Source organism: Paenibacillus turicensis (genome assembly GCF_050461185.1).
GTDB classification, from domain to species: domain Bacteria; phylum Bacillota; class Bacilli; order Paenibacillales; family Paenibacillaceae; genus Fontibacillus; species Fontibacillus turicensis_A.
On record NZ_JBCMOR010000008.1, the window covers coordinates 1 to 115,343 of the forward strand.

The window sequence follows — 115,343 nt, forward strand, 5'->3', positions numbered from 1 at the left end:
TCAAAGATCAACTTTGTTACTTCTTGTTGATTTGCTTTATGTTTTGCTGTGTTTCTCATCGTCGCATCTCTCAGCGGCGACTTAAATAATATAACACGTACAAACATCTTTGACAAGTCTTTTTTTAAAAAAAGTTTTTAATAGTTTATAAAAGCTATTTTTTTAAGATTATATTCACATGCTAACATACTACATTGCAACTACTTGTGATTACCTTATTTACTCTGTCTATTTCTTTTTGGCTATTTAATTTGTGTTATCTATTGTATTTAACCAATTCAATCTAATTTTAAACTGTACATTCTATGATTTCTATAATTCCTACACTTTCCGTAATTCTTTTCATCAATATTATGTTTTCAAAGGATTATCATATTAAACATAAGTTTTTCCAATCTTCAGATCAGTGCCACAAAGTTATACCTTCATTTATTACGAATTTAATTATCATCTGTGTTTTCATTATATACAAAAAGAAGAGGGAACAAATAGGCTCCCTCTCCTTTCATTTAGTTAGACCAAGGATTTTGACGTCCTTTTGGTTTGCTAGCTGTTTTCTTTTTTTGCACTGTATTGTTTCCTGTTGAAGATTTTCTCTTTGCACCTGTTCTTGTCTTTGTCTCTTGGTTAGAAATAGTTACTTCCTTATCCACCTCTGACTGGGATGTAACCTCTTGTGCGGGCTGCGTTTCTTCATCACGAAGCACAGGTCCCCATGGTGTCATGCCAATTGTTGGTCCACTCATATTAGCAGGTGTAAATACACACGGTTGAACAGGCATCACATATGCAAATGGATGACAATGACTAGAATGAGTATGATGCTGACTTGGACATTCATTTCCCCACATATTCGCAGGACCTTGCATATTATTGCAATGCTGTGCTGGACTCATTCCCCATTGGTTGTTTTCATGCTCAGATCCACAATGAGGATAGTGAGCATTTGGTGGCGTTTGAATTGGATAAGTTGGAATATTTGAGATGCCTGGATATTGTCCATGCCCTTGCTCTACTGAGTATGGTGAGATTGGTGGTAGATCGTAATAGGATGAAACTTCTTTAACAGGTGTCTGGCACTGTTGATATGGATGAACTGCCTTTGGTTTTTCATTGCAGCCACAATCTGGCTTCTTGGGCGGATGCTCAGGCTCACATTTCGCCTTTTCTACTTTTGTATAAGTATTTTCCTCAATAATTTGAATTTGTTGGATGAATTGTGGCGCTGGCGGTGGTGTGATTGGTTGAACGGGTTTCTTTTCCTCTGCCTTTGGCGGAAGGTTTTCAATTGGCTTTGGCGCTGTATTCTTTTTCCCTGTCTGACTTGGTGACGTAGACGAATTTGCTGGCATTGGTGTTGGTTTTGGGTTTGGTTTTGGGTTTGGATTTGGGTTTGGATTTGGGTTTGGCGCCGGAGCTGGAGTGGTGGATACTTTCGGGATATTAATAACCTCTCCAATTTTTAATACATTTGGATCACTGAGCTGTGGGTTAGCATCAATTAAGGTTTGCAAAGGCACACCCCATGCTTTGGACAACTTATACAACGTGTCTCCTTGCTTCACAACATGCTTATATAGCACGTCATCAGTTCCTTGCCCTGGCGTTGAAGTTGTAGGGATTTTTATTTTATCCCCAATGTTTAACTTATTCGGATCGCTGAGCTGTGGATTAGCGTCAATGATAGCTTGGAGGGGCACATTATACTTCTTGGATAATTCAAACAATGTATCCCCTTGCTTCACAATATGAATTTTCACCGATGAAAGACCTCCTAGACATCTTCTTAAAGGACCATGGTATTCGCCCGGGCCCAATTAATACATCCTATGCAGAAGTCTCCTTTTTGACATCTATATACAGATATTTTTTTATTGTAATCTGAATTTACAGCTTAAAGTTTTAATTTAACACTTCATATTCCCGAACTTTCATTACACATGCAGAACGCCATATTCCTCCGACACTACTATAAAATCGCCAATGACACCTTCCTCGAAGGCAGGCTTGCGGGGCTCGCCATTTCCTTACGGGGGAAGATCTGGGCTTCCCTCAAAACATATTAATTCTTATGTAAAAAAGCTTGATGCTCTCCAAAAGGAAAACACCAAGCTTATATTAGTTCACAATAAATACTCTGAACATTCATATTTTATTGTGAATTTCACAATTAATATATCCAGCGCCTATTCAAATACCTTTACGCCATCTTTATCAACAACGTTACGGAATTCTTCAAGAAGCTGTAACGTAATTGGACCAGCATGTCCTTCACCGATGATACGTCCATCGACTTCACGCACTGCAATTACTTCCGCTGCTGTTCCTGTTAAGAAAACCTCATCTGCTACGTACACATCATGTAGTGTGAAAGGCTCTTCTTTTAAAACATAACCCTTCTTATCACAAATTTCCATGATTGCTCTGCGAGTAATTCCGTCCAATGCTCCTAAGTAGCAAGGCGGAGTTGTGATCACTCCATTTTTAATAATAAAAATGTTATCGCCTGATCCTTCAGTTACGTACCCTTGGGCATTAAGCATAATCGCTTCTCCTGCACCAGAAAGGTTGGATTGAATTTTCACCAAAATATTATTTAAATAGTTTAAGGATTTAATTTTAGGGTTAAGTGCATCTGGAATGTTCCGACGTGTAGACACGGAAACTGTTTTCAACCCTGTTTTGTATGCTTCTTCTGAATAAATCGCAAGCTGCTCAACGATGATAATCACAGAAGCCTGTGGACAGCGGTTAGGATCTAATCCTAAATTACCTGTACCACGAGAAACGATAAGGCGAATATAACCATCACGCATTTCATTAAGACGGATTGTCTCTACTAGCGCATCCTCCATCTCTTGGTAACTCAAAGGAATGTTTAACATGATAGATTTAGCTGAATCATATAAACGCTCTAAATGCTCTTTGCATTTAAAAATGTTTCCATTATAGATCCGAATCCCTTCAAAAATACCATCACCATATAAGAAACCATGATCGTATACAGAGACAACGGCATCTTCCTTATTTACAAACTGACCATTTAAATAAATTTTTTGTGTCATTTCAAACACCCCTCCACTAATTTATGCTTAATGATTGTAACCACAAGTAGGATAGCTGCCAAGTATACGTACCTGACAATTTAAAGCCTGAATTTCTTCAATGGCTGATTGTAGCAATACTGAGTCAACGGAAGCTAATACGTCCATATAGAAATAGTAACTGCCCAGTCTTTTTTTGGTTGGTCGCGACTCAATACGAGATAAGTTTAGCCTACGCCAAGCCAAAGCCGATAACACCTGATGAAGCGCACCCGCAAAGTCCTCTGGCAAAGTCACCAGCATACTTGTTTTGGTTTGTATGTTAATTTTAGAGCTAACAAATGGCTTCGCTCCAATAAGAACAAACTTCGTATAATTGTTATTGTGATCCGTTATTTCCTTAGCTAACACATCTAGTCCATGAATTTGAGCTGCTAAAGCAGTACCAATCGCTGTCAGTCCCTCGCCGGGATGCCGTTTCACAATTTCAACAGATTCAGCTGTACTGCCAACATGCTCGATTTCAGCTTGCGGCATATGCGAACGAATAAACTGCATACATTGGGCAACCGCTACAGGATGAGATAATACTTTTTTCACAGAGCCATAGTTAATTTCCTCTGCTTCACCCTCAACAGCTTTGTTAGTATCAGACACCAGTTCTGATTTACGGCCAATTAAATTTTGTATCGAAGGGTACAACCATTCTACCTGCATAGGTACATCGACCTCATGGACAAGCCAATCCAAATGCAAGCTAACAGAACCTTCTATCGTATTCTCAATCGGGATAACACTATAATCCACCAGACCATTTGCTACCTGCAAAAACACATCAGAAATGTGCTTAAAATGATGTAATTCAACAGGCTCATCTTCTCCAATTAAATGGAGTAATGCTTCATGGGAAACTGAGCCTTGAGGTAAAAGCGCTATTTTTTTCATGACTGCACACCTCTAACGATCGCTTCAAAGAAGTCTTCATTCTCTATAGTAAGCCTGTTCGCCCCTGTTGCGCAAGGCTTAAGCCATAAAGTTGTAGCTGGAATGCCCTCTGCTGAAAATGTATTTTGCATAAATTGCTCTAAAGCTTGCTTGTCACTACTGTTTTTATCCACTAATGCAAGTACAGTTGGCCCCGCACCACTTAATGCTGCACCAAGCGCACCGTGTGTACACGCCTCCTCAAGCACATGTGTTAGACCTGGTACAAGCGAAGCACGGTAAGGCTGATGAAGGACATCCTGCATTGCAAATGAAATTAGATCAAGTCGTCCTGTAGCAAGAGCTGCGGTTAATAACGATGTACGACTTGTATTAAAGACAGCATCCTTTAAGCTAACCTGTGTTGGTAATACACCTCTGGCCGCCGTGGTGGACAATTGAAAATCAGGAATTGCAACTAAAACCTCTAAATTGTTAGGTGCGTCAAATTGAATATATTTCGTGTGAGTTCCATCCCATGCCGCTGTTACGATTCCACCTAACAAGGAAGCCCCAACGTTGTCTGGATGTTTCTCAAGCTTGGTTGCCATATCCATTAGTTTGTTTTGAGAAAGAGGTGCCCCAATCAGTTCATTAGCAGCAACAAGTGCACCGACGATAGCAGATGCGCTACTACCAAGCCCACGTGTTAAAGGAATCTCACTATACATTGAAATTTCAAGCTCAGGCACATGAACACCAGCTTCACTAAAAACAGCTTGAGCAACTTTATAAATCAGGTTGGTTTTATCTTGTGGAATTCCGCTAAGCTGGTCTCCATATAAGTGAAAGGTCGTCTGTTCCGCTGGTTTCATTTCAATCCAAGCATACAACGATAAAGCCATTCCTAATGTATCAAAGCCAGGACCTAAATTAGCGGTACTTGCCGGTATTTTAATGCGTACTGCCTCGTATCCCATAGTTACTCTCCCTTAATTACGAACCTGCCTTATACATGCTGATCCTTTTTTCTATACGTTTAAACTTATTGTGCTCATAAAATAATCTAAGCGTTAGCTTTCGACCCGATACACACTTTTTATGCGACGAACCGCACTCAATGTTTCGAAGTGACTTAACACTTGATTCATACTCGCTTTACTAGCGTTATGAGTAATTATTATAATTTCGACATCCTTTGAATGCTTATCAGGCGTCTGAAGCACAGACTCTAAGCTGACCTGATATTCGGCAAAAATTTGTGTAATTTGTGCAAGTACACCTGCCTTATCTTCAACCTGAAGCAATAGGAAGTTTTTACAAAAAACATTTTCATCCTGCTTTACTTTGCTATCTGTATAGGATACTAGCTCCCTCAACCCGTTGATGCCTAATTTAATATTTTTAATTACGGTAACTAAATCCGCCACAATGGAGGTGGCTGTTGGCATTTCTCCAGCACCTGCACCATAAAACATTGTTTCTCCAACCGCTTCTCCATACACATAAACTGCATTATATACACCGTTAACAGATGCAATCGGGTGATCTTCCTTAACCATCGTTGGTTCAACACTAATATTAAATTCATTATCCTGATATTCAGCTATACCAAGCAGCTTCATTTCATAACCTAGCTTTTTGGCATACATGATATCTTCCTTGGTTACAGATGAAATACCGCGTACTGAAACATCATCTAGACCAACATTGGTACGAAAGCCAATCGTACCGAGAATCGCCATTTTGCGAGCGGCATCGAGTCCCTCCACATCAGCAGTAGGGTCACTTTCTGCATATCCCAAAGCTTGTGCTTCCCTTAAGACATCATCATACGAAGCGCCTTCTTGGCTCATTTTTGATAAAATATAATTAGTTGTGCCATTCACAATCCCCATAATTTTCATAATCCGATCGGATGAAAACCCCTCGACTAGTGTACGGATAATCGGAATCCCACCAGCAACGCTAGCTTCATAAAACACGTCACAACGTTTATATTTTGCTTTGGCTAAAATTTCTGAACCATAAAGTGCCATCAGGTCTTTATTTGCTGTTACAATGTGCTTACCACGTTCCAAGGCTTCTAATATATAAGTTTTAGTAGGCTCAATTCCGCCCATAACCTCAACAATAACGTCAATTTCAGGATCATCTATTACATCCCAAGGATCTTCTGTCAGCTTAGAAGAAGCAATATCAATATTTCTTTGTTTATCTAGGGTTCGCACTGCAATGCGTTCAATCACTACTGGTGAACCAACTTGACTTATTAAATCCTCCTGGTGCCCTTCAACAATACGGACAACCCCTGTTCCCACTGTTCCTAGTCCAAGTAGACCTACTTTAATTGGCTTCATGCCGATTCCCCTCCATTTTACGCAGCTATACTTATACACAGCATTTTTTGTTATCCCTGACCAACGATGTGTATTCTTTTAACCCCAGTCAGCTTATGAAGAGTTTGCAGCAGCTCATCCAATTCCTCTATTAAATTAGATATCTCAACTGAAATTACAACATTAGCTCTTCCTTGCAACGGGATACTTTGGTTAATCGTTAAAACATTGCCACCAAAGCTTGCGATTTTCGTCAATACCTCAGATAATATCCCTGATCGATGCTCTAGATCAAAAGAGATCGTTACGATACGCTCTCGCTCTAATTGATTTAATAAATGAATACCATCCTTATATTTATAAAACGCACTTCGACTTAATCCAATCTGCATCGTTGCATCGTATACCGTCTTCACTTCTCCACTTGCTAACAACTGCTTCACCTGTATTGTTTTTAATACGGCTTCTGGTAAAATATCTTCACGTACTAAATAATAACGTTCCTTCAAAACGTCCTCTCCTTAGAGACCTTTGTTTTCGTATAGAGGACATTATATCCTAAACCATCAAGTCCGGCAACCTAAATTGTTGACAAAACTTTGGCTAAAAAAAAGATGACCTCTGTGAAACACAGAAATCATCTCTTTTCATGCACTATTTTACAGCCCTCTATCTTTACCATGGTCATCCAATAATTTTGGATGAGTTCCTCTATACCTAAATTATTAATAAATTTGGCTCAATCTTAAAATCAGTGCTTGACAATAGGCAAACGAAGCGGAGGAGCAGAGAGATGGTGGAAAAGCGATAGCGGTACAATCTTTCTGTAAGAAAGATACTTCGAGAGCATAAGCCACTTTAAAGTCCTATTTTTATTATTTCAAGACAAGTTATAAAAAAGTAGGACTTTAACAGAGGTTGAAACCACTCTCTGCTACGTAGCCTCCCACCCCAAACATTGTCAAGCACTGATTACTATGTTGAGCGATAAATTTAGTAATAACTACTTCCTTCAACAAACTCAAATTCAAAATCAGCAATTCGCACAATTGAGCCATCCTTTGCGCCACGCTCACGTAATGCATCATCAATTCCCATGTGTCGTAATGTTCTTGCTAATTTTAAGATCGCATCATGTGTATTAAGCTGCATCCGTTTCATCATACGCTCAACCTTAGGACATTCCACAACGAAATCTTCGTTATCCCGTTTAATCGTAAAGCTGTTATCGTCTTTAGATTCAAGCTTATATACTTTACGCTCATTGATTTCAGTAACTTCTTCAATTGCTGGTGCTTGTGGAATTTGATCCAACAAATCAGCCGCACGATATAAAAGCTCCTGAACCCCTTTACGTGTTAATGAAGAAATTGGCATAATAATGAGGTCAGGTCTCACCTCTGATATTTGCTGTTTAAACAATTCTAAATTTTCCTCAGCATCAGGCATATCCATTTTGTTCGCAGCTACAATTTGAGGACGGTCCTCTAAGTGGGCATTGTATTGCTTTAATTCATTATTAATTTTTTGCCAGTCATCAAACGGGTCACGGCCTTCAGAGCCTGCCATATCAACGACATGGATAATAACACGAGTACGCTCGATATGACGTAGGAACTCATGACCTAAGCCTACACCTTCGCTTGCGCCTTCGATTAATCCTGGCAAATCTGCCATAACGAAACTTCTACCTTCACTAACTTCTACAACACCTAAATTAGGCGTAATCGTTGTAAAGTGATAAGCTCCGATTTTAGGCTGTGCCGCGGAGACAACAGACAGAAGAGTTGACTTCCCTACGCTTGGGAATCCAACCAAACCAACGTCTGCCATCACTTTAAGTTCTAACGTAACGTAACGTTCTTGCCCTTCTTCCCCATGCTCTGCAAGCTCTGGAGCAGGATTTTTAGGAGTAGCGAATCTTGTATTCCCTCTCCCCCCACGACCTCCACGGGCAACAACAATCTGTTGACCATGACGCGTAAGGTCTGCTAATACTTCACCAGAATCGTCATCAATAACGATCGTACCTGGTGGAATGCGCACAATCATATTTTCTGCATTTGCACCATGCTGACTTTTGTTACGCCCTTTAATACCACGATCAGCTTTAAAATGTCGTTGATACCTGAAGTCCATAAGTGTACGTAATCCTTCATCTACACGAAAGATAACATCTCCACCCTTACCTCCATCACCACCGGCTGGTCCACCATCAGGTACATATTTTTCACGTCGAAAAGCGACGATGCCGTCTCCACCATCTCCACCTTTTACGTAAATTTTAGCTTTATCTACGAACATGCATTCACCTCATTTAGTTTGCTGCAAGGAACAGACAATAGAAGCTTTGAGTTCTCTGATTCTGATTCATTACAAGAAACTACCACTTCAGTTCCCGATAATAAATGCTCCAAGTGCAGCTTGATTGTATCTAGGTTGTTAGTTGGACCTTCTTGATCAAAAGAAACATAAACATGTTGCTGATCAAGATAAAATGAGACTGTTAATTGTAACAACTCTCCCCAAGATATCCGATCCTTAAATTGAAAAGCACGAATAGTTTCTACAATTGCAGACGTTAGGTGCTGACTCCCCTGCTCTGAGCATAATGAATCAAGCTGAAGATCACCTTCAATCAACACGGTAAGTTGAACATTGCTGTTTAGTTCACGAAATGACTGTAAATAAAAAGTTAAGGATGGGATGCCTAATCTAGATATTTTGCTCTCAATTAACATCCGTTCCTTTATTCTTTCCACACAGCCTGCAAGTTTATCATATTTGCGTAATTGAATATAACCGTACAAAATCTGCAAATCATTCATCCAATCATGACGATGATGACTAAGTGTTGCGGCGGCTGTCCTTTGTACTGATTCAAGTAAACTTCTGCGCTCGTTTGCTGCTTTAAATTTGAGATATACGATATATCCCCAAAGAACAGCAAACATACACATACTCAGAATAAGGCTCATGATCGGTGAATGAAGAAAGTAAATGAGTACCATACAGAGTGCTGAAAATACCGCAATACCAACTGGTACTAAAATCGACTGCTTCATATGTTACTTTCCTCGTTCCTTTACCAAATTAATGAACTCCTTACCCTATTTCATTACATTAGTATATCACAATCCTTGTCCCATTAAAGCTAAATCAAGGAATTGATTTTTTCTAAATGTTGAAATGTGCTATAAACATCAAGAAGCCTCAGACATTACTGATGTCTGAGGCTTCTAAAAACCTAATGCATTAAGCTTAAGCTTCAACAGCTGCTGCTACTGCAGCAACCTCTACAGGGTACACGCTCACTTTTTTGCGATTGCGGCCCCAACGTTCAAACTTAACAACGCCATCGATTTTAGCAAATAATGTATCATCTTTACCAATACCAACGTTATTGCCTGGGTGTACTTTCGTACCACGTTGACGATAAAGAATACTTCCGCCTGTTACAGTTTGTCCGTCTGCACGTTTTGCGCCAAGACGTTTGGAAATACTGTCACGACCGTTTTTTGTGGAACCTACACCCTTTTTAGATGCGAATAACTGGAGATCCAACTTCAACATAATGGTTTCCTCCTTCTTTAATTAATTATATCCCGAATCTTAATATATTTGTTGTAAGAATCTTCGATCCCTTTCAACATAACTATCATGGCTGAGAGTAAAAACTGTGACTTCTCTTTAGCTTCAGAGGATAGTCCAAGCGGAAGACGTGCATTTAGAAAACCATCTTGCATAACGGAATCCATATGAACTCCAATTAATGACTCGATCGAATTCACAGTACCTACGGTAATCGCAGAAACACCAGCACAGACAATATCTTGGCCCTTTTTCGCAAAATTAGCATGTCCCTTAATCTCAAAACCATAAACACCGTCAGATTCATCCCTTAATATAGAAACAATAATCATATTGTCACCGATAATTAAGCTTGGATCTTCTCGATAGTTACTTTAGTGTAAGGTTGACGATGACCTTGTTTTTTGTGGTAGTTCTTTTTAGGTTTGTATTTATAAACAACAACTTTTTTACCTTTGCCGTGTTTTTCAACTTTCGCTGTTACACTTGCACCGGATACCAATGGAGTTCCTGCTACCAAACCTTCACCGTTAGATACAGCCAATACACGATCAAATGTTACACTTGATCCGTCTTCTGCGTTCAATTTTTCAATGTAAAGAACATCGCCTTCTTGAACACGGTATTGTTTGCCACCTGTTTCGATAATTGCGTACATATGCTTGCACCTCCTCATGTCTCAGACTCGCCTAATTCAGGTGTTGCTTGAAAAAATCAAACAAACTTCATAACCCGATCGGAGCGGTTACAGCATGTGCACAAGTCATACTCATGTCACATACCTAAATATAATATCACCAGCACGTCAAAAAAGCAACTTCTATTTCAAGGTACATTCATAATATGATTGATAAGTACAGTCTGTATGTACACTCTTTATGTGCAAACATAATACTATGAAACGAAGTTTCTCAGCCGATCATAATCTCTCTCATTCTTTTCCTCGTCATCTCCACTAAGCCAAGCCTTGTCCACCCTAATATATGGTGTTGTGTCCTGTCCTGGGCCATCGCATTGCCAAGAGTATCCAGTACCGCATCACGATGTGCTTCACTGTCCATATCAATAAAATCAATTATAATAATGCCACCAATGTCACGCAAGCGGATCAATCTGGCCATCTCCGTAGCAGCTTCCAGATTGGTGTGGTATACGGTGTCCTCTAGATCTTGTCCCCCCGTATATTTTCCAGTATTCACATCAATCACTGTTAACGCTTCGGTATGATCCCAGATTAAATACCCACCACCAGGCAACCAAATTTTCCGCCCAAAATCACGCTCTACTTGTGTGGTAACAAGGTATTGCTCTAATAAGGGTGTAGTTCCCTTGTACACATTCACATGTGGTTTCTCATTTGGCAGTATAGAGGACACAAATAGTGATATCTCTTCCGCTACCTTTGGACAATCTACAATAATATTGTCAGTTTCAGGACTGTATGCATCACGAATTAAGCGCTGAACCATACTGAGGTCATGATGTAATGCAGATGGTGCAGCTACCTTCTGCGCCCTTTTCAAAATACTTTTCCATTGCTCTTGTAAATATCTAAAATCCTGTTCGATGGAAATCAGACTCTGTTGTTCAGCTACGGTACGTAAAATTAAACCTTCTTCTTCCTGCCGCAGTTGTTCCCCTACTATTTTTAAACGCTCTCGCTCTTCCTCTTGCTTAATCTTTTTGGAAATTGCAACATACCCTGCATAGGGCATATAAACTAACCAACGTCCTGGCAAGGAGTAATGCGTTGTAATTCTTGCACCTTTGTTGCCAAATGCATCCTTAGTCACTTGTACAACTAGTTCTTGTCCAGTTTTGACTAAATCTTGAATAGAAGGTTTTTCTTTAGGATACTGTTCTAGATTTTGTGGCAATATATCATCTATATATAAAAAGGCATTTTTCTTTTGACCGATATCTACAAAGGCCGCCTGCATACCTGGAACAACATTAACAACCTTCCCTTTAAAAAAGCTACCCACGACACCTTGGCGTTGAGCGTATTCTACTGTATATTCTACTAATTTATCATCTTCTATTAAAGCCATTGCTGTGAGATCAGATGCACAATGGACTAGCATTTGTTTCATATGCTCACCCTTTATTCTGTAACAGTATTTAATGTTTCTACTTAATAAGCTTTTATTATCTCATGGATTAGGTAAACCACGCAAAAAAGCTGAAATGACCTTTTGTTCTGGTAAAACCGCAACAATATCACCTTGTTCATTCATCACATAAATAAAATGATATTTCTCTCTTCTAAATAGACGCAATATATATTCTAAAGGTTTCTGTGGGTGAGAAACAATAGGAACTGCTATACTTCCATATATCCAATGTTTGGTATATGTCTGCTCACGACGGATAAGGAAACGCATAAACCGGTAGGGGAGATTTCGATAATCTTGCCAATTGGAATACAACAAAAAACTACCAATTAATAACAGATTAAGTTGAGGGGGCTTTTGACTTAGCAAAAATGGAATAATCGCATAACTAACCATACATAGACTGCCTACAACACTGATTCGAAGTGACCATAATAAAGTCGCATGATAGGGTGCAAATAAGCTAAATAATGATTGACTAACCTTTCCACCATCTAAAGGGAGGATTGGAAGCAGGTTAAACAAGGCAATGATCAGATTACATTCAATAAAATAGGACAAAAATGCGCCTTCTCCTAAGCCAATATATTGGTAAAAATAAGCACAAAAAATTAATAATACATTTTGCAAGGGACCTGCTAGGGCGATTATGATTTCCTTGCCTGCTGACAAATAAGCGCTATCCTCCATTACAGCTACTCCACCAAACGGTAGCATTTCAATTGACAAAACAGAAACACCAAATAAACGTGCTGCGGTGACATGGCCCAATTCATGAATAAAGACAATTACAAATAAGCTTAATAGTTCTAGAAAATGACCTGTTACTACAGATGCCAACATCATAAGCACAAAAAAGGGATGAAGCTTGATTGTAATTCCAGCTAGTTTAATCAATCATAATCACATCCGTTGGGTCGATGAATTTCTTATCTTTTTCTATAGAAAAATACAATGTAGCTTGAGGGCTACTTGTTGTCGCAGGTAGCGAACCTATCCATTCCCCCCCTTCAATCCAGTCATTTTTTTGAACAAACACTTGCTCCATCCGTCCGTAACTGCTTATATATCCCCCTGTATGTTGAATAACGACGGTTTTACCTGTAACTGCATCTTGATTTATAGCAATTACTCTACCTGTCGATATGCTCTGTACATTTATACTGCTAGCGGACTTGTCATTAGGGAGAATTTCGATTCCTTTCATGCTTACTGCAAATGAGCTTACAATTGTTCCTTGCAACGGAGTTACAAATCCTGCTTTTCCCTCAACCTTTACTCCCTGTGGGTCATTATGTTTAAAAATAGGGATAAAGGAAGGGGATCCCCCAAAGGTATCCTCGTACCACACTTCTACTTTACTAAAATCCATTTCATGGGTAAGCGATTGTACAATGGCCGATTGAACCGGAAAAGACCAAGAGGTCTGTACATTTTGGATTCCATAAATGCCAGCAAAAATTATGACACTGACCAAAAGGCGTATACCTTGTCCTCTCCAAAAATAGCTTTTATTACGTGAAGGCTTATCTGGAATATCATTTTCAAATTTATTTTTCCAAGGATTGTTATGCTTCCATGCTAGCTCTGGATCAGCTTCCATTGAGGAAAAGTTATTAGAGGATGAAGATGTTGTTGTTGACGGTTTTGTTGCTGATGGCGATGTTGTTGATGCTGATGCTCTTGAGTCTGCTGGATGTGACATAGGTGACATAGGTGAAATTGGTGATTTTGATGTACGCGCTTGTTGAGCTTCTGGAACATAACCTACAATATCGCCTGCTGTTAGTTGTCTAATTCGTTCCTCTCTACGCTTTTTAACGTTAGATTTTATATCTTCCATTGCGTTCGCCCCTCCTAACAAACTTTAGAGTTTTATATCAGCTCTCACTTATTACAAACTATAGAGCGCTAACTCCCTCTGCTTGTCTCTATTTCATACTTATACTTATGAAGGGCTTGGCTAAATTATGAAAATGCGCACACAAATAAAAAAAAGCCAGTGCCTATGCACCAGCTTTTTCACTTATTTCACTGATTTTATTTTTAGCTTGTTTATATTTTAGAAATTTTCAAATACAAGTTAAAATTAAGAGCTAATGTTTTAAATTAGTGGTTGGCAAACAACCCACACAGCGAAGGGACAGAGGGATTCTGGAGAAGTGGAACGTTCGTTTCTTAAAACCAGATTTCAACGGCTAAATTACATATATAAGAAATCTGGTTTTAACAACGATCGTAAGAACCCTCTGTCTCGTAGCATCCATCCCCATCATTGCCAACTACTAATTTAATTTAGTTCGTAATTTTACAGTCTAATATTTCTCCTGATGAAGCTTAATACTAAACACAATTCCAATACATAACATATTAATTAATAGCGAGGTGCCCCCATAACTAATAAATGGAAGTGTAATCCCTGTGATTGGCATCAATCCAATCATCATCCCTACATTTTCAAATATTTGAAATAGAAACATCGCGACAATTCCAACAATAATATATGCCCCTCTTTTATCAATACAGCCTAAAGCAATTAATATCATCCTATAAATAAGTAAGAAGTATGTTAATAGCAATACGGATGCGCCAATGAAACCAAACTCTTCTCCTACTACAACAAATATAGAATCAGAATAAGGATAAGGAATAAACTTTTTATTCTTAAGCTGACCAGACATATAGCCATCGCCCATTAAGCCACCGGAACCTATCGCAATTTTTGCATAGTTAGATTGATGTCTATCATCACTGCTTGCATTGTCAGGATCCACAAACGTATTAATCCGTTGATACCAATGTAGCTTATTATGCTGGGTCAAATAATCACGAATTTCTTGATTATATGCATTAAATACAGTCACAAATGCAATAAGCAAAACTGTCACTCCAGCAAAACCAATTACAACATGACTATATTTTGAATTTCCTATCCACAACATTGCAACAAGTATAACAAGATAAATGATCGCATTTCCTAAATCGGGCTGAATCAACACAAGTAAAAACGGGAGCATCACTACACCCGTAATCGGAATAATATCTTGTCCTATTTTTAGAGGTTGCCCATTTCGTTTACCAAGTAAATAAGCTACAGATATAATTAAAATCACTTTAACTAGCTCAGCGGGTTGAAACTGCAAGCTCCCGATCGAAAACCAACTCCGAGCGCCATTAATTGCAGGTGTAAAGAAAACAAACACTAACAATAAGCAGCCAAATCCATACACATACCAGCTATAGGTGAGTATTGTACGATAATCAACAAGCGATACACCAAAAACTACACCAAAGCCTAAAATGTAAAATATAATTGTACGCATTTCATAACCATTAAACTGATTTTCATAAGGAGCAATTGCGCTATTCACTAATATTGTACTCATCACCATAAGCACAATTAATGTACCTACAATAACCCAGTCAAGCTTTTTAAGTTTAAACACCAACCGCGATCAACCCATTCCGAAAAACTTTTTGAAACGTTTAAAGACGCTGGATTTTTGATCCAACACCATGAGAGGAACCGTATCGCCAAGTATACGCCGGGCAATATTGCGATAAGCAATCGCTGCTTGCGAGGAAGGATTCATTACGGTGGGTTCTCCAGTATTTGCAGCTTTAATTACCATTTCATCGTCAGGTACAATTCCAATTAAATCGATATTTAGTACTTGCAAAATACCTTCAATATCTAACATATCCCCTGATTTCATCATGCTAGATTTAACGCGGTTCACAACAAGCTTAGGCGAACCAATATGTGAATTTTCCAACAAACCAATAATGCGATCAGCATCACGCACCGCAGCATTTTCTGGCGTAGTAACTACGATCGCCTGGTCTGCGCCAGAGATAGCATTTTTAAAGCCTTGTTCAATCCCAGCAGGGCAGTCAATAATAACATATTCATATTCCTTTTTTAATTCTAAAATGATATCTTTGACTTGCTCTGGAGAAATCGCAGTTTTATCCTTTGTTTGTGCAGCTGGTAGCATATATAACTCATCAAAACGTTTATCTTTTACTAAAGCCTGATTAAGACGGCAACGTCCTTCCGCAACGTCGATTAAATCATATATAATACGATTTTCAAGTCCCATAACAACATCTAGGTTACGCAAACCAATATCGGTATCTACTAGGCAAACTTTTTTCCCAAGCAATGCTAGTGCTGTCCCAATATTTGCTGATGTTGTTGTTTTGCCTACGCCACCTTTACCAGAAGTAATTACGATAGCCTCTCCCATCATTCACACCCCTTTAAACACATTTAAATCCTTCCGGAAACGACTAATGTTGCTTATTTTATCAATTTGCATCACACCATCTCGCAGGCTAGCAAATTCCATACTAGTTTCTTTATTTTCCCATTCATCTGGAGGTCTACTAATGATATCAGCAATTCGCAATTGAGTAGGGGACAAATAAGAAGCAGCAATGATTGCATTCTCATTTCCATTAACCCCCGCGTGTGCCATACCACGTAGCGAGCCAAGTACATATATATCTCCTGTACATGTCAGGCTGCCACCAGGATTTACATCGCCTAGAAACAGAAGGTTACCTTCATGATGAAGAACTTGTCCTGATCTAACAATTCCTCCCATTGTAGTAATCGTTGCACTGTCTTCTTCCTTCTTAACAGGTGGTGAATCGATAGAACGTATTAATAAATTGCCTTTTTTCGATAATATATCTAAAATCATCACTTTTTGCTCTTCGCTTATTTCACGGGCACCTAATTTAACGTCCACATGAATAATCGGACCCGTCAAAATATTTTGATGACTAAATTCTAATTTATATCGCAGCTCCTCTAGAAGACTAGGAAATTCACATTTGTCATCTAAAAGGAAAACCAGGCCGTCCTTGATGCCCTTAATCGTAACATGATTGGATTTAACCTTCATAGCCTGTACCTCCCTTTTAGATCAATTCGCTTCGGAGACATAACTTTCCTGCCTCCTAACAAGAAAAGTACTTAGGTGCGTGTCTTATTCTCGTCCAAGGATCGGCGTTTTGCAATGATTTCAAGCTGACGTCGTAGAGGAACATAAATCATCAACGCAAATGCAAAGTGGAAAAACATAGTAGGAATAATATGGTTAGATAAAGCCCATGAAAACGGCAGATGGGTAATTTCAAACACTAAATATACCCCGTACACGATGGAATCAAACAATAAGCTTCCTAGCAAAGTCACAATCAACATAAGTGGCATAGGTGCACGATGAGATCTAAATATAAGCCCAAGTATGTAGCAAGAGCAACCCATTGCTAAGGAATAAGTTCCAATTAATGCACCATAATAAACAATATCATGGAGCATACCAAAAGAGAAACCTAAAATAAGTGCAGTATGGCGATCATAATACACGGTTACAAATAAAATGACTACATAAACTAAATGTGGTGCAATTCTGTTTTGCAAAAAACCTGGGATCAACCAAGGAATAATCGTACCTTCAATAATAAATAACAAAAACAGCAGCAGCAAAAGAATATATTTACGGCGTTGGACTCTACTCACTATTTTTCTACCTCTGGTGTAAACACCACAAATAATTCCTTCCAATCCATAAAGCTAGCTGCTGGAGTAACCGTTGCTGTATAGGTTAATCCGTAGGAATCAACCTGGACCTCATCTACAGTCCCTATAATTACACCTCGTGGGAAAACTCCGCCAATACCTGAGGACACAATGAGATCGCCCTTGGCTAATGTTTTGGAATCTTCAATTTTTGTCATTAAAAACTTACCTGTTGTTTTATCATACGTTTCGATCATCCCAAATACTTGGTTTTCTTTTCCTTGGGCTGTCGCTGCAATGGCGTTAGAGTTAGGATCTTTTGAGTCCATAGTCGTTGCTAATTTGACGGTAGATGTAAAATTACTTACATGACTAATGACACCCACCAATCCTTGCACAGAGGACACAGCCATCCCTTCCTTCACACCTTCACGACTGCCGATATTTAAGACAATCGTTTTGTTGACTGGATCTTCATTTACACTTACGACTTGTGCAATCACCCAATCATAGTTATTAAGCTTTTTTTGCGCATCTGTAAATTTGAGCAAGGTTTGAAGTCGTTCGTTCTCCTGATCAATCCAGTTGTATTTTGCTTTATCTCTTGTGTAATGGGACAAAGCGATTTTGAGCTGTTCATTTTCTTCCTCTAGTGATTTCAAGTTCCCTATATCCTCAAAGAAGCCCGCTACATAGCTAGCAGGCTTGTAGAAGATCGATTGTACAAAGCTTACCGTATCCTTTACAAATTTCTCAGGCCAGGACAATTCCTTCCTAGAGCCTAATGTAAAGCCCATCAAGGCAATAAAAATAATAAGTACCGTCAATAAAACAAATAGTCTCTTGTTGCCCAGCATCTTAAACAGTTTGAGCACCCTCCAACCTTACAAATTGCAAAATCATTAAATGATCCAAATAAAAATAATAAAAAAGATAAAAATATAGGAAATACATTTGAAAAAAAACGGCAAGGCCGTCCAGTGGACGGCGCCGCTTTTCCAGTTTATAAAAGCATTCAACCAGTATAAGGGTGTACTTCTTGATAATTATCGTTTCGAACGTAAAGTGGAAGAACTTTTAGATTTAAATAGGTGAATGTTGTCTAACGCACGTCCAGTTCCAATCGCAACACAATCCAGTGGATTTTCTGCAACGATGACAGGCATACCAGTTTCACTTGCCAATAGTTTATCTAGGTTGCGAAGCAAAGCACCACCACCTGTTAATACAATACCACGATCCATAATATCCGCTGCAAGCTCTGGCGGACATTTCTCAAGCGTAACCTTCACTGCATCTACCATTGCATTTACAGTATCACTTAATGCTTCTGAAATTTCATCTGAAGTAATCGTTAATGTTTTTGGAAGTCCTGTAACAAGATCACGTCCACGAATTTCAATCGTTTCTACTTTCTCAAGTGGCATTGCAGAGCCAATTTCCATCTTTAACTGCTCTGATGTTCTTTCCCCAATCATAAGATTGTATTGGCGTTTAATGTATTGAATGATAGAATCATCCATTTCATCACCTGCCACACGAACAGATTTACTCGTTACAATCCCTCCAAGGGAAATGACTGCAACTTCTGTTGTACCGCCACCGATATCAACAACCATACTACCAGTAGGCTCCCACACAGGTAGGTCGGCACCAATTGCTGCTGCAAATGGCTCTTCGATCGTATACGCTTCACGCGCTCCTGCCTGCTTCGTAGCATCCTCAACGGCACGTTGCTCTACTGCTGTAATCCCAGATGGAACACAAACCATAACGTTAGGATGGCGTTGAAATAATGAACGCTGTTTTTGCGCTTGATTAATAAAGTATTTAATCATCGTTGCTGTAGTATCAAAATCAGCAATTACGCCATCTTTCATAGGGCGAATAGCACGAATATTGCCAGGTGTTCTACCAATCATCTTTTTGGCTGATTCCCCTACTGCAACAATATTTTTAGTGTCAGTGTGAATAGCTACTACCGAGGGTTCTCTTACAATAATACCTTTACCACGTGTATAGACAAGCGTATTCGCTGTCCCCAAGTCAATTCCTAAATCTTTCGTAAAACTTCCAAACATGATGTATTCTCCTTTTCCTCGTGTATCTTAGCTATTATATTACATCAAGCCCTGCTCCTTCAAACTTACAAACGATCCATCTCCAATAATGATATGATCAAGCACATCAATTCCAAGAAGTTTGCCACCTTCACATAAGCGAGTGGTAATCGAAATGTCCTCAGAGCTTGGAGTTGGATCACCGCTAGGATGATTATGGACACACACAATGGAAGCACTGCTGCATTTAATCGCGGCACGAAATACTTCGCGCGGATGAACAATCGATGCATTCAGACTTCCGATTGATAATGTTTCTTGGGCAATGATATGGTTTTTTATGTTCAAAAACAGACAAATAAAATGCTCTTTTTGTAAATAACGCAACTGCTCCATGACATAATAAGCGATATCCTCTGGTCGACGAATCACAGTGGGATCAGGAAGCTTACTTTGCGAAATTCGATGCCCCAGCTCAATCCCTGCTTTAATTTGAATTGCTTTAGCTGGGCCAATTCCTTTTATACCAACAAGCTCATCTAAACTAAAATCCATAAGTCCGCGAACACCTTCAGTTTCGAGCAATACACTTTGCGCCAATTGAAGTGCGGATTGTTGCCTACTACCTGTTCGAAGTAAAATTGCCAGCAATTCTGAATGGCTTAAAGCCTTAACGCCATACTGAAGCATACGTTCTCGTGGACGTTCATGCTCTGGCATATCTTTTAGTAAATGAGAAGGATAAACCATAATTAACATCTCCATTTCCGAATGTAAATAAGAAATACATTTCGGAAGGATATGCTTTACCACTTCCATTTTTTGTGGTGACTATGCTAAAACATGTATATTATATTTTTTCAGCATATCGCTAAGTAATGATAAAGGTAAACCAACGACATTAAAATAACAACCCTCAATCCCTGTAACGATAGAGGCGCCTAAGCCTTGAATTCCATAGCCTCCAGCCTTATCCAGCCCTTCTTTACTGCTAGCATAAGCTTGAATTTCTGATTCAGACAAAGACTTCATCGTAACGGTTGTGACACAATGAGCGATATGCTTTTCACCAGTAGACCCATCTAAACACGTAACTCCAGTCCATACTTGGTGACTTCTGCCTTGTAGTGAAGTAAGCATATTAGCTGCCTCCTCTACATCTTGTGGTTTACCTAGGATGGTGCCATCTCGAACAACAATCGTGTCACTTCCAATAATAACAGCATCGCTGTGCATTGACTTAAGTGAAGTGTACACTGATTCCGCCTTGCGTGACGACAGTTCATGTACAACTTGTTCTGGTGTAAAGCTTTCAGGTACCTGTTCATCAGCATGACTAGCAATTACGGTGAAACTTAACTCTAGACATGACAAGAGTTGACTTCTTCTTGGAGAAGTAGAGGCAAGAATGATCGGTCTTGTATTTTTTGAGTTCAAAAGATATAACGCTCCTTAAAGGCAATAGTTACACTTTCATTTTAAAAAGTTCTCGCCATATTTTTACACTTCATTATTATAAGGTTAATTGCTTATCAATACAAACACAAATAAGACAAGGGGAATCATTTCTACCCTTGTCTTATTATACCATTTACTGTGTAGACGATATCATATGTTGTTCTGCCAAAATAAATTTCATCAATTCATTTTGCACTTCCCATAGCAACGTTTTAGCTCCCTTTTTATTAAATTCGCTTATCGCCTCTACTGCACTATGAATTGACTTATCCATCACTGTGACAGCTTCAAGTTGCTTACCTGCTAACTTACCTTGAATTCCAGTAGCTGCATTAATCCATTCCTGATGAGCGGTTTGCAATGCCTTCATCTCCGCTTCATCCAGAGCTTTAGCTTCTGCTTGCTGGAGCCGATCTGCAGATGCAGTTGATAACAGATCTACAATGGCTACACTAGACTTAATATAGTTTTCTAGTATAGCTGCTTCTCCTTGGAATGGAACCACGGCTGCTCTAGGAAATCCAACCTCATGAATAATTAAATTAACGCCTTGTGCTTTTAATTCATTTCCAAGCAGCTTTGCTTGCTCACGCTCTGAGGATACACCTGCGTATACACGCTTTTCATCCACTGTATCTCTCGCTGCTGCAATTCCTGATGCCCGCAGCTCTTCTTGGGCAAGCTGTACACCTTGTGCAGTGCTAAACACACCATATTGCAAAAAATAATAGGTTTTATCTGGTAGCTTAATTCCTACAGGCGGAATTGAGGTCGATGATTCTTTAGAGCTAGGTGTTGTAGATGAAACTGAGGTTGCAGGATCCGATTGACTTGGAACTCCCCCTGTTGGGACAGGCATTGTAATCTCTTGATTAAATATAGCTAACACTACTGCACCAAACAAAACGCCAGTCATAACAGCACCCGCAATGGACCCACTTAGCTTCCACCAATTGGTCGTACGTTTACTTGGCGGTGTCTCGACTGGATAAATCCCCCCTCCTAAATCGACATGATCCACAAATGGGTCCCCCCAATTGCTGGTATCGATAGGCTGGTATGTCACCCTCTCATTTTGAGTAGAACTACTTTCCTCATATCCTTGGTCATACACTTGATGCTGTACTTGATCAACAACTTGATCATGCACTTGCCCATGTATATGTTCATACTCTTTCTTGTACTGGTGTTCATCGTCTTGTACTTGTTTTTGCTCATAATATGCTTCAATTTGCTTTTGCTCATGATGTATTGGCTCATGATGTATTGGCTCATGATGTACTTGTTCATGCCCAAGCTCAACTCTATTTTGTAAGTTGTTCACGGGTTGGGCAGTTTGTTCTATTGATCGTGTTGGTTGATCTAGTACAGGCTTTGCAGTATCAAAACGAAAGGTCATTTTTGCTTTATTCACCTTTTGCACGCTCCTTGTCCAAGCTTCTACTTAACCATATGAGTTAATATGCCTAGTTATGCTTAGTAATAGGTTTTGTTTTAATTATCTTTTAAATATATGGTAGATTTGTACATGGGACTTATGTATAATGATAGTCATTACAAATTGCATATTTTTGTTATGCACTAGGGGTGCCGTAGCCGGCTGAGAAGTCTATGTGAACATACATAGGTTAACCCTTGTACCCGATCTGGATAATACTAGCGTGGGGAAGTGCGGCGAAGCTAATAATTTATACCTTTAGTTTGATTTTTTCAAAATTATTAGATAGAACTGCGCTTTCTGATCCATTTAGAAAGTGCAGTTTTTTTATGCTCTTCGCCCTCCTTGACTGTAAAATCCAGCAATTATAAAGGAGGTTTTATTTATGTTAGAACAGCAAAACACAGCTCAAAACAATGTAGGATGTGGCACAGGGAGAATTGTAGGCTGCAGGTTTTCACTTTATCCGATGAGCGATCAATTTGTCTCCATTATTGTGGATGCAATTGCTGAAACAAACACGTCCAAGGTATGGCATGAAAGCGACAGTATTAGCACCTGTGTACGCGGGAAAATAAACCACGTATTTAATGTGGTGCAAACTATTTATCAGCACGCAGCTAGCAGTAAACAGCATGTCGTAATTAGTGCAACCTTCTCCATTGGTTGTCCTGGTGATACTACGGGCGATAGCTATATGGAGGTAGATGATGTGTTATGTAATGAGGTTAGTTATGATCAGGACGCCAAGGCTCAATTTGCCCTTTATCCATTAGGAGAAGTTAATTATATGGATAAGATTTATAGCGCGATGGATATCGCCGAAAAGAGAGGCACCTTTGCGGGTGGTGTTCACTATGCTAGTCAACTACAAGGTGATATTTCTAAAATTTTTGATACGCTTCATGAAGTATTTCAATCAACGACTAAAGAAACTAATCATGTCGTTATGACCGCCACGATCGGTTGTAATAGTCCTTCCGAAAAGAAGGGTGACCTCTAACATGAAAAATTGGAAGCTACGTGACATTATCGTTTTAAGCTCATTATCTGTAGTCTTTGCTGTCATCTACTTGTTATTCCTCCAAGTCGGAAATGTTTTATTTGGTTTTATGGGACCGATGGGTTATGAAATCATTTTCGGAATTTGGTTTATTGTCTCAATTATCGCCGCGTATATTTTAAGAAGACCAGGGGCCGCGCTGTTATCTGAAACGATTGCAGGGACGATTGAGGTGCTCATCGGCAACACAACCGGACCTATTTTAATATTATCTGCTTTTATCCAAGGGTTAGGTGCGGAGGCAGTTTTTGCTGCATTTCGGTACAAAAGCTATCGCAAGCCTGTATTACTACTTGCTGGAGCAGGTTCAGCGGTATTTAGCTTTATTTGGGGGTACTTCTACTCAGGGATGTCAGCACTTTCTACTTCACTAGTTATTAGTATGTTTGTTGTACGGATAATAAGTGGAGTTCTACTCGCAGGCTGGTTAGGTAAATGGATTGCTGATGCACTCGTTAAAACAGGTGTTCTACGTAATTTCCCGATAGCTAAGCAGCAAAACCAACAGAAGCTACAATCTCATACTACTTCCCATGCTACCTCCCATACTTCTATAAAGGTGGAATGATATGATGGCACTTGCAGCTCATAATTTGTCTCTTTATTTAGACGAAAATGACTCTGCTCCTTTGTTTTCATCCATAAATATACAGCTTAAGCCAGGAAAGCTAACCTTATTACTTGGTCCTAGTGGCAGTGGCAAAAGCTCTCTCGCTTTGTGCTTAAACGGAATTTATCCACATGCGATAGAGGGAGTTGTACATGGAGAGGTGCTCCTTGAACAAAAAAGCTTATCCTCAATGAATGCCAGTTCCATCGCAAAACATGTCGGTATTGTGTTTCAAGATCCGGACAGTCAGTTTTGTATGCTAAAGGTGGAAGATGAGCTTGCCTTTTGTCTTGAAAATATAGGTACACCTGCTCATCAGATTGATACACGTATTAATGAAGCACTTACACTCGTTGCTTTAGAAAAATATCGCTATGCTAACATTGAATCCTTATCTGGCGGGATGAAGCAGCGTTTATCAATCGCTTGTGCTTTAGCGCTGCAGCCCAAGGTGCTTATTTTAGATGAACCCACTAGTAATCTTGATCCAATCAGTACGAAAGGGATTGCAGCATGTATTGATCGATTAAAGCAAGAGTACAACATTGCCGTCCTGCTGATTGAGCATCAACTGGATGCTTGGATGCCTTATGTGGATCAATTAGCGGTGCTTGGTAAGGAGGGAACATTTGATTTTCAGGGTGACGCTGTTGATTATTTTAGCAATCATGTTGCCCAAGCAGCGAAGCTTGGTATATGGATGCCCACCGCGACAACGTTACATGAGGAATTACAGCTCTACTGTGATAGTAAGTGCAAAACTGTGATTGAAGCAGAGGCACCTTTACATGCAGATGAGCTGTTCGAGAAATGGATAGCAATGCCTGCTTCCATTAGAAATCATGCATTGCAATACTTAAATCGCAATAGAAGTAAAATGCTAAAGCAGAGTAAAAAAACAAGCCATCTCCCACCCCTGTTGGAGTTAGATGAGATATCTTTTGCTAGAAAATCAAGAAAATTCAAAAATAACATTATCAACAATATTAGCTTATGTATTCCTCAAGGTGAATTTATTGCGCTGGTGGGACCTAATGGAGCTGGGAAATCTACATTGGCGGGATTAATGTCAGGGTTATTAAAACCAACACAAGGAGAAATCAAGCTAAACACACTGCCACTTCAACATTATCCTGAATTAGAGCTAAGGCAGATGCTTGGTCTCATTTTTCAGCACCCAGAGCATCAATTTGTAACGGAATCTGTGTATGACGAGTTAGCATTTAGCATGAGAGAGCAAGGACTTAATGAGTCCTCCATCCATGAGCGTGTCATCGGTTTGCTGGAGCAATATAGGTTATCCCAGCATCGTCATGCAAGCCCCTTTTCGTTAAGTGAAGGACAAAAACGTAGGCTAAGCGTTGCGGCGATGCTAAGTGAACAGCAAGGCTTATTAATCTGTGATGAGCCTACCTATGGACAAGATCAGTTTTCTACTCAGGAAATTATGGATGCGTTAAATTTACGGGTAAGCCAAGGCATGAGTGTATTTATGATTACACATGATATGGAAATTGTGGAGCAATATTGTCACCGAGTCATTGTTTTAAACCAAGGGAAGATTGCCTTTGATGGGCCTACTTCACAGTTGTGGCAGCTTCCTAATGAGCAGTTAGCCTACTATCATCTAAGCAAGCCAATATCAGTTTGTTTAGCTCAGCAACTTGAAGCTATGAAAAATAAGAAAAGCTCTTATTCTAGTACAAAAGGTAGCGTATCTCTATGAACATGACCACCTCAGAACAAATAAAAGCCTATACGCCTAACAGCGCTTCTGTTACTTCTGTTACTCCTGAAGGTGCTAGAAATATTACTAATAACTCCTATCGTAGCTTTTTAAACCAGGTTAACCCTGCGATAAAAGCACTCAGCGTAATCATATGTATTTGTATTTTATCCTTTGCGTTGGATTATGTTACTTTTCTTAGCTTCAGCTTGTTTACGCTTTTACTAACATGGACGTTTGGTGTTTTTAACTGGCGAAAATGGCTTTTACTGCTCATTCCATTTATATTTTTAGCTTTTGGTTACTTTATGACAGCGATCCTCTTTCCAAACCAAGCTTCTATCGATGAGCAATTATTATTCTCTTGGGGATTTGTACAGCTTCATGCCTCCACACTACAACATGCTATTGCCTTAGCCTTAAGACCTTTAGCGTATTGCATGTTATCCTTGTTATTTATTTTAACAACAGACCCGGTCGTTTTTATATTTAGCTTGATGCAGCAATGTAAGCTGTCGCCGAAGCTGGCATATGGAATTTTAGCAGGTTATCGTTTTTTACCTTTATTTAGACAGGAGTTATCTATCATTCAGCAAGCGCATCGCATTCGTGGGGCAGGCCCAAAGCAGAACAAACTCACCAACTTTTTTTACAATATTAAACGTAGTACAATCCCATTATTTGCGAGTGCAATTCGAAAATCAGAACGTTTAGCTGTAGCCATGATTTCGCGTGGGTTTACGGGAGATAAAAACCGAGATTACTATGTAAAATTGCAAGTTACGTGGCGAGACTGGTTGTTTTTTTGCATAATGCTGTGTGGTGTTGTAGCTGCGTATACTGTTTCGTACTCAATGGGTACGTTAAATTGGATTGGAAAATAATAAAACAAAAAAGGAGTATGGATTGTTCCTCTAAATAGAGGCGCAATCCACACTTCTTTTATTTACACATTTATGTCATGTTTATCACATTTATTACAGTTAACCTATGTTCACAATTAAGCTTCGAGCTTAGTTGCAAGATGTTTACCCACCTTATAAATGTCGCCCGCACCCATCGTTAACACTAAATCACCTGAAGCAAGACGGCCTTGTAAATCAACTAAAACATCTTCCTTTGTAGGTAAATGTCTTGTATTCGCATTGGAATTTTGTTTAATTAACTCTACCAGTCTGGCTGAATTAATGCCTTCAATTTGCTTTTCTCCAGCAGGGGAATAAATATCGGTAATAATCACTTCATCGGCTTCCCCAAATGCCCGACTAAAGTCATCCAGTAAAAAGTAAGTTCTTGTATAGCGTTGTGGTTGGAAAACGGCAATAATTTTTTTACCTGTCGCCTTTGCCGCAGAGATCGTAGCTAAAATCTCAGTAGGGTGATGTGCATAGTCATCAATAATCAAAATATCATTGTAATCACCTAACACCTGAAATCTACGTTTTGCACCATGTGTAAGACATATCGCATCAACGATTTCTGCAAAAGGAATTCCTGCCTCTAAGCACACAATCACCGCTGCCATCGAGTTGTAAACATTATGCTTACCAGGTACAGATAGGTGTACTTGCCCTAATTCTTCGTTGCCATGAAACATCGTATAGGTTACTTTGCGATCACCTAATACAAGGTCTTTGGCCATGTAGTCACAGTTCGCATCAATACCGTATGTAACAATTTCACTTGTCATTTGCGGCATTAACTCAAGGATATTGTGATCATCTCCACATACAACGGCTTTACCACCTGGCTTAATTTGATTCACAAATTGCACATAGGCCTGCTTTAATTTGTTGAAATCACCGTCATAGTTTTCTAAATGGTCTGCTTCGATATTAGTCACAATGCCATAGGCTGGATAGTAGTGTAGGAATGAGCCATCACTTTCGTCAGCCTCAGCGACAACATATTTTCCCTTCCCCGCTTTTGCATTTGTTCCTTTATCTACAATTTCGCCACCAACGATGTAGGTTGGATCTATACCGCAGTTGTCCATGACACTTGCAATCATCGACGTTGTTGTTGTTTTACCGTGTGTACCTGCAACAGCTACACCTTCTCGTTCATTCAACAATTTTGCAAGCATTTCAGAACGATGTAGTACAGGAATTCCTAGTTTCTCTGCTTCAACACGCTCCACATTACTTTTAGGCAAAGCAGTAGAATAAACAACTAAGTCCGCACCATGAACCTGCTCTGCATTGTGCCCAATGTAGATTTTTGCACCTTTTGTTGCTAATTTTTCAGTCAACTCTTGTGAAGCAAGATCAGAACCGGTTACATTATACCCCATTTCGAGCATAACACGGGCAATCGCACTCATACCGTATCCACCGATACCGATAAAATGAACATGTTGTTCTGTATAATTCAACAAAGAAAGTCACCAGCCTTTTTCAGAATCGGTTTGATGCAAAAGATTCGCTCTCACATCAGAAATCATATACAATGTACCTGTCACAACGCCCAAATCATCTTGCTCTGTTTGTGCTAACAATAGAGAGAGCGCCTTTTTCCAGTCAGGTTCTACAATAATTTTCAAATCTGCCTTTGCATATTGTGCCTTAAGCTTATTCACAATTTCAAATAAGTCTTCTGCATCTAATTTTCTCCGAAAATCAGGCTCACTTAATATCAATGTATCCACTATAGGTAATATATGCTGTAAATAGGCTTGATGATGCTTATTCGCAAGAATCCCCATCATCAGATTCAATTTTTTATACTGATACGTTTCAGGAATGCTATGTGCTAGTGATGCAGCGCCTTCTGGATTATGAGCGCCATCCAATACAATCCTCGGATTAGAACGAACTAATTCCATTCTTCCTGCCCACAATGTATCACGCATACCCTTTTTAATTGCATCATCACTTAATACATAACCTAATTGCTTACGCAAAATTTCCAGCACCATTAATACACCCGATGCATTTGTACATTGATGCTCCCCTTGTAGTCCAATTTCAATCAAAAGGTCATGGGAAGGGCCACTAAAGTGCAACTGTTGACTAAGCTCACTTAGCGGTTCACGTTTATAAGTAAATTGCTCCTGCCACAAATACAATGGCGCATGCTTCGCTTTAGCCGTTTTTTTTAAAACAGCGATCGCTTCAGGTTGAGTTACACAACTTACTACAGGGATACCTTCCTTAATGATCCCCGCCTTTTCCGCAGCAATTAATTGGATCGTATCACCTAACACATCGGTATGATCCATCCCAATATTCGTAATGAGAGAAATTAATGGCGTAACAATATTTGTTACATCCATCCTTCCCCCAAGACCAGTCTCCCATACTACAACATCTGGTTTACAATAGCTAGCAAAATAAACAATCGCAATTGCTGTACTTACTTCAAACATCGTTGGAGAACCTAGCTCACTATCTGCAATTTGCCAAACAATAGGCATCATTTGCGTTGTAACAGATAATAAGGTTTCTTCCGCAATGTCCTCCAAATTATATTGAAAACGGTTTGTGAATTTTGTAATATAGGGTGACGTAAATGTGCCAACTGTATATCCACATTCCATTAAAGTTCGTGTTAAAAAAGCACAAGAGGAACCTTTTCCATTCGTTCCAGCAACATGGATAAATTTTAGTTTTTCATGTGGATTCCCAAAGGCCTCCATCATCATCAAAATACGTTCAAGCCCCGGTCTAATTCCAAAAGGTATTAAGCTATTAATCCACTCTACTGCCTCTTCATAACTTGCTGGCAGCTCTTGCTCCCTATTACTCACTTCCATCATTTTCACCTTCAGTTGATATTATAGGACTACAGAGCAAAAAAATCCATAACAGATAGTCTTGCACAATGATTACGAGTAACCAAGTGCAAGACTTTGTTATGTGTTTAATCTAGTTAACCTTTTAATTCAGCTATACGCGCAATGACTTTATTACGTTTTTCTGAATAGTCCGCTTTTTTATTGGTTTCCTCTTCAATTACTTTTGCAGGTGCTTTCGCAACAAAGCCTTCATTCGCTAGCTTTTTCTCCACACGCTCTACCTCTTTATTGTAATGCTCCAATTCTTTTTCAAGGCGAGCAATTTCTTGGGCAATATCAATTAATCCTGCAAGTGGCAAAAACAGCTCTGAACCTGTCACTATTGCACTCATTGCTTTATCAGGAGCAGAAATTTGAAGTGAAGCCTCGTAATGTGACGTATTACAGAAACGAGCAATATAATGCTCATTACGAGTTAAAATATTGAGCATGTCTTCTGAGCTAGGCTTAACCAGCAATTCAATCTTTTTGCTCATCGGTACATTTACTTCTGCACGAATGTTACGCACAGCGCGAATGATATCCATTAATAGGTTCATTTCCTGTACAGCATCAGGTGCTTCAAGTGCTTCATCATACTTAGGCCATTCTGCTGCCAAAGTGATTGTATCGCCATGATGCGGCAAATGCTGCCATATTTCCTCGGAAATAAACGGCATAAACGGATGAATTAAGCGCAACGTACGATCAAGGACATAAGCCAGTACAGAACCAGTTTTCGCTTTTGCTGCCGCATCCTCACCATAAAACGATAACTTCGCAAATTCAATATACCAATCACAAAGGTCATCCCATATAAAGTTGTAAAGTACACGACCAGTTTCGCCAAAGTCATAGGCATCTAACAAACGTGTAACCTCACGTGCCGTCTCGTTAAAGCGATGTAAAATCCAACGATCTGCTGTAGATAAATCTCCAGTAATATCGATTTGCTCATATGTTAAGCCCTCAAGGTTCATTAAAGCAAACCGAGAAGCATTCCAAATTTTGTTAGCAAAATTACGTGCTTGCTCTACACGTTCCCAGCGGAAGCGTAGGTCTTGCCCTGGTGTACTACCTGTAGAGATCATATAGCGCATCGCATCTGCACCATATTGTTCAATTACATCAAGTGGATCTACACCGTTGCCTAATGACTTAGACATTTTTTTACCTTCGCTATCACGTACTAATCCATGCATAAATACATCTTTAAATGGAATTTGCTCTGTAAATTCCAATGAAGTAAAGATCATTCTTGCTACCCAGAAATAAATAATATCGTAGCCAGTTACTAATACATCAGTAGGGAAATAACGTTTAAAGTCTTCGTTATCTACATCAGGCCAACCTAATGTCGAAAACGGCCATAATGCGGAACTGAACCACGTATCAAGCACATCATTATCTTGAATAAGATCGTCTCTACCTAACTTTTCACGTGCTTCCTCTTCACTATGTGCAACGACCATTTCACCTGTAGCTTCACTATACCAAGCAGGAATACGATGACCCCACCAAAGCTGACGAGAAATACACCAATCATGTACATTTTCAATCCAATGCAAATACGTTTTTTCAAAACGATCCGGAATAAAGTTGACACCTGTGTTATCTCTTTGTGCTTGAATTGCTGTATCTGCTAACGGCTTCATTTTAACAAACCATTGTGTAGATAAGTACGGCTCAACTACCGCACCAGAGCGTTCACTATGCCCAACCTGATGTAAATGGTCTTCAATTTTAATCAAAACGCCCATATCCTTCAGATCAGCAACAATTTGCTTACGGCATTCACTACGATCAAGACCGTTATATTTAGCCGCCTCATGGTTCATAGTTCCACTTTCATCCATCACAATGATTTGTGGCAAATCATGACGAAGTCCTACTTCAAAGTCATTTGGATCATGTGCCGGTGTTATTTTAACTGCACCACTACCAAAATCCTTTTCTACATACTCATCTGCAATAATCGGAATTTCACGATTAACGATCGGTAGTAGCAGGGTTTTGCCAATAAGGTGCTTATACCGCTCGTCCTCTGGATGAACCGCCACCGCCGTATCCCCAAGCATCGTTTCAGGACGTGTCGTTGCAACAGTAAGATGTCCACTACCATCTGTAAGCGGATATTGTAAATGATACAAATGTCCATTCACTTCTTTATATTCAACTTCAATATCAGACAATGCGGTTCTAGCTGCTGGGTCCCAGTTAATAATTTTTTTACCACGATAAATTAAACCTTTTTCATATAGCTTCACAAATACTTCGCGTACAGCCTTAGACAAGCCTTCATCTAATGTAAAGCGTTCACGGGAGTAATCAAGAGAAAGTCCCATTTTTGCCCATTGCTCTTGAATTGTTTTGTTGTATTGTTCTTTCCATTCCCATACCTGTTCAAGGAATTTCTCTCTGCCAAGATCATAACGGGATAAGCCTTGTTCACGTAGTTTTTGTTCTACTTTAGTTTGGGTTGCAATCCCTGCATGATCAGCACCTGGTAGCCATAATGCATCGTAACCTTGCATTCTTTTTGTACGAATAATAATATCCTGTAACGTAAAGTCAAGGGCATGACCAATATGAAGCATACCTGTTACGTTAGGTGGTGGGATTACAATCGTAAACGGGGTAGCATCTTGCTTTTGTCCTGCTTTAAAGTAATCATTTTCAAGCCAATACTTATACCATTTTTGCTCGGCTGCTTTTGGATCATATGTGGTAGGCATTTCAGCCGAAGCCTTTGAATTCAGCTTCTCTGTCATCATCGATCAACCTTTCATGTTCATATTCATAATAAACGGCTCAGGTTACATTTTTAATGTTGAGCCCCTTTTAGGCAAACAAAAAAGCCTCTCGTCTCAAAGGACGAAAGGCTTTACTTTCGCGGTACCACCTTTGTTTCATAAATAACCCATTTCCAATCCTAATGACTTACTTCTATTCATCAAAAGAAGGAATATAACAAGTTCATCTATGACACTTATGCAGATAACGGCTGCTTGCCGACCTATTCTAAGCGATGATTACCTCGATTCAAATAGGCAACTCCCGGGCGACTTCAATCAGCTACATCCTGTGAAATTTCTCAGCCAATCAATTCCACTCTCTGAAGGCTTCACTGCTTACTATTCCCGTTCCAAGTTATTAATCAAGTGTAGTTAATATACAACTTATCCTACATTATATACACTTTATCATACATTGGAACCCCAAGAGAGTCAAGATTTTAAGGAATATATAAAACTTGACCTTCAGCCAAATTTTGTTCTTCTAAACGATTATACAATTGAAGCTCCCTTGAGCTAAGGTGATAACGTTCCGCAATTTCGTTCAAGGTTTCTTCCCTCTGAACAATGACTAACTTCATTTTACGGAAAGGGGCTTGCTCTTCAGCTTCCTGACGAATAAACAAGTTTTTCCATGAAGGGCGATTTCCAATATCCTCTTCTTCTGCGATGAGCCCCGCTTCTACTTCCTCTTGCTCTACCTCATCAGTCTCTACAATATGACGATGCTTTGGCAATAGGTTGCTTATGCTAAATGAAGATAATCCGTCCTGATCGTTGCTTTTTTTGCTACCAAGCGCAATTTTCATCTCTGGCTTATCTTCATGCTCTTGATCTTCAGTTGAAGATAAAGTTACTTCCTGCCCTTCCTCTAGTTGGGATGCATCTAGACTTTGAGCAACAGGGAGATCCTCCTCCGGAGAACTAAATGAATCCTCTGTCCAAGTGCTAACTGCTTCAACAGGAGCCTCTACAGCGACCTCTTGAGCACCTACATTTTTGTCACTAGCTGACATTAAAGCCTCATCCCATGTCAACTGCTCTGACGTTTCTGCTGGCTGAAAGCTAGAAATATGAGACTCAGGGGCAGGGATTGGTTCACCTACCACTTCCGCCACAGGAAAACTAGACGCTTCCAACGATTCCAGAGGTTTAATTTCCTCTGCATTCACATCAAAGGTTTGCCCCGATACGGTGCTTAACTGCTCAGGAACCCAAGCCCCCTGCTGCTCGTCCGCAGCATATGGGATCGCAGCGACTTCCTCAACACCTGGGTATTGCTCTCTATGCTCGGAATTCGATAATTCATGCTCTGCTGTAAACTCTTGATCCCGCCACTCTTCACCTGTGGAGGACACACTTGTTTCAATGCCTTGTAGTAATAAAACACCTGTGACATTTAAGCTTCTGCTATTAAGCAAATCTACATCAAAGTTTTCGATTTCTACGGCAATTTCTTCTAAATCATTCACACGACTAAGTGGAATTGTAATTTCAACAGGAATATAATGCTCTAACTGCTGAGATTCTCCGCCACCTCGATACACCCCTGTCAACAATAAATGCCCCCGCAAGGATGCATATTCCTCTCCAGGTATGACTTGAACTTTAGGATAAAGTTCAATTTCTTCTAATTCATCAATTCCAATTACATCATCGCCTAAATGGATACGCTCATAAATATCAAATCGTAGTCCGTAAGATTGATCGACCAAAAGTTATACCTCCCCTCAACAATAAACAAACACGAGTAAAGCTCGAATTACCACTCGTTTAATCTATATGCACAAAATGGGACGGCATGACTTTTTTATTCATAAAAAAAGAGAAAATAGGATGTGTCTGAGGACACACCCTATTTTAATAGATTTATTCCCAGCTGCTGCTGTAGCTGGACAAGCGCTTCAGGCAAAGGATCGTGGATCGTGATACTCTCACCTGACCATGGATGTAGAAACGATAAGCTTATACCATGTAAGGCTTGATAAGATAAATATGCTGTATCACCACCATATAACTCATCCCCAACTAATGGATGCCCTACGGCACTAAGGTGAACCCGAATTTGATGCGTTCGTCCTGTCTCTAATTCTAGCGCAAGCTTACTATAGCTATTGCTAGCTTCAAGTAGCTCAACATGCGTAATCGCCACTTTACCATTCGGACTAACACGTTGCCGTTTAGGATGATGACGATCCTTCCCAATCGGTTGATCAATCTTAGTTAAGCTGGGATCAACCTTCCCCTCAACAAAAGCGACATAACGGCGTGCAATTTCTTTACGCGACATCGCCTCATCTAGCTTTAGCTGAGCATATTGATTTTTAGCATAAAGCACGGGTCCTGACGTGAATTCATCAAGTCGATGGATATGCTGTGGTGCAATAGACTCATTGCGATGAATAAAAATGCTGGCAACTCTATCATCTAATGTCGATATTTTTTTGATGCCACCATCACTATGAATCTTAATCCCTACAGGCTTATGCACGACGAGACAAAAATCATCTTCATATAAAATTTCTGCTTCATCCGCACAATCCTCATATTGTGTAGACGCAGCAGGGAATAGATGCAAACGCAAGCGATCCCCCGCTATTTTAATACCACCAGTATGACTGAGCAGGTGCACCAGTTTAAGCGGCATTCCTTGCTGTATTAGCCATTCCTGCACTTTGATTATGCGCTCCTCTAAAGTCCCATTACCAAAAATTTTTCCTGGAGTAAGCTCTAGCCATTCTCCTCGTTTTGACCCTAAAACCTTAAAGCTCATAGCTTTTGCAGTGCACGTCGTTGTGCTTCAATCGTAAAATCAATGTCCTCCTCAGTGTGCACACCTGAAATAAACATCCCTTCAAATTGTGAAGGCGCAATACTGATCCCTTCCTCTAACATTGCTACAAAATACCGTTTAAACAAATCAAGATCACTTTGCTTCGCTGTAGCAAAATTCGTTACAGGCTGATCGGTAAAAAATGGACAAATCATCGAACCAACACGATTAATTGTACAAGGTAAGCCAAGTTCCTTAGCATTGTCTAAAAAACCCGCTTCCATTTTTGCGCCAAGTCGTTCTAGCCGTTCATATACCTCATCTGTGAGCAGTGATAACGTTGCAAACCCTGCCGCCATAGCAAGTGGATTTCCGCTTAATGTGCCTGCCTGATAAATTGGGCCGCTAGGTGCAATTTGTGACATAATTTCAGCTTTACCACCATATGCTCCAACGGGCAATCCACCCCCAATGACTTTACCCAGACATGTCAAATCAGGTGTCACCCCAAATCTTCCTTGTGCACAATTCATATGTACGCGGAAGCCAGTCATTACTTCATCAAAAATAAGCAAGCTGCCATATTGGGTTGTAATATCACGTAAGCCTTCAAGGAATCCTGGAAGTGGCGGCACAACGCCCATATTTCCAGCGATCGGTTCAACGATGATCGCCGCAATTTCTTCCCCATATTGATTAAATGCAAGCTTCACTGCTTCAATATCGTTATAAGGTAACGCAATTGTATTTTGAGCGATTGCTGGCGGAACACCAGGACTATCGGGAAGACCTAATGTCGCAACACCAGAACCTGCCTTAATAAGCAAGCTATCCCCATGTCCATGATAAGAGCCTTCGAACTTAATAATTTTATGACGTCCTGTATATCCTCTTGCTAAACGAATGGCACTTAACGTTGCTTCTGTACCAGAGTTAACCATCCGCACGATTTCAACCGACGGGACACGACTTGCGACAAGCTTCGCCATTTCTGTTTCTAGCAAAGTGGGTAAACCAAAGCTAGTGCCTTTTGTTGCTGTATCATGTAACGCCTGTACTACCTCTGGATGGGCATGCCCCATAATAAGGGGACCCCATGAACAAATATAGTCAATGTATTCATTACCATCGATATCATGAATTTTAGAGCCTTGTCCACGCTCTACATAAACGGGTGGCACTCCTACTGATTTAAAGGCACGCACAGGACTATTCACACCACCTGGCATAACTTGTCTTGCCGCCTCAAAAGCAGCCTCAGATTTTGATGAATGAATTCTTCCGATTTTCTGATTCATAACATTCACGCTCCGATTCAATTTTTCTTTAACTTAGATATTAAATTTGGGCTCAATCTTGAAATCAGTGCTTGACCGCTAACCCAAACTAGCGAAGAGACAGAGAGTTTCTTAAGGTTGTCTCTTAAAATTAAATTCCATCCATTAAAATTATTCCAATAAAGGAATTTGATTTTAACAACAATCGCAAGAACTCTCTGGATCGTAGCTACCAGCCCCCAGCCGATGTCAAGTACTTATTTCTAAATGGAGCCCTAATTTTCCCGCAACCAGCGCGCCATGTCTTTTGCGAAATACGTAATGATAATATCTGCGCCTGCACGCTTCATGCCAAGCAGCATTTCGGTTACGATCGCCTTTTCATTAATCCAACCCTGCAATGCCGCCGCCTTAACCATCGAATATTCACCACTTACGTTGTAAGCCACTAATGGTAAATCAAATTGCTGGCGAAGTAATGAGATGACGTCCATAAACGCTAAAGCAGGTTTAACCATTAACATATCTGCACCCTCAGCTACATCAGATTCTGCTTCTCGCAAAGCTTCTCTAACGTTAGCAGGGTCCATTTGATACGTTTTACGATCGCCAAATTGAGGAGCTGAATCGGCCGCCTCACGGAATGGACCATAAAAAGCAGAGGCGTATTTTACGGAATAAGACATGATTGGTATATGTGTGTATCCAGCATCATCTAGTCCTGTGCGAATTGCCCCCACAAAGCCATCCATCATGTTAGAAGGCGCAATAATATCTGCACCTGCTGCGGCTTGAGATACTGCCGTTTTCACTAATAGCTCTAGTGATTCATCATTCATCACATCACCACAAATATGTCCATCCCGTTCATATGTATGAACCATGCCACAATGTCCATGATCAGTAAACTCACATAAACAAGTATCAGCTACCACTAACAAATCAGGATAAAGTGACTTAATTTTACGTGTTGCTTGTTGAACAATGCCATCATCGGCAAATGCGGAGCTACCTATTTCATCTTTACTTTCAGGAATGCCAAACAGCAATACTGCTGAAATATCAAGCTCTACAATTTCTTTTAACTCTTCCTCTAACCGATCAATTGAAAAATGATGAATGCCAGGCATGGACGAGATTTCATTTTTGATGCCTTCACCATGTGTAATAAAAATAGGCTGAATAAAATCATTCACCGTTAATACGGTTTCACGCACCATGTTCCGCATCCCACTTGATTGACGTAAACGACGATGTCTTTTAATTGGAAAAATCATACAATAATCAACCTCCTAATATCCTGATTTCTTAATTAAGCGAAATATATACTGATTGCTTCAAGCAAACTATCCAGTGTAGCTTCTTTAGGTATAAGTGTAACCTCAAGTCCAAGGTCTTGTGCGGTCTGGGCTGTAATCTCTCCGATACACGCAACTGGAATACCTTTAATTGCTTGGAGCGGATTTTCAATGCCCATGTTGATTAATGCCTGAATAAAGTTTTTTACAGTAGATGAGCTGGTAAAGGTAATAATATCAATTAAATGATGTTCAAGTGCGTGGAGCAAGGCAGAATCATGCTGACGGACAGGGATCGTTTCATACATCATAATTTCGGTCACATAAAGTCCCATATCCACTAAAACCTCGTGTAGCCAAGGTCGCGCCAGATTACCACGTGGCAACAAAACCCGTTGCCCTGACTTTAGCTCATTTGCAAACTTAGCTATTAAGCCCTCTGCTTGAAATACTTCAGGTAATGCTTGTGGCTCTATCCCACGCATCCTTAATGCCGCGCCCGTAGCAGGCCCAACAGCAACAACCTTTGCCTTATGCAAATGACTAGTCTCCAGTTTCAGTGTGTTCATCCGATCAAAAAAATACTCCACACCTGTCACGCTAGTGAAAAAAATCCAGTCAAATTGCTTAAGCTGTTGCAATACTTCATTTCCATAATCAATATCTGCTGCTTGCCAAGGCGGTATAGTTTCAATCACTGAAAAAATAAAAGGGGTTCCTTGCTTTTCCTTTATTTTGTGAGCAAATTGGCTTGCCCCTGAACGTGATCTTGTGACTAATACCGTTTTACCAGCTAAATCTGCCATCTAATTCACTCCCTAGCTTCAGCCAGGATTTCACCTGCACCTTCAGAAATTAATTTCCATGCAAGCTGTTCGCCAAGCTTAATTGGATCATTGCCAATCATACTTTCCTTTAAAATTTTACGACCATCCGCATAACCAACCATACCCGTAAGTTCAATTTTTTCATCATCAAGTAGTGTCGCATAGGCACCGATTGGGATTTGACAACCTCCGTTTAATACACTTAAAAACTTGCGCTCTGCTGATACCGTTTGTGCTGTTATATCATCGTTATATAAAGCCAATAGCTGCCTTACCTCTACATCATCCTCACGGCACTCTATACCTAAAGCGCCTTGACCTACTGCTGGCAAGCAAAGCTCTACTGGTAAATAAGAAGAGGCTTTGTGTCCCCATCCCATTCGATTAAGTCCTGCAGAAGCTAATACAATCGCATCAAAGCCTTCGGTTTCTAATTTTCGGATTCTAGAGTCAATGTTGCCACGAATCGATTGAATATTTAAATCAGGTCGATAGCTTAACAATTGACTGCTACGTCTTAGACTGCTCGTCCCTACAACGGCGCCCTCAGGCAGTTCATCCAAGCTTAATCCTGTAGCTGAAATCAATACATCTCTTGGATCCTCACGGCGTGGCACTGCACCTGTCGTTAACCCCTCTGGCAACATCGAGGGCATGTCCTTCATACTATGCACAGCAAAGTCAATTTCGCCATCCAACATCGCTTGTTCGATTTCCTTAACAAATAAACCTTTACCCCCAACCTTAGATAAGGTTACATCTAAAATGCGGTCACCTTTGGTAATAATTTTTTTAATTTCAAAATCAAAGGCAAGTCCATGCTTTTGACATAATAACTTTAAATCTGAAATGACTTGATTTGTTTGTGTTAAAGCTAACTGACTTTGTCTGGTTCCAACTACAATGGTCCTGTTCATATATGTCCTCCTCAAAATCAGGTTGATTATAGCATAGAAGCCCTGATCCCATGTGTCAAAAAAACACGTTTAGGGTCAGGGCATATAACTTGGATGCTTATATTTACATTGATATTAGTGTAAGCACAGGTTCAGCTTCTGGACTTTTCTTCATTGTTGACTCAGTGGATGTCTCCTCTAAATCCTCCAATTGATCCTCTAGCGCAAAAATTTGTGCAAACATTTTTATTGCGTCTGCCCCATCCACTTCGCCTGCTATTTCTTTAATTCGATGAATCGGATCATGCATCATTTGATTTATAATACTTTTAGTTAAACGACGAATCGTTGCTTGCTGACGTTGATCTAATTCTGGCAATTTGTTAAAAAGACTTTGCATTGTGCTTTCATGAATCAAGGCTGATTTCTGTCTTAATGCATGGATCATTGGTTGTACCTCTAACGTACCAACCCATTCTTGAAATTCTACAATCTCAGTTTCAATCATCGCTTCAATTTTTAAAGATTCAAGGCGACGTATATCCATATTACTTTCTACAATACCTTCAAGATCATCAATATCATATAAATATACGTGCTGTAGCTCACCAATAGCAGGATCAATGTCCCTTGGCACGGCAATATCAACAATAAATAAGGGACGATTCGTTCTGTCGCCCATTTTTTGAGCAACCTCTGAGGCAGTGAGGACGTATCCTTCTGACCCTGTAGAGCTAATTAAAATATCTATTTGATCAAGACCTGCAATAGCTTGCTGCATCGTACATGCAGTCCCATTAAATTGCTGTGCTAATTCCTGTGCACGCGCATAGGTCCGATTGGCAACTAACACCTTTTTAGCGCCCCCACCACTTAAATGCTTGACGGTAAGCTCACTCATTTTGCCAGCACCTAAAATTAAAACAACTTTATCTTCAAATCCGCCAAAAATACGTTTGCCAAGCTCTACGGCCGCATAGCTGACAGAAACAGCATTTTCTCCGATTGCGGTTTCAGCATGTGCACGTTTCCCTAAAGTGATCGCTTGTTTAAACAAGCGATTAAACCAAGTCCCTGTCGCCTTCTGCTCTTGTGCTAACAAAAAGGCTTTACGTACTTGACCTAATATTTGAGTTTCCCCTAACACCATAGAGTCTAGTCCACAAGTTACTGAAAATAAATGGGCGATCGCCGCTTCATCTTGGTGTACATAAATATAGGAACTAAATTCCTCTCGCGGAATGCCAAACCACTGCTCTAAAAACCCTTTTATATAATGTCCACTCATATAAGGCTTATCAACAACAACATATATTTCTGTTCGGTTGCAGGTAGCAATTATAACGCCTTCCAATACACTTTTCATGTGCTTCAACTCTTCGAGTGCTCCTGGAAGTTCACTTTCCACAAAAGAGAAACGTTCTCTCACTTCAACCGGAGCCGTCCGATAGTTCAACCCCATTACCATAACGTGCATTGCAAGTTCACCTACCTGTGTAGTTTAGAATATCATTAATTTGATGTATCCAGTTAAAATCTATTGTTAAGTATATCACATAGATCATCGAAACTTTTGAACTTTACTTGACAGTTTGTTGAAGTTTTATGAACAAAATCAAAATCTAACTTACGTTTGGAGCATGGAGGGCTACGTTTTGCAGGATGTTTCGATCGCTCTTAAAATTGGATTGCACGAATATGTTCTAGGGTGGCAATCCAATTTTTAAATGCGAACGCTAACGCTTCTCCACATTCCTGCAAAACTCCGCTGGCGTATGCTTTTTAACCGTCGTTGAGGCTTTTGAGTTATGTATAAGTGAGGGATGGATATAAAAAAACCTTGAATTTTTGAATATTCAAGGTTAGGTTGAAGTCCTTATGTTTAGGCACATGGAAGGAGTAGAGTATACACCCTACTTCACACCAAATATTGCGCTAATTAATTTATGAGATTTTGTGCATAAATTCAGACATACTTTTCTTTAGCATTTTCAGCAACTTCGTTGACTTCAAATGCTTCAATAGCTTACTTCTTCAAAAGCTCAACAAACTTTCATTCTCTCAGACTTCATTGGAGTCTGACTCGACAGGAGGTGCAACTAGTTCTTCTTGTTTATCTAGCTCTGCAACCTCGCTAATATACGCCCATAGCTCCTCACGGCCGATGCCTGCTTCAGAGGAAAACATAATAAATTTATCCTCTGGTGTCATGCCCAATTCCTGTTTAATGATTTTGACATGCTTGGCGTGACGGGAGCGAGGAATTTTATCTGCTTTGGTTGCCACAACCATGACAGGCATATCATAATGCTTGAGCCAATCATACATAAGGATATCATCCTTAGATGGTGGGTGGCGAAGATCAACGATTAACATAATTAAACGTAAAGTCTCACGTTCAAGTATATATTGCTCAATCATTTTGCCCCATACTTGGCGCAGTGTTTTTGAAACCTTCGCATAACCATAACCCGGAAAATCAACAAAATATAATTGCTCATTAATACGATAATAGTTCAAATGCTGTGTTTTACCAGGGGTAGAGCTTGTTCGAGCCAAATTTTTACGGTTGATCATTCGGTTGATTAGTGAAGACTTCCCTACGTTGGAGCGCCCTGCCAGCGCAATCTCTGGCAAGGCATCATCTGGATATTGATTAGGTCCAACCGCACTAATCACAAATTCTGCATTTTTTATTTTCATTTGATAATCCTCTCTAACTACATCAGGCGCGTGTTAATGTTACTTTTCACATTTTACATTACAACGACTAAAAAAAATACAACTACTACGAAATAAACGTAGGTACTACTACAACGAATCAAGATTAATACAACAAGCTAAACGGGCTTAACCAACGCATGCTCTAACACCTGATCCATATGTGAGACAGGCACAAATTGTACACTTTCTTTGATACTATCCGGAATTTCGCCAAGATCACGTTCATTATCGATTGGCAACAGGATCTTTTTATAGCCAGCACGATGTGCTGCAAGTGATTTTTCCTTCAAACCACCAATAGGTAATACACGTCCACGTAATGTTATCTCCCCTGTCATCGCTACTTGACTGGACACTGGGCGTCCAGATAAAGCAGAGATTAAAGCGGTAGCAATCGTAATACCTGCGGATGGGCCATCCTTTGGAATTGCACCCTCAGGAATATGAATATGGATATCATTTTTCTCATGGAAGTCTGGTTCAATGCCAAGCTCTACTGCCTTTGAGCGCGTATAGCTGAACGCCGCTTGTGCTGATTCCTTCATGACATCGCCGAGCTTACCTGTCAATATAAGCTTACCACTACCTGGAACGACGGTGACTTCAATATTTAATGTTTCTCCACCTACTTCAGTCCAAGCGAGACCTGTAACTAAGCCTACTTGATCCTCCTGCTCAGCCATACCATAACGGAACTTAGCTACGCCTAAAAAGTCTTTTAGGTTATCGACGTTAACCTCAACCTGCTCTGATTCTTTAGCTACAATACTTTTTGCTGCTTTTCTACAAATCGAGGCAACCTGTTGCTCCAGATTACGGACACCAGATTCTCGTGTATATTCACGAATGACTTGAAGTAAAGCTTCCTCGTCAACCTGTAGCTGCTCAGCGGTTAAGCCATGCTCACGAATTTGCTTCGGTAACAAATAACGTAATCCAATCTGTAGCTTCTCAAGCTCAGTATAACCCGGAATATAGAGCATCTCCATCCGATCCAGCAATGGACGTGGGATGTTATGCACAGCATTAGCCGTCGTTACAAACATGACATTTGATAAGTCAAATGGCACTTCTACAAAATGATCGCTAAACGTATTATTTTGCTCTGGATCAAGCACCTCTAGCAAAGCTGAAGCGGGATCACCGCGGAAATCAGAAGCCATTTTATCAATCTCATCTAATAAAAAGACAGGATTACGTGTTCCTGCCGTTTTCATACCTTGAATAATACGGCCTGGCATCGCTCCAACGTAAGTACGGCGATGTCCTCTAATTTCAGCCTCATCACGAACACCACCTAATGAAATACGCACAAATTTGCGATTCAAAGAAGTAGCGATAGAACGTGCAAGCGAGGTTTTACCCACTCCTGGTGGACCAACTAGACACAAAATTGGACCTTTTAACTTTTCAACTAAATGTTGAACCGCTAAATATTCAAGTACTCTTTCCTTCGGCTTATCCAAGCCATAATGGTCATCATTCAAAATTTGTTCGGCTTTTACAAGATCAAGATCGTCATCACTTGTCTCTGACCAAGGCAATGCCAAAAGCCAATCTAAGTAGTTGCGAATAATGCCGCCCTCTGCGGAGCTAGCTGGCATTTTTTCAAGGCGGTCGATTTCCTTTTCGACCTTTTCCTTTACAGATTCAGGAAGCTGCTTGGCTTCTAGCTGCTGTTTTAGCTCTTCAATTTCACCAGCACGGCCTTCTTTTTCACCAAGCTCCTTTTGAATGGCTTTCATTTGCTCCCGCAAATAATATTCCTTTTGCGTTTTTTCCATCTGTTTTTTTACACGTTGACTAATTTTACGTTCAAGCTCTAACACTTCACGTTCATTATTTAAAATATCAAGCAACTTTTCAAGACGTTTGCGGACATCAATCGTTTCTAATATTTCTTGTTTGTCCTTAATTTTCAAAGACAAATGACTCGTAATAACGTCAGCAAGTCTACCTGGCTCATCAATGTCAGATACAGCAGCAAGCGTCTCAGGTGTTATTTTTTTAGATAAATTTATATAATGTTCGAACTGCGCCAGCACTGTACGCATCAATGCATCGATTTCTGGATCATCACTTTCCTCTTCTGGTCTTTCCTCTGCTAAAACTTCATAAAACTCTTCATTATCCAAAAATTTCACGATTTCGGCACGTTCCATTCCTTCAACTAGTACCCGAATCGTTCCATTTGGCAACTTCAACATTTGACGTACCTTTACTACTGTACCAACAGAAAAAATATCCTCCTCGGTTGGTTCTTCAATGTTCACTTCTGATTGAGAACACAGGAGAATTAGATTATCATCAACCATCGCTTTTTCCAATGCCTTGACTGATTTTTCTCTACCTACATCCAAATGCAATACCATACTTGGATATACAAGCAGACCTCTCAATGGCAACAAAGGAAAACGACGGCCTTTCGATTTATGGGGTCCCATCGCTTTCGCACCTCCAAACGTTCTCGTTAAATATCATTCCTATTTTAGCAAATGTTACATGAAAACACCAATGAGAAGCGGCTGCCCTTTTCAAGACAACCGCCCTATATTCAATATTTTGCTCGATGTGTTGGTTTTGCTTGTAAAAATGACGCAGGTGGTGGAGCAAACGCATCCTCAACAGCCTTCAAATCTAAGCTGCTATCGCGCTGAGAACTAAATACTTGCTCAAACACCTCTGTTACCGTTTCAACAGGAATAACACGTAAGCCCTCAAGTCCTTCAAATAAGCTCTGCCAATTATCCTTTGGAATAAAGACCGTTGTTGCTCCTGCTTGGAAAGCTGCCTCAACTTTTGCGACAACCCCACCCACTGGCTTCACCTTACCATGAATGCCGACTTCGCCAGTCATTGCAATCTTGTGATCTACCTTAATCCCGCGTATTGCAGAGGTGACTGCGGTTGCAATCGCGATTCCAGCAGAAGGGCCATCAATTGGTGTCCCACCAGGGAAGTTAATATGAATATCGTACCCTGAAACTTGCAGACCCATTCGTTTAAGCACCGTTAATACGTTTTCGATGGAGCCTCTCGCCATACTTTTACGTCTTAACGTTCTGCCTCCTCCACCCATTTCTTCTTCATCCACAACCCCAGTAATCGTAAAGTTTCCTTTACCTTTTGCAACTGGAACAGCGGTCGCTTCAATTTCAAGTAAGGTTCCCATATTAGGTCCATATACGGCAAGCCCATTTACTAAACCGATCTCAGAATGTTCTGGGATTTTTCGGTCAGGTCTTGGAGATAATTGGCTACTTGTAGCCACCCACTCTAGATCACTAGCCAATAAATGATTTCGTGACTCAGTAAGTGCTAGCCCTACTGCAAGCTGAACCATATTTACAGCCTCACGTCCATTGGTAGCAAACTTCTTAATGACCTCTACCGCCTCTTCACAAGGTGGGAAGCCAATCCGTTTGATGGCGTCTTCTGCAATTTGGGCAACCTCCTCCTGTAGTAAAGGACGGAAATAAATCTCCATACAACGTGAACGTAACGCAGGCGGAATATCCTGTGAAGAACGTGTCGTTGCACCCACTAGTCGAAAATCCGCAGGTAAGCCATTTTGAAAAATATCGTGAATATATGCAGGTATGTTCGAATCCTCTGAGCTATAGTAGGCACTTTCGAGATATACTTTACGATCCTCAAGCACCTTTAACAATTTATTCATCTGAATCGGGTGTAATTCTCCAATTTCATCGATAAACAAAATACCACCATGAGCCTTTGTTACAGCGCCAGGCTTAGGCTGGGGTATACCAGCAACACCCATTGCACCAGCTCCTTGATAAATCGGGTCATGAACAGAACCAATTAAAGGATCGGCAATCCCTCGTTCGTCAAATCTAGCTACGGTTGCATCAATTTCTGTAAATTTAGCCTCACTTTTAAACGGCGAGGATGGGTTTTTTTTCGCTTCCTCCATAACTACTCTAGCTGCTGCTGTCTTTCCGACACCTGGAGGACCATAAATAATAACGTGCTGAGGATTGGCACTACACAAAGCCGCCTTTAAAGCTCTAAGCCCATCCTTTTGCCCTACAATATCCTTCATCGTCGCAGGTCTAGTGCGTTCTGATAAAGGTTTTGTTAAAGAAATGGCACGCATTTTACGAAGCTTTTCCATTTCCTTTTTCGATTCGCGATCTACCGTTTTACGTGTGCCTTTCTGATTACGAAGCTGTGTCCAAAAATATAAACCGATAATCACCGCAAAAAATAACTGCACCACAATAAGCAGTAAATTAATATTTGCCATCTTCAGTCCCTCCCACATTAGCTGATAATGGATAGTATTACCTGAACCTCGCTTCATAAAACGTAAATGGGAGAAAAATTAATGGTTAACAATGCATGAAGATGGAAGCTACGATACAGAGGGTTCCTTCGATCGTTGTTGAAACCAGATTTTTTATATTATAGTAAAACTTTTATTGTTAAAATACGTTTTCAAAGACGAACATTACATTTCTCCAAAATCCCTCTGTCCCTTCGCAAGCTGGTTGATTGTCAACCATTAATTTAAATTATTAAATACAAATAGCCAAAATAACTCCCACCAATATTAATACAATTGGAGGGAGTTGTTTAAATTATTTAAGTATTTCTATAGCTCACGCTTGAAATCAGTACTTGACAGCATACCCAAGCTAGCCAAGAGACAGAGAGATTCTGAAGGTTGTCTCTTAAAATTAAATTCCATCCATAAAAATGCTTCAATAATAGGAATATGATTTTAACAACAACCGCAAGAACTCTCTGGAGCGTAGCGACCAGCTTTCAGCCGTTTTCAAGTACTGATTACATAAAGCTTTATTAATTTGTATTAAATGCCTGTAAATAAAGTAAGTTTTTCACAATAATATCACCTTGCCACCAAACTTTAGCAACAGGCCAATGTTCCTCATAACCTTGCCAATCCCATGGGACAGGCCAAGTGCCATCCTCATTTTGTTGCTTTAAAATAAACTTTGTCTCATATTGGGCAAGCTCTTTAATCCCAGTATAAAATATACTTTTTGGTGATTTAATCAAATGGGACGGTTTACAAACATAGTTTGTTTCCCATTGTGCAGTATCTGACGTTACAGTAGCCGCAATCTCTTGCTCAAGCTTGTCCTTTAATGCTTTGAGATCAAAATATTTGCTATTAATGCCTGCTGCTGTACAATATTCAAACAAACCAATATAACAGCTTATCACGTGCATTTCAGTTGGCTCCTGTTGGGCTAAAAAATGGGTGATTGCTTCTTGAGCGATTTTTACTCCTAGCTGATACAAATCACTATTTGGGTCGGCATAGGCTATTATAAAACCGGCAAAGTAAGCCGTAGGATTATACCAAATTGCTTCCGCACTTTGCTCATCCGCAGTCCACCATGGTGCATGGGGATATTCATTATTCGTAGGTATCGCGTTCGCCCAGCAATGTCCATTAAAGTCACTGCCACTCGCTAAATATTTCAAAACACCTTGAATAATAGGATGGGAAGACTCTGTGAGCCCAATTTCCTTTAAAAGCTCCATCGCCGTCCATGTCTGAATTGGTGCCGAATGTGGATTCCAGCTATCCGCTTCCAGAGCATGTCCAAATCCACCGTCCTCATTTTGGTACATTACGAGTGTATCTAACACAGCCTGCTGGCTCCCATTTTCAAAATGAAACTGATATCTTGCTAAGTCAATGGGTCTAGCATTTCGATACATCCATGTTGTTGTTTCTTTATTGATCATATCCAAGGAAAACACATCCTTTTTTATATTTTTTTGCGGTTATTGATGGGTAGTAAAACAGAAGAATTATTTATGATTTTAAGTATATGATCAATTGTATAAACAAGGATTGTAAAAAAGCGACATGAAGCTTCATATCCTTTGCCAAGCATATTCCTTTGCTTGTGACAATGTCATGGTATGGAACCTTTTAAAATCGTTTAACAGATGCGCTTGATCAGTATAGCCATATTTATAAACTAAATCCTGAATGTTTACATGAGGCTGCTGCAAAACCTCGCTCCACACATTTTGGTAACGAATTAGACTCGCAAGCTTCTTAGGTGACATGCCGATATGTATTTTAAATAACCGTTCTAGCTGACGTGTGCTTATACTTGTATAGTGTGATAAATCAGTCATTTGTAGATTGCCTGTATTTTTTAGCATTGTATAAACTGCATTCATCACATTTAGATTTAGTCGATTTAAATTTAATTCTTCTAACAAAAAGAGTTCGGCCTGCTCAGCTCGCTTCATTAAATCTGGAAATAACCACACCATCTGTCCTAGCTTCGCAGTAAGTGTAGGGAAGTAGTGTTCACTATTACAAAATATGTTAGAGACACTCTTCATATCGTTAGAAGAAAATAAAGGAACTGCCCACGCATAAAAACGAATGGCAAAGGTTGAAATGATGTCTGTCGTAGCCCCAGCTTGGCTTACAAACGGTTGATCATTAATTCCACAGAACACAGATTGAACTTCATTTTTTGAATAATTCACATTTAAGATGATATCCATACACGTATCAGGTGTAACTAAACTTCGATCTGTGAAATTGATGTTAGTTGTATCACTACTGTCAACGTGATCACTAAAATTGTGTGAAAGTTGAGAGCCCCAAAAGCAGCGAATATAGGGCTTTAAGGCATCGCAAGGAACGATTTCCGTATATTTATCATCAAATGAGAGAGGATTAGCCGTTAAAGGCATGTACATTTTATGTAGATCATTTTTTAGGCTCATCGCTTTCTCCCCTTCCGCTCTTTGGTATCTTTATCTCAACACTTAACATACATACATTTCAGGTTCCTATAAAAAAAAGCCACAAACTGATAAAATCAGTATGCGGCTTGTACTCGGCATTAAATGTATAACTCGCTTAGTTAAATCACATGACCGGCATATGATTTGTACAATAATTTATTTATGATGGCTGATTTGCATGATGTTCTTTACGACCTGGAATTTCTCCAGTCGCTTCATAAACCTCAACAATATGGTCGATTTCCTTCTTAAGCTCTGACAGCAGTTCAGCTTCAGGCACTTTACGAATCATTTTTCCGTAACGGAATAATAACCCTTCGCCTCTTGCACCTGCAATCCCAATATCCGCTTCTCTAGCTTCACCAGGGCCATTTACAGCGCAACCAAGGACAGAAACCTTAATTGGCACTTTAAGCTTAGAAATGTATTCCTCAACCTCATTAGCTAATGAAAATAAATCGATATCTAAGCGACCACACGTTGGACAGGACACCAATGTCGCTGCATTTGTGATTAATCCAAACGTTTTCAGGAGTTCGCGAGCCACCTTTACTTCCTCAACAGGATCAGCACTTAAAGAAATCCGCAGTGTAGATCCAATGCCCATCGTTAAGAGCGCACCGATTCCTGCTGCACTTTTCACTGTTCCTGTAAACAGCGTACCTGCTTCTGTAATCCCAAGGTGCAGTGGATAAGGAATGACTTCCGCAGCTTTAGAATAGGCAGCAATCGCCATCGGCACATCTGACGCTTTTAACGAAACGATAATATCATGGAAATCTAGATCTTCCAAAATTTTAATATGATAAAGCGCACTTTCAACCATCGCTTCAGGTGTAGGATAACCATATTTTTCAAGTAAATGATTTTCTAACGAACCAGCATTTACACCGATACGAATTGGAATGTTACGTTCTTTACATGCCTTCACTACAGCTTCAACACGTTCACGTTTCCCGATGTTACCAGGGTTAATGCGTACCTTATCAATCCCATTTTCAATCGCCAACAATGCTAGCTTGTAATTGAAATGAATGTCCGCAACAAGTGGAATGTTAATTCTTTTTTTGATTTCTTTAATTGCAGCTGCCGCTTCTTCATTATTGACAGTTACGCGCACAAGTTGACAACCGGCTTCTTCTAACCGCAAAATTTCAGCTACAGTTGCTTCCACATCCGCAGTTTTGGTTGTACACATACTCTGAATGATCACTTCATTGCTGCCACCAATTGTTAAGTTTCCCACTTTAACTGGTCGTGTATCTTGTCTCAAAAATGTCATGTCAGATCTCCCCCTAACACCAAATCTCCACCCTTGCAAATTATACTTGCTTTGCAAAAGTGGAGAATGGATTTAAAGTGTGCAGTTATTTTAAATTATGCACTCTCTTCTTGTTTCTTTGATTTATTTGGTTTATTTGAGCCAAGCTCTGGCACTATTTTTTCTTCAACAACCTTTTGCGTAATGACGCAATCCGTAACATCCTCACGTGAAGGCACCTCATACATCACATCAAGCATAATGCCTTCAATGATTGCCCGCAAACCACGTGCACCGGTATTACGCTTAATCGCTTCTCTTGCAATTGCCTCAAGCGCTTGTGGTTCAAACTCTAGTGTAACATTATCAAGCTCTAACAGCTTCTGATATTGTTTCACCAATGCATTTTTAGGCTCATGCAAAATACGTACCAATGTCTCTTCATCTAATGGATCTAGCGTAGAAATCACGGGTAGACGACCTACAAACTCAGGAATCAATCCGAATTTAACTAAGTCTTCAGGAAGCACCATGGAGAGATATTCACCAGGCTTTAATTCCTTTTGACTATCGCTAGTCGCGTTAAAGCCAATAACCTTTTTACCAATACGGCGTTTAATCATTTGCTCTAGGCCATCAAATGCACCACCACAAATAAATAAAATATTCGTAGTGTCAATTTGAATAAACTCTTGATGAGGATGCTTGCGTCCTCCCTGTGGTGGTACGGATGCAACTGTTCCTTCTAAAATTTTCAGCAATGCTTGCTGAACCCCTTCACCTGAAACGTCACGTGTAATCGAAGGATTTTCAGATTTACGAGCAACTTTATCGATCTCATCAATATAAATGATACCACGCTCTGCTTTTTCTACATCGTAATCCGCAGCTTGGATGAGCTTTAATAAAATATTTTCAACGTCCTCACCCACATAACCCGCTTCGGTTAAGGAAGTCGCATCTGCAATCGCAAACGGAACATTCAAAATTTTAGCCATCGTTTGAACAATCCATGTTTTACCAGAACCTGTTGGTCCAAGCAACAAGATGTTACTTTTTTGTAGCTCGACGTCTTCAATTTTGCTTCCTGTATTGACACGTTTGTAGTGATTGTACACTGCAACGGATAATGCTTTCTTCGCTTGATCTTGACCAATAACATATTGATCTAAAATGTCACGAATTTCTTTTGGCTTAGGAATTTCTTTTAGATCAAGATCCTCTTCATGACCTAATTCCTCTTCGACAATTTCAGAGCAAAGCTCAATACATTCATCACATATATAAACACCAGGGCCAGCAACAAGCTTACGTACCTGGTCTTGAGATTTGCCACAGAAGGAACACTTTAACTGCCCTTTTTCATCGTTAAACTTAAACATATATACACCCCTTTATGAATTGATCGGCTTCTCAATCACCTGATCGATGATTCCATAATTTTTAGCCTCTTCCGCACTCATGAAAAAGTCGCGGTCTGTATCACGTTGAATTTTTTCAAGGGGTTGACCCGTTCTTTCAACATAGATTCCATTCAATATTTCTCTTGTTCTGATAATCCAATCCGTGTGGATTTTAATATCAGACGCTTGCCCACGAACACCACCTAGCGGTTGGTGAATCATAACTTCACTGTTAGGAAGCGCAAATCGTTTCCCAGGTGCACCAGCAGTCAGCAAAAGCGAACCCATACTTGCAGCCATTCCAACACATATTGTAGAGACATCCGGACCGATATATTGCATTGTATCATAAATGGCCATTCCAGCTGTAACAGAGCCACCTGGTGAATTAATATATAGATGAATGTCCTTCTCAGGATCTTCGGCTGTTAAAAAAAGGAGTTGTGCTACCACTAAGTTAGCAACTTCATCATCAATTGGACCACTTAAGAAAATGATTCTGTCAGCAAGCAGTCTAGAATATATATCGTAGGATCGTTCTCCTCTGTTTGTTTGTTCTACAACCATAGGGATTAGACTCATAGGATCAACCTCTTTTCCTTATCAATATATGCACTCATAATTATTTTATCATGTTCACACACGCATGTCATTTTTAAAGCGACTTGAATTAAAAAATGCCATACTATTAATTTATCTGGAAATATATGTAATATGGAGGATAGAAATCAAGGCACGCAAACAATTCTACGTGCCTTAGATGTAATCCTTCTGTGAAAGCTGTCTTATTCTGCTGGAGTTTCTTCTTTTACTTCTTCTTTTTTAGCATATTTTGCTTCATATTCGTCAGCAGCAATTTCTTTGCTGTTCTCAACTAAGAATTTAATTGCTTTACGAAGTTGAACATCTTCGTTCAAGCTTCCTAATGAACCGTTAGAAGCCAAGATTTGACGAATTTCTTCTGGAGAACGTTTGTAAGCTTCAGCCATGTCAGAAACTTCTTTGTCAATTTCCTCTTGTGTTGCTTCGATGCCTTCTGTTTTAGCAATTTGCTCTAACACAAGGTTGTTGCGAACGCGTTTTTCAGCGTCACCCTTCATTTGATCTTGAAGATCTTCTAATGTTTGTCCAGAGAAGTTCAAGAACATATCTAAGCTCATACCTTGAGCATGAAGACGGTTGTCGAAGTCGCGAACCATGTTTTTGATTTCGCCTTGTACCATTGCTTCAGGAATTTCTACCTCAGCATTTTCTCCAACACGATCTACAACGATACCTTCACGAGCAGCTAATGCTTCTTTTTCTTTACGGTCAGCGATTTGTTTTTTCAAATCTTCTTTAAACTCGTCCAATGTATCGAATTCACTTACATCTTTAGCAAACTCATCGTCAAGTGCAGGAAGTTGTTTGCGTTTGATTTCGTGAAGTTTTACTTTGAAGGTTGCTTCTTTACCAGCTAGGTTTTCAGCATGATAAGTCTCAGGGAAAGTAACGACAACATCTTTGAAGTCGCCTGTAGCTAAACCTACAACTTGATCTTCAAAGCCAGGGATAAAGGAGTTGCTTCCTAGTTCAAGAGAATAACGCTCTGCTTTACCGCCTTCAAATTGTTCGCCATCTACGTATCCGTCAAAGTCAATTACAACAGTGTCGCCGTTTACAGCAGCTTCGTCGTCAATGACAACAAGCTCTGCATGACGTTGTTGCAAGCGCTCAAGCTCACTTGTTAATTCTTCATCATTTACTTCGCTATTTACAGCAGGTACTTCGATCCCTTTGTAATCGCCAAGTGTTACTTCTGGCTTAACAGTTACTCTAGCTTTGAATTTAAAAGATTCACCCTTAGCAAATTGCTCGATGTCAACATCTGGACGATCTACTGGGAAAATATCTTGTTGTTCGATTGCTTCTGAGTAAACTTCAGGTAACAAAATATCAATTGCATCTTGGTACAAGCTTTCTACACCAAAACGAGATTCAAAAATGGACCGAGGTACTTTACCTTTACGGAATCCTGGTACGTTTACCTTTTTAGCCACTTTTTGAAATGCTTTATCAAGTGCAGCAGCTACGCGATCTGCTTCTACTTCAACTTCAAGAACACCAAGGTTCTTCTCTATTTTTTCCCATGTTGCTTTCATTTTATGCTTTCCCCTCCAAATTTCACTATATACTTAATATACTGAACCCAAAATCGCGATCAAGCAGCTATCAAGGTTACAGTATAGCTGACTTCATTACACGATAAGAATAACCACTATATTATAAACAACAACCAATCTTTTTACAAGAGCAAGGCAAATTGCTTAATTTAGCCTTATCTCATTTTTAAAGACTAATCCCTAAAGCTACAAATTGTTCAATTGCTCGACACGCTTGTTCAAAACGCAACCTAAAATGATCAGTAATCCCGTATTGCATTCTAATTTCCTCATCTACTCTATTTCCGTCAGGTAGGTGCTTAGACACGACTGCATGCAATGCACCCGCCCAAATGTCTAACTCAGTATCCTCTTCTTTCAAAATCGTTTTATAATTTATCGTCCCATAGATACTCATAATAAATTGGTACCATAGCTCCTGGGCAAAATAAAATAAAGTTGGATTATGAATCGCAGATTGCTCCTCAACCCGCTCTAACACTGCTTGTATTGGATAAGGAAATTGATTTGTTTTCAAAGGAACATCTTTAAATTGAATTTCTACACTTTCCTTGCCACGCTTTAGAAAAAGGCTTTCTTTATTGCCTCTTCTCGCCAATATTTGGATGACCCTAAACTGTAGTAAAGGATGTAATTCTTCATTGGAAATCCAATTTAGTAGTGCATCATCAATTTCAGGTAAATCAACAAAAGCAAGCTGCTCTAATGCTAGTAAGCTACGCTCCGACATCGATTGATTAATAACTGTATCTAACAGCTTTTCACCATAATTAGGGTCTTCCTGTAATTTCTGTTCAATATGCTTTCTGACAAACAGTTCCTCATCCTCAGTTTCCTCTTGCATTTGATTAGACTCGGACTGCGGAAATGCACTCATCAACCATTCTAGTAAAGACTGCCATTCTTCATAGTGCTTTGGATCTTGTCCTTCACAGGAAAGCAAAAAAGACAGAAGATCCATAGCTTCGCTATAACGTTCTGTTTCTAGCATCCGTGTCAATTCAATTTGATAATAATCTAACGTTTTCGGAAACAAAACGACATGATTTTTTTTATCCGATTGGCTGATGTGGGCACCTCCTTATCCTATGATTATCATATATATAATCATAATTTATGTTATGACTCCATCTTGGAATCAGTGTTTGACAAACACTCTAGTTGTTATTAATCAATTCTAGATTATAGCATAGACTTTATTCAAGGTGATAATACGTATAAAATAGCTCGAAATCAATTATTCATTTTTTTCTTGCATATGTATCATCTATATGATATAGTATATTTTGCGCGAAAAAAACGTGATTTTAATATGTCCCAGTAGCTCAGCTGGATAGAGCAACGGCCTTCTAAGCCGTCGGTCAGGGGTTCGAATCCCTTCTGGGACGTAAAGAAGACTCTCCTTTTAGGAGGGTTTTTTTCGTATTCCAGAAGGGATAATGAACCCCCTTGTTCGTCGGAGCATAAATGCCAAACGCAGTGGCAGAAGGAGCGGAGTCTCGCACCGGAGTGCGAGTATCCCTTCTGGGACGTAAAGCAGACTCTCCTTTTAGGGGAGTTTTTTCTATTTTAAAAGGGATATGCAAATAGACCAGCCTTTTGTATGGGGAGGATAGGGTCTTTTTTTATATAGTTAATTGGAGTTATAATGCATTCAAAAGTAATTTTTATAATAGGGAAACTAACCATTCCATGCGCTTTGAAATATACAGTAATTAGGAGGATATTAAATGAAGGTAGGAGAAGTATGCTTATTGACAAGTGATGTCATTCGTTTAGCAAATTTTTATAAAACGTTATTTGATATCGATAACGGCAGTGATGATCATGCTCATCAATTTATTATATCAGAGGAAACAACTTTAACTGTGTATAACGATGGGAAAGAGCGAAAAAGTAACCCCCACAATATTTGTATCGCATTTACAGTTGAAGATGTTGATGTTGAGTGTGAGAGATTAAAGGTATTAGGTGTTGAGATTGTTGAACCTCCTACTTTAAGACCATGGGGTGCGAAAAACATGAGTTTTTTAGATCCTGATCATAATTTAATTACCTTTAGGTCTTTCCCTAAACAATAAGTATACGTTACATAACTGCACCAAATTACTATTTTCTTATTACTATTTCCTTTCTACTAACTGAACAAAAAACTCTCCCCAAAGGAGAGTTTTTTCTAATTTTTGATGAGAGCTTGGATTTATGTTAGACTCCTTAGGTCCATCAAACACATCGCAGTAAAACAATAATTTTTAGGATATATTTTAAATCAACTGTAAATACTAGCTGCGACCAAGCTATCATTCTTTTATAAAAAATTTTCTTTCAGGAAGGGCTAGTATGACTAAAAAAATTATTACATTTCTGCTCGGCTTCATCATGCTTACTAATCTTATACATACAACAGCATATGCCGCTCCCTCCCCTGATCCATGGGTACAAAATAAGTCAATGTGGTGTTGGGCGTCTGCGGTAAAAATGGTGGCTTTAAATTATCATCCATTCATGCTTCCAACAGACTACAAGCCACACAATCAGCAAAACGGTATTCGAGAGCAATATTCAGCTTATGATGAAGCCACTCAAAAATACACGGTTGACCCCGTTCAGGAATACATTGTGCATACGTTTGCTAGTAAAGAAATTCAACAAAATGGACATGATAATGTAGGTGGAAATGGCAATAATAAAATGACCGCTTTATCAGCGTTAACTGGCGCAAAAGTGAATTCTTTTGGAGATTGGCAAAGAAATTTATTCAAAAGCAGTTCAATTAGAAAAAAATATATTGATGAACAGCTTGCGAACAATAAATGGGTAATTGCAGATGCGTTTTCATTATCAAGAAAAGCACATTCCTACGTCATTACAAATAAAAATCCTGATGACTCTTATACGATGTATGATCCATGGAGTGGTAAATATTTAACAAAATCCGCAAGTGAATGGTTTGAGCATGGGTTTAAGGCAGAGGCATTAAATAATGAAAATGCCATTGTAACGATGGTTATTTATTTTGAATCCTAAACAAGTACATGAGGATTAACCCCTTTGTACTTGTTTTTTCTTTTATCTGTTAATTAAAAGCTGATAAAGTTAGCTATTGCAAATGTATGAATAGTTGAATATAATGTCATTACAAGAACATACTCAATGTTGAGTATTCGGAGGTGAGTATGCACTGACTCGATTGCTTGTATTAGGAATTCTTGATCATGGACCGATGTCAGGTTACGATATTGGCCAGACATTACTAATGACAGATGCTGAACGCTGGAGTGGTGTTCTAATCGGCTCTATCTATCACGCGCTAAAAAAGATGGAGCAAGAAGGTCATATTATGATTGCTAGTATCGAACAGACAGGGCATCGCCAAAAAGCAATATATCAAATTACAGAACAAGGTAGAGCCTATTTAAAAAGTTTAGTTTCTGAAACCATCACAGAAAGTAAAGTCGCTTATCCTTCTTCGTTATATGCTGCTTTATCGTTTTATCAGCAGTTGTCACGGGATGAGTGCCGTCAAGCTTTAGAAAACCATAGAAGCACCTTAGAACAAGAGCTATCAGCAATGAAGTATGGTTTAGAGGCTAAAAACAGAGCGACGAACAATAACGTTCCGCCCATGGTACAACTCATGATGGATCATATGCTTAATGTGATCTCACAGCAACAAATCTTTATACAAAAAGCAATTGAATTATTAGACTCCGAAAATTAACCTTTCTCCCTCCGAATGATTTAGAGGGAGAAAAAAATGACCATATATTCAAATTTGAATATACAAATTAGAATAAAATAAAAAAGGAGTGTTTACATGATTGAGTTAATTGATTCAAAGGATTTGATTCAAGTAAATAAGTTGCACAAATCTTTCAAAGGGCGTGAGGTTGTTAAAGGAATTAGCTTCAAAATTTCCAGGGGAGAAGTCGTTGCTTTAATTGGTACTAACGGTGCTGGAAAATCTACAACTCTGGCTATGTTATTAGGCATGCTTCAACCTGATTCTGGTTCTATTAAGACTTGGAGGGCGGATTTTCATAAATATGTAGGTACACAATTGCAATCCACACCTTTTTTTGAAGGATATACTGTAGAAGAAAATTTAGCGTTATTTGCCGCTTTGTATCACGTTAGGCTATCTAAAGAGGATATTCGTAACAAACTAGAGGTATGTAATCTGCTAGAAGCCAGAAAAACTCCTGCAATTGCATTATCAGGTGGACAACAGAAACGCCTTGCGATTGCCGTTACCACCTTGCACAATCCAGAGTTGATTGTATTGGATGAACCCGCCGCAGGACTTGATCCAAGAGCGCGCCATGAGATTAGAGCTTTAATTAGGGATTTAGCAGCAAATCAAAGTACTGTTATATTTTCCTCTCATGATATGGAGGAGGTAGCACGTATTGCAGATCGAATCATTTTCATTCACGAGGGGAGAATTGTGGCAGAAGGGGAACCTCATGTGTTAGTTGAGCAGTTCAATGTGGATCATTTAGAAGAGTTATATCTTCAATTAACAGAACCAAGCTTTAATCATGACAACCAAACTGCAAAAAGCTATTAAATTTGAGGAGGTAATGACATGAACACAGTATTTAAGCTTACTTTAAAATCAGCACTTCGTGATCCATATTTATTGTTTTGGTCTATTTTATTACCTATTGGTGGTACAGCTGGCTTATCGCTATATATTCAAACACCTGCTTACACTCAGGTAATTTTAACAGGCATGATGGCAGTCAGCATTTTATTTTATTGTTTAATGACCACTTCCTATACCGTATTAGGACATCGCCGTAGAGGGGTTTACAATTTACTTCGTGTAACTCCAATGACTTTATTTAGCTATATTTTCAGTATCTCAAGTGCTTGGACACTCATTTCAGTAGCTTGTGGCCTAATGTTAGTTGCGACTGGCGTGTATTGGCTTGGAATCGAATTATCTTTCCTTTCTATTCTTATGCTTGTTCCAATGATGATAATTGGTGCAATTGGGTATGTATTTTTCAGTTTTTGTATTTCAGCGATTAGTAAAACTGAGGGGAATATTAGCATAATTACAAATATTTTAACACTCCCCCTTATGCTTTGTAGTAGCGCATTTTATTCCTTAAGTAATGCTCCATTATGGATACAAAAAATAAGCCACTACAATCCATTCCAATGGTTTGTAAATGGCTTACGAAGTTCGTTATCGTTAGATTGGCAACCATACTTAACAAGCTTGTTATTGTTGTGCCTCTGCTGTGTTGTTGCCTTAGTCCTTGCAATTACTACATTTAAATATAGAGAAAGTTAGTTCATTCAGTTAGGCGATACCTTTCTGAATCACTTTACAGGATTGCGATAACTTCATTTTTTCTTCTTCGCTTAGATGTAGTTCAATAATTTCTTTAATGCCACCTTCACCAATAATTGCTGGCACACCTACACACACATTGTTCCACCCATATTCCCCATCTAAAATTGCCGATACCGCAATGATACGATGCTCATCATTTAAGATGGAACGTGTAATATAAGCAAGGGCATTCCCAATACCAAATTGGGTATTCCCTTTTTTCGTAAAAATCTCCCAGCCTGCATCCTTTGTTTTTTGTGCAATCTCGTCTAAGTTCACATGACTAAATCGATCTTTATGTTGTTCCAATATATGCAAAAGTGGTTTTCCACCAATCGTCACATGAGACCAAGCAACAAACTGCGATTCACCATGTTCTCCGAGCGCATAGCCATGCACACTACGGGGATCAATCGAAAACAGTTCAGATAACAACGTTTTTAAGCGCGACGTATCAATAGAAGTCCCCGTACCGATAACACGATGTCGAGGAAAACCAGATATCTCTCTCACGATATAAGTTACAACATCCACGGGATTAGAGGCGACTACAAATATTCCATCAAAACCACCTGACATTATTTTTCGAACTAGATCTTCTGTAATGATTCTTGCATCCTCCAGCAAGTCCATACGTGTCTGACCTGGTTTGGGGTTGGCGCCAGCCGTAATAATGACAACATCCATATCGCGGCAATCTTCTAGGCGACCTGCGGAAACTTTAGTTCTAGTAGAGGTAAAATCCATGCAATGAGACAAATCTAATGCTTGTGCAACAGCTCGTTCATACGTACGATCAATCATCATAATTTCATCACAAATGGCTTGATTAATCATCGCATAGGCACAACCTGCACCAACAATTCCCGCACCAACAATGGCAACCTTTCTCGTCGTTTTCCCCATGTTATCTCCACCTTCCATTTTTCAATCATGAACTTAGCCCATCCATTTAATGTCTCTTTATTATAAGTATATGTTAGGTATTATGTCATTGACTTGTAATTCCATATTTATTTTTATCATTTTCAATCTATAAAAGCAATAAAAAAATCAATAAACAATAATCAATGTTAGATTATATAACATTAAATTTATATACTTAAAATTATTTATGATTTTAAAGCTACCTGACGATGATAAATATAACTTGAATTTTTTACTACATCTTGGAGGTCATTCACGTGACAACAAAACGAAAAGTACCTTTTCGCTATTCTATGACACCTCCTGTGCCTTGCAAGCTTCAAATAATAGGTATCAATGGTGCAGCCGTGTCTAGTAAACCCGCAGACGTAAGTATGATCGATATAAATAAAGCAGGCTGTCGTATTCATTCTTCCTTGGATTTGAAAGCTAACCTTTATCAAATTTTGGTCAACATACATATTGGATTTAATGATACCCCCTACATATTTGAAGGAGAAATAAAATGGCAAAAAGCTTTAGATGATCAAGTATTAAGTTATGGAATTGAATTTTTAATTTCTGAGGAACTTCAGGAGAAATTCCAGATTGAGTTACGAAAATTGGCGGCTGAACGTAAAATTGTTGTGTTGTAAATATAATGGGGTATGGACATTTCTTGAAATTACGCTATAATCTTACACAACTATATTAGGAAAAATGTATTATAACGCTAAGCCATACATTTTGTATCCCCATGCTCAGAGAAGAAGCCCTTGGCTGAAAGGCTTCACATTGGAAGCAAAAGTGTCCTACTTAGTTAGCAGTGACATTGAATGGTCACCGGTTCGTTCCGTTATCAACTTTAAGAACAAATGAGGGTGGTACCACGACACATTCGTCCCTTGACGAATGTGTCTTTTTGTTTTTATTTTCAGCCTTTAGAAAATTAAATAAGGAACTTTAGGAGGAATCTAAATTGAAGCAACGCCATTTTGTTATGCCAACCTTAAGAGAGAATCCGACAGAAGCTGAGACAGCAAGTCACCAACTTTTACTTAGAGCGGGCTTCATTAGAGGGCTAGCAGCAGGGGTTTATAGTTACCTCCCTCTAGGTTATCGAGTTTTAAACAACATTATTACGATTATAACCCAAGAGTTAGATAACGTAGGTGCACAACAAACACTTATGCCTTTAATGCAACCTACAGACCTATTCCACATCTCTGGTAGATATTCTGTTTATGGTCCAGATTTAATCAACTTTAAAGATCGACATGAGCGTGATTTCACATTAGGTCCAACACATGAAGAAGTGATAACTACTTTAATCCAAAATGAATTTAGCTCATATCGTCAGTTCCCCTTTACGTTATATCAAATTGGTAATAAATATAGAGATGAAAAAAGACCTCGTTCAGGTCTTCTACGTGGACGTGAATTTATCATGATGGATGCTTATTCCTTCCACACAGAATGGGATAGCTTAAATACATTTTATGAGCAAATCCATCAAGCCTATAATAACATTTTTAATCGCTGTGGTTTAGATTTTCGTAGCGTGGAGGCAGACGCTGGGGCAATGGGTGGGGAAGGTGGTTCGCATGAATTTATGGCATTATCTCCAGTTGGAGAGGATATCATTGCTATAAGTGAGGATGGTACATTTGCATCCAATATAGAAAAGGCAGAGGTAAGGCTTGTATCTGGGCACAAACCACCAATACATGACCCTAATCAAAGCATTGAAAAGTTCCATACTCCTTCCCTACACTCTATTGCACAACTAACCGAAGCTCTAAATGAATCTGCCGCTAGCTTTATTAAAACGTTAATTTACGTTGCAGATGGTAAGCCTATTGCTGTGCTAATTCGTGGCGATCGAGAGGTAAATGAGATCAAGGTACAAAATTCACTTCGCTGCACTTCATTGCTACTGGCAGATGAAAACATCGTACAGGAGGCTACTGGTACACCTATAGGCTTTGCAGGTCCAGTTGGTTTAAGCATCCCGCTATTAGTTGATCAAGAAATTATGACAATGAAGTATGCAATCACGGGTGCAAATGAATGTGATTACCATCTTCGTTATGTTAAGCCAGGTATAGACTTTGTTGTTCAGCAAGTTGGAGATTTTCGTAATGTTGTACAGGGAGACCTTAGCCCACATTCCAACAGCAAATTAAGGTTAGAGCGTGGTATTGAAATTGGACACATTTTTAAATTAGGCGATAAATACAGTAAGGCTTTTGACGCAACTGTTTTGGATACAGAGGGACAGAGGAAGCATCTTATTATGGGGTGTTACGGCATTGGTGTATCTCGACTAATCGCTGCGATTGTTGAACAAGCACATGATGAGCATGGTATCATTTGGCCCGCTGCTATCGCTCCATTTCAAATTCATATCATCCCTATTTCTATTAAAGATGAAGCACAGATGAAAGTGGCCGATCAGCTTTATAACCAGCTACAGGTCAGAGGGATTGAAACGTTATTCGACGATCGAGATGAACGTGCAGGCATTAAATTTAAGGATGCAGACCTAATTGGTATTCCTGTGCAAGTTATTGTTGGTAAAGGAATTACAAATGAAGTTGCATATGTTGAGATCAGAGACCGAAGAGACCATGTTAAAAACAATATTCCATTAGCTCAGGCAATAGATTATGCTACAAGCTTATTAAAAAAATCGTAGTTATAGTAACAGATCAATTAACAAAGTAAATAAACTTATACAGAAAAAAAGGAAGTAATCCTCACCTAGGTATATAGATGCTGATGACTTCCTTTTTGTTATCTTTCTATTATTTTAACACCTTCAAATAAAGTTGCCATATATAAATTTTCCCCATCATAATCAATATCTGTTACATGGGAGCCTAACGAAACGGATACCAAGTTTGGTATTTTCCCACCCCAATACACAATTTTATATAAACCACGATCTGTACACACATACAATTGATCCCCAGATGGAACGATCGCAAAAATAAAAATATTATCAAAAATAAACCGATCGCAGTTTCCTTCCAAATCAACAACTACGAGTTCACCTTTATCGGTTGCTCCAAGTACATGATTTTTGCTCGTTGCAACACTAGTCACTGCATAACCAAAATCACAATCCAACCATCTGCGTGTATAACGATTGTATAAGGACAAGCCTTGGCCAAGCGCCATTACTATATATTTTCGTAAAAATAAAAAATCGTACAAGACGGAAGAGGTACGAATAATCATTTCCCAGTTCCCTTGATGCCCCTGCCCCTCAACTCCATGTATAGATGAATGTTGTCCAGCTAACATATCATCTTGTGAATAGGCATCCTCAGCTAAATCTAAACGCCACAATCCACACGAGGTTGCTGCCAACATCCCTCCTTCTCGTATTCGAAATTGATGACAGTCTAATACTAAACCATTAAATACCCATTCCCCATTTTTCCACATATATAAGCCTTCATTAGTAGAAGCAAATAATTGATCACGCTCCACATGAAGACGGTTAATCAAAGTTCCTTCTGGCAACCCCTCCATCATAGGCTCCCAGTCTGAGTGAAACGTACGTTTTACTAAACCTCTACCTAATGGGGCAGCTACAAGTGTATGATTATTAATTAATTTAATAGAGGAAAAATTCAATATTTCAGAACCAGATCCGTCTCGATTTCTTGAGTCATTCATTTTATCCCCATCCTATCTTTCCACGATTAGTATGTCTATCTTAATTGATAATAATTATCATTGTCAATTAGATTATCAAACATAAAATTTACTGTATAAAACTGTAACCTCCTTTTGCCACATGCATACATTGTTATGTAGACACATACCTAACCATTTCTAAGGAGGAAATAGTAATATGACACACACAGTTCGACCTGGAGAGTCCTTATATTCAATTGGTCAATACTATAATGTGAATTGGATGGAAATTGCCAGAGCTAATGGCATTACTACGCCCTACACCATTTATGTAGGTCAGGTTTTAACAATCCCTATGTCCACACCAATGCCAACACCAATGCAACAACATGTAGTACAACAAGGTGAAACATTAAGTAGTATTGCTGCGCAATATGGCACAACATGGCAAGCTATTGCTCAGTTAAACAACATTAAAAACCCTAATGTCATTTTCCCTGGCATGGTACTAAAGATTCCAAGCTAATGATGAATTAGGCAAGATTTAAGCAGGAAGACAAGAATTTAACTAAGGAATTTAAGGAGATCAAAGGTACATAACCTATGACCTCCTTTTTTTATTATCTATAATTGGACAAGCTACCACTTCAAGATGTACTATTTATTTTATTACACTAAAGAATAATTACCGGAGGATGATTCCATGAAATTCAGTGAATATGCTTATGAACGTCCAAATGTCGAGCTACTAAAGGAAAAATTCAACACCTTATTTAAAGAGATGGATCAGGCAGACACATTTGAAAAACAAAAAAAGGTAGCTGAAGACCTTAATGAGCTACGTATAGAATTTAATAATGCGCAAACGCTCGTTAGCATACGCCATTCCATCAACACAGAGGATGAGTTTTATAAGGCTGAAAAAGATTATATGGATGAAAATGATCCCATCATTCAAGAGTATTTCTCAAAATTTTATAAGGTGATGGTGGATTCACCATTTAGACAAGGTCTTGAGGAAGCTTGGGGCAAACAATTTTTTAACATCGCTGAGAAGATGCTTCGTACCTTTAGTCCTGAAATTATTGAGGATTTACAGCTTGAAAATAAACTTTGCACACAATATTCTCAGCTTATTGCTTCGGCAAAAATTCCATTTGAAGGTGAAGAGCGAACTTTATCTCAGCTCACCCCATTCCAGTTGTCTACGGATCGCGACATGCGTAAGCGGGCTTCTGAAGCCAGATTTCATTTCATGGCACAACACGAGGATGAGCTAGATCGTATTTATGATGAGCTAGTGGGGGTACGTACACGTATTGCACACAAGCTTGGTTATCCTAGCTTTGTAGAGTTAGGTTATGATCGAATGCTAAGAACAGATTATAACGCGGAGATGGTTGCTAATTTCCGAAAACAGGTCGTCGAGGAAATTGTCCCTGTATGCCAAAGCTTGAAAAAACGTCAAGCAAAACGTCTGCAAATGGACACACTAAAATATTATGATGATGACTTTAAATATACAACAGGGAATGCAACTCCAAAAGGAACACCAGAGCAAATTATTGCAAATGGAGCAAAAATGTATAAAGAAATGTCACCTGAAACAGACGAGTTTTTCAGCTTCATGCAGCAAAATGAATTAATGGACTTAGTTAGTAAAAAGGGTAAGCAAGCTGGCGGCTATTGTACATACTTGTTTAAACAAAAAGTGCCGTTTATTTTTTCTAATTTTAATGGAACGTACGAGGATGTTGATGTATTAACCCATGAGGTGGGTCATGCCTTTCAAGTGTATCAAACCGTTTCATTGCCTGTACCTGAATATGCATTTCCAACCTCAGATGCTGCGGAAATTCATTCGATGAGTATGGAGTTTTTTGCATGGCCTTGGATGGAGCTGTTTTTTGAGGAGGATGCGGATAAATACCGTTTCAGTCACCTAGCAGGTGCACTTGAATTTATTCCTTATGGTGTGTTGGTTGATGAGTTTCAGCATGTTGTTTATAGCCATCCAGAAGCTACTCCAGCAGAGCGCAAGCAATATTGGCGTGAACTAGAGCAAAAATATTTGCCTCATCGTGACTATGATGGACTAACTTATCTTGAACAGGGTGCTTTCTGGCAAAAGCAAAGCCATATTTACACTACACCATTTTATTACATTGATTACACTTTAGCGCAATTATGTGCACTCCAATTTTGGAAAAAAACAAAGGAAAACTTCGAGCAAGCGTGGCAAGACTATTACAATTTATGTAAAGCTGGTGGTAGCTTGTCTTTCTTGAAGCTTGTCGAGCTTGCAGGCCTACAATCCCCATTTGAGGATGGTACAATTCATAACGTGATTAAGGATATTACGAATTGGCTAAATGGAATAGATGATCAAGCTTTATAAGCTTATATATATTGAAACGTGGAACCTTTAAAAGTCTCCACGTTTTTTTAGTTTGATTTTTAGTTTGTTTTTTTGTTCAGAAACCGATTATTTTGCCATATTAGCAGCTACTCGTGCTTGGTCAAATTCCTTAGCAAGCTCTTGTTTTGTTTTCCCTTTACCTACATTCATATGATAATAAATATAGTAATCTTTTACCTTGTCTAAATAAGCTTCATTTTCCTTGTCCCACTTATAGTAGGATAACATAGCAATTTGCCCTACATCATTGAGCTCTAACTCATGAGGTTTTTTCGTATCTAGTGTCTCCTTCATCTCCACCGTAAATGTCCCAGGAGTCACTGGCGTGGAATCTACAAATTTGTTTTGGTTCATGTATACAAACACAAGTCCAGATAATAAGGCAACAGAGATAAAAATATGTAGAATTGACTTCTTTAGACTTCCTTTTTTGAAATATAAATAATTAAAAAACATCATCATTCCGATTAAAAAATAAACGCCAATCACGCCTGCAATAATATTAATTGTATTCTCCAACCATTCCCAACTCCCTATTTCATTTTTCTCATTTCTGATACATAAAAACAGACTAATCTAGTATAACGATTTAAAAAACGTAGAATCTATCAGCCCAAAGTACCAATTACAACCCAATTAAAGACATTTCTCTATTTTCAAACTAAACTATCTTATTATAGTTATATGGAGGGAACGATGTGAAGCTTCAACCATTTTACAATGAGTATATTAATTTGAAATTTCATAGAGGGATAGAGCAAGTACCTTTAACCGATTTTGAGTTCGGTGAATTAGAGGACGGAGAAACTGTTTTATTTTTCAAAAAATATCCCGAAGAAACCTTTATAAACTGGACTTATCCTTTACAGCCTCCCGATCCAAATTACAGCAAAAATCCCCACTTAAAGCCTGTGCTTGCTAACGTCTTTAATCAGCTTGATGTTTATGATGAGCAAACTTTATTTTATTTGTTATTTACGATAAACAGCACTACAACTATTAGTAATATTAATGGATATAACAAGATGAATGATTTTATGAAAAACTTTGCATTTTTACAGCTTACCCAAGTTACTAAAATAACTGCTTTATCAATGGAGCAACAACAGCAATTAAGGGATTTCTTCTGGTTTTTTTATTTGTACGCACACCCTGTTAATGAGGAAACGTTGTATTCCTGCTCCTTTGAAGGGTTGGACGGGTCTAATCTGGTGCATACGAAATCAGCAGTTTCTTTAAAATCTTATTTTACAGAGTATCATGAATATTATAAAAATAACCTCCTTCAATACAATGAAAAAATCGGCATTTCTAAAGGTGAAATTGAGGCAAGTAAAAATCTCAGTCTCGCTTTGCTTCAAGCTATTGAGGGGAAATCAGACCCACTCTATTTACCTCATGATGATGGATTAGAGGATATACTTGCTCTGATTAATGATGTGAATTTGATGTTAGACATGTATCACAGTACTAAGGATCAGCTTTGGTCTATCATTAGGTCATTTTTTCAGAGGAATGATGCTTCACCTTATGCTCAATATTGCTTTGATGTGTTGCTTCAGAATATCGTTTGTTACATATTTTATTTTGAGCTTGAGGCATGTGAAGAGATGGTAAAGTCGTTACAAAATGAACCTTCATGGTGCGGGAAAATTGTAAATAAAATGTTTGGGGATACCATTTTTATGCAGAGGATTTTGTGGATACATCAGATTGATCTTACACAATATGAGCATATTATTGCTTATTTCAACGAAGAGAATCGTAGCTATTATTTAGCTCAAAGTTAAATAGAGGCGACTCCGACGAACAAGGGGGTTCATCATCACCTTCTAGAATACGAAAAGACTCTCCTAATGGAGAGTCTTTTTACGTCCCAGAAGGGATACTCGCACTCCGGTGCGAGACTCCGCTCCTTCTGCCACTACGTTTGGCATTTATGCTCCGACGAACGAGGGGGTTCGTCATCCCTTCTGGAATACGAAAAGACCCTCCTAACGGAGAGTCTTTTTACGTCCCAGAAGGGATTCGAACCCCTGACCGACGGCTTAGAAGGCCGTTGCTCTATCCAGCTGAGCTACTGGGACATGGTCATATGTAATAAAAAAGAACGCGTTTTTTATTATACCTTATTCCTTTACATATTGAAAGGATTATTTTGGTATGGGCATGGTTGTGCCTATCTATGCAAACTTTTAATCACATTCTTCAAACATCCCTTTCTCTCCCATCGCATAATCTGTTATTACGTTTAGGGCAGTGTTTTGCAATAAGAGATTAGTGTGTAACAGAGAGGAGAAAACCTACATGTGTGGAATTACAGGTTTTATAGATTGGAATAATGATCTACTTCAAGATACCCAAGTACTTGAAAATATGACTGCTTGCTTAGCACCACGTGGCCCAGATGCCGCTGGGACATGGATTCATCTCCCTTGTGCTTTTGGACATCGTAGATTAAGTGTTATGGACCCTGAAAATGGTGCTCAACCGATGATTATTCAGGAGGAGGATACGACCTTTGCCATCGTTTATAACGGTGAAATTTATAATGCGCCTGAGCTGAAGCAGGCTTTAATTGAACGTGGACGTCAGTTCAAAACAACCTGTGACACAGAAGTACTTCTTCAAGCTTATATGGAATGGGGTCCTGAATGTGTTAGTAAGCTAAATGGAATTTTTGCGTTTGCAATTTGGGATAGTGTGCGAGAGCATGTATTTTTTGCTAGAGATCGGTTAGGGGTAAAGCCACTCTTTTATAGCGAAATCGAAGGTACACTTATTTTTGGCTCCGAGTTAAAATCAGTGCTTCAGCATCCGAAGGTGAAACCAGTCATTCAGCGCGAAGGGTTAGCAGAAATTATGCTGCTAGGACCCGCACGTACACCTGGACACGGTGTGTTTGAACAAATTCATGAGTTAAAGCCAGGACATACAATGATTTGGAATCGAGATGGTTTACGTATTACTTGCTATTGGCGGCTTGAAGCCCTTCCACACAGTGATTCTATCCCAGAGACAGCGTCCAACATTCGATCATTGCTTCAAGACACGATGGATCGGCAGCTTATTTCAGATGTGCCTGTCTGTACTCTGTTATCTGGTGGATTAGATTCTAGTGCATTAACTGCACTTGCTGTAGATTACTATAAACGTACAGGGCAAGGTCAAGTACACACCTTTTCCGTAGATTACGTTGACAATGATAAATTTTTTACTGCGCATAGCTATCAGCCTGGTGCCGATGCACCTTGGATTAAAAGAATGGTTGCAGAGCTTGGAACCGCACACCATAACATTTCATTTGATACCCCTGAGCTTGTAGATGCTTTAGCACCGGCTACACTAGCACGTGATTTACCAGGCATGGCAGATGTGGATGCTTCCCTCCTCCTCTTTTGTAAGGAAATTAAAAAACACGCAACGGTAGCGATATCGGGGGAGGCAGCAGATGAGGTTTTTGGCGGCTATCCTTGGTTTCACCGTGAGGAATTACTGAATGCTGGAACATTCCCATGGGCAGTAGCAGGTGACTTCCGAGCTAGCTTGCTTAGTCCAGACATTGCTGACTATTTAGCACCAAAGCAATATATGAAGCAACGTTATGAAGAAGCGATAAGTGAAGTGCCAAAACTTGAAGGGGAAAATGAGGATGAAATACTGATACGAAACATGTCATATATTAACATTACACGTTTTATGCCCACATTGCTGGATCGGAAGGATCGCATGAGCATGGCGGCGGGGCTTGAGGTACGGGTTCCTTTCTGTGATCATCGCTTAGTGCAATATGTATGGAATATTCCTTGGCACATTAAAGCAACTGGGGATCGTGAAAAAGGTATTTTACGTCTTGCTTTAGAAGGGATTTTACCAGAGGATGTATTGTATCGCAAAAAAAGTCCTTATCCAAAAACACACAATCCCGCTTATTTAGAGGCAGTAAAAGGACAGCTACTACAAGTACTTGAGGAACCTTCCTCACCTATTTTACCTCTTATAGATGTAGCTAAGATTAAGACGTTAGCCACTTCATCTGATAGCACTTCTCTTTTACCATGGTTTGGACAATTAATGTCTGGCCCTCAGTTATTTGCTTATTTAACACAAGTGAATCAATGGCTAAAAACGTATCATGTTACGATAAAATAAGTAAGCTTAAATTCAATCCTATTTTAAAAACTGCCTCGGCATATAGGTGCAAGGCAGTTTTTCCCGTTTAAATTAGGCCGATAGCTACGCTCCAGAGCGTTCTTGCAGGCAAACGACAATATACTCTTGAAAGTTACTTTAGTATATTTTCGAAACATGATGTTCATCATTTAGAGCAAATACATAATAAACTATCACATTGATTGTTATATTCACTAAGGACGACGGGGATCGATAATAGAATATTGGATACCTTCTATATAGGAATCAAAGGCTTCCACACCTTCGGACAAAATGAGAGCAGCTTCTTGTGCGGTAATAGGTAACGCCCATAACAGTCGTACTAGCTCGCTGCCTACTGCGATCTCCTCCAGTTCTTCACTTTCTCCTCTAAGCTCGTCCAATAAAAAGGCTTTTGTAGACCAACCTGAAGGAGCAAGTTGACTTTCTTCCATTACTCTTGGGATTAAGTCATCATTGACTACTTCAATGTGATGAGCGATCAGATCGCTTATATAAGAAAATATGATATCTACCGACACGCCACCAAGATCTTCAACTAGAGCCATCATCCATTCCGTACCCACATGTTGTCCATTTGCACGAAGTACTGCTGATAAGCCAACCGTTGCAAATCTTGCCACACCATTGCCACTACGTGCAGGAAAGTAATAAATTTCGATATTGGTTCCCTTGTTAGGTTGGCCGAATGAACTAAGCGTAACTCGATATTCTGGCATGGACCATTCTTTAATATAGGCTCCTAAAATGATAGTCCTTCGAATATCAAACGCCAGTATGTCCTCTTTGCTTGATTCCGTGTGCATCGTAAACACATCCTTTCATCCTTGTTCTTATTGTTCCTTCATCCGTTACTAACAAAAATAGGATTTTTGCCAACTCTTGGCTTCATTAGATTTCTTCAAATGCTAAATCAGCCCATTGCCCATGGACAAGAGATAATAATACTTGAGGTGGTAGCTCAATTTGTACACCAACTTTGCCCCCACTCACTATGATTGTGTCTTTAAGCTCCGCGCTTTGTGCAATAAAAGTAGGGTAACGCTTTTTCATGCCAATTGGAGAACACCCACCACGAATATAGCCAGTTACACTAACCAGTTCCTTTACAGGCAACATTTCTATTTTTTTTGCACCAGCCGCCTTGGCAGCCTTTTTTAAGTCAAGCTCTTGCTCAACTGGAATGACAAAGACATAATAATTTTGTCCTGCATGTGCAACTAACGTTTTATACACAATACCAGCGTCTCTGCCAATTTTGGCGGCCACGGCACCCCCATCTATTTTGCCATCCTCTGTCTGATAGGACAACATCTCATAAGGAAGCTTTTCTTTATCTAAAATTCGCATTGCATTTGTTTTTACTAACGCCATACTCGTTTTCTCCTTTGTTCCAATGAAATACAGGTTAAGACCATAATATAAAAGAAGCTGCACTAGTAGCAAGAAATACTTGCTCTAATACAGCTTTAGCTTCGTTCAAGTAGATATTGGTAAATTTCCGCTTCATACAAGGCACTTTTTCGTAGGCTTACCGGGGTAAGTCAAGGAAAAGTAACCTAGTAGGAGGTGGAAAGGCGGTAAGAGATGACCTTGAGTGAGTTTTCATACACGCCCTAGCTTCTCCACCAGTAGCTTCAATGCTTTTCCACGATGGCTGATCGCTTGCTTTTCTTCTAAGGTTAGCTCCGCAAACGTTTTTTCATATTCAGGCACATAAAATAACGGGTCGTAGCCAAACCCTCCCCCGCCAGCGGCCTGAGAAGTAATCCAGCCCTCTGCGATTCCAGTCGCCTCTGTAAACTGCTTAGTGTGAGGATCATAAAGTGCTAAATGACACATAAATTGAGCAGGGCTTAACAACGGCTGTGCGGTATCCTCTCCTTGATGGAGCTGCTCCAGCTCCTGTAGTAGCTTGGCATTATTAGCTGCGTCATCACTTGGTTCACCCGCATATCTAGCCGAATATACACCTGGAGCTCCCTGTAATGCATCTACACAAAGTCCAGAATCATCTGCTAAAACAGGTTTACCAAGCAAGTCACCCACTACCTGTGCCTTTTTGCGTGCGTTATCTGCAAAGGTTGCTCCATCCTCCACCACATCTGGGATATCAGGATAGTCGTACATGCTTTTTACCGTCTTGCCTGTAAATTGAAGTGCATGTGCAAATTCCTTTACTTTACCTTGATTACGCGTAGCTACGATAATCACTTCGTCATCTTGATTGGGCTGATTTGATTTATTTGTATCTGTCACATTATTTGTCATCCAATTTTCTCCGTATGTTTATTTCCAATTTTAGCTGCGATATCGCCTAATGCTTCCTTTTGCTGTTCAATCATTTCTTTAATTCCTTTTTCTGCAACATCTAGCAATGCATCAAGCTCTTGCCTTGAAAATGGACGTTCTTCTCCAGTACCTTGTAGCTCCACAAATTGCCCTTGTCCTGTCATCACCACATTCATATCTACCGCTGCTTTAGAATCCTCTTCGTAGTTGAGATCAAGCAATGTTTTGTGGCCTAACACACCTACACTCGTAGAAGCTAAAAAGTCTGTAACGGGAAATTCTTTTAAATCATGTTTTTTAACCAATTTATCAATCGCAATCGTCATAGCTACAAAAGCACCAGTGATAGAGGTTGTTCGTGTCCCCCCGTCTGCCTGAAGCACATCACAATCTATCGTAATCGAGCGTTCACCTAGTTTAGTTAGATCAACAACAGAGCGAAGCGCCCGACCAATTAATCTTTGAATTTCCATGGTACGTCCACTTAATTTTCCACGTGCAGATTCACGTTGATTTCGTGTATGGGTTGCTCTAGGTAGCATAGAATATTCAGCCGTAATCCATCCCTTGCCTTGTCCTTTCATAAACATTGGGACTTTTTCCTCGACCGTAGCCGTACATAAAACCTTCGTTTCTCCTACCTCAATATAAACAGAGCCTTCTGCGTATTTATTCACATCTACGGTCAATTTCATCGGCCGCCGCTCGTTTTCCTCACGTCCGTTAATTCTCATGCTTATTGCCTCCCACTTACATCTCATGCTGATTATACAGCTTATAATTAATAGTACTCCATATACTTTCCCCATTTTACCAAAAGCTAGCCATAAAAGCACCAATCAGAGCGAAGTCTTTATTCCCCCCATTCGTCATCAGTGCTCTGAAATGTTAAAGTAATTATAATCTTATATAGATAGTAAACTAGATAGCTAACTGGGGTGAATATTAAAATGAACTCATTTGTAGATAAAATGAAACAACATGTTTCTGTACGAGATTTTGAAGATACACCTTTAAGTGGTGAAATAAAGGATAATTTATTGACGGCTGCACAAAGCGGCTCTTCTTCAAATTTTGTTCAAGCCTTTTCAATTATTGAAATTACAGATTCAGAGATAAGAAAGGAATTAGCGGAGCTTTCGAATAGTGCTGCCTATGTAATAAAGTCAGGAACCTTTTATGTTTTTATTGCTGATCTGTATCGTCAGGCGACCATGTTAGCGGCACATAACCTAAGTTTAAAAGGGATACAAAATATGGAGGCGCTGTTAGTTTCGATCGTGGATACAACGATTGCGGCGGAAAATATGGCTGTCGCTGCAGAATCCATGGACCTCGGAATTTGTTATATCGGTGGAATTCGTAACAATTTAAAGCGTGTTGCTGAGTTGTTGGATTTGCCTCCCTATACCGTTCCCTTATTTGGAATGACGGTTGGGGTACCTAGGTCTAAAAATGAGGTAAAACCAAGAATGCCTAAAGCAAATCAAGTTTCACAAAATGTGTATAACAAAGCTGTCTTTACCGATTTAAGTCAATATGATAAAGAAACTAAGACGTATTACGCTGAGCGAGGAAATCATCAATTAGATACAACATGGACGGCAAGAAATATAGATTTCTTTAAGCAAGCACGAAGAACTGACGTTGGTGATTTTTTGAAAAAACAAGGATTTTCCTTGAAATAAGTAATTTTTACGCCTAAGACAAAGTGTCTCCATGAAATTGAACAGCACCCCAATGGTTAGATATTATCTAATGGTTGGGGTGCACGTTTATACCGCTTAGTTTGCCTATTGCCAAGCACTGATTTTGAGATTAAGCCATAGTTATTCTTTAGTTTTTATTATAATCACATTGGAATTTTATTAATATTCAAAGGCTTGCTTACAGCTTCACTATATTTCTGATTGTCAGTCCCTACCACTTCTTTTTCACCATTAAGCCAAATCCGTACCTTTTCCCCTTTGCTGTTATCTGACACTGTCAACACTAGCGATTGCATCATTTCAGCCGGAAGCTTATCCCCTGCTACAAACATATCATCCTTAATTGAAACCGTCACAATTCCATCCTTAGAGTTGGTAATTCCTTCAATTTGAGTATCATTGCTTATTACTCGCTGCAACCCACCTTCACGTGCAGGTCCTTTAATTAATTCTTGCAATGCAGCTTGAACCTGATCGCCTCCAGCAGGCACAAATCGGGTCACAGGTACAAAATAAGAATTTCCGTCCTCTGTCTGAGAAGAGAAATAGACAGTAACGGGGCTTGTACCTGATAAAGTGGTACTATTCCCAATTTCTAAATTAATGCCAACCGCTCGGCTAAGGTCACGATCAAGTGGCGTACCGTTTACAGGCATCTCATTTAGCTTATTTCCATCCACCCATAGTTGCACAAATTTAATCTCTGGAAATTCGGTTAGCGTCCAAGTGACCGCCTCCATAATTTTACGTTCATCTTTGGCATCATATTGACTAAACGGTTTCGTAAATTCAACGATTGCTAATTTTTCATCCGCCTTCACCGTAACTGCTTTAACCTCAGTGCCTTGTGGCAATACTCCTGTAAATCCATGAGGGATCAGGCCGCGATAAGCTCCATTTTGAACTAACATTCCTAAAGCACGTGTCATTTTATCCTCATCTGTACCTGCGGGTAGATGAAGAGATACAGGAGCAAGCAAGCCTTGATCATTTTTTAAAAATACGGTTGAAACAGCTTCCTCGGCAGGGGGTGCCGTCGTTGGACTATTATCACTATTTGCAAGCATTTGTGATTCAACCTCAGCAGGTGGCGGATCAATTTGCCCTGAACTGCTTTTTCCAAAATTACAACCTGTTAGTAATACTGGTACAGTGAGTACACAAGCTGTGAGCGTTATTTTCAGTCTCGTCCATTTCATTACTGTAGATCCTCCCTAACAACAGTTTGTCTTACTTACTAGATGTATACGAGCCTATGATGTGAAAAATAACTAGTCCAATAATTAAAATTTGCATCTAAGGGCTGTCTTGGTTAATACTAGAAGTATTACACGACGAGGTGATTATGATGGAACAAGACTCTAATCCAAAATTAAAAGCTCCTTACGCGTTAAATAGCAAAAAAGTAGCGGATGCAACACGCCGTTGGTTAGATAAACGAGGGATCAAGCTAGAAGAAATCGCTGAGCTTGTCATGATCTTACAGCAAAAATATTACCCAACCCTGACGATGGAAGAATGTATTCATAATGTAGAGCAGGTTTTAAATAAACGCGAAGTACAAAATGCAGTTTTAACCGGAATTCAACTAGATATTTTAGCAGAGCAGGAACTGTTGATCCCTGAGCTTCAGGAAATGATCTCAAACGATGAAGGATTGTATGGCGTAGATGAAATTTTAGCCTTTTCCATTGTTAATGTGTATGGCAGCATCGGCTTTACCAACTATGGTTATGTCGATAAATTAAAGCCAGGTGTGCTGGAGCGATTAAATGATAAGTCACTAGGCCCATGTCATACATTTTTAGATGATATTGTGGGTGCTATTGCTGCATCTGCAAGCAGTCGCATCGCTCACCGTAAGCAAGCAGAACGTGAGATTGAAAGTGGCGAGGAAACGATGGATACGGATCGCTAATGTATTATTAGCGAAAAGATATTATAGACCTTTTCCCCTTTAGCAATGAAAAAACGAATGGCTGGATGCCATTCGTTTTTATTTTGATCCCTTAAAAAACTACCTGAGTGAAACTATATGAGTTACTTTGGCATCAACCTAATTAATCATTAAAGATAATCCGATATGGACTTGTAATTGTAATATTATTTGTCCCTACAGGTGCAAAATTGTAATAATAATTAAATTCTACAATATCGATGAGCTTTCCAGTCGCTGGGTCAATAAGCACAGTCACGTTGTTCATATCTTCCCATAATGTATTCATCGAATACGCCCCCGTACCTCTACAATGAATTTTATAAAAATTAGTATCGGACACATAGGTTAACATTAAAGCTGGTCTATTTTTAACGTTCATCGCGGGTCTAGTAGAGTTGTGATAGAATACCGCAGCTGGCTCATAATTGCCACTACGTTGTACGGCATAATGATTGGCCGTTGTATCAATAGAAATATCATATAACTGATATCCAGCACTATTCGTATACGTTTCATAAAGTGAATAGCTAATATCAATGACATGACCATTGATATAGTTAACGGAGCCTACTGCGTCAGTCTCATAGATAATACCTGCAGCTTCACTAATACCTACACGTGTAACTCTACTATCAGCGGAGACAACTCCGACTTGTTTAAAAAGAATCGAATAGGTGCTGGTAGAAGAGTAGGTTCCATTTTGTGATAGGACTGCAAAATAATAAGTGCCAGGCAACATTTTATACGTATTGGTTTTGGTGTTTATCGGATATATTGCAGCAGTACTTCCTGATTTTTGAGCATAAAGCAATGAATATTTGTTAGACGTGGTAATAGAGTACTGAATTAAAGTAGGTTGTGTGACTGTGAGTTTATAATAGTCAATATCATTGGGGTTATCGATGACACCACTAAGATTTGAGTTGAGGGTAATAGGTGTTGCAGTTTCTACCGTATCATTGATTTCATTTGCAACATCTTTGGTGCTTTCATAATAAGCAAAAGCGAAGTTGCCTGCCCCCTCATAACCTCCAATCGCAAAAAAATAAACACCTGCATCAAGCACATTATTAAAGTATTCGGTTATACCTAAACCACTGGTAGCACTTCCGCCAATCAATTCAAGCTGATAAGTTTCTTCATTTAAGGAATATAAGTATAAATCCGCATCTAATGCCTCTACCATTTGCAAAAGAATTGTTACTTTACTCTTTTCCGCAAGACTAAATGCATACCATCTTAGTTCACCCGTCTGCGTAATTTGACCTTGAGTGACCGTATCATTTGTAACAAGGTAGGCATTATTAGGATCAGTATTATCTGAGGTGGTATTTAAGCGTTGTTTATTCAACTCATTTTTTAACTGGTAGGTTGCAGCAACATTTTTTCTAGATAGCACATTTGCTTCCTTACTTGGCACCTCTGCAGCTTGAAGCTCTTCTTTAGGCAGCTCTTCAAAATTCAGGTCTGGTTGTACCGTGGATAAATCTATCACTTTTGCTGTAGAGTCTATATGTGCTGTAGGCTCAATATTTGATGTAGAATCCGCTTGTACTGTACCTCCATTTGAAATTGTTAGGACAAGCATAGAACATAAAATTGCAGATATTAATTTTTTCTTCAACATAACTCCCTCACCTTCTATCATTTTTATTAAGCTTCTTGTATAACTTTTTCTAAGCCTCCCTTCTAACTCGACATAATCCCCGATTATTTGGGATATAGTAATATATTTACATATTATTCTAATATTTTCTATTGTTTTTTGAATTTTCAAAAAATCAATATTAAATTTAGTGGTTGTCAACATCCCAATCTAGCGAAGAGACAGGGAGATTCTGGAGAAGTGAAACGTTCATCTTTTTAAAATAGATTCCAACCCTCAAGATAACTTTAAATAAGGAATCTAGTTTTAACAATGATCGGAAGAACTCTCTGTCTTGTAGCCTCCATCTTCATATTGACAATCACTAAGTTATATCCTTTACAAAATAAAAAACACAAAAATACCCTTAGTTTCCTAAGGGCACTTAATTCACTAGCTAACGTTTATAATGGTATTCACTCTCTATTATTTAATTTGAACCCACCATGATCATCCGCTTGGAGTTGTCCGCAGCATAAGGTTCACCGTTATAACCACCATAAATGGTTTCAAGGGTTAAACCTGCTTTTGATAAAAGCGATTTAAAGTCTTCACAGGTGTACAATCGAATACGTTCAAGATAATGTCGCTCAGGTTGTTTACCATGCAAGCCATCATAATTAATATCTGTAATTGTAATTTGTTTTTTAACATAACCTTGCTCAATGCTGCGCTTCTCTTGAATTAGCTGTCCTTCATCCACACGCTGCGACTCTGGAACAAGATTGGCAATCGTATAGGATGGATTCAAAAAATCAATAATAAACTTTCCACCAGGTGTAAGCAATCTTTTTATTTCTAGCAACACTTGCAAATGCTCTTCATCTTTCTCAAAATAACCAAAGGAGGAAAACAAATTAACAATGGCATCAAATTGCCCTGTAATTGGCAAACTCCGCATATCTGCTTTAATAAATTTTATTTGTTGCTCTACATCATTTTTTAGTGCTTCTCTTAACAAAACTTCAGATAAGTCAACACCTGTTACCTCATAACCTGCTTCAGCTAGTGCTAACGAATGTCTCCCCATCCCACAGCACAAATCTAATACTGCTGCTCCCTTCTCTAAATTTAACCATGAGATCATTTTATGTACTTCCTGCTTAGCACCTTGCATATCCCGATGTTTATATACTAATAAGTAGTCTTCGCCAAAACTTCGTTCAAACCATTCAGACATAACTATACCTCCATAAAATTTCAATCCCTATATCCCTATCATTCCAACCATTATTTAAATTGTATTTGTCTATGTAGCATAACAGTTGTGTGAGCATCTTGAGCGGATTGAGATCACATAAAAAATTCATCTATTTATATTGTAACGCTTGTATATATAAAAACAACGGAAGAAACTTATAGCTTCTTCCGTTTGTTTATGATCAAACTATTATTTTTTGTTTGTATTTGTTGCTGCGCTTTCTGACGTATCTTTCTTTTCAGGGTAAAGCTTATTTTCAACCTTCATTTTAGCCTTTAAGTCTTCTAACCAAGCTGCTTGCTTTTCGCTAACCTTTTGTCCGATTAGAGTTCTCTTAATTTCATCCTTCTTCTCATCAAGAGTTGCAGTATGAGCTTCCTTGCGGTCTGTTAGCTTAATGACAACATAACCCTGTTCTGTTTTAACTGGTGCGCTTACTTCATCCTTAGCTAGTTTAAAGGCTGCATTAGCAATTGCTTCTTCCTTTTGACCTTTAGCATAAAAATCAGTGTCGCCACCTTTTTCTTTTGTTACTGTATCCAGTGATTTTGCCTTCGCTAACTCCGCAAAGTCTTTACCACCTTCTAGTTCTTTAATAATTGCTTTTGCTTCATCTTCTGTTTTAACTAAAATCTCGGAAGTACGAACTTGCTCTGGTGTATTAAATTGTTCTTTATATTGTTCAAATGTGTCACTTACTTCTTTGTCAGTAACTTCTGGATTAATAAGTTTTGTAACCTTCAAATTAACCATTAGGTTTTCCTTCAAATTATCCATCGTCATGCCATATTGCTGTAAAGCCTGATCCAGATTTTCCTGTGATCCATATTGATCTACCATTTCTTTAATTCTTTCATCAATATCAGCTTGAGTTACTGTAACTTTTTGTTGTTTGGCAGCTTGATCTACCATTTTTTGGTTAATCAAATTGTTTAATGCTGCTTCCCCACCTGATTTAAGCAACTCATCATACAGCATGTCCTTCGTAATTTCGACGCCGTCTACAGTTGCCACTGCTTCATTACTACTTTTAGCAAAAGGTGATTTAAATAAAGCAACAACAAGTAATACTGCCAGTACTAAAGAAATGATTGGCCATATTTTGTTATTTGGTTTTGAGCCTTCCCCAGATGTATTGGAATGAAGAGGTTCTGAAGCTTGTCTCTCCATAACATGATTCACTTCTTGTTTATTCTCCTGATCAACTTCCTCATGTTGGGTTACAGTTGGTTGCTCCTCTTGCACACTACCCTCTTCGTGATTATCTAATTCATTCGTTGCTTCAAGCTCTTTTTTTTCTTTCTCATCCATAGCTTAAACAAGACTCCCTTCGATTAAATAAACTTTAATTATTATTCTAATATGACTTTACCAGATTCTCACTAATTTAACCTTAAAGCAACATAAAAAAAATAAATATTTTTTAAGCTTCCCTTAACAAAAGCACGATTTTCAAATTTAGCCAAAAAGGTGTACACTAAAGTATAACAAAATTTTTAGAGGCTCAGTCTAGAAAAACCTACTCTAAGGCATAATTTGAGCCTTAACTAGCAAGTGATTAGAGAGTTTTAGGAGGATATATAATGAAAAATTATGAAACTTATTTTAGTGAGCATCGTGAGGAGCATATCGAGCAATTAAAGGATTGGCTTAGAATTCCGAGTGTCTCCGCACTTTCAGAGCATAAACAAGATATGCAAAAAGCAGCAGGATGGGCCGTAGATGCCTTAAAGACAGCAGGACTCGAAAATGTAAAGCTACATACAACCAACGGAAATCCTGTTATTTATGCAGATTATTTGCGTAGCCCTAACGCACCAACCTTGTTAATTTACGGTCATTATGACGTACAGCCTGTTGACCCTTTAAATCTGTGGGATTCTCCTCCATTTGAGCCCGAGATTCGTGGAGACAAAATTTATGCACGTGGGGCAACCGATGACAAAGGTCAAGTTTTCCTACACATCAAAGCCATTGAAGCAATTTTGAAGACAGAACAAAAGCTACCTGTAAACATTAAGTTTTGTATTGAAGGGGAAGAAGAGGTGGGAAGTCCTAACTTACCTATTTTTATTGAATCTAACCTTGATCTTCTTAAGTGCGATTATGTATTAGTTTCTGATACCTCACTACTTGAAAAAGGTAAACCCGCGATTTGTACAGGACTACGTGGTCTTTGCTCGATGGAAGTCAAAGTGACCACCGCAAATACAGATTTACACTCCGGTTCCTTTGGTGGTGGTGTTCCTAACGCACTTCATGCGATGGTTTCGTTGTTATCTTCCTTCCATGATGAGCACGGTAAAGTTACTGTGGAGGGCTTTTATGAAGGTACACCTGAAATGACACCTGAGCTTAGAGCCGAGTTCGCTAAATTACAGCATGATGATGATAAACTGGCCCAAAGCCTAGAATTAAGCTCCTTATATGGAGAGGAAGAATTCACCTTTGTAGAAAGAATTGGTGCACGTCCTACTCTTGAATTAAATGGTGTCTATGGAGGCTTCCAAGGAGAAGGTAGTAAAACCGTCATCCCTAGAGAGGCAAACGCAAAAATTACTTGCCGCTTAGTCGGAAAACAAGACCCTCAAGATATTCTTAACAAAATTGAGCGCCATGTAAATCAACATATTCAAAAAGGGGCTAAGGTAGAGTTTACACCTCTTGAACGCGCATTTGCATTTACAATGGACCCATCCTTGCCGATTTTACAGCAAGCGGCTGATTCCTTTGAAGCGGTGTATGGCACTAGAGCCGTTTTCACTAGAGATGGTGGATCCTTGCCAATTATCGAATCAATGTCCAGAATTTTATCTGCACCTGCTGTATTAATGGGCTTTGGTTTACCAGATGAAAATCTACATGCACCTAACGAACATTTTAACCTTGAAAACTTCGACAAAGGTTTGCTTACCATTACTCATTTTTTGAAGTCGCTTGAGGCGTAGAGGTCAACAAAAAGAAGAACTTTATGAAACGAAAAAAAGCTGTCCATCCCTCAAAGGGTGAGACAGCTTTTTAATGCTTAAATACCTAAGATGCTCAACTCTTAAAGTGTCTTTAAAACTTCATGTACCTGCTCCAAATTTTGTGCAGCTAGCAAGCTATTGCGGAAGTCCTCATGAATAAGCTTGCGGGATAAAGATACCAAAATTTGCAAATGTTCATTACCTACGTTTGCTTCTGGTACAGCAATCATAAATACAATGTTAACAGGTTCACCATCTAAGGATTGCCAGTCAGATGGATTTGCCAATTTAGCATATGCGATGCCTGCTTTTACTACACCTGCTGATTTACCATGCGGAATCGCTACACCAAAACCTACGCCAGTAGAGCCAGACTCTTCACGTGTTAAAACAGCTTGAACATAAGCATTTACATCTGTCACTACACCTGCATCAGCTAATCCTTTAGCCATTGTTTTAATGATTTCCGTTTTATCACTAACCTCAAGAGGTATAAATACTGCCTTATTATCTAACAACTCATGTACATTCATTTAAAGTCATCTCCTAAATATTATTTGCTTGCTGCTGGACGCTTGAGCAAATTAAGCACTAATGCGGTAACGATGGTACCAATGATAATCGCTAAGGAATACATCAATACGTTTCCTACTGCGTTTGGAATTAGCATTGCAAAAATACCACCATGTGGTGCAAGTAACGTCGCATCAAACGCCATGGATAACGCACCTGTTATCGCTGAACCTGTAACAAGAGCTGGAATAACGCGGATTGGGTCAGCCGCACCAAATGGAATTGCGCCTTCTGTAATAAAGGATAAGCCCAATACTGCGGCAACCTTACCTGCTTCACGTTCTTCTTTATTAAAGTTTTTAGGTCTAAGCATTGTTGCAAGCCAAATCCCAAGTGGTGGAGTCATCCCTGCTGCCATTACAGCTGCCATCGGGCCATACACACTGCTTGCAAGCAAACCAACACTAAAGGTATATGCCACCTTGTTGAAAGGTCCACCCATATCTAATGCCATCATTCCACCTAAAATTGCTCCTAATATAACAGCATTTACTGAACCGATATTTTCTAACCATGCTGCAAGACTTGTCATAATCCAATTAAGTGGACCACCTAAAATATAAAGCATAATTAAACCTGTTGCTAACACAGATAACAAAGGTACAACTAAAATCGGCTTCAAGCCTGCAAAGGACTTCGGTAATTTCAAATAATCAATTAGGAATTTAGCGATGTAACCTGCTAAGAAACCAGCAAGAATCCCACCAAGGAAACCACCATTTACCGAATCTGATATCGCTAAAGCACCACCTACAAGACCTGGTGCAAGACCTGGTTTACCTGCAATCGAGAAAGCAATAAAACCAGCTAAAATTGGAATCATTAAGCCCATAGCAGCTTTACCAATCGTTAATAAGGTAGCGCCAAACGAGCCGTCCACCGGTTTTAATCCAAAAATAAAGGAAAAAGCAATAATCAATCCACCTGCTACAACTAGAGGTAGCATATTGGATACACCGTTCATTAAGTGCTTATAAGCACCTTTCTTTTCTTTTGTACCCGCCATAGCAGCAATATCATCTTGCGAAGAAGCTGCTGCGGATGAAGCTGTCGTTGCTTCTTTTGCCAACGCTTGCTCAATTAAATCTCCCGCAATTTTAATCCCTTGTGCTACAGGGACTTTAACAACAGGTTTACCCGCAAAACGGGACTCATCAATATCTGTATCTGCTGCGATAATTATTGCATGTGCTTCAGCAATTTCTTCAGGAGTAAGTGCATTTTCAATCCCAATGGCCCCTCTTGTTTCAACCTTTAGTGGAACATTTTTGTCCTGTGCCGCTTTTTGTAATGATTCAGCAGCCATATACGTATGTGCAATACCAGTTGGACAAGCCGTTACTGCTAATAATTTTTTCATATTATTCTCCTCCACCTTTGACAAGGTTTATTATTAAGACAAACGTGTAATCCCAACCTGATCTAATTTTTGTTCAACCTCTTGTACTGTAGCGACATCTGTTCCTGATTTTGAAGCAGTAATCGTACCTGCCGCACATGCATACCGAGCCATATCCTCAAAGCTACGTTGATGAACTAAGCTTGATGCAATAGCTGCAACCATCGAGTCTCCTGCTCCTACTGTACTTTTAGGTTCAATTGGAAAAGGAGTCACACGCAACGTTTCACTTTTGTTTACAAAAATCGATCCATCTTTACCCATAGACACAATGACAGCATCTAATTTATACGTATCAATGAGCTCATGACAGGCATTCACAATTTCAGAATCATGATGAAGCTGTCTATTTAACAAGCCCTCTAGCTCATGAATATTAGGCTTGATTACTGTGGGATGAGCCTTTAAGCCATGTAAAAATGACTCGCCCTCCGCATCCAAAATGCTTAAAACACCTTGCCCATGCGCCATTTGAAGTAATTGCTCATAAATATCTATGGGCAATCCTGGCGATAGGCTTCCTGCTAACACAAGTACAGCCGCATCTTGTAACAGTTGGTCAAACAGTTCATAAAATGCCTTTAGCTCTGAAGCCTGAACTTCACCACCTGCCTCGTTGACCTCTGTCGTTTCCTTTGTAGATTGATCTACGATTTTTAAGTTGGTGCGTGTTTCCTCATGAATGGAAATAAAGGAATGTTTAATATGAAGCGTTTCCATTTCATGTAACAACATTGCTCCATTATGCCCACCAACAAATCCTGTAGTGACAACCTCTTCACCAAAGCTTTGTAGCACCTTCGCCACGTTTATTCCTTTACCGCCAGCATCTACTCTTATATCAGCAACGCGATTAAGACCACCTACAACCATCTTGTTAACATTTACTGTTTTATCCAAAGCGGGATTCAGCGTGACTGTGATGATGGTTTTCTTCATCCTTCTGCTCCTCCCTACACGATTGTGAGTTTAACATGTTGTTTTTTTATTTTTTCGGCTACGGTGACATCTAATTGTCCATCGATGATGCAATGATCAATTTCATTTAAATCTGCCACTTTAGCATAAGTAACCTTCCCAACCTTGCTATGGTCACATAATAAAATGACTTCCTTAGCAATTTGTAGCATTTTACGCTTGGTAGCCGCTTCAATTAAGTTAGGCGTCGTAATTCCATGCTTTAAATCTAAGCCGTTTGTTGCAATAAAGGCTTTATCTACTGTAATCATTTCCATACAGCGTTCTGCCATTGGTCCAACAAAAGCGAGTGTTTCAGCACGCATAATTCCGCCAACCATTGATACCTCAAGATGACGAGCATCTCTTAATTCATTTAGCACAATGATCGAATTTGTAATAACAGTGACTCTTAATTGTGCTTTACGCAATTCCTTTGCAAGCTGTAATGTCGTTGTTCCAGAATCTAAAAAAATCGAGTCACCTTCATGAATTAACTCAAATGCAGCGGCTCCAATTTTCTCTTTTTCTTGTTTAAACTGATCTTCCTTCTCAAGGACATTAGGCTCAAAATTAACACTTTCCAAGCAAACAGCCCCACCGTGCGTACGCTTCAGCAGTCTTGCATCCTCTAATTCCTTCAAATCACGTCGAATCGTTGATTCTGAAACATCAAACAACGTACTAAGCTCTTGAACGGATGCGCGTCCACTTTGCTGCAAATGCTGGACTAGCTTACTTTTTCTTTCTTCCTCAAATAACATCGCTACCACCATCCTAAACAGCTACAATGATCATTTATGATCGTTTCGTTCATTTCTAATGACTGTTTATGAATTATTATGATCATTTATAATTATATGCGCGATTTTACAACCTGTAAATAGTTTTCTCTGCTCGTTTTTGAATTATTAATTTAAATTGTTAAAAATGTGTCTAAACGACTTGATAAACCTGTTATTAAGCAGGAAATAGTAAAAAAATCCTTCTGCTTTTCCCTTCAGCTAAGAAGGAAAAATAAAAGGATTTATAATTAAAATAAAGACTTTTTTTAAAATTTTGTTATTATGTGTTATCGAGAACTCCCACCATCCACTGGTAAGGTTGTTTACTCTCCATCAGATTTACTTTTGGAGCATTTGTAAAAGAATATCTTTGTGTTCCTCTGAAAGCTGCAACAAGGTAAATCTTCCTTCTTTGATAAGAGAATTAATCGAATTTGCCTCTTGTTTTGCAAGGTTATATAGAGATTTCTCAATTGTGCCTATAAGCAATGCTTCATCCAGTTCTTCCGAATCCTTTTGAATTACTTCACCTGATGGCAAAACGACAATATCTAAGAACAAATCGTCCATCCAAGGCACGTTCTCCTTACTCACACCATTCATATAACAAATATCAATATACCACTGCACAATCTGCCCTTTCTCATTAAACATTGTGGTCACTGAATGATGCTTATCCAAAGGGAACTGTTGAAGCCAGAAATAACCATCATTTACAATGCAAACATCTTGGTCATTGTATGTTACGTACAACGGTTCTTTAACTTTGCCAATCTTCAGAAGTGATAAGTAGCCTTTAAAATTATCATTTTCAACATATGACTGGGCATATTCTCTTTCCAATACACGTTTCCAATCTGAACGGTCTCCATATTTTCTCTTCAAGAGCACTCAACCTTCACCTCATTTAAAATTAGTAGTTGACAAACAACTCACAATAGCGAAGGGACAGAGGGATTCTGGAGAAGCGATAGCGGTCGTATTTAAAACCGGATTCCAACAATTATGTTTATACCAATATAGGAAATCTGGTTTTAATAACGATTGGAAGAACCCTCTGTCTCGTAGCTTCCACCAACATTATGTCAACTACTAATACCTCCGCCACTTCATTAACCAATAATCCAGCAGATCAATAAGAAGGAACAACACAAATCCAAGGAAGCTAAATAGCAAAATCCCGCCATACATGCCGTTGTAATCTAATCTTAACCATGCATCCATAATGTAAAAGCCCATACCGTATTCTGTCCCATATATTTCTGTGAAAAATAATACGGAAATCGCTGTCCCCAATGAGATCCGAATCGTACTAAAAATGACAGATAACGCACCAGGTAACGTAATATGATAAAATTTTTGCCAACGTCCTGCACCAAGTGTGCTTAATACATCATACGTATTGTCTGGAATCGCCTTGACACCGTCACGCACAGAAATAATGATTTGAAAAATCAAAATCAACATAATCATTAATATTTTGGAGCCTTCGCCTAAGCCAAAAAAGAGCATCACTACAGGTAATAAGGCAATTTTCGGAATCGGATAAGTTAAATAAACAACGGGATCTAATAATCGATTGATCATTTTAGAACGCCCCATAATAATCCCTACCGTCATCCCAAGCACAAGTGCCAACAGCATCCCCGCAAAAATACGAGTTAAGCTATACAGTATATGTAAGCCCATCTCAGCCTTATCATACTGAAAGATAACCTCATATACATCAATTGGACTTGGCAAAATAGGATGATTGATTATGAGATAAAGAAAGTACCAGCCTACATTCATCAGCAAAAAGACAGTCAGCAACGTAATTAGGTGTCTTACTTTTTTTTGTTTTACCATTTTTCCTGCATTACCTTTCTGATCGTCTTCATTTGTTCAAAGTAGAGAGGATGTTCTCGCTTACTGTTATAAGCAACTGGAAATACTGGATTATCGATCATCGTTAATTCATCGTCCTTGTTTGCTGGCATCACGACAATTTTTTGACCTAACATAATCGCTTCGTCTACATCATGGGTAACAAACAAGGTTGTTGTGGGATGGGTTGCCCAATTTTCTAAAAATATACGCTGGATTTCTTCTCTCGTTATAGCATCCAGTGCGGAAAATGGCTCATCTAAAAGCATTATTTGTGGCTGAATCGCAAAGGTACGTGCTAAAGCCACTCTTTGCTGTTGCCCGCCACTGATAGCTAATGGAAATTTGTTAGCTAAGTTCGCAATCCCCATTGCAGTAAGCCAAAGCTGACTTTGGGCAAGCTGTTGCTCTCTCGTTAAATCGTTTCGACTAATTTTAAGTGCAGTCATTATGTTACCTTGGACTGTTTTCCAAGGTAACAATCCGTAATTTTGTGGAACAAATCCAATGAATGAGCGATGATTATTTTGTAACGGAAAATGATTATACGTGATTTCACCATGATTAGGTTGAATTAAGCCAGCAACACTACGTAATAACGTGGATTTCCCACAGCCTGATGGACCTAGCAAAGTAAAAATCTGATGCTCTGGCACATTTAAATGAATCCCATTTAAGGCTGATTCGCCGCTCGCATAACAAACGCTCACATCGGTAATTTGCAGCCCACTTTTAGTTATGAAATTTTTATTTGTCGAATGCAACATTTGAAATCACTTCTTTAGGGGAAATGTCTTTCTTTAACAAACCTTTTGACTTCGCCCAAGCAAACGCACGCTCCACTTGCTTTTCATCCACTTGATTTGCGGCAATATAAGCAGGTACTGTAATTTCATTTTTTAATGTAGTTGGATAACCCACTTCTTTAATAATGAGGTCGATATATTCCTCTTGTTTATGAGTTTTCATGTAATCCACTGCATCGTTATAAGCTTGATACATCGCAACGATCTCTTTTGACTTCACATCAATGACGCTTTGAGGAATTGCTAAAATAAACGGATTAATTTCAGCTGTATGTGTTGAGCTTAACACTGTTAATCCAGCCGCTTTTCCCATCGTTACAAACGGTTCAGGCAAAATCGCGGCATCTGACTTATTGTTTTTAAGCAATTCTAAACGGGTTGGAATTTGTGGAACCTCAGTAATATTGATGTCATCCTCAGTAAGCCCTGCTTGCTCCAGCATCATTGCTACTGTATATTGTGTGGATGTATTTTTGGATAAGATCACATTTTTCCCTTTTAAATCTTTAACTTCTTTAATATCCGCAGATCCCGTCAACAAATCAAATTCACCAAAGGTTGTACTCGTTGCCTTTACGTCCAATCCAGCTTGATTATAAATCGCTAAAGCAACAAGATCAGCACTAATCGCTTCAATTTTACCTGCTTGGAACGCTACATCCCGATCCTTTGCACTTTTAAAGGTTTGGATATTTAAATTGACACCATGGTTTTTATCAAAACCTTGTTCATGTGCAATTACAAATGGAATTGCATCTATGGAAGGCAGCATTCCAAGATTAAGTTCGCCAAGTTGCTCCGCTTGTGCTTGGTTGCCACCATTTTTTTCTTTGCCAGCTTCATTTGCACTAGAGGACGCTTTGTCTTTTGCCCCACATGCAGCAAGCATACTTACTAAAAGAAGAATTACAATCGATAATGCCCATTTTTGCTTTACAGTTTTTTCAGTCTTTCCTTTTAACAATGTCAAAACCCCCGTCTGTTCACTATGATAGCTATATCTAAATCAAGTCTCACCTAAATCATTTTATCTTTGATTTTTGAATCTATGTAAAACCTTAATTCCTACTAAAACAAAGCCTCCTTCCCTTCGATTGATATTGCGCATTTATTCACAAGTCATATCAAACAAAAACATGACAACGTGCCTCCGCCTAAACAATGCAATTTTACACCAATCCTCACATTTTGTATATTTATAAATTAAAATATTTGAGGTTTAATATAATTTTGGGGCATGAGCATAGCTTGATGGAAAACTTAGCGTAAAGAGTTGTAAGAACGATTGAAACTAATTTTCTGTCTTTCTTTCAATGACTCAATCCGCAATTGGTTCTTGACACTTACTTACAGTAGCGAAGGGGCAGAGGGATGGTGGAGAAGCGAACGCGGCCGCCTTTAAGGGATGACTTTTATCAACTTTAAATAAGGCTCAATCTTAAAATCGGTACTTGACAAAAAGCTAACGCAGCGAAGGAGCAGGGAGATGGTGGAGAAGCGAACGCGCCCGCCTTTAAGGACACAATTTCATCCATTCAACACAGGTTATAAAGAAATTGGGGCCTTAACAGCGGTTGAAGCCACTCCCTGCTACGTAGCCTCTTACTTCATATATTGTCAAGAACCGATTTCTGTGTTGAGCCAGAAATAAATTATAAAAAAGAAAGTCAGACCTTAACAGCGGTTGAAGCCACCCTCTGCACCGTAGCCCCATAATCCTAATAGTGTCAAATAGCTGATTTTTTGTATTGAGTCTTTTAATAATAAAAATTAGTTTTAACTGAGTGAAACATCTCTACTCATAGTCCCAGCACTACTTATGCCGAAGCCCCTAAGTTAGATTAAGCCGAAAAAAAAGAGCCACCTAGAAGTAGCCCTCCATTTTAAAATCAACCCCAATTTGTGAAAAAGTAACATCACGAAGTGGCTTCGCCTCGCTCATTAGCTGTACACCCATACCTTCTAAGAAGGTTGGAGCTTCTGCACCACCTACCACTTTGGGGGCAATATACAAAATCAACTTATCTACAAGTCCTTGCTCAACAAACGAAGCATTCACATGTCCCCCACCTTCAATCATTAAGGAGGAATATTCGTGCGCACCTAAAGTTTCAAGTACTTCCTTCAAGTTAACCTGCTGGGTTGATGTACGAAAAACCTTTATACCCAATTGTTCAAGTCTTGCCTGCTTTTCCTCGTCAGGAGAATGTCCAGTAAAAATCCATGTTGGTGCTTCATCATCGGTAATCACTCGTGCCTCTTCTGGAATACGCAATGTACTATCTAAAACTACACGTAATGGATTGCGCCCATTAGGCAATCTAGTGGTTAGCTGCGAATCATCATGAATGATCGTGCCTACTCCGACTAAAATCGCAGCATATTCATGACGTAAGCGATGGACATCTTCTCTTGCCGCTTCTGAGGTAATCCATTTACTGCTTGCTTCACGCGTTGCAATTTTACCATCCATCGTCATCGCTGATTTTAGCATCACGAAGGGCATCTTTGTTACGATATATTTGTTAAAAACTTCATTCATCTTCGTCGATTCCTCGGCTAACACGCCTTGAATGACTTCAATTCCAGCATCCTGCAAAATTTTAATACCTCTACCCGCAACCAGAGGGTTCGGATCTAAAGCAGCGATTACAACCTTCGTAATCCCAGCTTGTACGATGGCTTCGGCACAAGGGCCTGTCCGTCCATGATGAGAGCAAGGCTCTAAGGTGACATAAATGGTTCCACCCTTAGCAGCATCACCTGCCATTCTCAACGCATGAATTTCAGCATGAGGTTCTCCAGGCTTTAAATGTGCACCTACGCCCACAATCCTTCCTTCATTAACAACGACAGAGCCCACCATTGGATTAGGTGCCGTTTGGCCTGACATTGCTCTGGCGTTTTCTAAGGCAAGTCTCATATACATTTCATCAGTTTTATCATGCATATTCATTTAACATCCCTTCACCTTGCGCAAAGTGACCTGATCTTTTCACCTTTGTTTGTAAATATTTCACGTTATATTCGGACACGTCACCCCATAATGGCATTCTTCCCGAAATATTCATACCTGAGGCACGTAAAGCTTCTAATTTCTTAGGATTATTTGTTATCAAAGTTACTGGTTTTTGTCTTAAATATTGCAGGATGCTAATTGCATCGCTGTAATTACGAGCATCATCAGAAAAGCCTAATGCAAGGTTAGCCTCTACTGTGTCAAGACCTTCCTCTTGTAATATATACGCCATCGATTTACTTAGCAACCCAATCCCTCGACCTTCATGATTTGCAAGATAAAAGAGTGCACCTGCACCATGCTCTACGATAAGCTTCATCGATTGATGTAATTGATAACCACAGTCACAACGTTTGCTACCAAAAATGTCACCCGTATGACAAATGCTATGCATCCGAATTACGGCATCTGGGCTATGCTCAAAATCACCATAAACAAGCACACTGGATTGTTGTCCCTCTGCAAGCTGGAGTGATGGTAGTAATGAGATCAACTCTTCTGATGTATACGCCGCATATCTAGCACGTTCCGCTTCATCGTGAAGCGACAACCATGAGTACCATTGAAACTGGATCGTTTGCCCGTCCAAATTGACAGGTAGCTTAATAGGTCCAACCATAATACTTGTTGCATTTTGAGCATTCACGGTATGAATTTTATGTTTAAGCACATCTAGTGCATCGTTTGTATGATCTTGTAGCATAATAATTACACCTTCCTTTAATCGATATAATATAAATATTCTTTTAGCTGACGATGAAGTTTTGTTGATAGGTTTCTTCCATTAAAAATTGCTCCTGTTGCAGAGCATCCACTGTTTTTCGTCTTGCTTGTTCAAGCTGCTTAAGCCAAGTTAGACTTAACTTGTTTGCATGCAATCCTTCGATTAGATGTTCTGCGAGCCAGTCCGCGTCTCGAAGCGCCTCATTTAAGCCAAAGGCTCCTGTTGGTGTCATCGTATGTGCTGCATCACCGATTAGGACGAGACCCTCTTTTACCCAAGTATCTACTTGACTACTAAAGATATCTAACAGGACAAAATCATGCCATGACTGTATGTGCTTCTTAACATGATGCTCAAGATCAGGAAAAGCCTGAATTAATGTTGCAATAAACGGCTCAAACGATAGTCTTCGTAACCTTGGGTAAGCATCCTCCTCGATGTTCCAGCCAATTTGGATATGACCTGTCGCTTGTGTAAATAAATGAAGCTGCTGGTTGTCCACTATAGCGGAACGAATAACAGGCTGCCAGTGATCTGGTGCAGGAATACGTGCCCATAATAGATCATAACCATGACTACGATGTGACACTGACAAAGCGGCTTGCTTGCGAACTGTTGAATAACGTCCATCTGCACCTACAATAATGGAGCTCTGTAGCTCAAATGGCTCGCCATTTTCTAAAACAGCTGCCACCCCGCAATATTGTCCATCCTCATTTTGAAGAAGTTGATTGATCGTAACTCCAGTGTGCAAGGCAAAGTTATCGTATTGATTTGCCTGATCAATGATTCCATTTAACAAATCACCTTGGGGTACATGTATACCCACATTTCCATCCGGTGAATCAGGTAACAATGTATTTACAATTTTTCCACCAGACCAATACTCAATATGTGTTAAAGGTAAGACGGTTTCTTCTGCAAGAACAGACAAGATTTGATGTTTGTTTAGAACCGCTTCGCCTTCCCCATTCAAAATTTCACCACGAAATGCTTTACCAAGTGTTGGCTGCTTCTCTAATAAAACGACAGAAAGTCCCGCTTTGGCTAAAAGATATGATAGTAATGCGCCTCCAGGACCCGCTCCAATCACACAAACTTCAGCATTTAATTTCATTATATGTTCCTCCCAAGCAGCCAAAAGCTAATTTAAAGCTGTTAAACCATATCTGACTTTAAAAAATATAAAACAATCTCATACATTGTTATCGTATTTTTCGACATGAAAAGAAGACGTCATAATCTGACATTTTCTACTACACTTGAACTCACTTAGTTACTTTATGTAATAGAGTTTATTTTATATTATAAGTTTCGTCAAGTAATTAATTTTTATAATGTAAGCTTGTTAAATTAATAAAGTCATTATATAATTTGGTATAACATTTGTTGTAAACTTAAAAAAAGAGGTGGAAACAATGACAACAGCGATAATGTGTCCACGGTTTGAAAAAGCGGTTGAATTACTCAGTAAGCGTTGGACTACATTTATTGTATATAAGTTATTAGATGGTCCAAAACGATTTGTAGAGATTGAAAATTCGCTCTCCAATTTAAGTGGGAAGGTATTGTCCGAACGTTTGAAGGAGTTGGAGGAGGAAGGCATTATTCAACGTACCGTTTATCCTGAAAAGCCAGTTCGCATCGAATATGCGCTAACCGAAAAAGGAAAAGCACTTGCTCCTTTGTTTGGTCAAATTCAGGATTGGGCGTCAGATTGGATCGTACTTGCTGAGTAACACAAATAACCTGACCTAATATGATCTCACACTTAGTCAGGTTATTTGCGATGATATATTTATTGTTTCATATTCATTGCTTCGTAATTATTATCCAGCTAATTTGTGGATCAGAATGAGACGCAGGTGCATGAGGGGAACGACGAACGGTCACCTCTAAATCCTCATTGGCATTTACATGCTTGTTAAATTGAAGGACATCTTTTGCATTAGTAAAGGTATACCCTTCTTTTACAATGCTGTTATTGATCACAATATCTGCAATCCGGTTTCCTTTGGAGGAGGAGTACCACGGATCATGAAGACCCACATATATTTTGTAATCCCCTTGCTCAATAGCAAAACGGTAGCTGAGATCATCACCGGAATTTCCTTTTAAATAACGTAGCGCTGTAAATAAATCACCTGAATCACTACCAGCCGTATTTGTACCATTACCTATATAACCCCAGTTTTTTCCTTGGGATGGTTGATAAGCCTGGTCAGGTTGATCCCCATTTTTTAAAAGATCATCTCTCATTTTTGTTAGCCATGTCGTATATTGCTCTGTCATTGCCCCACCTGCATTAACAAAATACACTACATTGTCAGGAATGACATCCAAGCTAAAAGAAATTTCCCTTCCCGAAAGCTCTGGTAACACCCCCGTGATGACTAATCGGTTAGGCTTAGTAAAATCAGCGGAGTTAAGTTGCCAATTTACACTAGTCTGTTTCACTTGACCGTTTGATGTCTGTACTTCTAAAAACGAAGGTAATTGAGGGACTTCATCAACGGGCGTTGTTGTTGGTAAAGGGGTAACGACTTTGATACGATCCATTTTATCTAGCATCGATAAATCCCACTCGTCTACCCACTTTAAGGCAATTTGGTCATCTTGCTGAAGCTCAATTGGCAGCCAGACATAACGAGAGTCCTTTAAATCTCCTTCCTTCCAGCGGTCCCCCATGTAAATAAACTTGCCGTTTTCAGGATCAACTGGAATGACAAATGTACTTTGCGAATCAAAGGTTGTTGATGCCTTTTGACCTACAGCTGGATCACGCATCGGCTTCCATGGTCCAAAAATATGATCTGCTACTGTATAACGTGCTGGATTAGGTGCCCAGCCAGTTGCCCCTGAGGTAATTAAATAATATTTCCCATCGTATTTAAACATCGCTGGTGCTTCCCGTTGTGCTCCTGGAAATACACGCACATAATCGACACCATACTCTGCTTGATAGGTCGCATCGCGCTCTTTTTTGCCCTCTTTATGCCAACCTACTACATCGGTATATTCTTCATTCAGCTTAGAAATATAAATCGTCATATTTTCTTCACTCGAATAAATTAAATAGGCGGTGCCATCATCATCCTTAAACAATGTCATATCCCTAGCCATCCCAGGTTGATTAGGCTGACCGTTATATTCCGCTCCAGGTGGCACACGATCCATTCGTTCACTTTTGCCGTATACAAATGGACCTGTTGGAGAATCACTTAACGCATACCCTGCTTCCGCTTTGGCATAGTTCGCTGTCGAGGTTGCACTTGGTCCATCGGTGTGGAGCCACATGACGTATTTGCCTGTGGTGTCATTGTAGATTACCTTTGGTCTTTCTAACACTCTTGTACTTCCAATATCATTAAATATGTCTGCTCGATCATTCCGACCTGCATATAACTGTGAAATGAGTGGGTCCGTATCAAATTGCTCCATGGATTCAATCGCAGTTAAAGCAAGCCCCTCATCTTTCCAGTTGTATAAATCTTGTGAGCTGTAGACATGGATACCTTTGGTTGGAGAATAGCCATACGTTTTATCCTCACCATACCAGTAATAAGTTAAGTTATTTTCATCATATAAAATACCGCCACCATGCGCTTGAATCGGTACCCCATTCGTATCCTTCCATACTTCTCCTGGTTTAAAGGAGGAATAGGTTTGAATGACTTCAAGTGCGGAGATTGCCTGATCTAGCTTGCTTTTCCAGGTGTGTAGTTCATTTTGTAATGTAAGCTCAGCTTGTTGTTCATCGTTGATGCTATTAAGAAACTGTTGAACCTGTGAGATGGCATCCTGTAGCGTAGCAATGCTGCTGTTCGTGTATTGTGGATCAGAGGTATACTGCTCTGCGGCAAGTAAGCTTGCTTGTAGTTCTTGAATCTTCATAATATCAGGACTGCTAATTATAATGTAATTAATGAGTGGGTCATTCCAGCGATGAATATCCCCACCTTTTGGGCCTTGAATAGCAATGTTTAACATCCCATCTGCCACTTCAAGGCTATGGTACGTAAACTGTGTTAACGTTTTTGATCCTATCGGGTAATTGCCGCCAGCAAGGTTTTTCCCTTCAGCGATAATATTGACGTCTCTCCCGCTCCAAGGATTATAAAAGCCAAATGTAACATCGTATTTGCCATGCGGTAATTCAAAATCATAATCAATGCTTTTATCTGGGCGTTGACTTCCATTATAATAACGTAACGAACCAAGCTTTGTACTATCTTCACTCGTATATACAGCTGTAGTTGACGTTTTGAGCCCCCACATCTTACCTGTGGTTGGATCAGTTCCATAAGGCTGTTCTGTTGAACTTCCATATAGCCCTAATGGCTCTCCTTCCTTAACCACTGTTGGCGTAGGGTCTCCCGCGTTAACAAAATAATAAATCTCAGATTGTTGTGATTGGGTGAGATTAGTTTCCTTGCTTTCTGCAGCATGACCTACTTGGAAGCCAAAAGGAAAAGACAAACTCAAAATAAGGGTGCTTACTAAAAAATGGCGAAATCCTCTTGATCGACGCTTACGTAAACTGAACATAACTAAATCAAACCTCCCATCAATTATAATTTACAATTCAAATTTAAATGGATATATTACCCATATCCATACTATCGATAAGCTCATCTCCTATGCAATTGTACAAATATGTAATTGGTGAACTATTATAACTTCCATGAAGTGAAGTATTTGGACATATATGTATTTTCTGTGCTTAACAATGAAAAAACAGCCATACCTTAGTTGCTTTAGCAGCTAGATATGACTGTTTCTAGATATTACTGTTTAATGATTCATTAAGTTCATTAATGCATTTTAATTTATCGTTTGTTTTCTTTTACGTACATATAAGGCAATCCCCGACAAGATCATTACTCCTCCAAGAAGTTGGATTGGTAATGAGCTATTTTCACCTGTTTGTGGAAGGGTACCTGTTGAAGATGGGGTTGATCCTGAACCATCGCCTGTTACTCCGCCTAAAGGTATTACATCTACATCAATTGTAATGAAATCCTCTTGTCCTTCTTCATTTTGAATCGAAATCGTAAATGAATCCTTACCTTCAAACTTCTTGTTAGGCGTGTAGGTCCAATTCCCATTTTTATCGATACTCACTTTTCCGTTTTTTGGTTTTTCTGAAACCTTAGGTGTTGTATTCTCTGGAACTTTTACGTTACCACTCACTGGCGTTTTCTTAGGTGTTTTTACTTCCTCTTTTTTGGGAGGATTGTTGTTTTCTTTATCAGGTGTAGTAGGCTCGTTAGGTTTCGGTTGCTCAGGTTGTTCCTGACCTGGTCCGTTAGGCTTTTCTGGATCTGGCTTTTGTGGCACATTAGGCACAGGAGGTGTGTTACCCCCATCTGGACCACTTGGCGTTCCACCGCCGCCTCCACCGCCACCTACATACCTTTCATTCGCAATCGTTACCTTTGTTTCTTTCTCCTTCACAACCTCAATTGGCGTTAAAGTATTTTGAAGCACATAGCCAACTGGCGCCTTTATTTCCTGCAAATAATATTTACCAGGTCTAAGCTTAAATAAGGCTTGCCCCGTAATATCTGTCGTTACTTGATCCACTGGCTTGCCTGAGCTGTCCTTTAGAATTGCTTTATTTTCGTCTAAAATTCTAAAGATTGCATTTGCTAATTTGCGCTCAGGACGGTTCACTTCAATTTTGGATAGGATCACTGTCCCTGGAATTTGCTCATTGGTGACCTCAACGTTAACGGTCACACCTTCCTCCACGATTTCAAAATTACGTGGGGTTGGATCTAGAACATAATCAGGGTGACTGCTAACCTCAACAATTTGATATTGACCTGCTGGAAGATTAGCTACAGTAATCTGTCCCTCAGCATCTGTAGTTAGATTGTCTTGAATTAACTCACCTGACTCAGTTTGAAGCTTAAATATAACGTCTGCTAATGGTGCTTTCGTTAATGCATCCCGCTTTATAAGCGTGACTGCTCCAACATTAATTTCATTTACAGCCTGAATTTGCCTCGTTGCACTTTGATTCTCATCTACTGTAAACACAATTGGTGTGGCATCAAGCTTGTAGCCATGTGGTGCTACGGTTTCAATTAGGCGGTATTGCCCCCCCTTTTGCAAATTGCTATAGGAAATTGTACCGTCATGTAATGTAACCATATCTCTATAATCTATAACGTCTTCATATTCTCCTTGTGCATTACGTAGTTGAAGCTTATAATGCGCACCTTCTAACACCTTATCTGTCTTATCTTTGTCTACTTTAGTCAGTTGTACATCCCATACTCCTTTGACGTTCTTCACTTCAATCGTATGGTTAGTGCTACTAAATGAAATCACTTTACCTGTTTTATATTCAAGATCAAACAAATAACCTTCAGGTGCAGATAATTCCTTAAGCATATATTCCTTATGCTTGATGTTGCTAAATACAGCTACACCTGTTTCATCTGTCTCGGCCGTTTGAATTAAGGTTTTGCCTGTTTTATCATAGAGTCCAAATGTAGCACCCTTGAGCTTCACATCAGGTGAAGCTGCATCTAACTTAACGATCGTTAAATCGCCCTTTGAAGTCGTTCCCCCACCAGAAGCACCTGAGAAAATGACTTTAATACTTTTATCCTGCGACTTATCTACAACACCAGAGGATTGACCTGCAAACTTCGCTTCGTTCGTAATATCCTCCCCGTGATCTGCATTGATAAAGGATTGATATTCTACGATCAACGCGCGATCAATCGCATTAATAAAGGTTATCGTGAACTGATTGTTTTCTACCTCTAAGTTATATTGTTCTGGGTCTAGCTCTCCTGCTTTGGTTAAATCCCCATTTACATTTGTTTTGTAAACTTTAAAGGAATCCTTCACCAAAATTTGATTGCTAGAAAGTGCATCTGTAAGCTTCGCTCCTGCCTCAATATGGGATTGGCTACGGTTTACATGTACTGTCCAATAAGCAAAATCTTGATTTTCACCGCTACCCTGTAACCCCGTTTTCATAATGTATTCGCCACCATGTGGGGGTGCTACTGTCGAGGATAGCTTCGATAAATCGATTGGATTATCTCCGTCTCTTAACGTCGCTTGATTGGAATACTGTTCTACGACAGGATGATTGACAAGGCTAGTTTTATACGTAATTCGATAAGCTTTATTGATTGGACTCACAAACTTTAGCTCGAATCCGTTGATTTGGTCCCCTTGCTTCGTCTCTACAACGGTATAATCCGTACCTTCCTGTAGCTGCTCTTTTTGAACAACACCATTCACGCCTCCACTCAGCTCCAGCTCATGAACAGTGAGTCGATTTTTATCAAAGGTTTGCTCCCCTGTAAACTGATCACGTACAACCGCCTGCTCAATTGGATGTAGGTTGTAATTAATATCTATTGTCCACGTAATTTCCTTGGAAGCACGATCATATACACCCGTTTTATTTCCGTTGTTTTGTGTGTAGTTATCAGGGTTGATTTTAGCTTCCTTTTCAATAGAGACTTGCGCCTTGCTATTCTCCTCCCAATCCAGCTTTGCCGTATTCGTATATCCTTTCGTATTTAGCTTAGGATCAAAGGCAGTTTGATACATAATGTTATGACTTGCTGTTACTGGTTGATTGAAAGTAATAATAAAGCCTTGATTATATTCTAAGCCTGTATGCTTAGAAACTGTATAATCTTCACCTTCGGTTAATCCGCTGATGACAAGACTATCAGGTAAAAATTGCATGTGCTGATCTAAATCGAAATGGTCAGTAATCACAACATTGTCCATAACCTTCTCATCTTGGTTTAGACTGATGTTCCATGTTATTTTTTTAGAATTATAGTTTACATTTCCTGACTTTTTGTCAAAAATAACTTGCCGTAGGGTATGACTTGCATGCTCCGTTAGCCCACCATGTATAGTCACTTCATTTTCAACTCTAACCGCCTCAGAATATACACGAGGAATAGATTTAGTTTTATACTTAATTTCATAAGCTTCACTAATGTCTTTTGTAAAATTCAACTTAAAGCCTGTTGCTGTTTTAACAACTTGATAATCCTCACCTTTAACCATCAGCTGTGGGTTAGTCCCTGCTCCATTATTGGCAATGGTTACTTTGTTCACCACAAAGGAGTTTTCAAGTAGCTCATAATTTTCAGTATCAAAGCTATCTTCAATCCCTGCGTCCCCTTGGCTAAAGAAGCGCTCGTTAAAGTTATAGTTAACTTTCCAGCCCATCGTTTGCGTATTGGCATCATAACCATCCGCTAGCTTTTCCAAAGGTTTACTAAATTTCACCGGCATTGTCGCTTGTGTCTGCATCAATTCAGACCCTTCACTTGTCCCAGTTAGCGTTGCCTTGTTAGTATAACTTGAAATAGAAGTATCCGTAATAGGAGTTGTATACTTCACACGATATGCATCTGAAATATCGCCAAATGCAATATCAAAATTCCCTGTTGTTGCCGAAGGTGTGTAGCTGGAAGTTACGTCTTCACCTTCAGTGACACTACCATTTAAGCTCACATTTAATTTGTATATTTTCAAATTTTCTAATGTAAGACTATGAGGTAATTCATCATGTAGTACTGCATTTGCAATACTTTGCTCCGCCTTATTAAAATCAATCACCCAGCTCATTTCTGTTGGATTCATCGTTTTATTAGACGTTGCTGTTTTTGTCATGGGTGCCCCATTCACTTTAAAATGAACTGGAATTGTATATAACGTCTGATCCTCGACTAGAAATTTCAATTCCTGTTTGGTGCTTTCAGAGGAATTCGAACGTTTAAATTCGCGCCACACATGAAATGTTCCATTATTTACCTCAGATCCATCATTAATTTCTTCATTAAATGTAAAGGTGACAAGTCCATCCGCACTAATTCTAAATGTGCCTACACCACCAGCTAGTTCTGGTTCATCTTGTCCTCCTGATGGAATGGGTGCTGCCAACTCAAATTGCTGCGGTAGCTGAAAGGAGAAGGTTGAACCTGCTTGGTATGGATGTCCTCCCTCTAAATGCCAATTCATATCGATTTGTACGCGTGAACCTTGCTCAACAGGAATCTCTGTAATAGATGTACCAGCATCGTTAGTAATAGTAAGACTATCTACCTTAAAGTGCTCTGTTGTAATCGGTAAGGCATTTGGAATAGAATCATCTGCATTAGATAATTGTTGTTGTGACTGCTCCTCTTCTTCTGGAAGTGCCTCAGCCGAATCACTATTTCCCTCCGTATTCTCAGTAGCTTCAATATTTTCATTGTCCTGAGCATCCTCAGTCTCAATATTTTGTTTGTCCTCTGCACTATCGCCGCTGACATTGTTGTCACTCTGCTCAGTACTCCCGTTACTCTCATTATTCATTTCTACCTGATTCTGATGATCTACCACATTTTCTGCGCTCACCAATGAAGAAGGCCATATCGTATTTATTAGTAATAACACAATTACACCAATAAATAACGATTTCTTGAGCTTATTCATTTTTACCTTTCACCTCATCTCATATTTTTAAAGAATATAAAATTTAATATAAATTAGCATTCTGAATTTTTTCTGAATAACACAAAAAAGCCTCACTGCTGTAACAGTGAAGCTTGCAAACCCTTTTATATTAGTGCTGTTGTCTTTTACTCCAGTCCTCATACCACGTTTTCACTTTATGGCTTGGTGTAATATCAAGCAACTCATCCAATGTCTCACATAAAAGCTCATATTGTTTTTTAACTTCTGAAGGATAATGGAGAATGGCGTTAATTTGCATTAGTCCAAAATATCCAGCTTCCATGTATGGGGTATAATGGATCATTTTTTGATATACTTCTATTGCTTGTGGGTACCTGGATAAAGATAAATATAATTCTGCAAGCTGATTTGCATGATTAAACCATAATAGTTGAAGTCGTTCCTGTTCTAAGCTTGCCCAGCTATAAGCAGATTGCTCCAAAAAGTGTCCCTGATACATATTCATGATCTCAGCATGCTGTTCTACAGTATGAGGAGTAAATGCAGGCGCCTGCTTCACCGCTAATTCCCATACTTGAATATCTATTTCAACTTCTCCTATCACCATACTGTATCCGCCTTCAACATATTTAATTTCAATATGCATGCCTACTTCCTTGAGTACCTTACGAATCTGATAGATCGCCGTATGAAGCTGAGTGGTTGCCTTTTCCAGATTGTATTGGGGCCATAGCAAATCGATTAGGACCTGCTTATTTATTACCTTATCCCGATACAACAATAGATAGGAAAATAGCTCCTGCGCCTTTAGCGTTTTCCATGGAAAGAGCTGCTTCACACCACATTCATCCTTATAATGTAGTTTTTGAAAACAGCCAAGTCTAGGCTTGAGCATGGGGTGACCATGTCCATGAGAAATCATAGGAAAAGAAGCAATGCGATTTAATGTAATTTCTAACCGATTTGATGTTACTGGCTTTAGCAAATAATCGATAGCATCAATCTCAAACGCCTTAATGGCATAATCCTTATATGCTGTCGTAAAAACGATATACATCTGAGGTTGAAGTTTAAGTAATTCATCTGCAAGCTCAAATCCATTCATCCCTGGCATTTCTATATCCAAGAAAGCTAAATGAATTGGGGTCTTCTCTGCAACTTTAATTGCCTCAGCAGGCATTAAAAACTCTCCAATTAAAGAAAGTTCCATGCCAGGTGGAGCTTGCTTCATTAACATATCCTTGAGTCTAATTACCGCAAGATGCTCATCGTCCACAACTAGCACATTTAAAGTCCTATTCATTTAAGCGATCCTCCCTAGCGTAAATAAACGACATTGTTTATGATATCATATTTTTTCTGTGACATATCCATATTTTCCAATGTTGATATATAGAAGCCCATTTTTTTATCGTCATCGCACCAATACGGTTTTTCTTTCATAATATGTCTTGACTGTATCCCTTAACCTTGTTACACCACATAACCCGAGCAAGGAGGGGTGACGCATTTTGAAAAGCAACGAACGTAATAGTAAATTTTTGTTAACTCATCGTGAGCGCGAAGTTTTTGAACTTCTCGTACAGGATAAAACGACTCGCGACATTGCAGGCCAACTGTTTATTAGCGAAAAAACAGTAAGAAATCACATATCCAATGTGATGCAAAAGCTCAATGTCAAAGGTCGTTCGCAAGCAGTCGTGGAGCTAATCAAGCTTGGGGAGCTAAAAATCTAGTTATAAACATAAAGCCTTCTTTTCTTATTTTATTAAGAAAAGAGGGCTTTTGTTTACTAAAATAAAAAGCAAGTCATTACCGTTATGAATCAAACTAGTAATGCTTGCTTAATTTTTTATTGTTATATTCATGGTATCAAAGTCCTCTCTACATTTCGCTTTCATCATAAAATCAATACCAATAATGCCATCAAATCCATAAGGTTCTAGAATAGATCCAAGCTGGATGGGGAAATCAGATAAAGGAATGCTATCAATATAAAAGTTAGAAATCTGTTGTTCGTAGCAAATTTCGCTTGTTCCCCCTACTCCGTACATACGTTTTGCTCGTCCATTAATAAAATCAATTTGGATGCCTATCTTCGCTAATGCATCAGTATCAAAGACCGTTGTAGCACAACCTGTATCAAAAAGCACATAATTTAAATCAATAGATTGTTCATTATGTTTTTTCATCGGCTTCACCTCACTAAAATTAATCTACTTTTATTATATTATAGCTAAACAAGAAAATTGGAATCATACCCAAGCAGATCATTCTATCCCTTAGTGATTACAATCACAAACTTATTAAGCCAACGTGATAGATTTAAATAATTAAAGGAGCTTTGGAGGGTCTATTATGTCAAGATACGCACAGCAAAGGGAATTTTTAAAGTCTAATTTCCATCAATTTAAAGGAATCAAAACGGATAAAATCAAAGGTTTGGGCCAACCGCCTGTCGTTAAACCGTTTGATACAAGCTCACTTATTATTGATTTACCAAAGGTTAGTAAAGACGTTATAAGTAATGAAAACATTTTTGATTGTATAGCGCAACGAAGAAGTACGAGATTTTATTCTACAGACTCATTAAGTTTGGAGGAGTTATCCTATTTATTGTGGGCGACCCAAGGTATTACCGGGATGAACAAAATGGGACTTACATTACGAACCGTCCCTTGTAGTGGTGCAACACACACATTTGAAACGTATTTGATGATTATGCGTGTTGAGGGAATCGAGCAAGGTATTTACAGATACCTTCCAGTAGAGCATAAGCTATTATTTATGTTTAAGCTGGATGAGCTTGAAGCTAAAATTGACGACATTACGTTAGATCAACCCTTTGTGCCTAACTTTGCTAAAAAAGCTTCCGTCCTATTTGCATGGAGCACAACCCCCTACCGCTCAGAGTGGAAATATGATATTTCAGCTCACAAAAAAATTCTCATCGATGTTGGACACGTATGCCAAAACTTATATTTAGCTAGTGAATCGATTGGTGCAGGTGCTTGTGCAATAGGAATTTATGATCAAAAACTTATTGACGAGGTTCTCCAGTTAGATGGCGAAGAAGAATTTATTATTTATCTTGGGGCTGTTGGGAAGAAACGAGATTAGCGCTCGTGAACCTCCCCCCCTTCTTTCCTACTTTCAAATAGACTTGCTCAGTAGAGTAGAATATAAATGTGACATTTAACTCAGAAAAAAAATAGGTTCTACGGTAATATATTAAGTGAAATATTTCACATAATTATTTTGCATATTTTTAATTAGGGGGAGACAGAAGTGAAAAAGGTCAGGTATGGGCATTTAAGCAGAAAAGCGATGTTAGTAAGCATGATTATGATTTTAGTGTTATCCATGTTAGCGGGTTGTGGCAAAGGTAATTCTAAAACTGAGAGCGCTTCACCAAAAGATGGCGCAACTTATGTAGCTGGAACCTACTCGGCTAAAGTGTCTGGTATGCATGAAATGACGGTTCATGTCACTGTGTCAGATACAGCAATTACAGATATTAAGGTAGACCATAAGGAAACCTCTGGAGTCGGAGAGCCCGCAACAGAGTCCCTACCTGCTGAAATTATTGAGACGCAGGGCTTAGGGGTAGATGCAGTTGCAGGAGCTACCCTGACGAGTAAAGCGATTATTGATGGGGTTGTAGATTGCCTCAAGCAAGCTGGTTTAAATGAGGGCGGAATTAACAAGCTATTAGCAATCAAGAAAAAAGAGACAAAGGAAGCAGATCAAGAGCTTACGGCTGATGTCGTTATCATCGGGGCGGGTGGCGCAGGTATGGCTGCTGCAACAACGGCAAATCAAGCGGGTAAAAAAGTCATCGTCATTGAAAAGGCGTCCAAAATGGGAGGAAACACGATCCTTTCTGGCGGAGCCTTTAATGCGGTGGATGATGGCAGTAAAACTGCGCTAGCGAATAAGGACAGTGTTGAGAAACACTATACGCAAACCTTTGAGGGCGGAGATAAGCAAGGGGATCCAAAGCTGGTGCATACCCTTGTAGATAATGCTTGGTCTGGTGTAGTGTGGCTAAAAGAACTTGGTATGAAGTTCCATGATAACGTATTCACAGTAACTGGTGGCATGTGGCCTCGTGCACATAAGCCAATTGAACCGGAAGGCACAGGATTTTTTAAGACTTATCAGGAATACATTGATAAACATGATGGAATTACGATGGTGTACAACACAAAAGCCGATGAGCTTATCGTGGAAAACGGGATTGTTACTGGCGTAAGCTGCACAGGTAAGACTGGCAACAAGATTACTGTCAAAGCTCAAAATGGTGTAGTTTTAGCTACAGGTGGTTTTGGTCAAAATGTTGAAATGCGTGTAAAGTATAATGAAATCAACAAAAAATGGCCTACCCTAGACGCCTCCATTCCAAGTACGAACACAAGTGGTATTACAGGTGATGGCATGATGATGGCTGAGAAAATTGGCGCTAAGCTTATTCAAATGGAAAATATTCAGTTGCTTCCATTAGGTGATCCAAAAACAGGAAGTCTTTCAGGCAATATTGAACATGCTGTAGAAAGTAGAATTTTCATTAATCTTGATGGGAATCGTTTTGTAAATGAAGGTGGACGTCGTGATGAGATGACACTTGCGTTGTTCAAACAAAAAGAAACAAAAATGTTTATCGTTATGGATAGTGATACGTATCCAAAAGGAGACGAAGTAAATAATTTTGGGGAGACCATTTCAAGCCTAGTAGACTCAGGTCGTAGTTTAAAGGCGGATACCTTAGAAGAGTTAGCTAAATTAATGGGTGTACCTGAGAAAAATTTGATTGAAACTGTGAACAACTATAACCGTTATTGCAAAGGCGGAGACTTAGAAGGTAAAAAGGACGAATTTGGACGTACATTATTTACGGATACTGATGGCGTTAACAATGGAATTAATAATGGTCCATTTTATGCAGCAGCGCGTGTACCTACTGTCCATCATACGATGGGTGGCGTGCAAATTAACGAGCATGCACAGGCGATTTCAACCTCTGGAGAAATCATTCCGGGTCTGTTTGCTGCTGGTGAAGTGACAGGTGGGATTCATGGTACGAATCGTCTAGGTGGAAATGCATTAACAGACACGATCGTATTTGGACGTATTGCAGGAGCAAGTGCTTCGAATTTTGTAAAATAACTTAACCTAGCAATATAATAAGTAAGCGCTCATACGAAACGTCACCTAAGTCTACCTTGGGTGGCGTTTTTCATTTAAGTTTAATTATAGTGCTATCCTTTACATTTGCGTGAACTAGAGCATCTAAAAATATATCGGTAATTTCTTTATTCCAATGTATAAAAATCAAAAATAAATAAGTATCTTTGTGCATAACTCATTCATTGAATTTATACCTTGATCTTCCTCTTTTAAAGCATAAGCTATCTCGTATAACTTTTTATCGTACATTTGTATCCCTCCTTATATTGACCTTAACATTCTACATTACGATATTACCAGACTTTAGTAATTTAAAATAAAAAAATGAATACTATAAATCCGCTTATCTATTTGATAAAATTCAAGATATGTAAGTTATTAGTGAGTTTCTGTTATTTTGTACTAGCTTATATGATATGGAGGAACTAAATGAACACTTTTCTAACTGAGTTTGAACAGCGAGTTCGTGAAGGGTTTCGGGCTGATCTTGAAGTTATTTTAGCAGAAGTCTCAGAAGCAAAGGAAAAGGTTTATGCTTGCGCTTTTGGAACGGATAGTGATTTTGTAACTCTGTTTCTTGCTGTGAATACAGAAGAATCACTTGCTAGACATATTACTAATATGAAAAGTGAAGGATTATGTGATGATGCTGAGTCAGAGCTTTATTACAGATGGGGATGTTCAGAATATCAATATGGTGATCAATCTCATTTTAATCATATCAGTCGTTTTTTATATGCACAGGATAATGTATACCAATATAAAGACGAAATGGTTAAAATTATGGCCAATGTTGTTAAAGAAACTACAGATGAATTATTTTTAAAATATAATCAAAACAAAGAAGACATCACCTTTTTTGTGTCCATGACGGATGACGAGCTAGCAGAAGAATTAGAAAATGAATCTGTGGCTCTAATGAGTAATCCTGAATTAGTGTCACCCTTTTTAGCACGCTATAACAATATAGAAGAACATGAGTTATAGAAAACTTCTTGTAATCATAATAAGCCTCTTTCCTTACTGTTGTTATCAACTAGGAAAGAAGGCTTACTTTACTTTTAATGTGAGCTCAGCTTAACCTCTTGGAATCTTTGTTGTAATTTCTTTTGATGCTGTTCAAGGATCTGCTCTAAAGTAATATTATATTTATCTGCCAAAATGAATATATTGTCTAACACATCCCCTAATTCTTCGGTTAAATTGTCTAGTAGCTGTTCTGGGGATGCAGCCTGCTCATCAGGTCGATCTATACCAATTTCTAAAGCTCGTACCGCCTTAGCTACCTCTCCTGTTTCTTCTGATAAAAAGTTAACACGTATAAAAGGATTTAAAGAATACCATCCTCGATTTTTATAAAAATCACTGATCCAACATTGGTATTGATTTATATCTAGCACAGTACAACACACTCCCTTTTTTCATTTTATGATAACATAGATGAAGATAGAAAAAGCATGGAAAGTATAATGGAGGGAATGAAATTGAAGCGAATAGCAGTGTATTGTGGGGCGAGTAAAGGAAACAATCCTTTATATGAGCAAGCTGCAATTGAGTTAGGTGAATGGATCGTTAAACACCATTATGAGCTTGTGTACGGTGGTGGTAAAGCAGGCCTGATGGGACTAATAGCCGATACTGTTTTAAAGCGAAATGGTGTGGTGACCGGTGTGATTCCTACATTTTTAAAGGATAGAGAATTAGCACATGATGGGTTAAAGGAATTAATCGTCGTATCTAACATGCATGAAAGAAAAGAAAAAATGATTGAGCTTGCCAACTGCTATATCGCCCTTCCTGGAGGACCTGGTACATTAGAAGAAATTACTGAGGTTATTTCATGGGGGAGAATCGGGCAACATAAAAATCCATGCATTTTTTATAATGTGAACGGATATTATGATTTATTGGAACAATTCTACGATAAAATGGTGACAGAGGATTTCTTAACTCAGTCAGACCGTGATAAAATTTTAATTTCTAGTGACTTAACGGAGATTGATGCCTTTATTGAATCGTATATCCCACCTGACATTAGAAAATACAACTAGAAAATAAGCCTAATTAAATGGGGCTGAGACGAAATTTTTAATGTCGTCCCAGCCCCGTAACATTTTATTGTTTATTCTTCTCTTCATTATGTTTACTTATTTCTTTTTATTTATCTTTTCATATCAATACCTCTATATGTGTCTATGTTAAATTTTTCCATCTATAAGTGTCTTATCATTCTTGTGCTTAGGCCAAGTGATCACAACCTTGAATAAATCCCCATCAAGTACAATCTGAATCTTCCCGCCTTGCATCTCCACAAGATTTCTCACAATGGCAAGCCCAAGCCCAGATCCTTCGGTATGACGTGCTTTGTCTCCACGAATAAATCGTTCCATGGCATCTTCCGCTGTAAATTCTAATTCAGATGCGGACATATTTTTAAATATCACTTGTACTTGCTGATCGTCATCCTCTACTTCAATGTACGCTCTGGAATGGGGCGCCGCATATTTAATTATATTTGTATATAAATTTTCAAAAATGCGGTAAGTTCTTTCGCTATCTAATTGCAGTAGCACCTTATGATCAGGTAGATTGAAACGGAACTGAATGGTAGAATCCTTAATTCGCTCTGCATGCTCTACCTCTACCTGCTGAATAACCTCCACGATATTTACGTCCATCCGATTTAAAATCATATTATAATCTGACGTTCGACTAAGCTCTAACAAATCATCAATGAGCCGTTTTAAGCGTTGTGATTTTTGATTTAAAATGTTTACATATTTTTGTTTGTCCTCTTCTGTGCCTTGCTGATCTAACAATAAATTGACATAAGTAATAATTGCTGTAACTGGTGTTTTCAGATCATGCGATACGTTGGTAATAAGCTCACTACGTAGCCTTTGACTTTTTACTTCCTCGGCTACCGCAATTTTAAATCCATCTTTTATTTTTTCAAGTTGCTCCTTTAATGGATTAAACATCCCCAAATCCTGATCAATCATAATTTCTAAATTTTTATCTGCCATTTGTTCTGTTGCTGACAGCAGCGTATTATAGTTGCTTTTGATTTGGTTCAGTCGTTTAGTAAGAATAAAAAATAAAACTACAAAGAGAATAGGGATAATAAAGCCAAAATATACAATAAAGTTAGCTACTATTCGACTATATGAAAAATAACGTGCAGGAAGAATTATAAAACTTCCAACTAAACAGCCAATAAAAAGTGCCCCATACAACATCAGCAACATCTTAATAAGTGCCTTATTGCTTCGCTCACGTAAATCAATTTCACTTAATGAGATTAAAAATCGCTTGAATTTTAGCCAACCACTTACCAACATAGCCTTTACTTTAAGTATTAACATACCTGCAATGGTACGTTGCTTTAAATAATTCACTACCCCTAAGTCCGCTATTTGCGTCACACAGAGTGCTGCCACATGCCACATCGATAATACTAAAAATACAAACAATATAACCCCAATGACATGCAAAACTTGTTGAACATTAAGTATTTCATTATGCACCATGAAATTGGACCAAGGTAACAACAATGGATAAGCGCTCATATTTATACTCATGGCAATTACCCAGAGCTCAAATGGAATTTGGGCTAAACGAGAATGCTGTGTAACCCATTTTTTACGTCCTGGCAACACCATTGCTAACATAAAGGCACAAACAATTGCACTCCAAAAGGCTAAATCAAAACCCGCATCTGCAAAGGAGCCCTCTTGGCCGTGAATAATGACCGTGTTTTTCATATAAAATTCTTTATCTTTTGCCACAAAAACGAGGGTGTAGCCCTTTGGTGGTTGAAAAGCCTTCATTACGTTATCCGCTTGAAATCGTCCCAAATCATCTAAAGCAGGTTTAATTAACGTTCGATTCAAATCCATCGTCATTAATTGCTCTTTTTTAGTTTTATCAAAACGCCACCAAAACGGAATATCCATACGACCCTCAGCATCAAAATTTATAACAGCATAAAATTGAAACTTATTATTTAAGGTTTGTCCATCAATCACAAGATTTAAAGGATCAATCGAATTCGTCAGTGATTTTTTATCCTTATCTCTTACAATGTAATACTGCAACCCATATCGATCTAAATAATTTTCATTAAAATCTCTTTGCCAATTTTCAATCAAATTGTTTATAGGATATACACCAGAACCATTAAATCCAGGAAGATACAAAGTATCAGCAAAAAAACGTTTACCCGCTATTGTTCCTTCCAGTTCAACTGGCAAAACATAACTTGCCTTTAGCAAATTTTCAATAAATTCATTCTTTCGTTGCTCCTGTACAGAAACAGTACCACTACGCTCTATCTTATCCGCATTTTTAGCAATTAAAGGGTACAAACTAACCATAATGATCGCAAGGATCAATAATAAAACCCATCTACTCCACCAAATTTTCCACCTATTGCTTTTCCAATTTATAGCCAACACCCCATACCACCTTTAAATATTTTGGCTCTTTCGGATTAATTTCAATTTTTTCTCGAATATTTCGAATATGCACCATCACGGTTTCTGTAGAAATGACCCGCTCCTGCCATACTCGTTCATATATTTCCTCCGCTGAAAATACACGTCCAGGGCTTTTAATAAGCAAGCTTAATATTTTAAATTCAATGGGTGTACATTTTACAGCAACCCCATCTACACTGACCTGAACTAGATTTTCATCTAATTCTAAGCCACCGATCGTAAAGACATGATTTTGCTCCTTTTGAGTCATTGCATTTAAATATCGATCATATCGCCGAAGCTGTGAATTCACACGCGCTAATAGCTCCATCGGTGTGAATGGCTTTGTAACGTAGTCATCTGCACCTATATTCAGTCCAGTGACCTTGTCAATTTCCTCTGATTTTGCACTTAAAAAAATAACTGGAAAATCATAGTCTTGTCTCAACTGTAGTGTCATCGTAATTCCATCCATCATTGGCATCATAATATCAACGATCGCTAAATGGATATGTTCTCTCTTGATTACCTCTAGCCCCTCATAGCCATTAGAGGCTTGGAACACTTGATAACCTTGATTTTTTAAATAAATGCTCACTCCTTCTGCAATTTCTTTATCATCCTCAACAACTAAAATCGTATGTGACATATGGCTCCCCCAATTTCCATTGACAATCCTATGATTGATCTCCATATACTGTCTTCTTTACAATAAGACATATCGTTAAAAATTAACTGTGACTAAAATGAAAGAATTTCTAAAGATTATGAGTATGGAAGCTTTCACGTTGGCTTCACCCATAACTTAGAAATATCTAGAAAACCAAACGAGCTAGTATGCAAGCCTAGCAAGCTTTGATTTAATAAAGCCGTGTTGTTAATATGATAACCATGTAACAGCCAAGCGTTTTTCCGAAGTAGCTGCTCTGCCTCTGCAAGTAAGGAGATTCGTGCTTGCTTCTCCAATAGAGAAAACTGCTCCAATAGGCTATGTAGCTCATTTATTTGATTTGGCAATAAAAAGCTGTGTAAATAATTAGAGGTGTTCCAGAAATAATTCATCATCCCCCATTGCCAGTCGTCCTCTAAAATTTCCTCAACTAATACGATATGTGCTGACTCTAGCATAAGCTCTACTTTACATGAAATCGTTGTATCTACTTGTGCATAATATTGTAGCTCAATATTTAAGCCTACTTGGGCTGCCCGATTCTTAATCCACTTCGCATCCTCATCATCCTTGTATAGCTTATAGGCAAGGTTAATGGTTTCCCCTTGGTAACCACTACGCTCAAGTAATTGCGCTGCTAATTTTAAAGACGGCTCGCTCCATTCCTTTTCTTTACTTTTCCATGGAAGGAAGCTATCTGCAGGGGCAACGCGAAAACCTCCTAGTTCTTTGACAATAGCAACCTGATCGAAAATAATTCTTAGCGCTTCACGAAAGAGAAGCTGATGCTGGATTCCCTCTATATGAAAATTAAACAGCAAATACTTACAGCCCGAAGCTGTATAATGGAATCTTTTTGCCTCTTTCCCCTGTATTGGCAGCTTGACCTGATTTTCCACTGGGATCTCGTAATAACGTTCATTTGAGGGTGGATTTGCTACAAACCAAATATCAATTTCGTCCAAGTGAGGACGTAGCCCATAATATTGTTCATAGGCATGAAGTATGAGCACCTCTTGATTTAGCTCATGAACTCGGAAAGGACCTGTCCCAATTAATTTATTCAATTCAATATCGTAAGGTAAAATACTAGCATTAACAGAGCTAAGCAAATGCAGAAAAAATAAATTTGGACGTTGAAGCTGAAACTGTACAACCCGCTCACCTTTTACAACAATATCCTGAATATCCTTAAAGCTTTCCATAACTGAACTATTTACTTCTAGTAAGCGCTGAATTGTGAATTTTACATCTTGTGCGGTCATGACTCTGCCATGATGGAATTTTACACTTTTACGCAAATAAAACGTCCACAATGTGTAATCGTCATTATGCTCCCAGTTATGTGCTAATTCAGGCAGAAAATCACTACTTACAACATCATAAGTAATTAACGTATTGCAGATTTGTCCCACTAAATAAGCCTCAAATGCAGTATAAATAAATGCTGGATCAAGCTTCTCCAATTTACGTCCTTGCATCAATCGTAAAATATCATGTTTTGAAGTCGTCTCCATTTCACTATGAAAGCCCATTTTAACACTCAAAGAGTTAAATAAACGTTGCTTTAGTGCCTCATTGCTCTCCAAACTACTCATAAACTCAATTGCTTCTTTTATTTTATTTTTAGCAATAAGCTCTTGAAAGCTAACTTCAATAACTTCTTCTACTTCCCTTAACAAAGTGAGCTGCGAGATATTCCCCCGCCCCCGCCCTGGCATCCACTCAATAAAACCACTCTCTTCAAGGCGGCGTAAAATAAATTTAACGTTACGAGGTGTACAACATAAAGCATCCGAAAGCTGTTCGATCGTGATCGGAAACGGCTCATTTTTTTGCGGTACAGTCATCATTTTGGCTATATGTATAAAGTGATTCGTATTAATATCCATATCCTCGCTCCTCTCAAAAGGTGAAATGATAGAAAAAATGTTACACTTTTATTTCCCCCTTTTCCCTTTAAAATTATACACAAGTCATTTTGAAATGAAACTATTTTTTAGGCTCTACATAAAAATTAGTGGTTGTCAACAATGGAGATGGAAGGCTCGAGACAGAGGGTTCTTCCGATCGTTGTTAAAACCAGATTTCATAATTGATAATTTTGATTGTAAAAATCTAGTTTTAAGAGACAAACATTCCACTTCTCCAGAATCCCTCTGTCCCTTCGCTAGCTTGGGGTGGTTGTCAACCACTAATATAAATAAAGAGCCAATTTTTATCCATAGAATTTTCGGATTAGGAGTTTACATTATGAAAAAACTAAAACATATTCATCCGTTAGCTTGGACCATTATTATTGGAACCATGTTTGGGCGACTCGTTACCTCAATGAGCATCCCGTTCTTATCCATTTATTTAACACAAACGCTTGGCGCTTCTCACGCACAAACTGGGATTACTGTCGCCGTTAGCTCTTTAGCAGGTGTCTTAGTTAGCTTCTATGGCGGATATATCTCAGATATTTTTGGACGAAAAATCGTTATGCTTGCCTCCGCGTTTGGTTGGGCTTGTGTTTTTGTAGGTTTTGCTATTTCAAATGAGCTGTGGGCATTTTTTGTTGTGAACACGTTAAATGGGTTATGTAGAGCTGTATTTGAACCGACCTCACGTGCATTGTTGTCTGATGTAACACCAGCAAAAGATCGATTACTTGTATTCAATATGCGATATGCAGCGATCAATCTTGGTGTCGTGTTTGGACCAATTATTGGTCTACAGTTAGGGTCAGCGAAGTCTACATTTCCTTTTTTAATTGCAGGTATCGTTTATGTTGTTTATGGCATTGTCTTATATATGCAGTTTAGAAAACACGGTGCAAGCTTATTAACGCAAGCAAATCCATTGCAACAATCCCAACAATACCATCAAAGACAGGCACCTTCTCTCAAAGAAGCTATAACGACAACAACGCAAGACCGTGTATTTTTGCCCGTTTTGTTAGGAACCATCTTTTGTGTGTTAGGCTATGGACACTTTGGTTCTACACTTGCACAATATCTAGCATCTAACCCCAATTTACCAAATGGAGATCAAATTTATTCTTATATGCTGTCATTAAACGCGGTGGCTGTGCTTGTTGTTCAATACCCTATTGTACGAAAAGCAAGCAAATTCCCACCTATTGTTCCATTAATATTAGGTAACATCTGCGTAGCCTTTAGTATGCTTTTGTTTGGCTTAGATGGCGGCATATTGCTTCTTATGTTTGGAGTTGTCATCTTTACAATTGGCGAGGTACTATTGTTCACGATGATGGATATGCTAATTGATTTCATTGCGAAGCCGGAATTTAAGGGCACCTACTTTGGTA

At 39.0% G+C, this 115,343-nt stretch carries 98 protein-coding genes, 2 tRNA genes, 1 riboswitch and 2 other annotated features (1 of these 103 running past the window's edge); of the genes, 26 read left to right on the top strand and 74 right to left on the bottom strand.

Features of this window, described 5'->3' with window-relative positions:
• Positions 1 to 509: 509 nt before the first annotated feature.
• The 23 genes from ABE099_RS13535 to ABE099_RS13645 form a co-directional block, all read right to left on the bottom strand.
• Positions 510 to 1,760, bottom strand: coding sequence for a LysM peptidoglycan-binding domain-containing protein (locus ABE099_RS13535; RefSeq protein ID WP_430031592.1), 1,251 nt, complete (start codon positions 1,758 to 1,760; stop codon positions 510 to 512).
• A gap of 426 nt (positions 1,761 to 2,186) precedes the next feature.
• Entirely contained in the window at positions 2,187 to 3,065 is an 879-nt protein-coding gene (gene ilvE, locus ABE099_RS13540) for a branched-chain-amino-acid transaminase (RefSeq protein WP_430031594.1), read from the bottom strand.
• Between the two features lie 27 nt (positions 3,066 to 3,092).
• Entirely contained in the window at positions 3,093 to 3,989 is an 897-nt protein-coding gene (gene pheA / locus ABE099_RS13545) for a prephenate dehydratase (RefSeq protein WP_430031596.1), read from the bottom strand.
• Positions 3,986 to 4,948 (bottom strand): homoserine kinase, encoded by a 963-nt coding sequence (gene thrB / locus ABE099_RS13550; protein WP_430031598.1) that lies wholly within the window; start codon positions 4,946 to 4,948, stop codon positions 3,986 to 3,988. Before thrB ends, pheA begins: the two co-directional genes overlap by 4 nt.
• A gap of 93 nt (positions 4,949 to 5,041) precedes the next feature.
• Positions 5,042 to 6,328 (bottom strand): homoserine dehydrogenase, encoded by a 1,287-nt coding sequence (locus tag ABE099_RS13555; RefSeq protein ID WP_430031600.1) that lies wholly within the window; start codon positions 6,326 to 6,328, stop codon positions 5,042 to 5,044.
• A gap of 50 nt (positions 6,329 to 6,378) precedes the next feature.
• On the bottom strand, positions 6,379 to 6,816 hold the full coding sequence (locus ABE099_RS13560) for an ACT domain-containing protein (protein WP_210088601.1): 438 nt from the start codon (positions 6,814 to 6,816) through the stop codon (positions 6,379 to 6,381).
• 484 nt (positions 6,817 to 7,300) lie between these two features.
• Complete coding sequence (gene obgE / locus ABE099_RS13565; protein ID WP_430031602.1) at positions 7,301 to 8,611, bottom strand: GTPase ObgE; 1,311 nt, start codon at positions 8,609 to 8,611, stop codon at positions 7,301 to 7,303.
• Entirely contained in the window at positions 8,602 to 9,372 is a 771-nt protein-coding gene (locus ABE099_RS13570) for a Spo0B domain-containing protein (RefSeq protein WP_430031604.1), read from the bottom strand. Before ABE099_RS13570 ends, obgE begins: the two co-directional genes overlap by 10 nt.
• 196 nt (positions 9,373 to 9,568) lie before the next feature.
• On the bottom strand, positions 9,569 to 9,880 hold the full coding sequence (rpmA, locus tag ABE099_RS13575) for a 50S ribosomal protein L27 (RefSeq protein WP_430031606.1): 312 nt from the start codon (positions 9,878 to 9,880) through the stop codon (positions 9,569 to 9,571).
• A gap of 17 nt (positions 9,881 to 9,897) precedes the next feature.
• The gene (locus tag ABE099_RS13580) at positions 9,898 to 10,230 is read right to left on the bottom strand and encodes a ribosomal-processing cysteine protease Prp (RefSeq protein ID WP_430031608.1); all 333 of its coding nucleotides are present in this window, start codon (positions 10,228 to 10,230) and stop codon (positions 9,898 to 9,900) included.
• A 14-nt stretch (positions 10,231 to 10,244) separates the two neighbouring features.
• A complete protein-coding gene (gene rplU / locus ABE099_RS13585) occupies positions 10,245 to 10,556 on the bottom strand; it encodes a 50S ribosomal protein L21 (protein WP_210088606.1) in 312 nt (103 codons plus the stop codon).
• A gap of 13 nt (positions 10,557 to 10,569) precedes the next feature.
• Positions 10,570 to 10,655: a sequence feature (ribosomal protein L21 leader region), on the bottom strand.
• Between the two features lie 154 nt (positions 10,656 to 10,809).
• Positions 10,810 to 11,991 (bottom strand): Rne/Rng family ribonuclease, encoded by a 1,182-nt coding sequence (locus tag ABE099_RS13590; RefSeq protein ID WP_430031610.1) that lies wholly within the window; start codon positions 11,989 to 11,991, stop codon positions 10,810 to 10,812.
• 60 nt (positions 11,992 to 12,051) lie between these two features.
• Positions 12,052 to 12,909: a M50 family metallopeptidase gene (locus ABE099_RS13595; RefSeq protein WP_430031612.1), complete on the bottom strand. Its 858-nt coding sequence runs from the start codon at positions 12,907 to 12,909 to the stop codon at positions 12,052 to 12,054.
• On the bottom strand, positions 12,902 to 13,855 hold the full coding sequence (locus tag ABE099_RS13600; protein ID WP_430031613.1) for a peptidoglycan DD-metalloendopeptidase family protein: 954 nt from the start codon (positions 13,853 to 13,855) through the stop codon (positions 12,902 to 12,904). Before ABE099_RS13600 ends, ABE099_RS13595 begins: the two co-directional genes overlap by 8 nt.
• A 472-nt stretch (positions 13,856 to 14,327) precedes the next feature.
• Positions 14,328 to 15,461: an FtsW/RodA/SpoVE family cell cycle protein gene (locus tag ABE099_RS13605; protein ID WP_430031615.1), complete on the bottom strand. Its 1,134-nt coding sequence runs from the start codon at positions 15,459 to 15,461 to the stop codon at positions 14,328 to 14,330.
• A gap of 6 nt (positions 15,462 to 15,467) precedes the next feature.
• Positions 15,468 to 16,262 (bottom strand): septum site-determining protein MinD, encoded by a 795-nt coding sequence (gene minD, locus ABE099_RS13610; RefSeq protein WP_210088739.1) that lies wholly within the window; start codon positions 16,260 to 16,262, stop codon positions 15,468 to 15,470.
• Between the two features lie 3 nt (positions 16,263 to 16,265).
• The gene (minC, locus tag ABE099_RS13615) at positions 16,266 to 16,925 is read right to left on the bottom strand and encodes a septum site-determining protein MinC (RefSeq protein WP_430031617.1); all 660 of its coding nucleotides are present in this window, start codon (positions 16,923 to 16,925) and stop codon (positions 16,266 to 16,268) included.
• A gap of 71 nt (positions 16,926 to 16,996) precedes the next feature.
• On the bottom strand, positions 16,997 to 17,545 hold the full coding sequence (gene mreD, locus ABE099_RS13620; RefSeq protein WP_430031619.1) for a rod shape-determining protein MreD: 549 nt from the start codon (positions 17,543 to 17,545) through the stop codon (positions 16,997 to 16,999).
• The gene (mreC, locus tag ABE099_RS13625) at positions 17,545 to 18,402 is read right to left on the bottom strand and encodes a rod shape-determining protein MreC (RefSeq protein WP_430031621.1); all 858 of its coding nucleotides are present in this window, start codon (positions 18,400 to 18,402) and stop codon (positions 17,545 to 17,547) included. Before mreC ends, mreD begins: the two co-directional genes overlap by 1 nt.
• Before the next feature lie 189 nt (positions 18,403 to 18,591).
• Positions 18,592 to 19,626, bottom strand: a complete 1,035-nt coding sequence (locus tag ABE099_RS13630; RefSeq protein WP_210088614.1) for a rod shape-determining protein — start codon at positions 19,624 to 19,626, stop codon at positions 18,592 to 18,594.
• A gap of 39 nt (positions 19,627 to 19,665) precedes the next feature.
• On the bottom strand, positions 19,666 to 20,355 hold the full coding sequence (gene radC / locus ABE099_RS13635; protein WP_430031623.1) for a RadC family protein: 690 nt from the start codon (positions 20,353 to 20,355) through the stop codon (positions 19,666 to 19,668).
• A gap of 81 nt (positions 20,356 to 20,436) precedes the next feature.
• Positions 20,437 to 21,042 carry a Maf family protein gene (locus ABE099_RS13640; protein WP_430031625.1) on the bottom strand — a complete coding sequence of 202 codons (606 nt, stop codon included), beginning with the start codon at positions 21,040 to 21,042 and terminating at the stop codon, positions 20,437 to 20,439.
• 154 nt (positions 21,043 to 21,196) lie between these two features.
• Entirely contained in the window at positions 21,197 to 22,477 is a 1,281-nt protein-coding gene (locus ABE099_RS13645) for an SPOR domain-containing protein (protein ID WP_430031627.1), read from the bottom strand.
• Positions 22,478 to 22,636: 159 nt separating this feature from the next.
• A riboswitch (TPP riboswitch) is annotated at positions 22,637 to 22,748 on the top strand.
• 138 nt (positions 22,749 to 22,886) lie between these two features.
• On the opposite strand from ABE099_RS13645, the gene ABE099_RS13650 reads away from it, so the two are divergent.
• Genes ABE099_RS13650 through ABE099_RS13665 form a run of 4 tightly spaced genes read left to right on the top strand, consistent with a single transcriptional unit; the run spans position 22,887 to position 26,784 of the window.
• On the top strand, positions 22,887 to 23,504 hold the full coding sequence (locus ABE099_RS13650; protein ID WP_430031629.1) for a YkoF family thiamine/hydroxymethylpyrimidine-binding protein: 618 nt from the start codon (positions 22,887 to 22,889) through the stop codon (positions 23,502 to 23,504).
• Position 23,505: 1 nt separating this feature from the next.
• On the top strand, positions 23,506 to 24,132 hold the full coding sequence (locus ABE099_RS13655; RefSeq protein WP_430031631.1) for an ECF transporter S component: 627 nt from the start codon (positions 23,506 to 23,508) through the stop codon (positions 24,130 to 24,132).
• Between the two features lie 4 nt (positions 24,133 to 24,136).
• Complete coding sequence (locus ABE099_RS13660; RefSeq protein ID WP_430031633.1) at positions 24,137 to 25,900, top strand: ABC transporter ATP-binding protein; 1,764 nt, start codon at positions 24,137 to 24,139, stop codon at positions 25,898 to 25,900.
• Positions 25,897 to 26,784, top strand: a complete 888-nt coding sequence (locus ABE099_RS13665; RefSeq protein WP_430031635.1) for an energy-coupling factor transporter transmembrane component T family protein — start codon at positions 25,897 to 25,899, stop codon at positions 26,782 to 26,784. Before ABE099_RS13660 ends, ABE099_RS13665 begins: the two co-directional genes overlap by 4 nt.
• 116 nt (positions 26,785 to 26,900) lie before the next feature.
• Here ABE099_RS13665 and murC read toward each other — a convergent pair whose 3' ends face one another.
• From murC to ABE099_RS13765, 20 genes are all read right to left on the bottom strand, one after another.
• Positions 26,901 to 28,277, bottom strand: coding sequence for a UDP-N-acetylmuramate--L-alanine ligase (murC, locus tag ABE099_RS13670; RefSeq protein ID WP_430031637.1), 1,377 nt, complete (start codon positions 28,275 to 28,277; stop codon positions 26,901 to 26,903).
• A 6-nt stretch (positions 28,278 to 28,283) separates the two neighbouring features.
• Positions 28,284 to 29,657 carry a bifunctional folylpolyglutamate synthase/dihydrofolate synthase gene (locus tag ABE099_RS13675; RefSeq protein WP_430031639.1) on the bottom strand — a complete coding sequence of 458 codons (1,374 nt, stop codon included), beginning with the start codon at positions 29,655 to 29,657 and terminating at the stop codon, positions 28,284 to 28,286.
• Between the two features lie 113 nt (positions 29,658 to 29,770).
• Positions 29,771 to 32,446 (bottom strand): valine--tRNA ligase, encoded by a 2,676-nt coding sequence (locus tag ABE099_RS13680; RefSeq protein ID WP_430031641.1) that lies wholly within the window; start codon positions 32,444 to 32,446, stop codon positions 29,771 to 29,773.
• A gap of 96 nt (positions 32,447 to 32,542) precedes the next feature.
• Positions 32,543 to 32,832, bottom strand: a binding site (T-box leader).
• Positions 32,833 to 32,910: 78 nt separating this feature from the next.
• Entirely contained in the window at positions 32,911 to 34,185 is a 1,275-nt protein-coding gene (locus tag ABE099_RS13685) for a LysM peptidoglycan-binding domain-containing protein (protein WP_430031643.1), read from the bottom strand.
• Between the two features lie 140 nt (positions 34,186 to 34,325).
• Positions 34,326 to 35,243 (bottom strand): RluA family pseudouridine synthase, encoded by a 918-nt coding sequence (locus tag ABE099_RS13690; RefSeq protein ID WP_430031645.1) that lies wholly within the window; start codon positions 35,241 to 35,243, stop codon positions 34,326 to 34,328.
• On the bottom strand, positions 35,240 to 36,541 hold the full coding sequence (gene hemL, locus ABE099_RS13695; RefSeq protein WP_430031647.1) for a glutamate-1-semialdehyde 2,1-aminomutase: 1,302 nt from the start codon (positions 36,539 to 36,541) through the stop codon (positions 35,240 to 35,242). Before hemL ends, ABE099_RS13690 begins: the two co-directional genes overlap by 4 nt.
• Before the next feature lie 254 nt (positions 36,542 to 36,795).
• Complete coding sequence (gene hemB, locus ABE099_RS13700; protein WP_430031649.1) at positions 36,796 to 37,797, bottom strand: porphobilinogen synthase; 1,002 nt, start codon at positions 37,795 to 37,797, stop codon at positions 36,796 to 36,798.
• 35 nt (positions 37,798 to 37,832) lie between these two features.
• Positions 37,833 to 38,624 carry a uroporphyrinogen-III synthase gene (locus ABE099_RS13705; RefSeq protein WP_430031651.1) on the bottom strand — a complete coding sequence of 264 codons (792 nt, stop codon included), beginning with the start codon at positions 38,622 to 38,624 and terminating at the stop codon, positions 37,833 to 37,835.
• 5 nt (positions 38,625 to 38,629) lie between these two features.
• Positions 38,630 to 39,562, bottom strand: coding sequence for a hydroxymethylbilane synthase (gene hemC, locus ABE099_RS13710; RefSeq protein ID WP_430031653.1), 933 nt, complete (start codon positions 39,560 to 39,562; stop codon positions 38,630 to 38,632).
• Positions 39,563 to 39,665: 103 nt separating this feature from the next.
• The gene (gene hemA, locus ABE099_RS13715) at positions 39,666 to 41,018 is read right to left on the bottom strand and encodes a glutamyl-tRNA reductase (protein WP_430031655.1); all 1,353 of its coding nucleotides are present in this window, start codon (positions 41,016 to 41,018) and stop codon (positions 39,666 to 39,668) included.
• Between the two features lie 584 nt (positions 41,019 to 41,602).
• Entirely contained in the window at positions 41,603 to 42,244 is a 642-nt protein-coding gene (gene yihA / locus ABE099_RS13720) for a ribosome biogenesis GTP-binding protein YihA/YsxC (protein WP_430031657.1), read from the bottom strand.
• A 137-nt stretch (positions 42,245 to 42,381) separates the two neighbouring features.
• A complete protein-coding gene (gene lon, locus ABE099_RS13725) occupies positions 42,382 to 44,709 on the bottom strand; it encodes an endopeptidase La (protein ID WP_430031659.1) in 2,328 nt (775 codons plus the stop codon).
• 110 nt (positions 44,710 to 44,819) lie between these two features.
• Positions 44,820 to 46,532 carry an ATP-dependent protease LonB gene (lonB, locus tag ABE099_RS13730; RefSeq protein ID WP_430031661.1) on the bottom strand — a complete coding sequence of 571 codons (1,713 nt, stop codon included), beginning with the start codon at positions 46,530 to 46,532 and terminating at the stop codon, positions 44,820 to 44,822.
• 557 nt (positions 46,533 to 47,089) lie between these two features.
• Positions 47,090 to 48,013 (bottom strand): hypothetical protein, encoded by a 924-nt coding sequence (locus ABE099_RS13735; protein WP_430031663.1) that lies wholly within the window; start codon positions 48,011 to 48,013, stop codon positions 47,090 to 47,092.
• Positions 48,014 to 48,139: 126 nt separating this feature from the next.
• Positions 48,140 to 49,015: a helix-turn-helix domain-containing protein gene (locus ABE099_RS13740; protein WP_430031665.1), complete on the bottom strand. Its 876-nt coding sequence runs from the start codon at positions 49,013 to 49,015 to the stop codon at positions 48,140 to 48,142.
• Positions 49,016 to 49,196: 181 nt separating this feature from the next.
• Positions 49,197 to 50,318, bottom strand: a complete 1,122-nt coding sequence (gene ispG, locus ABE099_RS13745; RefSeq protein ID WP_430031667.1) for a flavodoxin-dependent (E)-4-hydroxy-3-methylbut-2-enyl-diphosphate synthase — start codon at positions 50,316 to 50,318, stop codon at positions 49,197 to 49,199.
• 95 nt (positions 50,319 to 50,413) lie between these two features.
• Complete coding sequence (gene clpX, locus ABE099_RS13750; RefSeq protein WP_430031669.1) at positions 50,414 to 51,679, bottom strand: ATP-dependent protease ATP-binding subunit ClpX; 1,266 nt, start codon at positions 51,677 to 51,679, stop codon at positions 50,414 to 50,416.
• 12 nt (positions 51,680 to 51,691) lie between these two features.
• Positions 51,692 to 52,282, bottom strand: a complete 591-nt coding sequence (clpP, locus tag ABE099_RS13755; protein WP_430031671.1) for an ATP-dependent Clp endopeptidase proteolytic subunit ClpP — start codon at positions 52,280 to 52,282, stop codon at positions 51,692 to 51,694.
• 203 nt (positions 52,283 to 52,485) lie between these two features.
• Complete coding sequence (tig, locus tag ABE099_RS13760) at positions 52,486 to 53,841, bottom strand: trigger factor (protein ID WP_430031673.1); 1,356 nt, start codon at positions 53,839 to 53,841, stop codon at positions 52,486 to 52,488.
• Positions 53,842 to 54,028: 187 nt separating this feature from the next.
• Positions 54,029 to 54,898, bottom strand: a complete 870-nt coding sequence (locus ABE099_RS13765) for a hypothetical protein (protein WP_430031675.1) — start codon at positions 54,896 to 54,898, stop codon at positions 54,029 to 54,031.
• A gap of 278 nt (positions 54,899 to 55,176) precedes the next feature.
• Between ABE099_RS13765 and ABE099_RS13770 the strand changes: the two genes are divergently transcribed.
• The 6 genes from ABE099_RS13770 (at position 55,177) to ABE099_RS13795 (ending at position 59,167) form a co-directional block, all read left to right on the top strand.
• Positions 55,177 to 55,250 (top strand) — tRNA-Arg (locus ABE099_RS13770).
• 342 nt (positions 55,251 to 55,592) lie between these two features.
• Positions 55,593 to 55,943 (top strand): VOC family protein, encoded by a 351-nt coding sequence (locus ABE099_RS13775; RefSeq protein ID WP_430031677.1) that lies wholly within the window; start codon positions 55,593 to 55,595, stop codon positions 55,941 to 55,943.
• A 259-nt stretch (positions 55,944 to 56,202) separates the two neighbouring features.
• Positions 56,203 to 56,889 carry a hypothetical protein gene (locus tag ABE099_RS13780; RefSeq protein ID WP_430031679.1) on the top strand — a complete coding sequence of 229 codons (687 nt, stop codon included), beginning with the start codon at positions 56,203 to 56,205 and terminating at the stop codon, positions 56,887 to 56,889.
• 163 nt (positions 56,890 to 57,052) lie between these two features.
• Positions 57,053 to 57,583 (top strand): PadR family transcriptional regulator, encoded by a 531-nt coding sequence (locus ABE099_RS13785; RefSeq protein WP_430031681.1) that lies wholly within the window; start codon positions 57,053 to 57,055, stop codon positions 57,581 to 57,583.
• Positions 57,584 to 57,679: 96 nt separating this feature from the next.
• Positions 57,680 to 58,432: an ABC transporter ATP-binding protein gene (locus tag ABE099_RS13790; RefSeq protein WP_430031683.1), complete on the top strand. Its 753-nt coding sequence runs from the start codon at positions 57,680 to 57,682 to the stop codon at positions 58,430 to 58,432.
• An 18-nt stretch (positions 58,433 to 58,450) separates the two neighbouring features.
• Complete coding sequence (locus tag ABE099_RS13795) at positions 58,451 to 59,167, top strand: ABC transporter permease (RefSeq protein ID WP_430031685.1); 717 nt, start codon at positions 58,451 to 58,453, stop codon at positions 59,165 to 59,167.
• Between the two features lie 9 nt (positions 59,168 to 59,176).
• Here ABE099_RS13795 and ABE099_RS13800 read toward each other — a convergent pair whose 3' ends face one another.
• The gene (locus ABE099_RS13800) at positions 59,177 to 60,115 is read right to left on the bottom strand and encodes an L-lactate dehydrogenase (RefSeq protein ID WP_430031687.1); all 939 of its coding nucleotides are present in this window, start codon (positions 60,113 to 60,115) and stop codon (positions 59,177 to 59,179) included.
• Between the two features lie 278 nt (positions 60,116 to 60,393).
• On the opposite strand from ABE099_RS13800, the gene ABE099_RS13805 reads away from it, so the two are divergent.
• Positions 60,394 to 60,771, top strand: a complete 378-nt coding sequence (locus tag ABE099_RS13805) for a PilZ domain-containing protein (protein WP_430031688.1) — start codon at positions 60,394 to 60,396, stop codon at positions 60,769 to 60,771.
• A 323-nt stretch (positions 60,772 to 61,094) separates the two neighbouring features.
• A complete protein-coding gene (locus ABE099_RS13810) occupies positions 61,095 to 62,813 on the top strand; it encodes a proline--tRNA ligase (protein ID WP_430031690.1) in 1,719 nt (572 codons plus the stop codon).
• Between the two features lie 98 nt (positions 62,814 to 62,911).
• On the opposite strand, the gene ABE099_RS13815 is transcribed toward ABE099_RS13810, so the two are convergent.
• Positions 62,912 to 63,802, bottom strand: a complete 891-nt coding sequence (locus ABE099_RS13815) for a hypothetical protein (RefSeq protein WP_430031691.1) — start codon at positions 63,800 to 63,802, stop codon at positions 62,912 to 62,914.
• 178 nt (positions 63,803 to 63,980) lie between these two features.
• On the opposite strand from ABE099_RS13815, the gene ABE099_RS13820 reads away from it, so the two are divergent.
• Both ABE099_RS13820 and ABE099_RS13825 read left to right on the top strand, forming a co-directional pair.
• The gene (locus ABE099_RS13820) at positions 63,981 to 64,289 is read left to right on the top strand and encodes a LysM peptidoglycan-binding domain-containing protein (RefSeq protein WP_430031693.1); all 309 of its coding nucleotides are present in this window, start codon (positions 63,981 to 63,983) and stop codon (positions 64,287 to 64,289) included.
• A 177-nt stretch (positions 64,290 to 64,466) separates the two neighbouring features.
• Positions 64,467 to 66,161: a M3 family oligoendopeptidase gene (locus ABE099_RS13825; protein ID WP_430031695.1), complete on the top strand. Its 1,695-nt coding sequence runs from the start codon at positions 64,467 to 64,469 to the stop codon at positions 66,159 to 66,161.
• A gap of 87 nt (positions 66,162 to 66,248) precedes the next feature.
• Here the strand turns inward: ABE099_RS13825 and ABE099_RS13830 are convergent, their stop codons facing one another.
• Positions 66,249 to 66,701: a hypothetical protein gene (locus ABE099_RS13830; RefSeq protein WP_430031697.1), complete on the bottom strand. Its 453-nt coding sequence runs from the start codon at positions 66,699 to 66,701 to the stop codon at positions 66,249 to 66,251.
• Positions 66,702 to 66,880: 179 nt separating this feature from the next.
• Here ABE099_RS13830 and ABE099_RS13835 point away from each other — a divergent pair, with 179 nt between their 5' ends.
• A complete protein-coding gene (locus ABE099_RS13835; protein ID WP_430031699.1) occupies positions 66,881 to 67,972 on the top strand; it encodes a hypothetical protein in 1,092 nt (363 codons plus the stop codon).
• A gap of 223 nt (positions 67,973 to 68,195) precedes the next feature.
• Here ABE099_RS13835 and ABE099_RS13840 read toward each other — a convergent pair.
• Positions 68,196 to 68,269, bottom strand: a tRNA-Arg gene (locus ABE099_RS13840).
• A 220-nt stretch (positions 68,270 to 68,489) separates the two neighbouring features.
• Between ABE099_RS13840 and asnB the strand changes: the two genes are divergently transcribed.
• Entirely contained in the window at positions 68,490 to 70,334 is a 1,845-nt protein-coding gene (gene asnB / locus ABE099_RS13845; RefSeq protein ID WP_430031700.1) for an asparagine synthase (glutamine-hydrolyzing), read from the top strand.
• Between the two features lie 215 nt (positions 70,335 to 70,549).
• Here the strand turns inward: asnB and ABE099_RS13850 are convergent, their stop codons facing one another.
• The 4 genes from ABE099_RS13850 to rph all read right to left on the bottom strand — a co-directional run bounded on the left by ABE099_RS13850 (position 70,550) and on the right by rph (position 73,381).
• On the bottom strand, positions 70,550 to 71,161 hold the full coding sequence (locus ABE099_RS13850; RefSeq protein WP_430031702.1) for a suppressor of fused domain protein: 612 nt from the start codon (positions 71,159 to 71,161) through the stop codon (positions 70,550 to 70,552).
• Between the two features lie 85 nt (positions 71,162 to 71,246).
• A complete protein-coding gene (gene ybaK / locus ABE099_RS13855; RefSeq protein ID WP_430031704.1) occupies positions 71,247 to 71,729 on the bottom strand; it encodes a Cys-tRNA(Pro) deacylase in 483 nt (160 codons plus the stop codon).
• Positions 71,730 to 71,960: 231 nt separating this feature from the next.
• Complete coding sequence (locus tag ABE099_RS13860; protein WP_430031706.1) at positions 71,961 to 72,626, bottom strand: XTP/dITP diphosphatase; 666 nt, start codon at positions 72,624 to 72,626, stop codon at positions 71,961 to 71,963.
• Positions 72,623 to 73,381, bottom strand: a complete 759-nt coding sequence (gene rph / locus ABE099_RS13865) for a ribonuclease PH (RefSeq protein WP_430031708.1) — start codon at positions 73,379 to 73,381, stop codon at positions 72,623 to 72,625. Before rph ends, ABE099_RS13860 begins: the two co-directional genes overlap by 4 nt.
• A gap of 216 nt (positions 73,382 to 73,597) precedes the next feature.
• Here rph and ABE099_RS13870 point away from each other — a divergent pair, with 216 nt between their 5' ends.
• Positions 73,598 to 74,335 carry an NADPH-dependent oxidoreductase gene (locus ABE099_RS13870; RefSeq protein WP_430031710.1) on the top strand — a complete coding sequence of 246 codons (738 nt, stop codon included), beginning with the start codon at positions 73,598 to 73,600 and terminating at the stop codon, positions 74,333 to 74,335.
• 164 nt (positions 74,336 to 74,499) lie between these two features.
• Here ABE099_RS13870 and ABE099_RS13875 read toward each other — a convergent pair whose 3' ends face one another.
• Positions 74,500 to 75,555 (bottom strand): GerMN domain-containing protein, encoded by a 1,056-nt coding sequence (locus tag ABE099_RS13875; RefSeq protein ID WP_430031711.1) that lies wholly within the window; start codon positions 75,553 to 75,555, stop codon positions 74,500 to 74,502.
• 146 nt (positions 75,556 to 75,701) lie between these two features.
• On the opposite strand from ABE099_RS13875, the gene ABE099_RS13880 reads away from it, so the two are divergent.
• Positions 75,702 to 76,274: a phosphatidylglycerophosphatase A family protein gene (locus tag ABE099_RS13880; RefSeq protein ID WP_430031713.1), complete on the top strand. Its 573-nt coding sequence runs from the start codon at positions 75,702 to 75,704 to the stop codon at positions 76,272 to 76,274.
• Positions 76,275 to 76,416: 142 nt separating this feature from the next.
• Here ABE099_RS13880 and ABE099_RS13885 read toward each other — a convergent pair whose 3' ends face one another.
• From ABE099_RS13885 to ABE099_RS13895, 3 genes are all read right to left on the bottom strand, one after another.
• Positions 76,417 to 77,922, bottom strand: coding sequence for a hypothetical protein (locus ABE099_RS13885; protein WP_430031715.1), 1,506 nt, complete (start codon positions 77,920 to 77,922; stop codon positions 76,417 to 76,419).
• 448 nt (positions 77,923 to 78,370) lie between these two features.
• A complete protein-coding gene (locus tag ABE099_RS13890) occupies positions 78,371 to 79,120 on the bottom strand; it encodes a class I SAM-dependent methyltransferase (protein WP_430031716.1) in 750 nt (249 codons plus the stop codon).
• A 210-nt stretch (positions 79,121 to 79,330) separates the two neighbouring features.
• Positions 79,331 to 80,452 carry a peptidylprolyl isomerase gene (locus ABE099_RS13895; RefSeq protein ID WP_430031717.1) on the bottom strand — a complete coding sequence of 374 codons (1,122 nt, stop codon included), beginning with the start codon at positions 80,450 to 80,452 and terminating at the stop codon, positions 79,331 to 79,333.
• Positions 80,453 to 80,724: 272 nt separating this feature from the next.
• On the opposite strand from ABE099_RS13895, the gene ABE099_RS13900 reads away from it, so the two are divergent.
• Positions 80,725 to 82,089 (top strand): dipeptidase, encoded by a 1,365-nt coding sequence (locus ABE099_RS13900; RefSeq protein ID WP_430031718.1) that lies wholly within the window; start codon positions 80,725 to 80,727, stop codon positions 82,087 to 82,089.
• 101 nt (positions 82,090 to 82,190) lie between these two features.
• On the opposite strand, the gene ABE099_RS13905 is transcribed toward ABE099_RS13900, so the two are convergent.
• The 11 genes from ABE099_RS13905 to ABE099_RS13955 all read right to left on the bottom strand — a co-directional run bounded on the left by ABE099_RS13905 (position 82,191) and on the right by ABE099_RS13955 (position 93,356).
• Positions 82,191 to 82,643, bottom strand: a complete 453-nt coding sequence (locus ABE099_RS13905; RefSeq protein WP_430031719.1) for a PTS sugar transporter subunit IIA — start codon at positions 82,641 to 82,643, stop codon at positions 82,191 to 82,193.
• Between the two features lie 20 nt (positions 82,644 to 82,663).
• Positions 82,664 to 84,043 (bottom strand): PTS fructose transporter subunit IIC, encoded by a 1,380-nt coding sequence (locus ABE099_RS13910; protein ID WP_430031720.1) that lies wholly within the window; start codon positions 84,041 to 84,043, stop codon positions 82,664 to 82,666.
• 33 nt (positions 84,044 to 84,076) lie between these two features.
• Entirely contained in the window at positions 84,077 to 85,021 is a 945-nt protein-coding gene (gene pfkB / locus ABE099_RS13915; RefSeq protein WP_430031721.1) for a 1-phosphofructokinase, read from the bottom strand.
• 14 nt (positions 85,022 to 85,035) lie between these two features.
• Complete coding sequence (locus tag ABE099_RS13920) at positions 85,036 to 85,803, bottom strand: DeoR/GlpR family DNA-binding transcription regulator (protein WP_430031722.1); 768 nt, start codon at positions 85,801 to 85,803, stop codon at positions 85,036 to 85,038.
• Between the two features lie 360 nt (positions 85,804 to 86,163).
• A complete protein-coding gene (locus tag ABE099_RS13925) occupies positions 86,164 to 86,715 on the bottom strand; it encodes a DUF402 domain-containing protein (RefSeq protein ID WP_430031723.1) in 552 nt (183 codons plus the stop codon).
• A 201-nt stretch (positions 86,716 to 86,916) separates the two neighbouring features.
• On the bottom strand, positions 86,917 to 87,672 hold the full coding sequence (locus ABE099_RS13930) for an ABC transporter permease (protein WP_430031724.1): 756 nt from the start codon (positions 87,670 to 87,672) through the stop codon (positions 86,917 to 86,919).
• On the bottom strand, positions 87,666 to 88,457 hold the full coding sequence (locus ABE099_RS13935) for an ABC transporter ATP-binding protein (protein WP_430031725.1): 792 nt from the start codon (positions 88,455 to 88,457) through the stop codon (positions 87,666 to 87,668). Before ABE099_RS13935 ends, ABE099_RS13930 begins: the two co-directional genes overlap by 7 nt.
• Positions 88,438 to 89,460, bottom strand: a complete 1,023-nt coding sequence (locus tag ABE099_RS13940) for an ABC transporter substrate-binding protein (protein WP_430031726.1) — start codon at positions 89,458 to 89,460, stop codon at positions 88,438 to 88,440. Before ABE099_RS13940 ends, ABE099_RS13935 begins: the two co-directional genes overlap by 20 nt.
• A 900-nt stretch (positions 89,461 to 90,360) precedes the next feature.
• Positions 90,361 to 91,452 (bottom strand): bifunctional diaminohydroxyphosphoribosylaminopyrimidine deaminase/5-amino-6-(5-phosphoribosylamino)uracil reductase RibD, encoded by a 1,092-nt coding sequence (gene ribD / locus ABE099_RS13945; RefSeq protein WP_430031728.1) that lies wholly within the window; start codon positions 91,450 to 91,452, stop codon positions 90,361 to 90,363.
• On the bottom strand, positions 91,439 to 92,218 hold the full coding sequence (locus ABE099_RS13950) for a GTP cyclohydrolase II (RefSeq protein ID WP_210088707.1): 780 nt from the start codon (positions 92,216 to 92,218) through the stop codon (positions 91,439 to 91,441). The genes ribD and ABE099_RS13950 overlap by 14 nt, the downstream gene beginning before the upstream one ends.
• A 43-nt stretch (positions 92,219 to 92,261) precedes the next feature.
• Positions 92,262 to 93,356, bottom strand: coding sequence for an FAD-dependent monooxygenase (locus ABE099_RS13955; protein WP_430031730.1), 1,095 nt, complete (start codon positions 93,354 to 93,356; stop codon positions 92,262 to 92,264).
• A 301-nt stretch (positions 93,357 to 93,657) separates the two neighbouring features.
• On the opposite strand from ABE099_RS13955, the gene ABE099_RS13960 reads away from it, so the two are divergent.
• On the top strand, positions 93,658 to 93,978 hold the full coding sequence (locus ABE099_RS13960) for a winged helix-turn-helix transcriptional regulator (RefSeq protein WP_210088709.1): 321 nt from the start codon (positions 93,658 to 93,660) through the stop codon (positions 93,976 to 93,978).
• Positions 93,979 to 94,051: 73 nt separating this feature from the next.
• Here the strand turns inward: ABE099_RS13960 and ABE099_RS13965 are convergent, their stop codons facing one another.
• The 3 genes from ABE099_RS13965 to ABE099_RS13975 form a co-directional block, all read right to left on the bottom strand.
• Entirely contained in the window at positions 94,052 to 96,787 is a 2,736-nt protein-coding gene (locus ABE099_RS13965) for a family 43 glycosylhydrolase (protein WP_430031732.1), read from the bottom strand.
• 276 nt (positions 96,788 to 97,063) lie between these two features.
• Positions 97,064 to 101,713 carry a collagen binding domain-containing protein gene (locus ABE099_RS13970; protein WP_430031734.1) on the bottom strand — a complete coding sequence of 1,550 codons (4,650 nt, stop codon included), beginning with the start codon at positions 101,711 to 101,713 and terminating at the stop codon, positions 97,064 to 97,066.
• 130 nt (positions 101,714 to 101,843) lie between these two features.
• Entirely contained in the window at positions 101,844 to 102,998 is a 1,155-nt protein-coding gene (locus tag ABE099_RS13975; RefSeq protein WP_430031735.1) for a response regulator, read from the bottom strand.
• Positions 102,999 to 103,206: 208 nt separating this feature from the next.
• On the opposite strand from ABE099_RS13975, the gene ABE099_RS13980 reads away from it, so the two are divergent.
• Positions 103,207 to 103,431: a helix-turn-helix domain-containing protein gene (locus ABE099_RS13980; protein ID WP_210088713.1), complete on the top strand. Its 225-nt coding sequence runs from the start codon at positions 103,207 to 103,209 to the stop codon at positions 103,429 to 103,431.
• A gap of 108 nt (positions 103,432 to 103,539) precedes the next feature.
• Here the strand turns inward: ABE099_RS13980 and ABE099_RS13985 are convergent, their stop codons facing one another.
• Positions 103,540 to 103,887, bottom strand: coding sequence for a hypothetical protein (locus ABE099_RS13985; protein WP_430031736.1), 348 nt, complete (start codon positions 103,885 to 103,887; stop codon positions 103,540 to 103,542).
• 166 nt (positions 103,888 to 104,053) lie between these two features.
• Here ABE099_RS13985 and ABE099_RS13990 point away from each other — a divergent pair, with 166 nt between their 5' ends.
• From ABE099_RS13990 to ABE099_RS14000, 3 genes are all read left to right on the top strand, one after another.
• Positions 104,054 to 104,815: a SagB/ThcOx family dehydrogenase gene (locus tag ABE099_RS13990; RefSeq protein ID WP_430031737.1), complete on the top strand. Its 762-nt coding sequence runs from the start codon at positions 104,054 to 104,056 to the stop codon at positions 104,813 to 104,815.
• Positions 104,816 to 104,983: 168 nt separating this feature from the next.
• Positions 104,984 to 106,861, top strand: a complete 1,878-nt coding sequence (locus tag ABE099_RS13995; RefSeq protein WP_430031738.1) for a flavocytochrome c — start codon at positions 104,984 to 104,986, stop codon at positions 106,859 to 106,861.
• A gap of 450 nt (positions 106,862 to 107,311) precedes the next feature.
• Positions 107,312 to 107,869, top strand: a complete 558-nt coding sequence (locus tag ABE099_RS14000) for a DUF4303 domain-containing protein (RefSeq protein ID WP_430031739.1) — start codon at positions 107,312 to 107,314, stop codon at positions 107,867 to 107,869.
• A 74-nt stretch (positions 107,870 to 107,943) separates the two neighbouring features.
• Here ABE099_RS14000 and ABE099_RS14005 read toward each other — a convergent pair whose 3' ends face one another.
• Complete coding sequence (locus ABE099_RS14005; RefSeq protein WP_430031740.1) at positions 107,944 to 108,282, bottom strand: MazG nucleotide pyrophosphohydrolase domain-containing protein; 339 nt, start codon at positions 108,280 to 108,282, stop codon at positions 107,944 to 107,946.
• Positions 108,283 to 108,360: 78 nt separating this feature from the next.
• Here ABE099_RS14005 and ABE099_RS14010 point away from each other — a divergent pair, with 78 nt between their 5' ends.
• Complete coding sequence (locus ABE099_RS14010; RefSeq protein WP_430031840.1) at positions 108,361 to 108,933, top strand: TIGR00730 family Rossman fold protein; 573 nt, start codon at positions 108,361 to 108,363, stop codon at positions 108,931 to 108,933.
• Positions 108,934 to 109,080: 147 nt separating this feature from the next.
• Here the strand turns inward: ABE099_RS14010 and ABE099_RS14015 are convergent, their stop codons facing one another.
• From ABE099_RS14015 to ABE099_RS14025, 3 genes are all read right to left on the bottom strand, one after another.
• Positions 109,081 to 111,336 carry a histidine kinase dimerization/phospho-acceptor domain-containing protein gene (locus ABE099_RS14015; protein ID WP_430031741.1) on the bottom strand — a complete coding sequence of 752 codons (2,256 nt, stop codon included), beginning with the start codon at positions 111,334 to 111,336 and terminating at the stop codon, positions 109,081 to 109,083.
• A complete protein-coding gene (locus tag ABE099_RS14020) occupies positions 111,311 to 112,009 on the bottom strand; it encodes a response regulator transcription factor (RefSeq protein ID WP_430031743.1) in 699 nt (232 codons plus the stop codon). Before ABE099_RS14020 ends, ABE099_RS14015 begins: the two co-directional genes overlap by 26 nt.
• Positions 112,010 to 112,143: 134 nt before the next feature.
• The gene (locus tag ABE099_RS14025) at positions 112,144 to 113,922 is read right to left on the bottom strand and encodes an ABC transporter substrate-binding protein (RefSeq protein ID WP_430031745.1); all 1,779 of its coding nucleotides are present in this window, start codon (positions 113,920 to 113,922) and stop codon (positions 112,144 to 112,146) included.
• 361 nt (positions 113,923 to 114,283) lie between these two features.
• Here ABE099_RS14025 and ABE099_RS14030 point away from each other — a divergent pair, with 361 nt between their 5' ends.
• Positions 114,284 to 115,343, top strand: partial view of an MDR family MFS transporter gene (locus ABE099_RS14030; RefSeq protein WP_430031747.1) — the 5' portion only. Its footprint extends 179 nt past the window's final position; the window shows 1,060 of its 1,239 coding nt (coding positions 1-1,060); its start codon is at positions 114,284 to 114,286; its stop codon lies off the right edge, out of view.

What these genes read in the sequence shown, in the direction of transcription:
- ilvE (WP_430031594.1), bottom strand. Translation starts at nt 3,065, where the DNA reads ATGACACAAAAAATTTATTTAAATGGTCAGTTTGTAAATAAGGAAGAT.
- pheA (WP_430031596.1), bottom strand. Translation starts at nt 3,989, where the DNA reads ATGAAAAAAATAGCGCTTTTACCTCAAGGCTCAGTTTCCCATGAAGCA.
- thrB (WP_430031598.1), bottom strand. Translation starts at nt 4,948, where the DNA reads ATGGGATACGAGGCAGTACGCATTAAAATACCGGCAAGTACCGCTAAT.
- ABE099_RS13555 (WP_430031600.1), bottom strand. Translation starts at nt 6,328, where the DNA reads ATGAAGCCAATTAAAGTAGGTCTACTTGGACTAGGAACAGTGGGAACA.
- obgE (WP_430031602.1), bottom strand. Translation starts at nt 8,611, where the DNA reads ATGTTCGTAGATAAAGCTAAAATTTACGTAAAAGGTGGAGATGGTGGA.
- ABE099_RS13570 (WP_430031604.1), bottom strand. Translation starts at nt 9,372, where the DNA reads ATGAAGCAGTCGATTTTAGTACCAGTTGGTATTGCGGTATTTTCAGCA.
- rpmA (WP_430031606.1), bottom strand. Translation starts at nt 9,880, where the DNA reads ATGTTGAAGTTGGATCTCCAGTTATTCGCATCTAAAAAGGGTGTAGGT.
- ABE099_RS13580 (WP_430031608.1), bottom strand. Translation starts at nt 10,230, where the DNA reads ATGATTATTGTTTCTATATTAAGGGATGAATCTGACGGTGTTTATGGT.
- rplU (WP_210088606.1), bottom strand. Translation starts at nt 10,556, where the DNA reads ATGTACGCAATTATCGAAACAGGTGGCAAACAATACCGTGTTCAAGAA.
- ABE099_RS13590 (WP_430031610.1), bottom strand. Translation starts at nt 11,991, where the DNA reads ATGAAACAAATGCTAGTCCATTGTGCATCTGATCTCACAGCAATGGCT.
- ABE099_RS13600 (WP_430031613.1), bottom strand. Translation starts at nt 13,855, where the DNA reads ATGGAAGATATAAAATCTAACGTTAAAAAGCGTAGAGAGGAACGAATT.
- minD (WP_210088739.1), bottom strand. Translation starts at nt 16,262, where the DNA reads ATGGGAGAGGCTATCGTAATTACTTCTGGTAAAGGTGGCGTAGGCAAA.
- minC (WP_430031617.1), bottom strand. Translation starts at nt 16,925, where the DNA reads ATGAAGGTTAAATCCAATCATGTTACGATTAAGGGCATCAAGGACGGC.
- mreC (WP_430031621.1), bottom strand. Translation starts at nt 18,402, where the DNA reads ATGCTGGGCAACAAGAGACTATTTGTTTTATTGACGGTACTTATTATT.
- ABE099_RS13630 (WP_210088614.1), bottom strand. Translation starts at nt 19,626, where the DNA reads ATGTTTGGAAGTTTTACGAAAGATTTAGGAATTGACTTGGGGACAGCG.
- radC (WP_430031623.1), bottom strand. Translation starts at nt 20,355, where the DNA reads ATGGTTTATCCTTCTCATTTACTAAAAGATATGCCAGAGCATGAACGT.
- ABE099_RS13650 (WP_430031629.1), top strand. Translation starts at nt 22,887, where the DNA reads ATGTTAGAACAGCAAAACACAGCTCAAAACAATGTAGGATGTGGCACA.
- ABE099_RS13655 (WP_430031631.1), top strand. Translation starts at nt 23,506, where the DNA reads ATGAAAAATTGGAAGCTACGTGACATTATCGTTTTAAGCTCATTATCT.
- ABE099_RS13660 (WP_430031633.1), top strand. Translation starts at nt 24,137, where the DNA reads ATGGCACTTGCAGCTCATAATTTGTCTCTTTATTTAGACGAAAATGAC.
- ABE099_RS13665 (WP_430031635.1), top strand. Translation starts at nt 25,897, where the DNA reads ATGAACATGACCACCTCAGAACAAATAAAAGCCTATACGCCTAACAGC.
- ABE099_RS13675 (WP_430031639.1), bottom strand. Translation starts at nt 29,657, where the DNA reads ATGATGGAAGTGAGTAATAGGGAGCAAGAGCTGCCAGCAAGTTATGAA.
- ABE099_RS13680 (WP_430031641.1), bottom strand. Translation starts at nt 32,446, where the DNA reads ATGACAGAGAAGCTGAATTCAAAGGCTTCGGCTGAAATGCCTACCACA.
- ABE099_RS13690 (WP_430031645.1), bottom strand. Translation starts at nt 35,243, where the DNA reads ATGAGCTTTAAGGTTTTAGGGTCAAAACGAGGAGAATGGCTAGAGCTT.
- hemL (WP_430031647.1), bottom strand. Translation starts at nt 36,541, where the DNA reads ATGAATCAGAAAATCGGAAGAATTCATTCATCAAAATCTGAGGCTGCT.
- hemB (WP_430031649.1), bottom strand. Translation starts at nt 37,797, where the DNA reads ATGATTTTTCCAATTAAAAGACATCGTCGTTTACGTCAATCAAGTGGG.
- ABE099_RS13705 (WP_430031651.1), bottom strand. Translation starts at nt 38,624, where the DNA reads ATGGCAGATTTAGCTGGTAAAACGGTATTAGTCACAAGATCACGTTCA.
- hemC (WP_430031653.1), bottom strand. Translation starts at nt 39,562, where the DNA reads ATGAACAGGACCATTGTAGTTGGAACCAGACAAAGTCAGTTAGCTTTA.
- hemA (WP_430031655.1), bottom strand. Translation starts at nt 41,018, where the DNA reads ATGCACGTTATGGTAATGGGGTTGAACTATCGGACGGCTCCGGTTGAA.
- yihA (WP_430031657.1), bottom strand. Translation starts at nt 42,244, where the DNA reads ATGAAAATAAAAAATGCAGAATTTGTGATTAGTGCGGTTGGACCTAAT.
- lon (WP_430031659.1), bottom strand. Translation starts at nt 44,709, where the DNA reads ATGGGACCCCATAAATCGAAAGGCCGTCGTTTTCCTTTGTTGCCATTG.
- lonB (WP_430031661.1), bottom strand. Translation starts at nt 46,532, where the DNA reads ATGGCAAATATTAATTTACTGCTTATTGTGGTGCAGTTATTTTTTGCG.
- ABE099_RS13740 (WP_430031665.1), bottom strand. Translation starts at nt 49,015, where the DNA reads ATGAGCCTAAAAAATGATCTACATAAAATGTACATGCCTTTAACGGCT.
- ispG (WP_430031667.1), bottom strand. Translation starts at nt 50,318, where the DNA reads ATGACATTTTTGAGACAAGATACACGACCAGTTAAAGTGGGAAACTTA.
- clpX (WP_430031669.1), bottom strand. Translation starts at nt 51,679, where the DNA reads ATGTTTAAGTTTAACGATGAAAAAGGGCAGTTAAAGTGTTCCTTCTGT.
- clpP (WP_430031671.1), bottom strand. Translation starts at nt 52,282, where the DNA reads ATGAGTCTAATCCCTATGGTTGTAGAACAAACAAACAGAGGAGAACGA.
- tig (WP_430031673.1), bottom strand. Translation starts at nt 53,841, where the DNA reads ATGAAAGCAACATGGGAAAAAATAGAGAAGAACCTTGGTGTTCTTGAA.
- ABE099_RS13775 (WP_430031677.1), top strand. Translation starts at nt 55,593, where the DNA reads ATGAAGGTAGGAGAAGTATGCTTATTGACAAGTGATGTCATTCGTTTA.
- ABE099_RS13780 (WP_430031679.1), top strand. Translation starts at nt 56,203, where the DNA reads ATGACTAAAAAAATTATTACATTTCTGCTCGGCTTCATCATGCTTACT.
- ABE099_RS13790 (WP_430031683.1), top strand. Translation starts at nt 57,680, where the DNA reads ATGATTGAGTTAATTGATTCAAAGGATTTGATTCAAGTAAATAAGTTG.
- ABE099_RS13795 (WP_430031685.1), top strand. Translation starts at nt 58,451, where the DNA reads ATGAACACAGTATTTAAGCTTACTTTAAAATCAGCACTTCGTGATCCA.
- ABE099_RS13800 (WP_430031687.1), bottom strand. Translation starts at nt 60,115, where the DNA reads ATGGGGAAAACGACGAGAAAGGTTGCCATTGTTGGTGCGGGAATTGTT.
- ABE099_RS13815 (WP_430031691.1), bottom strand. Translation starts at nt 63,802, where the DNA reads ATGAATGACTCAAGAAATCGAGACGGATCTGGTTCTGAAATATTGAAT.
- ABE099_RS13820 (WP_430031693.1), top strand. Translation starts at nt 63,981, where the DNA reads ATGACACACACAGTTCGACCTGGAGAGTCCTTATATTCAATTGGTCAA.
- ABE099_RS13825 (WP_430031695.1), top strand. Translation starts at nt 64,467, where the DNA reads ATGAAATTCAGTGAATATGCTTATGAACGTCCAAATGTCGAGCTACTA.
- asnB (WP_430031700.1), top strand. Translation starts at nt 68,490, where the DNA reads ATGTGTGGAATTACAGGTTTTATAGATTGGAATAATGATCTACTTCAA.
- ABE099_RS13850 (WP_430031702.1), bottom strand. Translation starts at nt 71,161, where the DNA reads ATGCACACGGAATCAAGCAAAGAGGACATACTGGCGTTTGATATTCGA.
- ybaK (WP_430031704.1), bottom strand. Translation starts at nt 71,729, where the DNA reads ATGGCGTTAGTAAAAACAAATGCAATGCGAATTTTAGATAAAGAAAAG.
- ABE099_RS13860 (WP_430031706.1), bottom strand. Translation starts at nt 72,626, where the DNA reads ATGACAAATAATGTGACAGATACAAATAAATCAAATCAGCCCAATCAA.
- rph (WP_430031708.1), bottom strand. Translation starts at nt 73,381, where the DNA reads ATGAGAATTAACGGACGTGAGGAAAACGAGCGGCGGCCGATGAAATTG.
- ABE099_RS13870 (WP_430031710.1), top strand. Translation starts at nt 73,598, where the DNA reads ATGAACTCATTTGTAGATAAAATGAAACAACATGTTTCTGTACGAGAT.
- ABE099_RS13875 (WP_430031711.1), bottom strand. Translation starts at nt 75,555, where the DNA reads ATGAAATGGACGAGACTGAAAATAACGCTCACAGCTTGTGTACTCACT.
- ABE099_RS13880 (WP_430031713.1), top strand. Translation starts at nt 75,702, where the DNA reads ATGATGGAACAAGACTCTAATCCAAAATTAAAAGCTCCTTACGCGTTA.
- ABE099_RS13885 (WP_430031715.1), bottom strand. Translation starts at nt 77,922, where the DNA reads ATGTTGAAGAAAAAATTAATATCTGCAATTTTATGTTCTATGCTTGTC.
- ABE099_RS13890 (WP_430031716.1), bottom strand. Translation starts at nt 79,120, where the DNA reads ATGTCTGAATGGTTTGAACGAAGTTTTGGCGAAGACTACTTATTAGTA.
- ABE099_RS13895 (WP_430031717.1), bottom strand. Translation starts at nt 80,452, where the DNA reads ATGGATGAGAAAGAAAAAAAAGAGCTTGAAGCAACGAATGAATTAGAT.
- ABE099_RS13900 (WP_430031718.1), top strand. Translation starts at nt 80,725, where the DNA reads ATGAAAAATTATGAAACTTATTTTAGTGAGCATCGTGAGGAGCATATC.
- ABE099_RS13905 (WP_430031719.1), bottom strand. Translation starts at nt 82,643, where the DNA reads ATGAATGTACATGAGTTGTTAGATAATAAGGCAGTATTTATACCTCTT.
- ABE099_RS13910 (WP_430031720.1), bottom strand. Translation starts at nt 84,043, where the DNA reads ATGAAAAAATTATTAGCAGTAACGGCTTGTCCAACTGGTATTGCACAT.
- pfkB (WP_430031721.1), bottom strand. Translation starts at nt 85,021, where the DNA reads ATGAAGAAAACCATCATCACAGTCACGCTGAATCCCGCTTTGGATAAA.
- ABE099_RS13920 (WP_430031722.1), bottom strand. Translation starts at nt 85,803, where the DNA reads ATGTTATTTGAGGAAGAAAGAAAAAGTAAGCTAGTCCAGCATTTGCAG.
- ABE099_RS13930 (WP_430031724.1), bottom strand. Translation starts at nt 87,672, where the DNA reads ATGGTAAAACAAAAAAAAGTAAGACACCTAATTACGTTGCTGACTGTC.
- ABE099_RS13935 (WP_430031725.1), bottom strand. Translation starts at nt 88,457, where the DNA reads ATGTTGCATTCGACAAATAAAAATTTCATAACTAAAAGTGGGCTGCAA.
- ribD (WP_430031728.1), bottom strand. Translation starts at nt 91,452, where the DNA reads ATGAATATGCATGATAAAACTGATGAAATGTATATGAGACTTGCCTTA.
- ABE099_RS13950 (WP_210088707.1), bottom strand. Translation starts at nt 92,218, where the DNA reads ATGCTACAAGATCATACAAACGATGCACTAGATGTGCTTAAACATAAA.
- ABE099_RS13955 (WP_430031730.1), bottom strand. Translation starts at nt 93,356, where the DNA reads ATGAAATTAAATGCTGAAGTTTGTGTGATTGGAGCGGGTCCTGGAGGC.
- ABE099_RS13960 (WP_210088709.1), top strand. Translation starts at nt 93,658, where the DNA reads ATGACAACAGCGATAATGTGTCCACGGTTTGAAAAAGCGGTTGAATTA.
- ABE099_RS13965 (WP_430031732.1), bottom strand. Translation starts at nt 96,787, where the DNA reads ATGTTCAGTTTACGTAAGCGTCGATCAAGAGGATTTCGCCATTTTTTA.
- ABE099_RS13970 (WP_430031734.1), bottom strand. Translation starts at nt 101,713, where the DNA reads ATGAATAAGCTCAAGAAATCGTTATTTATTGGTGTAATTGTGTTATTA.
- ABE099_RS13975 (WP_430031735.1), bottom strand. Translation starts at nt 102,998, where the DNA reads ATGAATAGGACTTTAAATGTGCTAGTTGTGGACGATGAGCATCTTGCG.
- ABE099_RS13985 (WP_430031736.1), bottom strand. Translation starts at nt 103,887, where the DNA reads ATGAAAAAACATAATGAACAATCTATTGATTTAAATTATGTGCTTTTT.
- ABE099_RS13990 (WP_430031737.1), top strand. Translation starts at nt 104,054, where the DNA reads ATGTCAAGATACGCACAGCAAAGGGAATTTTTAAAGTCTAATTTCCAT.
- ABE099_RS14000 (WP_430031739.1), top strand. Translation starts at nt 107,312, where the DNA reads ATGAACACTTTTCTAACTGAGTTTGAACAGCGAGTTCGTGAAGGGTTT.
- ABE099_RS14010 (WP_430031840.1), top strand. Translation starts at nt 108,361, where the DNA reads ATGAAATTGAAGCGAATAGCAGTGTATTGTGGGGCGAGTAAAGGAAAC.
- ABE099_RS14020 (WP_430031743.1), bottom strand. Translation starts at nt 112,009, where the DNA reads ATGTCACATACGATTTTAGTTGTTGAGGATGATAAAGAAATTGCAGAA.
- ABE099_RS14025 (WP_430031745.1), bottom strand. Translation starts at nt 113,922, where the DNA reads ATGGATATTAATACGAATCACTTTATACATATAGCCAAAATGATGACT.